The 109,547-nt window shown below is 71.8% G+C and carries 118 protein-coding genes (2 of these 118 cut by a window edge); 74 read left to right on the top strand and 44 right to left on the bottom strand.

The genetic code is table 11. The features are described from left to right. The 7 genes from J2X60_RS09215 to J2X60_RS09185 form a co-directional block, all read left to right on the top strand. Positions 1-178, top strand: partial view of a cysteine hydrolase family protein gene (locus J2X60_RS09215; RefSeq protein WP_092387987.1) — the 3' portion only. The gene continues 428 nt to the left of window position 1, outside the view; the window shows 178 of its 606 coding nt (coding positions 429-606); its start codon lies beyond the left edge, outside the window; it ends in the stop codon at positions 176-178. Beyond that, positions 171-1,568, top strand: a complete 1,398-nt coding sequence (locus tag J2X60_RS09210) for an amidohydrolase family protein (RefSeq protein ID WP_309887178.1) — start codon at positions 171-173, stop codon at positions 1,566-1,568. The genes J2X60_RS09215 and J2X60_RS09210 overlap by 8 nt, the downstream gene beginning before the upstream one ends. A 110-nt stretch (positions 1,569-1,678) precedes the next feature. Then, positions 1,679-3,259 carry an ABC transporter substrate-binding protein gene (locus J2X60_RS09205; protein ID WP_309887177.1) on the top strand — a complete coding sequence of 527 codons (1,581 nt, stop codon included), beginning with the start codon at positions 1,679-1,681 and terminating at the stop codon, positions 3,257-3,259. A gap of 68 nt (positions 3,260-3,327) precedes the next feature. Next, positions 3,328-4,389, top strand: coding sequence for an ABC transporter permease (locus J2X60_RS09200; RefSeq protein ID WP_309887176.1), 1,062 nt, complete (start codon positions 3,328-3,330; stop codon positions 4,387-4,389). Continuing rightward, positions 4,382-6,109: a dipeptide/oligopeptide/nickel ABC transporter permease/ATP-binding protein gene (locus tag J2X60_RS09195; RefSeq protein WP_309777944.1), complete on the top strand. Its 1,728-nt coding sequence runs from the start codon at positions 4,382-4,384 to the stop codon at positions 6,107-6,109. The genes J2X60_RS09200 and J2X60_RS09195 overlap by 8 nt, the downstream gene beginning before the upstream one ends. Continuing rightward, entirely contained in the window at positions 6,106-6,885 is a 780-nt protein-coding gene (locus tag J2X60_RS09190) for an ATP-binding cassette domain-containing protein (protein ID WP_309887175.1), read from the top strand. The genes J2X60_RS09195 and J2X60_RS09190 overlap by 4 nt, the downstream gene beginning before the upstream one ends. Before the next feature lie 21 nt (positions 6,886-6,906). After that, positions 6,907-8,184 (top strand): amidohydrolase family protein, encoded by a 1,278-nt coding sequence (locus J2X60_RS09185; RefSeq protein ID WP_309887174.1) that lies wholly within the window; start codon positions 6,907-6,909, stop codon positions 8,182-8,184. A 21-nt stretch (positions 8,185-8,205) separates the two neighbouring features. Here J2X60_RS09185 and J2X60_RS09180 read toward each other — a convergent pair whose 3' ends face one another. Both J2X60_RS09180 and J2X60_RS09175 read right to left on the bottom strand, forming a co-directional pair. Continuing rightward, entirely contained in the window at positions 8,206-8,910 is a 705-nt protein-coding gene (locus J2X60_RS09180; protein WP_309887173.1) for an alpha/beta hydrolase, read from the bottom strand. Further along, on the bottom strand, positions 8,907-9,557 hold the full coding sequence (locus J2X60_RS09175) for a cyclase family protein (RefSeq protein WP_092388007.1): 651 nt from the start codon (positions 9,555-9,557) through the stop codon (positions 8,907-8,909). Before J2X60_RS09175 ends, J2X60_RS09180 begins: the two co-directional genes overlap by 4 nt. 75 nt (positions 9,558-9,632) lie before the next feature. Between J2X60_RS09175 and J2X60_RS09170 the strand changes: the two genes are divergently transcribed. Continuing rightward, on the top strand, positions 9,633-10,442 hold the full coding sequence (locus J2X60_RS09170) for an N-acyl homoserine lactonase family protein (RefSeq protein ID WP_309887172.1): 810 nt from the start codon (positions 9,633-9,635) through the stop codon (positions 10,440-10,442). Between the two features lie 4 nt (positions 10,443-10,446). Here the strand turns inward: J2X60_RS09170 and J2X60_RS09165 are convergent, their stop codons facing one another. Next, positions 10,447-11,268, bottom strand: a complete 822-nt coding sequence (locus J2X60_RS09165) for an aldo/keto reductase (RefSeq protein WP_070417298.1) — start codon at positions 11,266-11,268, stop codon at positions 10,447-10,449. Between the two features lie 76 nt (positions 11,269-11,344). On the opposite strand from J2X60_RS09165, the gene J2X60_RS09160 reads away from it, so the two are divergent. Beyond that, complete coding sequence (locus J2X60_RS09160) at positions 11,345-11,611, top strand: hypothetical protein (protein WP_309887171.1); 267 nt, start codon at positions 11,345-11,347, stop codon at positions 11,609-11,611. A 40-nt stretch (positions 11,612-11,651) separates the two neighbouring features. On the opposite strand, the gene J2X60_RS09155 is transcribed toward J2X60_RS09160, so the two are convergent. Further along, a complete protein-coding gene (locus tag J2X60_RS09155) occupies positions 11,652-12,107 on the bottom strand; it encodes a MarR family winged helix-turn-helix transcriptional regulator (RefSeq protein ID WP_309777957.1) in 456 nt (151 codons plus the stop codon). A gap of 160 nt (positions 12,108-12,267) precedes the next feature. Here J2X60_RS09155 and J2X60_RS09150 point away from each other — a divergent pair, with 160 nt between their 5' ends. The 5 genes from J2X60_RS09150 (at position 12,268) to J2X60_RS09130 (ending at position 16,526) form a co-directional block, all read left to right on the top strand. Next, complete coding sequence (locus J2X60_RS09150) at positions 12,268-12,921, top strand: hypothetical protein (protein ID WP_071296464.1); 654 nt, start codon at positions 12,268-12,270, stop codon at positions 12,919-12,921. A 111-nt stretch (positions 12,922-13,032) separates the two neighbouring features. Beyond that, positions 13,033-13,914, top strand: coding sequence for a S26 family signal peptidase (locus tag J2X60_RS09145; protein WP_229085843.1), 882 nt, complete (start codon positions 13,033-13,035; stop codon positions 13,912-13,914). Beyond that, entirely contained in the window at positions 13,911-14,765 is an 855-nt protein-coding gene (locus J2X60_RS09140) for a LamG domain-containing protein (protein WP_309887170.1), read from the top strand. The genes J2X60_RS09145 and J2X60_RS09140 overlap by 4 nt, the downstream gene beginning before the upstream one ends. Positions 14,766-14,858: 93 nt before the next feature. Further along, a complete protein-coding gene (locus J2X60_RS09135) occupies positions 14,859-15,983 on the top strand; it encodes an ImmA/IrrE family metallo-endopeptidase (RefSeq protein ID WP_309887169.1) in 1,125 nt (374 codons plus the stop codon). Between the two features lie 3 nt (positions 15,984-15,986). Further along, a complete protein-coding gene (locus J2X60_RS09130; RefSeq protein WP_309887168.1) occupies positions 15,987-16,526 on the top strand; it encodes a hypothetical protein in 540 nt (179 codons plus the stop codon). Positions 16,527-16,562: 36 nt separating this feature from the next. On the opposite strand, the gene J2X60_RS09125 is transcribed toward J2X60_RS09130, so the two are convergent. Genes J2X60_RS09125 through J2X60_RS09110 form a run of 4 tightly spaced genes read right to left on the bottom strand, consistent with a single transcriptional unit; the run spans position 16,563 to position 21,341 of the window. Then, positions 16,563-17,828 carry an MFS transporter gene (locus J2X60_RS09125; RefSeq protein ID WP_309887167.1) on the bottom strand — a complete coding sequence of 422 codons (1,266 nt, stop codon included), beginning with the start codon at positions 17,826-17,828 and terminating at the stop codon, positions 16,563-16,565. Between the two features lie 51 nt (positions 17,829-17,879). Further along, a complete protein-coding gene (locus J2X60_RS09120) occupies positions 17,880-18,623 on the bottom strand; it encodes a copper homeostasis protein CutC (RefSeq protein WP_070417284.1) in 744 nt (247 codons plus the stop codon). Further along, a complete protein-coding gene (locus J2X60_RS09115; protein WP_309887166.1) occupies positions 18,620-20,164 on the bottom strand; it encodes a M81 family metallopeptidase in 1,545 nt (514 codons plus the stop codon). The genes J2X60_RS09120 and J2X60_RS09115 overlap by 4 nt, the downstream gene beginning before the upstream one ends. After that, a complete protein-coding gene (locus J2X60_RS09110) occupies positions 20,157-21,341 on the bottom strand; it encodes an ROK family protein (RefSeq protein ID WP_083295119.1) in 1,185 nt (394 codons plus the stop codon). Before J2X60_RS09110 ends, J2X60_RS09115 begins: the two co-directional genes overlap by 8 nt. Before the next feature lie 215 nt (positions 21,342-21,556). Between J2X60_RS09110 and J2X60_RS09105 the strand changes: the two genes are divergently transcribed. The 5 genes from J2X60_RS09105 (at position 21,557) to J2X60_RS09085 (ending at position 27,913) form a co-directional block, all read left to right on the top strand. After that, positions 21,557-23,353 (top strand): peptide ABC transporter substrate-binding protein, encoded by a 1,797-nt coding sequence (locus J2X60_RS09105; RefSeq protein WP_309887165.1) that lies wholly within the window; start codon positions 21,557-21,559, stop codon positions 23,351-23,353. A 90-nt stretch (positions 23,354-23,443) separates the two neighbouring features. Continuing rightward, entirely contained in the window at positions 23,444-24,403 is a 960-nt protein-coding gene (locus tag J2X60_RS09100) for an ABC transporter permease (protein WP_309887164.1), read from the top strand. After that, complete coding sequence (locus tag J2X60_RS09095) at positions 24,400-25,293, top strand: ABC transporter permease (protein ID WP_309887163.1); 894 nt, start codon at positions 24,400-24,402, stop codon at positions 25,291-25,293. The genes J2X60_RS09100 and J2X60_RS09095 overlap by 4 nt, the downstream gene beginning before the upstream one ends. Continuing rightward, complete coding sequence (locus J2X60_RS09090) at positions 25,293-26,990, top strand: ABC transporter ATP-binding protein (protein WP_309887162.1); 1,698 nt, start codon at positions 25,293-25,295, stop codon at positions 26,988-26,990. Before J2X60_RS09095 ends, J2X60_RS09090 begins: the two co-directional genes overlap by 1 nt. Next, positions 26,987-27,913 (top strand): ROK family protein, encoded by a 927-nt coding sequence (locus J2X60_RS09085; RefSeq protein ID WP_309887161.1) that lies wholly within the window; start codon positions 26,987-26,989, stop codon positions 27,911-27,913. Before J2X60_RS09090 ends, J2X60_RS09085 begins: the two co-directional genes overlap by 4 nt. Positions 27,914-28,022: 109 nt before the next feature. On the opposite strand, the gene J2X60_RS09080 is transcribed toward J2X60_RS09085, so the two are convergent. Further along, positions 28,023-28,481: a DUF4383 domain-containing protein gene (locus J2X60_RS09080; protein ID WP_309887160.1), complete on the bottom strand. Its 459-nt coding sequence runs from the start codon at positions 28,479-28,481 to the stop codon at positions 28,023-28,025. A gap of 186 nt (positions 28,482-28,667) precedes the next feature. Here J2X60_RS09080 and J2X60_RS09075 point away from each other — a divergent pair, with 186 nt between their 5' ends. Together J2X60_RS09075 and J2X60_RS09070 are read left to right on the top strand one after the other, a co-directional pair. Further along, entirely contained in the window at positions 28,668-29,555 is an 888-nt protein-coding gene (locus tag J2X60_RS09075; RefSeq protein ID WP_309887159.1) for an SDR family oxidoreductase, read from the top strand. Between the two features lie 9 nt (positions 29,556-29,564). Continuing rightward, complete coding sequence (locus J2X60_RS09070) at positions 29,565-29,864, top strand: Dabb family protein (protein WP_309887158.1); 300 nt, start codon at positions 29,565-29,567, stop codon at positions 29,862-29,864. Positions 29,865-29,891: 27 nt separating this feature from the next. Here the strand turns inward: J2X60_RS09070 and J2X60_RS09065 are convergent, their stop codons facing one another. The 3 genes from J2X60_RS09065 to J2X60_RS09055 all read right to left on the bottom strand — a co-directional run bounded on the left by J2X60_RS09065 (position 29,892) and on the right by J2X60_RS09055 (position 32,299). Next, complete coding sequence (locus J2X60_RS09065) at positions 29,892-30,524, bottom strand: Pr6Pr family membrane protein (protein WP_309887157.1); 633 nt, start codon at positions 30,522-30,524, stop codon at positions 29,892-29,894. 139 nt (positions 30,525-30,663) lie between these two features. Next, on the bottom strand, positions 30,664-31,143 hold the full coding sequence (locus J2X60_RS09060) for a DUF3800 domain-containing protein (protein ID WP_309887156.1): 480 nt from the start codon (positions 31,141-31,143) through the stop codon (positions 30,664-30,666). Positions 31,144-31,453: 310 nt separating this feature from the next. Then, a complete protein-coding gene (locus tag J2X60_RS09055) occupies positions 31,454-32,299 on the bottom strand; it encodes a helix-turn-helix transcriptional regulator (RefSeq protein WP_309887155.1) in 846 nt (281 codons plus the stop codon). Between the two features lie 101 nt (positions 32,300-32,400). Between J2X60_RS09055 and J2X60_RS09050 the strand changes: the two genes are divergently transcribed. Both J2X60_RS09050 and pcp read left to right on the top strand, forming a co-directional pair. Continuing rightward, on the top strand, positions 32,401-33,099 hold the full coding sequence (locus tag J2X60_RS09050; RefSeq protein ID WP_071303293.1) for an SDR family NAD(P)-dependent oxidoreductase: 699 nt from the start codon (positions 32,401-32,403) through the stop codon (positions 33,097-33,099). A 133-nt stretch (positions 33,100-33,232) separates the two neighbouring features. Continuing rightward, the gene (gene pcp, locus J2X60_RS09045) at positions 33,233-33,880 is read left to right on the top strand and encodes a pyroglutamyl-peptidase I (protein ID WP_309887154.1); all 648 of its coding nucleotides are present in this window, start codon (positions 33,233-33,235) and stop codon (positions 33,878-33,880) included. A 19-nt stretch (positions 33,881-33,899) separates the two neighbouring features. On the opposite strand, the gene poxB is transcribed toward pcp, so the two are convergent. Further along, complete coding sequence (gene poxB / locus J2X60_RS09040) at positions 33,900-35,624, bottom strand: ubiquinone-dependent pyruvate dehydrogenase (RefSeq protein WP_309887153.1); 1,725 nt, start codon at positions 35,622-35,624, stop codon at positions 33,900-33,902. Positions 35,625-35,734: 110 nt separating this feature from the next. Here poxB and J2X60_RS09035 point away from each other — a divergent pair, with 110 nt between their 5' ends. After that, complete coding sequence (locus J2X60_RS09035) at positions 35,735-36,460, top strand: phosphatase PAP2 family protein (protein WP_071296441.1); 726 nt, start codon at positions 35,735-35,737, stop codon at positions 36,458-36,460. On the opposite strand, the gene J2X60_RS09030 is transcribed toward J2X60_RS09035, so the two are convergent. Then, the gene (locus J2X60_RS09030) at positions 36,450-37,703 is read right to left on the bottom strand and encodes a multidrug effflux MFS transporter (RefSeq protein WP_309887152.1); all 1,254 of its coding nucleotides are present in this window, start codon (positions 37,701-37,703) and stop codon (positions 36,450-36,452) included. The two genes, J2X60_RS09035 and J2X60_RS09030, sit on opposite strands and share 11 nt — an antisense overlap. Before the next feature lie 45 nt (positions 37,704-37,748). Between J2X60_RS09030 and J2X60_RS09025 the strand changes: the two genes are divergently transcribed. After that, on the top strand, positions 37,749-38,195 hold the full coding sequence (locus J2X60_RS09025) for a MarR family winged helix-turn-helix transcriptional regulator (RefSeq protein WP_309777998.1): 447 nt from the start codon (positions 37,749-37,751) through the stop codon (positions 38,193-38,195). Positions 38,196-38,258: 63 nt separating this feature from the next. On the opposite strand, the gene soxR is transcribed toward J2X60_RS09025, so the two are convergent. Next, the gene (soxR, locus tag J2X60_RS09020; RefSeq protein WP_309778000.1) at positions 38,259-38,747 is read right to left on the bottom strand and encodes a redox-sensitive transcriptional activator SoxR; all 489 of its coding nucleotides are present in this window, start codon (positions 38,745-38,747) and stop codon (positions 38,259-38,261) included. A 124-nt stretch (positions 38,748-38,871) separates the two neighbouring features. Between soxR and J2X60_RS09015 the strand changes: the two genes are divergently transcribed. Continuing rightward, positions 38,872-39,096, top strand: a complete 225-nt coding sequence (locus tag J2X60_RS09015) for a hypothetical protein (RefSeq protein ID WP_309778001.1) — start codon at positions 38,872-38,874, stop codon at positions 39,094-39,096. Between the two features lie 27 nt (positions 39,097-39,123). On the opposite strand, the gene J2X60_RS09010 is transcribed toward J2X60_RS09015, so the two are convergent. Continuing rightward, positions 39,124-40,152, bottom strand: a complete 1,029-nt coding sequence (locus J2X60_RS09010; protein ID WP_309778003.1) for an aldo/keto reductase — start codon at positions 40,150-40,152, stop codon at positions 39,124-39,126. Between the two features lie 188 nt (positions 40,153-40,340). Here J2X60_RS09010 and J2X60_RS09005 point away from each other — a divergent pair, with 188 nt between their 5' ends. Beyond that, complete coding sequence (locus J2X60_RS09005) at positions 40,341-41,585, top strand: MFS transporter (RefSeq protein ID WP_309887151.1); 1,245 nt, start codon at positions 40,341-40,343, stop codon at positions 41,583-41,585. A 60-nt stretch (positions 41,586-41,645) separates the two neighbouring features. Here J2X60_RS09005 and mnhG read toward each other — a convergent pair whose 3' ends face one another. From mnhG to J2X60_RS08970, 7 genes are all read right to left on the bottom strand, one after another. Beyond that, positions 41,646-42,002, bottom strand: coding sequence for a monovalent cation/H(+) antiporter subunit G (gene mnhG / locus J2X60_RS09000; protein WP_070417261.1), 357 nt, complete (start codon positions 42,000-42,002; stop codon positions 41,646-41,648). Beyond that, on the bottom strand, positions 41,999-42,343 hold the full coding sequence (locus J2X60_RS08995) for a hypothetical protein (protein ID WP_070417260.1): 345 nt from the start codon (positions 42,341-42,343) through the stop codon (positions 41,999-42,001). The genes mnhG and J2X60_RS08995 overlap by 4 nt, the downstream gene beginning before the upstream one ends. Further along, positions 42,340-42,927, bottom strand: coding sequence for a Na+/H+ antiporter subunit E (locus J2X60_RS08990; RefSeq protein ID WP_309887150.1), 588 nt, complete (start codon positions 42,925-42,927; stop codon positions 42,340-42,342). Before J2X60_RS08990 ends, J2X60_RS08995 begins: the two co-directional genes overlap by 4 nt. Beyond that, positions 42,924-44,624 (bottom strand): Na+/H+ antiporter subunit D, encoded by a 1,701-nt coding sequence (locus J2X60_RS08985; protein WP_309887149.1) that lies wholly within the window; start codon positions 44,622-44,624, stop codon positions 42,924-42,926. Before J2X60_RS08985 ends, J2X60_RS08990 begins: the two co-directional genes overlap by 4 nt. Then, entirely contained in the window at positions 44,621-45,031 is a 411-nt protein-coding gene (locus J2X60_RS08980; protein WP_071303302.1) for a Na(+)/H(+) antiporter subunit C, read from the bottom strand. Before J2X60_RS08980 ends, J2X60_RS08985 begins: the two co-directional genes overlap by 4 nt. Beyond that, on the bottom strand, positions 45,028-47,916 hold the full coding sequence (locus J2X60_RS08975) for a Na+/H+ antiporter subunit A (RefSeq protein WP_071296434.1): 2,889 nt from the start codon (positions 47,914-47,916) through the stop codon (positions 45,028-45,030). Before J2X60_RS08975 ends, J2X60_RS08980 begins: the two co-directional genes overlap by 4 nt. A gap of 109 nt (positions 47,917-48,025) precedes the next feature. After that, a complete protein-coding gene (locus tag J2X60_RS08970; RefSeq protein WP_309887148.1) occupies positions 48,026-48,970 on the bottom strand; it encodes a zinc-binding alcohol dehydrogenase family protein in 945 nt (314 codons plus the stop codon). Positions 48,971-49,043: 73 nt separating this feature from the next. Between J2X60_RS08970 and J2X60_RS08965 the strand changes: the two genes are divergently transcribed. From J2X60_RS08965 to J2X60_RS08945, 5 genes are all read left to right on the top strand, one after another. Further along, positions 49,044-49,460 carry a MarR family winged helix-turn-helix transcriptional regulator gene (locus J2X60_RS08965; RefSeq protein WP_071296432.1) on the top strand — a complete coding sequence of 139 codons (417 nt, stop codon included), beginning with the start codon at positions 49,044-49,046 and terminating at the stop codon, positions 49,458-49,460. Between the two features lie 93 nt (positions 49,461-49,553). Continuing rightward, a complete protein-coding gene (locus tag J2X60_RS08960) occupies positions 49,554-50,198 on the top strand; it encodes an SIS domain-containing protein (RefSeq protein WP_309887147.1) in 645 nt (214 codons plus the stop codon). Next, positions 50,173-50,691 (top strand): HAD family hydrolase, encoded by a 519-nt coding sequence (locus J2X60_RS08955; RefSeq protein ID WP_309887146.1) that lies wholly within the window; start codon positions 50,173-50,175, stop codon positions 50,689-50,691. The genes J2X60_RS08960 and J2X60_RS08955 overlap by 26 nt, the downstream gene beginning before the upstream one ends. 24 nt (positions 50,692-50,715) lie before the next feature. Next, positions 50,716-51,756, top strand: coding sequence for a GHMP kinase (locus tag J2X60_RS08950; RefSeq protein ID WP_309887145.1), 1,041 nt, complete (start codon positions 50,716-50,718; stop codon positions 51,754-51,756). Beyond that, positions 51,756-52,439: a sugar phosphate nucleotidyltransferase gene (locus J2X60_RS08945; RefSeq protein ID WP_309887144.1), complete on the top strand. Its 684-nt coding sequence runs from the start codon at positions 51,756-51,758 to the stop codon at positions 52,437-52,439. The genes J2X60_RS08950 and J2X60_RS08945 overlap by 1 nt, the downstream gene beginning before the upstream one ends. A 28-nt stretch (positions 52,440-52,467) precedes the next feature. Here J2X60_RS08945 and J2X60_RS08940 read toward each other — a convergent pair whose 3' ends face one another. Then, positions 52,468-53,286 (bottom strand): SDR family NAD(P)-dependent oxidoreductase, encoded by an 819-nt coding sequence (locus J2X60_RS08940; RefSeq protein ID WP_309887143.1) that lies wholly within the window; start codon positions 53,284-53,286, stop codon positions 52,468-52,470. Positions 53,287-53,347: 61 nt separating this feature from the next. On the opposite strand from J2X60_RS08940, the gene J2X60_RS08935 reads away from it, so the two are divergent. The 8 genes from J2X60_RS08935 (at position 53,348) to J2X60_RS08900 (ending at position 61,144) form a co-directional block, all read left to right on the top strand. Beyond that, complete coding sequence (locus tag J2X60_RS08935; RefSeq protein WP_309887142.1) at positions 53,348-54,070, top strand: SDR family NAD(P)-dependent oxidoreductase; 723 nt, start codon at positions 53,348-53,350, stop codon at positions 54,068-54,070. Further along, complete coding sequence (locus J2X60_RS08930) at positions 54,067-54,726, top strand: FCD domain-containing protein (RefSeq protein ID WP_309887141.1); 660 nt, start codon at positions 54,067-54,069, stop codon at positions 54,724-54,726. The genes J2X60_RS08935 and J2X60_RS08930 overlap by 4 nt, the downstream gene beginning before the upstream one ends. 25 nt (positions 54,727-54,751) lie before the next feature. After that, entirely contained in the window at positions 54,752-55,630 is an 879-nt protein-coding gene (locus J2X60_RS08925) for an SMP-30/gluconolactonase/LRE family protein (RefSeq protein WP_309887140.1), read from the top strand. A gap of 71 nt (positions 55,631-55,701) precedes the next feature. Continuing rightward, positions 55,702-56,838: a glycosyltransferase gene (locus J2X60_RS08920; RefSeq protein ID WP_309887139.1), complete on the top strand. Its 1,137-nt coding sequence runs from the start codon at positions 55,702-55,704 to the stop codon at positions 56,836-56,838. Further along, entirely contained in the window at positions 56,835-57,965 is a 1,131-nt protein-coding gene (locus J2X60_RS08915; protein ID WP_309887138.1) for a glycosyltransferase, read from the top strand. The genes J2X60_RS08920 and J2X60_RS08915 overlap by 4 nt, the downstream gene beginning before the upstream one ends. Continuing rightward, a complete protein-coding gene (locus tag J2X60_RS08910) occupies positions 57,962-58,936 on the top strand; it encodes a hypothetical protein (protein WP_309887137.1) in 975 nt (324 codons plus the stop codon). The genes J2X60_RS08915 and J2X60_RS08910 overlap by 4 nt, the downstream gene beginning before the upstream one ends. A gap of 37 nt (positions 58,937-58,973) precedes the next feature. After that, the gene (gene rlmC / locus J2X60_RS08905) at positions 58,974-60,125 is read left to right on the top strand and encodes a 23S rRNA (uracil(747)-C(5))-methyltransferase RlmC (RefSeq protein WP_309887136.1); all 1,152 of its coding nucleotides are present in this window, start codon (positions 58,974-58,976) and stop codon (positions 60,123-60,125) included. Positions 60,126-60,460: 335 nt separating this feature from the next. After that, positions 60,461-61,144, top strand: a complete 684-nt coding sequence (locus tag J2X60_RS08900) for a transglycosylase family protein (RefSeq protein ID WP_309778027.1) — start codon at positions 60,461-60,463, stop codon at positions 61,142-61,144. A gap of 64 nt (positions 61,145-61,208) precedes the next feature. Here the strand turns inward: J2X60_RS08900 and J2X60_RS08895 are convergent, their stop codons facing one another. Beyond that, on the bottom strand, positions 61,209-62,411 hold the full coding sequence (locus tag J2X60_RS08895; RefSeq protein ID WP_309887135.1) for an LCP family protein: 1,203 nt from the start codon (positions 62,409-62,411) through the stop codon (positions 61,209-61,211). Between the two features lie 78 nt (positions 62,412-62,489). Continuing rightward, positions 62,490-62,897: a MarR family transcriptional regulator gene (locus J2X60_RS08890; protein ID WP_309778029.1), complete on the bottom strand. Its 408-nt coding sequence runs from the start codon at positions 62,895-62,897 to the stop codon at positions 62,490-62,492. Positions 62,898-62,973: 76 nt separating this feature from the next. Here J2X60_RS08890 and J2X60_RS08885 point away from each other — a divergent pair, with 76 nt between their 5' ends. Together J2X60_RS08885 and J2X60_RS08880 are read left to right on the top strand one after the other, a co-directional pair. Beyond that, the gene (locus J2X60_RS08885) at positions 62,974-65,100 is read left to right on the top strand and encodes an efflux RND transporter permease subunit (protein ID WP_309887134.1); all 2,127 of its coding nucleotides are present in this window, start codon (positions 62,974-62,976) and stop codon (positions 65,098-65,100) included. A 12-nt stretch (positions 65,101-65,112) separates the two neighbouring features. Beyond that, positions 65,113-65,763: a GntR family transcriptional regulator gene (locus J2X60_RS08880; protein WP_309887133.1), complete on the top strand. Its 651-nt coding sequence runs from the start codon at positions 65,113-65,115 to the stop codon at positions 65,761-65,763. Positions 65,764-65,868: 105 nt separating this feature from the next. Here the strand turns inward: J2X60_RS08880 and J2X60_RS08875 are convergent, their stop codons facing one another. Genes J2X60_RS08875 through J2X60_RS08865 form a run of 3 tightly spaced genes read right to left on the bottom strand, consistent with a single transcriptional unit; the run spans position 65,869 to position 70,421 of the window. Then, positions 65,869-66,645 (bottom strand): IclR family transcriptional regulator, encoded by a 777-nt coding sequence (locus J2X60_RS08875; RefSeq protein WP_070417242.1) that lies wholly within the window; start codon positions 66,643-66,645, stop codon positions 65,869-65,871. A gap of 26 nt (positions 66,646-66,671) precedes the next feature. Beyond that, entirely contained in the window at positions 66,672-68,078 is a 1,407-nt protein-coding gene (locus J2X60_RS08870; protein ID WP_309887132.1) for a hypothetical protein, read from the bottom strand. A 48-nt stretch (positions 68,079-68,126) separates the two neighbouring features. Next, positions 68,127-70,421 carry an FAD-dependent oxidoreductase gene (locus J2X60_RS08865; protein WP_396127784.1) on the bottom strand — a complete coding sequence of 765 codons (2,295 nt, stop codon included), beginning with the start codon at positions 70,419-70,421 and terminating at the stop codon, positions 68,127-68,129. Positions 70,422-70,481: 60 nt separating this feature from the next. On the opposite strand from J2X60_RS08865, the gene J2X60_RS08860 reads away from it, so the two are divergent. Together J2X60_RS08860 and J2X60_RS08855 are read left to right on the top strand one after the other, a co-directional pair. Continuing rightward, entirely contained in the window at positions 70,482-71,828 is a 1,347-nt protein-coding gene (locus J2X60_RS08860; protein WP_309887130.1) for an MFS transporter, read from the top strand. A gap of 138 nt (positions 71,829-71,966) precedes the next feature. Continuing rightward, on the top strand, positions 71,967-73,502 hold the full coding sequence (locus J2X60_RS08855; RefSeq protein WP_309887129.1) for an LCP family protein: 1,536 nt from the start codon (positions 71,967-71,969) through the stop codon (positions 73,500-73,502). Here J2X60_RS08855 and J2X60_RS08850 read toward each other — a convergent pair. Further along, entirely contained in the window at positions 73,495-74,136 is a 642-nt protein-coding gene (locus J2X60_RS08850) for a TetR/AcrR family transcriptional regulator (protein WP_309887128.1), read from the bottom strand. The genes J2X60_RS08855 and J2X60_RS08850 overlap by 8 nt on opposite strands. Before the next feature lie 48 nt (positions 74,137-74,184). On the opposite strand from J2X60_RS08850, the gene J2X60_RS08845 reads away from it, so the two are divergent. Further along, positions 74,185-74,745, top strand: coding sequence for a sigma-70 family RNA polymerase sigma factor (locus J2X60_RS08845; protein ID WP_309887127.1), 561 nt, complete (start codon positions 74,185-74,187; stop codon positions 74,743-74,745). A gap of 32 nt (positions 74,746-74,777) precedes the next feature. On the opposite strand, the gene J2X60_RS08840 is transcribed toward J2X60_RS08845, so the two are convergent. Further along, positions 74,778-75,992, bottom strand: a complete 1,215-nt coding sequence (locus tag J2X60_RS08840; protein ID WP_309887126.1) for an LCP family protein — start codon at positions 75,990-75,992, stop codon at positions 74,778-74,780. A gap of 305 nt (positions 75,993-76,297) precedes the next feature. Here J2X60_RS08840 and J2X60_RS08835 point away from each other — a divergent pair, with 305 nt between their 5' ends. The 3 genes from J2X60_RS08835 (at position 76,298) to J2X60_RS08825 (ending at position 78,558) form a co-directional block, all read left to right on the top strand. Further along, the gene (locus J2X60_RS08835; RefSeq protein ID WP_309887125.1) at positions 76,298-76,804 is read left to right on the top strand and encodes a peptidoglycan-binding domain-containing protein; all 507 of its coding nucleotides are present in this window, start codon (positions 76,298-76,300) and stop codon (positions 76,802-76,804) included. Continuing rightward, positions 76,744-77,250 (top strand): hypothetical protein, encoded by a 507-nt coding sequence (locus J2X60_RS08830; RefSeq protein ID WP_309887124.1) that lies wholly within the window; start codon positions 76,744-76,746, stop codon positions 77,248-77,250. Before J2X60_RS08835 ends, J2X60_RS08830 begins: the two co-directional genes overlap by 61 nt. Before the next feature lie 525 nt (positions 77,251-77,775). Continuing rightward, positions 77,776-78,558 (top strand): endonuclease/exonuclease/phosphatase family protein, encoded by a 783-nt coding sequence (locus tag J2X60_RS08825; RefSeq protein ID WP_309887123.1) that lies wholly within the window; start codon positions 77,776-77,778, stop codon positions 78,556-78,558. A 10-nt stretch (positions 78,559-78,568) separates the two neighbouring features. Here the strand turns inward: J2X60_RS08825 and J2X60_RS08820 are convergent, their stop codons facing one another. Next, the gene (locus tag J2X60_RS08820; protein ID WP_309887122.1) at positions 78,569-79,381 is read right to left on the bottom strand and encodes a hypothetical protein; all 813 of its coding nucleotides are present in this window, start codon (positions 79,379-79,381) and stop codon (positions 78,569-78,571) included. Positions 79,382-79,575: 194 nt separating this feature from the next. Here J2X60_RS08820 and J2X60_RS08815 point away from each other — a divergent pair, with 194 nt between their 5' ends. Further along, the gene (locus J2X60_RS08815; protein ID WP_309778049.1) at positions 79,576-80,487 is read left to right on the top strand and encodes an SDR family oxidoreductase; all 912 of its coding nucleotides are present in this window, start codon (positions 79,576-79,578) and stop codon (positions 80,485-80,487) included. An 81-nt stretch (positions 80,488-80,568) separates the two neighbouring features. Here J2X60_RS08815 and J2X60_RS08810 read toward each other — a convergent pair whose 3' ends face one another. After that, on the bottom strand, positions 80,569-80,892 hold the full coding sequence (locus tag J2X60_RS08810) for a hypothetical protein (protein ID WP_022907826.1): 324 nt from the start codon (positions 80,890-80,892) through the stop codon (positions 80,569-80,571). Positions 80,893-81,060: 168 nt separating this feature from the next. Here J2X60_RS08810 and J2X60_RS08805 point away from each other — a divergent pair, with 168 nt between their 5' ends. Continuing rightward, on the top strand, positions 81,061-81,735 hold the full coding sequence (locus tag J2X60_RS08805; RefSeq protein WP_309778050.1) for a TetR family transcriptional regulator C-terminal domain-containing protein: 675 nt from the start codon (positions 81,061-81,063) through the stop codon (positions 81,733-81,735). 19 nt (positions 81,736-81,754) lie between these two features. Here the strand turns inward: J2X60_RS08805 and J2X60_RS08800 are convergent, their stop codons facing one another. The 3 genes from J2X60_RS08800 to J2X60_RS08790 form a co-directional block, all read right to left on the bottom strand. Then, the gene (locus J2X60_RS08800) at positions 81,755-83,260 is read right to left on the bottom strand and encodes a threonine/serine exporter family protein (RefSeq protein ID WP_309887121.1); all 1,506 of its coding nucleotides are present in this window, start codon (positions 83,258-83,260) and stop codon (positions 81,755-81,757) included. A gap of 52 nt (positions 83,261-83,312) precedes the next feature. Next, positions 83,313-83,570 carry a hypothetical protein gene (locus J2X60_RS08795; RefSeq protein ID WP_309778052.1) on the bottom strand — a complete coding sequence of 86 codons (258 nt, stop codon included), beginning with the start codon at positions 83,568-83,570 and terminating at the stop codon, positions 83,313-83,315. A 160-nt stretch (positions 83,571-83,730) separates the two neighbouring features. After that, complete coding sequence (locus tag J2X60_RS08790; RefSeq protein ID WP_071303323.1) at positions 83,731-84,171, bottom strand: OsmC family peroxiredoxin; 441 nt, start codon at positions 84,169-84,171, stop codon at positions 83,731-83,733. A gap of 122 nt (positions 84,172-84,293) precedes the next feature. On the opposite strand from J2X60_RS08790, the gene J2X60_RS08785 reads away from it, so the two are divergent. Next, on the top strand, positions 84,294-84,890 hold the full coding sequence (locus J2X60_RS08785) for a DUF805 domain-containing protein (RefSeq protein WP_309887120.1): 597 nt from the start codon (positions 84,294-84,296) through the stop codon (positions 84,888-84,890). 41 nt (positions 84,891-84,931) lie between these two features. Then, positions 84,932-85,975 (top strand): NAD(P)-dependent alcohol dehydrogenase, encoded by a 1,044-nt coding sequence (locus J2X60_RS08780; RefSeq protein WP_309887119.1) that lies wholly within the window; start codon positions 84,932-84,934, stop codon positions 85,973-85,975. 19 nt (positions 85,976-85,994) lie between these two features. Here the strand turns inward: J2X60_RS08780 and J2X60_RS08775 are convergent, their stop codons facing one another. Beyond that, positions 85,995-87,887 carry a gamma-glutamyltransferase family protein gene (locus J2X60_RS08775; RefSeq protein WP_309887118.1) on the bottom strand — a complete coding sequence of 631 codons (1,893 nt, stop codon included), beginning with the start codon at positions 87,885-87,887 and terminating at the stop codon, positions 85,995-85,997. Positions 87,888-87,976: 89 nt separating this feature from the next. Here J2X60_RS08775 and J2X60_RS08770 point away from each other — a divergent pair, with 89 nt between their 5' ends. The 7 genes from J2X60_RS08770 to J2X60_RS08740 all read left to right on the top strand — a co-directional run bounded on the left by J2X60_RS08770 (position 87,977) and on the right by J2X60_RS08740 (position 92,348). Continuing rightward, complete coding sequence (locus J2X60_RS08770) at positions 87,977-88,366, top strand: metalloregulator ArsR/SmtB family transcription factor (RefSeq protein WP_309887117.1); 390 nt, start codon at positions 87,977-87,979, stop codon at positions 88,364-88,366. Further along, positions 88,363-88,839, top strand: a complete 477-nt coding sequence (locus J2X60_RS08765; protein ID WP_309887116.1) for an SRPBCC domain-containing protein — start codon at positions 88,363-88,365, stop codon at positions 88,837-88,839. Before J2X60_RS08770 ends, J2X60_RS08765 begins: the two co-directional genes overlap by 4 nt. Before the next feature lie 152 nt (positions 88,840-88,991). Continuing rightward, positions 88,992-90,188 carry a peptidoglycan DD-metalloendopeptidase family protein gene (locus tag J2X60_RS08760; protein ID WP_309887115.1) on the top strand — a complete coding sequence of 399 codons (1,197 nt, stop codon included), beginning with the start codon at positions 88,992-88,994 and terminating at the stop codon, positions 90,186-90,188. Positions 90,189-90,251: 63 nt separating this feature from the next. Beyond that, positions 90,252-90,461, top strand: a complete 210-nt coding sequence (locus tag J2X60_RS08755; protein WP_309778061.1) for a ribonuclease PH — start codon at positions 90,252-90,254, stop codon at positions 90,459-90,461. Continuing rightward, on the top strand, positions 90,458-90,859 hold the full coding sequence (locus J2X60_RS08750; protein ID WP_309778063.1) for a sigma factor-like helix-turn-helix DNA-binding protein: 402 nt from the start codon (positions 90,458-90,460) through the stop codon (positions 90,857-90,859). The genes J2X60_RS08755 and J2X60_RS08750 overlap by 4 nt, the downstream gene beginning before the upstream one ends. Positions 90,860-90,897: 38 nt before the next feature. Then, a complete protein-coding gene (locus J2X60_RS08745) occupies positions 90,898-91,701 on the top strand; it encodes a sulfite exporter TauE/SafE family protein (RefSeq protein WP_309887114.1) in 804 nt (267 codons plus the stop codon). Next, entirely contained in the window at positions 91,698-92,348 is a 651-nt protein-coding gene (locus J2X60_RS08740; protein ID WP_309887113.1) for a DNA alkylation repair protein, read from the top strand. Before J2X60_RS08745 ends, J2X60_RS08740 begins: the two co-directional genes overlap by 4 nt. Positions 92,349-92,407: 59 nt before the next feature. Here J2X60_RS08740 and J2X60_RS08735 read toward each other — a convergent pair whose 3' ends face one another. Further along, positions 92,408-92,776, bottom strand: a complete 369-nt coding sequence (locus tag J2X60_RS08735; RefSeq protein ID WP_070417224.1) for a nuclear transport factor 2 family protein — start codon at positions 92,774-92,776, stop codon at positions 92,408-92,410. Between the two features lie 22 nt (positions 92,777-92,798). Here J2X60_RS08735 and J2X60_RS08730 point away from each other — a divergent pair, with 22 nt between their 5' ends. After that, positions 92,799-93,695 carry an aminoglycoside phosphotransferase family protein gene (locus tag J2X60_RS08730; protein WP_309887112.1) on the top strand — a complete coding sequence of 299 codons (897 nt, stop codon included), beginning with the start codon at positions 92,799-92,801 and terminating at the stop codon, positions 93,693-93,695. Positions 93,696-93,780: 85 nt separating this feature from the next. On the opposite strand, the gene J2X60_RS08725 is transcribed toward J2X60_RS08730, so the two are convergent. Beyond that, complete coding sequence (locus J2X60_RS08725) at positions 93,781-94,365, bottom strand: TetR family transcriptional regulator C-terminal domain-containing protein (RefSeq protein ID WP_309887111.1); 585 nt, start codon at positions 94,363-94,365, stop codon at positions 93,781-93,783. Positions 94,366-94,416: 51 nt separating this feature from the next. Between J2X60_RS08725 and J2X60_RS08720 the strand changes: the two genes are divergently transcribed. After that, positions 94,417-94,917, top strand: coding sequence for a GNAT family N-acetyltransferase (locus tag J2X60_RS08720; RefSeq protein ID WP_309778072.1), 501 nt, complete (start codon positions 94,417-94,419; stop codon positions 94,915-94,917). Here J2X60_RS08720 and J2X60_RS08715 read toward each other — a convergent pair. Further along, the gene (locus J2X60_RS08715) at positions 94,901-95,227 is read right to left on the bottom strand and encodes a hypothetical protein (protein ID WP_309887110.1); all 327 of its coding nucleotides are present in this window, start codon (positions 95,225-95,227) and stop codon (positions 94,901-94,903) included. The two genes, J2X60_RS08720 and J2X60_RS08715, sit on opposite strands and share 17 nt — an antisense overlap. Before the next feature lie 54 nt (positions 95,228-95,281). Between J2X60_RS08715 and J2X60_RS08710 the strand changes: the two genes are divergently transcribed. Beyond that, the gene (locus J2X60_RS08710; protein ID WP_309887109.1) at positions 95,282-95,917 is read left to right on the top strand and encodes a TetR/AcrR family transcriptional regulator; all 636 of its coding nucleotides are present in this window, start codon (positions 95,282-95,284) and stop codon (positions 95,915-95,917) included. Here J2X60_RS08710 and J2X60_RS08705 read toward each other — a convergent pair. Next, positions 95,909-96,727 (bottom strand): polysaccharide deacetylase family protein, encoded by an 819-nt coding sequence (locus J2X60_RS08705; protein ID WP_309887108.1) that lies wholly within the window; start codon positions 96,725-96,727, stop codon positions 95,909-95,911. The genes J2X60_RS08710 and J2X60_RS08705 overlap by 9 nt on opposite strands. Positions 96,728-97,065: 338 nt before the next feature. On the opposite strand from J2X60_RS08705, the gene J2X60_RS08700 reads away from it, so the two are divergent. From J2X60_RS08700 to J2X60_RS08680, 5 genes are all read left to right on the top strand, one after another. Then, positions 97,066-98,259, top strand: coding sequence for a zinc-dependent alcohol dehydrogenase (locus J2X60_RS08700; protein ID WP_309887107.1), 1,194 nt, complete (start codon positions 97,066-97,068; stop codon positions 98,257-98,259). Next, the gene (locus J2X60_RS08695) at positions 98,259-99,296 is read left to right on the top strand and encodes an NAD-dependent epimerase/dehydratase family protein (protein WP_309887106.1); all 1,038 of its coding nucleotides are present in this window, start codon (positions 98,259-98,261) and stop codon (positions 99,294-99,296) included. The genes J2X60_RS08700 and J2X60_RS08695 overlap by 1 nt, the downstream gene beginning before the upstream one ends. A gap of 76 nt (positions 99,297-99,372) precedes the next feature. Beyond that, positions 99,373-99,678: an SHOCT domain-containing protein gene (locus J2X60_RS08690; protein WP_309887105.1), complete on the top strand. Its 306-nt coding sequence runs from the start codon at positions 99,373-99,375 to the stop codon at positions 99,676-99,678. A 9-nt stretch (positions 99,679-99,687) separates the two neighbouring features. Beyond that, positions 99,688-100,107, top strand: a complete 420-nt coding sequence (locus J2X60_RS08685; protein WP_309887104.1) for a DUF6314 family protein — start codon at positions 99,688-99,690, stop codon at positions 100,105-100,107. Between the two features lie 4 nt (positions 100,108-100,111). Beyond that, positions 100,112-100,777, top strand: a complete 666-nt coding sequence (locus J2X60_RS08680) for a pentapeptide repeat-containing protein (protein ID WP_309887103.1) — start codon at positions 100,112-100,114, stop codon at positions 100,775-100,777. On the opposite strand, the gene J2X60_RS08675 is transcribed toward J2X60_RS08680, so the two are convergent. Beyond that, positions 100,762-101,751 (bottom strand): NAD(P)/FAD-dependent oxidoreductase, encoded by a 990-nt coding sequence (locus tag J2X60_RS08675; RefSeq protein ID WP_309887102.1) that lies wholly within the window; start codon positions 101,749-101,751, stop codon positions 100,762-100,764. The genes J2X60_RS08680 and J2X60_RS08675 overlap by 16 nt on opposite strands. Positions 101,752-101,818: 67 nt before the next feature. On the opposite strand from J2X60_RS08675, the gene J2X60_RS08670 reads away from it, so the two are divergent. Then, positions 101,819-102,430, top strand: coding sequence for a helix-turn-helix transcriptional regulator (locus J2X60_RS08670; RefSeq protein WP_309778083.1), 612 nt, complete (start codon positions 101,819-101,821; stop codon positions 102,428-102,430). Here J2X60_RS08670 and J2X60_RS08665 read toward each other — a convergent pair. Further along, positions 102,427-103,101 carry a hypothetical protein gene (locus tag J2X60_RS08665; protein ID WP_309887101.1) on the bottom strand — a complete coding sequence of 225 codons (675 nt, stop codon included), beginning with the start codon at positions 103,099-103,101 and terminating at the stop codon, positions 102,427-102,429. The genes J2X60_RS08670 and J2X60_RS08665 overlap by 4 nt on opposite strands. 136 nt (positions 103,102-103,237) lie before the next feature. Here J2X60_RS08665 and J2X60_RS08660 point away from each other — a divergent pair, with 136 nt between their 5' ends. Continuing rightward, entirely contained in the window at positions 103,238-104,209 is a 972-nt protein-coding gene (locus J2X60_RS08660; protein ID WP_309887100.1) for a nucleoside hydrolase, read from the top strand. Positions 104,210-104,237: 28 nt separating this feature from the next. On the opposite strand, the gene J2X60_RS08655 is transcribed toward J2X60_RS08660, so the two are convergent. Beyond that, the gene (locus J2X60_RS08655; RefSeq protein ID WP_309887099.1) at positions 104,238-105,224 is read right to left on the bottom strand and encodes a LacI family DNA-binding transcriptional regulator; all 987 of its coding nucleotides are present in this window, start codon (positions 105,222-105,224) and stop codon (positions 104,238-104,240) included. Positions 105,225-105,320: 96 nt separating this feature from the next. Between J2X60_RS08655 and J2X60_RS08650 the strand changes: the two genes are divergently transcribed. The 5 genes in view from J2X60_RS08650 to J2X60_RS08630 are tightly spaced (at most 10 nt apart) and all read left to right on the top strand, a layout consistent with a single transcriptional unit that may run on beyond the window. After that, positions 105,321-106,586, top strand: a complete 1,266-nt coding sequence (locus tag J2X60_RS08650; RefSeq protein WP_092388203.1) for an extracellular solute-binding protein — start codon at positions 105,321-105,323, stop codon at positions 106,584-106,586. A gap of 5 nt (positions 106,587-106,591) precedes the next feature. Beyond that, on the top strand, positions 106,592-107,632 hold the full coding sequence (locus J2X60_RS08645) for a carbohydrate ABC transporter permease (protein ID WP_229086498.1): 1,041 nt from the start codon (positions 106,592-106,594) through the stop codon (positions 107,630-107,632). Next, on the top strand, positions 107,629-108,594 hold the full coding sequence (locus tag J2X60_RS08640; RefSeq protein ID WP_309887098.1) for a carbohydrate ABC transporter permease: 966 nt from the start codon (positions 107,629-107,631) through the stop codon (positions 108,592-108,594). The genes J2X60_RS08645 and J2X60_RS08640 overlap by 4 nt, the downstream gene beginning before the upstream one ends. A gap of 10 nt (positions 108,595-108,604) precedes the next feature. Continuing rightward, complete coding sequence (locus J2X60_RS08635; RefSeq protein ID WP_071296578.1) at positions 108,605-109,429, top strand: Type 1 glutamine amidotransferase-like domain-containing protein; 825 nt, start codon at positions 108,605-108,607, stop codon at positions 109,427-109,429. After that, positions 109,426-109,547, top strand: the start of a protein-coding gene (locus J2X60_RS08630; RefSeq protein ID WP_309780401.1) for an MGH1-like glycoside hydrolase domain-containing protein. 1,786 nt of this gene lie beyond the right edge of the window; the window shows 122 of its 1,908 coding nt (coding positions 1-122); its start codon is at positions 109,426-109,428; its stop codon lies off the right edge, out of view. The genes J2X60_RS08635 and J2X60_RS08630 overlap by 4 nt, the downstream gene beginning before the upstream one ends.

Below are 109,547 nucleotides of genomic sequence, written 5' to 3'. Positions count from 1 at the left end.
GGCCGACGCCCACCAGCACGACTACGCGGTGCGGGTGCTCACCGACTGCGTCGCCGGGTCGAGCGAGCGTGCGCACGACGCGGCGCTCGAGGCGATCGCGTACCTGCAACGTGACGCGCTCGTGACCGCGGACGACGTGCGGTCGTGGCTCGACGAGCGGGAGCCGGCGCGTGCCTGATCGGCACGGCACACCGTCCGGCACCGCCCGGGTCGTCGTCGGGCACATCCGGACCATGGACCCCGCCGTGCCGACGGCCGAGGCGATGCTCGTCGACGGCGAGCGGATGCGTGCGGTCGGGACCCTGGCCGAGGTGCGGGCGGCTGCCGCGGCGGCGGTCGGCGCCGTCGCGGAGGACCACGTCGAGGGCACGGTGCTGCCGGGGTTCACCGACGCGCACGCTCACGCACAACGGGCCGGTCTCAAGGCGCTGCAGCTGCTCGACGACGAGGCGGACGCCGAGGCGTTCTCGGCCGTGATGCTCGCCGACGGCGATGCGGACCCGGACGCCCCGGACTGGCTCGGTGACGCTCCACCCACGATCGAGGACCGGCTCGCCGCGATCCGTCGGGTCCAACCGCTCCTCCACGCCATGGGGTTCACCGGGGTCGTCGACCCCGCGGTCACGCTCCCCGAGCTCGCCGGGTACCGCGAGGCGCACCGTCGTGGGCTGCTCACCATGCGCGTCGTCGCGATGCCCTACCCGGAACTCGGAACGCCCGCCGTTCCCGACGTCGACGCGGCGCTCGCCGTCCTCGGCTCGATCGACGGCGTCACCGGGGACGGCGACGACCTGCTGCGGCTCGGCCCGATCAAGGTCTACTACGACGGCGAGGGCATGAAGGGTCAGGCCCTGCTCGAGCGTCCGTGGGCGGGGGGCGACCACGGCGTGCAGCGCATCTCGGCCGAGGAATTCGCTCGGCTCGCCACCTGGTGCGTCGAAGCGGGGTGGGGGCTCGGCGTCCACGCGGTCGGCAGTCGAGCGGTCGCCGAGGTCCTCGACGGCCTCGAGACGGCCGAGGGGCGCACCGGCCGACCCGTCGCACCCCTGCGGTGCCAGCTCATCCACGCCTACCTCGAACCGAGCCCGGCGAGCGCGGCACGGGCAGCTCGCCTGGGCGTAGTCGCGTCGCTGCAGCCCTCGATCGCCTGGAAGAACGCGGCCGGCCTCCGCCGACGGCTCGGTGACCGGGTGGACGAGGTGAACCCGATGCGCACGTGGCTCGACGCCGGGGCGGTCGTCGCGATGGGCTCGGACGCACCGTACTTCCCGTTCGACCCGCGCGAGGTCGTCCGGGTGGCCGCTGCCCGTCGGATGCGCGGGATCGACGAGCCCCTCGGCCCGCACCAGGCCACCTCGGTGCTCGAAGCCGTCGCGGCCTACACCCGAGGTGCGGCGCACGCCGCTTTCGCGGACGACCGGCGCGGTGTCCTGCGCGCCGGAGCCCTGGCCGACTGGGTGCTCCTCGACGTCGACCCGGGCGACTGCACCGCCGACGAGTTCGCCCGAGCACGCGTGCAACGGACGGTCGTGGGAGGGCGGACCGTCTTCAGCGCGGATCAGATGTAATCCACACGAAACATAGTTGGATGCGGATTGTCCTAGATTGGATCCAAGTTGGACCCGACCCTGGGACTGACTCCCTGGCATCACCCCGAATCCCATTGGAGGACAGCACCATGGTGAGGAAGCGCATCCTCGTCGGCGTCGCGGTGGCGACCGCCGTCGGCCTCTCCCTGAGCGCGTGCAGCACGTCCGGCTCCGCCGACGGCGGCAGCAGCGGCTCGACGACCAGCACGATCAACGCGGAGCTCTGGTACGCCCCGGCGACGTTCGACCCGGCGAAGGCCTCGGCCAGCTCGGACGTCGAGGTCGCCCGACTCGGCTTCGACACCCTGCTCCGACAGGGCGAGGGCGACGACGGCGGGTACATCGGTGGCCTCGCGACCAAGTGGGACGCCGAGTCGGCCTCGAAGTACGAGTTCACCATCCGGGACGGGGCGACGTGCTCCGACGGCACCGAGATCACACCGAGCGTCGTCGCGAAGTCCTTCGAATACCTCGTGGGCCTCGACGACTCCGGTGCGCAGACGTGGAAGAACCAGGCCTTCGGCTCCGGTGAACCGACCTTCACGCCCGACGACTCCGCCGGCACGCTCACGATCTCCCTCAGTTCGCCGTACTCGCAGTTGCTCGGCGGGCTCACCCGTCCGGGGACCGGCGTCATCTGCCCGGCCGGCATCGCCGACCCGGAGGGACTCGCCGCCGGAACCGTGAAGGGCGCGTGGTCGGGGCCGTACACCCTGACCAAGTCCTCCGCGGGCAAGAGCGTGCAGTACTCCCTCCGTTCGGACTACGACGCCTGGCCGGACTGGAAGACCGTCACCGGCAAGCCCGCCAAGACGATCAACATGACCGTGCAGGGCGACTCGAACACGAGCGCGAACCTGCTGCAGTCCGGTGGCGTCGACGTCGCGCGCTTCTACGACTCGAACGCCGAGCGCTTCACCGGCGGCGACTACTCGACCGTGAAGTTCGCCAGCTCGGCGTACAACCTCGTCTTCAACGAGGCCGAGGGCTCCGGCTCGGTGTTCGCCGGCGACCAGGCACTGCGTGCGGCGGTCGCCCAGGCGATCGACACCAAGGGCTTCAACAACGCCGGTCTCGACGGGCTCGGGGTCGCCCAGACCACCGTCAACGCCGCGAGCTACCGGTGCGCCGTCGACGGCTCCTCCATGGTGCAGTCGTACGACCCGAAGGCAGCGGCGAAGGAGCTCAAGGGCAAGACCATCCGCCTGCTCATCATGTCGAACTGGGACCCCGCGGCCGACTTCCTCGCGGAGTCGCTGCGGAACGCCGGGGCAACCGTGAAGGTCTCCGCGCCGGACCCCGCCGACTGGACGACGCAGATGCGCACGAAGCCGGACACCTGGGACGTCGCGGTCGCGGCCGAGGACGCCCAGGTCGGCCTGATCAACCTCTCCATCGCCCGGTACCTCGGCCCGACCTACCCCGAGGGCGGCACCAACGTGTCCTCGAGCGACAACCCCGAGGGCCTCAAGGCCTACGAGGCCGCGATGGCGACGACCGATGAAGACCAGCAGTGCGCGGACTTCGCCACGGCGCAGAAGTCGATCCTCGAGCGGGTCGACATGACCCCGCTCATCACCGACACGCACCGCTACGTCGCCCGCAAGGGCTTCGAGACGCACGTCTTCTCGGGCTACTGGGACCCGTCCGCCATGCGGATCGTCTCGTGACCGACTGACGCGACACCACCCAGCACCACCCCACCACCGCCCGGACCGGAGCACCTGGAGGACCCGCGATGAGCACCACCACCGTCGACCATCCCCCCGTGCCCGGTCCGGGCACCCCGGACGCGCAGGGCGCCCCCGCCGCCACGGCTCCCCGAGCCGCCGGCCTCGGGAGCGCCTGGCGCCGGTTCCTGCTCCGCCGCGCGGTCGGCCTCCTCGTCAACCTCGCGCTGCTCGTCCTCGTGACGTTCCTCATCGTGCAGCTCATCCCCGGCGACCCGGCCACGGCCATCGCCGGCCCCACGGCGTCCCTCGCGCAGGTCGAGCTCGTCCGGCACCAGCTCGGCCTCGACCAGACGCTCCCGGTCCAGCTCTGGCACTACGTCGCCGGAGTCGTGCAGGGCGACTTCGGGGACTCGTACAAGTACCGCGCACCCGCCATGGACATCGTCATGACCGCGGTGCCGTACACGCTCACCATCACGATCGTGGCCGTCCTGCTCCTGCTCGTCCTCGGGCTCGCGCTCGGGATGACCGTCGGCGTGCTGACCCGCGGCGACCGCCACCGCTGGCTCGACGTGACGTTCACCGCGGTCACCGGACTCATCTCCTCGATCCCGACCTACGTGCTCGCCACCGGGTTCGTCGTCGTCTTCGCGGTCCTGCTGCACGTGCTCCCGCCGGCGTACTCGCCGGCGTACGACTTCGGGGCCGCCGCCGTGCTGCCCATCGCCTCGCTCACCGTCGGCGGCACCTGCTCCGTCGCCCGCATCGTCCGTCGGGAGACCGCGGTCATCCTCGAACAGGACTACATGCGCACCGCGCGCGGCTGGCGGCTGCCGGCGCTGTCGATCTACGCGAAGCACATGCTGCCGAACCTGCTCACCACGGCTCTGACGCTCTCCGGCATCATCCTGACCGCCCTGCTCGGCTCCGCGCTCATCACCGAGGCGGTGTTCGCCTGGCCCGGGCTCGGCGGCGTGATCGTCCAGGCGATCGCGGTCGACAAGGACTACCCGGTGATCCGCGCCGCGGTCTTCGTGATCGGCCTGATCTCCCTCGTGATCACCCTCGTCATCGACATCATCCTGGGTCTCATCGACCCGCGCACCCTCGGAGAGAAGCGTGGCTGACACCATCACCGCAGTCCGAGCCGCCACCGTCGATCGGCCCGCGCGACCCCGTGCCTTCGCCTGGAACGCGGGCCTCGTCGTCGGACTCGCGATGTTCGCCCTGATCCTCGTCGTCGCCGTCGTCGCTCCGTTCGTGCTCGGTGCGCAGGCGACGGGGATCGGCGGCACCGCGGGACTCGGGTCGACCGCCGCGCACCCGCTCGGCACGGACACCCTCGGCCGCGACATGCTCGCCCGCACGCTCGTCGCCACCCGCGCGACCGTGCTCATGGCGCTCGCGGCCACCGCGCTGTCGGCCGTCGTCGGCATCGCGCTCGGCATCGGCGTGTGGCTCGCGCCGCGTCGGCTCCGCGAGTTCGGCCTCCGTGCCATCGAGTTCGCCGTCAGCTACCCGACGATGCTCGTCGCGATCATCGTGGCCGCGATCCTCGGGCAGGGCATGGTCCAGGTGGTGGTCGCCATCGCCGTCGCGAACATCGCCGGGTTCGCCCGACTGACCGCGAACCTCGCCGCGAAGATCTCCACCAGCGAGTACGTCACGACGGCCCGGCTGATGGGCGTCCCCGCGCACCGGGTCGCCGTCCGGCACGTGCTGCCGAACATGGCCGAACCGACGCTCATCCTCATCGCCGGCGCGTTCTCCGGTGCACTCGTCGAGATCTCCGGCCTGTCCTTCATCGGCCTCGGCGCGCAGACCCCCGCGTTCGACTGGGGCACCCTGCTCAACGACGGCCTCGACCGCATCGTGGTGAACCCCGTCGTCATCGTCGGCCCCGCGGTCGCCCTGACCTTCGCGTCGCTCGCCGCCCTGCTCGTCGGCGACGGCCTCGCCGCGGCCGCGAACCCCCGCTCGAACACGACCCGCGCCCGGACGACCCGTGCGTCAGGGGCCCCGACGCTCGCCGTCGAGGAGGACGCGGTCCTGGTCGCCGACGGCATCACCGTGCTGCACGGCGCGAGCGGACGCCCCCTCGTGGACGACGTCTCGTTCACGATCCGTCGCGGCGAGGTGCTCGGGATCGTCGGCGAGTCCGGTTCGGGCAAGTCCCTCACCGCCTCCGTCGTCGCCAAGCTCCTCGGCGAGGGGCTCGAGGCGTCCGCCCGCCGGCTCGAGCTCGGCGGGACCGACCTGCTCGGCCGCGTGCCGGACCGCGAACTCGCGGCGCGGATCGGCCTGGTCTACCAGGACCCCGGTACCGCCCTGAACCCGGCGATGGTCCTCGGCATCCAGCTCTCCGACGTGCTCCGGATGCGCCTGCGCCACAGCCGCCGCGACGCGATGCGCCTGCTCACCCAGGGGTTCCGGGCCGTCAAGCTGACCGACCCCGAAGGCCGCCTGCGGCAGTACCCGCACCAGCTGTCCGGCGGGATGAAGCAGCGCGCGATGATCGCGTCCGCGATGAGCACGAAGCCGGACCTGCTCATCGCCGACGAGCCGACCACGGCACTCGACGTGACCGTGCAGCGCGAGGTGCTCACCGTGCTGAAGCGCATGAACGAGGAGTCCGGCACCGCCGTGCTCTTCATCTCGCACGACCTCGGCGTCGTCCGCGCGCTGTGCGACCGCGTGCTCGTGATGCGGAACGGCACGATCGTCGAACGCATCGACGACGTGGCCGGCCTGTCCCCGGACACGGTCGAGCACCCCTACACGAAGCAGCTGCTCGCGGCCACGCCGGTCGTGACGGTCCCCTCGGAGCAGACGGAGGCGCACGCGTGACCGACACCGAACCGATGATCGACGTCCGCGCGCTCGACGTGGCGTTCGGTTCGACGACCGTCCTGCACGGGGTCGAACTCCGTCTCGAGCGCGGCCGCACCGTGGGCATCGTCGGCGAGTCCGGTTCCGGCAAGTCCACGCTCGCCAAGGTGCTCGTGGGCACGGTGAAGCCGGCGGCCGGGAGCGTGACGGTCGACGGCGTCGACCTCGGCTCGGCACACCGGTCCGCCCTGCACGCCGCCCGGCGCCGCATCCAGATGATCCCGCAGGACCCGTACTCGTCGCTGTCCCCGCGACGCACCGTGGCGCAGACACTCGCCGAGGCGATCGACCCGATCCGCCCGCGCGTGGCGACCCACGAGGAGCGCATCGGCGGCTGGCTCGAGCGCGTCGGCCTCTCACCGGACATGATGCACCGGTACCCGCACGAGTTCTCCGGTGGGCAGCGGCAGCGGATCGCGATCGCCCGTGGGCTCGTCATCGACCCGCACCTCGTCATCGCCGACGAGATCACCTCGGCGCTCGACGTGTCGGTGCAGGCCCAGATCCTCGAACTGCTCGCCGACATCAAGGAGTCGCTCGGCCTGACGATGGTGTTCATCTCGCACAACCTCGCCGTCGTGCAGCGCGTCAGCGACGAGGTCGTGGTCCTCTACCAGGGCGAGGTGGTCGAGTCCGGCCCCGTGGAGCAGATCTACGCCGACCCGCAGCACTGGTACACGCGCCGGCTGCTCGACGCGGACCCCGGCTCCGCCCGCTTCAGCCTGACCAGCTGACCGACACGGAAGGTCCCGTCAGTGGCGGCACGACTCCCGACGACCCCGCACGCCCCCGGCGCGCTCCGACTGGTCGGAGCGACCCTCGTCGACGGCACCGGCGCACCGCCGCGCGCCGACGCCGAGGTCGAGCTGCGCGACGGCGTCGTCACGTACGCCGGCCCACGACGTCCCCCGGCAGCCGGGATCCCCGTCGCCGACCTCACGGGCACCTGGCTGCTGCCCGGCTTCGTCGACACGCACGTGCACCTCAGCATGGTGCCGACCGCCCCGGAGGAGCAGCGGGGCCGGTTCCCCGAGGAGGACGTGCTCGAGGTCGCCGAGGTGCTCCGCTCCACGCTGGACGCGGGCGTCACCACGGCGCGTGACCTCGACGGCCTCACCCCCGGCTACCGGAACGCCGTCGCGCGCGGCACCGTGACCGGTCCGCGGCTGCACCTCGCGATCGCGATGCTCTCGCCCACCGGCGGGCACGCCGATCCCGTCCGACCGAACGGCTCGCTCCCGGCGTGGGCGGTCCGGTCGGGGATGCCCGAGCCCGGGGTGGTCGACACCGACGACGACATCGTCCGCACCGTCCGCGCGCTGCTCCGCACCGGTGCCGACGCGATCAAGGTCTCCACCTCCGGTGGGGTCGGGTCACCCACCGACGACCCCGACGACGTCGGCATCACCGAGGAGCAGGTCCGTCTGGTCGTCCGGCTCGTCCGCGAACGCGGCGGACGCCCGGTCACGGCGCACGCCCTGACCGACGCCGCGGCCCGCGCGGCCGTGCTCGGTGGGGCGTCGAGCATCGAACACGGGTACGCCCTCAGCGACGAGACCATCGCCCTCATGGTCGAGCGTGGGACGGTGCTGGTCCCCACCCTCAGCACGCTGCTCCGCGAACTCGACCCGGCCACCGCCTCCGAGGAGCGACTCCGCCACCGCGCCGCGCTCCACGAGCGCGGGCTCGACAGTGTCCGCCGCGCCCTCGCGGCCGGGGTCCCCGTCGCGCTCGGTACCGACGCCGGTGTCCACCCGCACGGCCGGAACCTCGCGGAGCTCGCACGGCTCGTGCAGGTCGGACTGTCCCCGCTCGCCGCCGTCACGGCCGGCACCCTCCAGGGCGCGCGCCTCCTCGGACTGGAGGCACGGCTCGGCTCCGTCGAGCCCGGCAAGGAGGGCGATCTGGTCGTCACGCGCGTCGACCCGCTGACCGACGTCGGTGCGCTCGCCGACGCTGCCAGCGTGCGCGCGGTCCTGCAGTCCGGACGCGTGGTGAAGGACCTCGACGGCCTGGTGACCACGGCCTCCTGAACCGCGGTGACGACCCGTGGCTCAGGAGGCCGCTGCGACCGTGGCGATCGCTCGCTCGATGACCGCGACGACCCGCTCCGGAGCCGCGTGGGCCACGGCGTGGCTGGTGTCGACCTCGTCGGCGTCGGCGCCCATGCGCGTGACGAAGTCGCGCTGGATCTCCGGCAACAGGTGCCGGTCGCTCGTCGCCACCAGGTACCAGCTCGGCCGGGTCGCCCACGCGGGCTCGCCGGTCGGCTGCTGGAACGCGGCGTCCGCGGTCACGCGGCGCTCGTACCGCGCGGCGCGCAGGACGTCGTCGGGCACGTCCCACGCGAGGGCCGCGCGCGACTCCTCGTCGTCCCGGGTGATCCACTCGCCGCCCGGGCCCCGGTGCGTGTAGCGCGACACGAGTGCGGGCTCGTACCGTTCGACGATCGCGGAGACCGACTCACCGGTGTCGGGGGCGAACGCCGCGACGTAGACGAGACCGACGACACGCTCGTGCGTGCCGGCGTTCGTGATGACCGCGCCGCCGTACGAGTGCCCGACGAGCAGCACCGGACCGTCGACAGCGTCGACCAGTGCACGCACCGACGCCTCGTCGTCCCGGAGCGACGTCATCGGGTTGTCGGCGAGCGTGTGGGCGATCCCGCGGGCGCGCAGGAGCGGTGCGACGGAGGACCACGCCGACGGCGACCCGCCGGCACCGTGGACCAGGACGACGTGCACCGCCGGGGCACTCACGAGCCGACCGCCGCGACGAGGGGGAGCAGGACGGTCGGGGCCGGTGCGGCCTCGCGTCCGGCGAACGGCACCGGCTGGCAGACCATGAGGTAGTCGCCCGGCTCGACGGCGGACAGGTCGGCGTTCTCGAGGATCACGACGCCCGCCCCGCACAGCGCGACGTGCGTCGGCCACGCCTCCGTGTGGGCCGGTGCCTCCATCGTCATGTAGTCGATGCCCGCGAACCGCACCCCGTGCTCGACGAGCCACGCGGCTCCGGTGGGTCCGAGGCCGACCCACGTCTCGGAGCGCACGTTCCGTGTCAACGCGTCGGTGGAGTTCCGTGTGCGGAAGAGCACGCGTTCGGCTCCGGTGGCTCCGGCGGCGGCCAGGTCCTCGGCCGTGATCTCCTCGGCGACGTGGCGCAGATCGAGGACGCGGACCGGCCCGACCACACTGTCCATCGCGATCTCGTCGACCGTGGTCGCCCCCGGGACGAAGTGGGACGGGGCATCGACGTGCGTGCCGGTGTGGGCGCCGATCAGCCACCGGGAGACGTCCGAGGGGTACCCGTCCGCGATCTCCTCGACCATCTCGAAGGTCGGCCGACGCCCCCAGTGCAGCATCTCGGTGTGGATCGGGATGTTGATGTCGATCGCGTCGGTCATGGGTTCCTCCCGGAACTACGGCACAATGGATTCGGTTTCTACTGAATTGTATCCAATGTGAGGCGAGGAGCAAGCATGGTCCGATCGGTCCGCGACCTGGAGCCGGACGAGATCGCGATCTCGGGGCGTCCGCGTCGGCTCGTTCCCCTCGTGCTCGGGTGGGAGCCCATCCCCGAGTCGATCTCGTTGCGCGGGGGCGACCCGGCCCGGTTCCTCCTCGAGCCGGTGACGGCCGTCGCGGTGGCGTTCGACGAGGGCTGGGTGCTCGTCGACGGCGGCTTCGACCTCGGCCGCGTCCGGGATCCCGAGCAGCGCGCCGCCCACTACGACCACGAGAGCTACACCGCCGTCGTGCCACCGGGTGACGCACTGGCCGAGGGCGTCGCCGTCGCCGGACTCGCGTGGGAGACGCTGGCGGCGTGCGTCATCTCGCACGTGCACCTCGACCACACCGGTGGTCTCCGGCTCGTCGCACCGGGGACACCCGTCGTGCTGCAGCGCCGCGAGTGGGACTGGCTGCGGAGTGGGATCGGGCGGCGGGAGACCGTCGTGGTCGACGACGTGCTCGCCGCCGACGTCGCCGTGCTGCTGGTCGACGGGGATGCCGACCTGGCCCCGGGGCTCACCGTGCTCGACACCCGCGGGCACACCCCGGGCCACCAGTCGGTCCGGATCGACCTGCCGGACCGCTCGGTGGTGCTCGCGTGCGACGCGGCCGACCTCGAGCGGAACCTGACCGAGCGGACGCCGTGCGGGTGGGTCGGTGTGGCCGGTGACGAACCCGACGCCCAGCGGTCCGTCGATCGGCTGGCCGACCTCACCGGGCTGCCCGGCGTCGAGGTCTGGCCCGGTCACGACCCGGGGTGGGGGCCCTGGGTCCGGTGATGCGTCAGGCGGTGGTGTCCTCGAGCGCGTCGAGCGTCGCGACGTCCTCGGCCGACAGCACGAAGTCGACGTCGGCGTTCGCGGCGATGCGGGACGGGGTGGTCGACTTCGGCAGCGGCAGGACGTCCTTCTCGAGCAGGTAGCGGATCGCGACCTGGGCGACGCTCTTGTCGTACTTCGCCGCGATCTCGGCGATCTGCTCGTTGTCGAGGAGTCCACCGGTGGCGAGCGGGGAGTACCCCTCGGTGAGGATGTCGTGCTCGCGGTCGAAGGCCGTCGTCTCGTCCTGCGTGTTGCCGATGAACCAGCGGATCTGGTTGGCGTGCGGGACGACGTCGGTGCGGCCGAGCAGGTCCTCGAGGTCGGCGACGGCGAAGTTCGAGACACCGATGCTCTTCGTCCGGCCGGCGTCGTAGACCTCCTCGAGGACCTTCCACACCTCGACGTTGCCGTCCCGGTGGTCCGACCCCATGTCGCTCCAAGGCCACGGCGCGTGCACGAGGTACAGGTCCACGTGTCCGAGGTCGAGGTTGCGGCTGGACTCGTCGAAGGCCTCGCGCGCGCCGGACGCGGTCTTGACCTCGGCCGGGAGCTTCGTGGTGATGAAGAGCTCGTCGCGCGGGATGCCGCTGTCACGGACCGCCTCGCCGACGCTGGCCTCGTTGCCGTACGCCAGGGCGGTGTCGATGTGGCGGTAGCCGGCGTCGAGCGCGGCCTTGGTGGCGTCGTAGGCGTCAGCGCCGGACGGGATCTGCCAGGTGCCGAACCCGATCTTCGGGATGTGCAGGCCGTTGGACATGGTGAACGTGTCGATGAGAGCGGGCATGCACCGGACAGTACGCCGCGCGGACGTCGGTCGGGTCGTCTACCATTCGAACACACGTTCGAACGAGGAGGGCGAGATGATGCTCACGCAGGAGGTCGCCACGCTGTGGTGGGACCGCGGTGTGCCGGTCCGGATGGTCTGGCGCGAACGGCGGTGGCGGGTCTCCGACACCCCGACGCGGCTGACGGCGACGGCGGAGTACCTGCCGTCGGCGGTGACGCACGCGCCGGAGCAGACGGTGGGCTGGCGGTTCCAGGTGAGTGCCGACGACGGCGACGACGTGGTGGTCGTCGACGTCGCGCCGGACGGCACGGGGTGGGTCGTGGCGCGGACCTGGCGCTGAGCGCCGCGGGCGTCCGGGCGTGCCGGGGCTCGCCGGGTGATCAGCCCAGCACGTCTCCGGCTCGCTGGTAGAGCCCGGTCGCCAGGTCCGCGAGCACGCCGAGCAGTGCTCCGCCGTGCGTCCGGTCGACCTCGGCGAGCACCTCGGCGTACCGCTGGCGGTGTTCCCGCACGACCCGCTCGCCCTCCGGCAGGAGCCGCAGGAGCGAACCGCGGCGGTCGTTCGGGTTCGGCGCGCGCTCGAGCAGGTCGGCGGCCGTCATGCGGTCGATCATGTTCGTCACGGCGCCCGAGGTCAGCCCGAGGTACCCGGCCACCTCGGTGGGGGTGGAGTAGCCGGTGTCGCTCACGAGCACCAGGGCGCGCAGGGCGTTCTCGTGCACGCCGGCCCGCGCGCTGAGCTGTCCGACGAGGCTCGCGTTCGCGCGCACGACCGCGTCGAACGCCGCGATGAGGTCGGCCGCGTCGGTCGGGTCGGTCGGCGGCGCAGGGGTCACGGGTTCCTCGCTTCGGGTCGGGTGCGGTGGCGTCCCTCGCACTGGGGTCAGTATACGAGTGGTCAATTTGATGAATGACTGACTATCTTGATGATCGAAGCAAACGAGCCCGAGCCGATTGCTCCTCCACTTCCCTGAACGCCCGACCGAAGAGGTTCCCGTGTCCGACAAGCTCCGCACCTCCGCCCTGAAGCGGATCCGATTCGCCCCCGTCGCACTCCTCGCGGGCATCTTCGCCGCCGTGCTGCTCTCCCTCTCGCTCACCGGCACCCTCTCCGGGTTCGCCGCGAGCATCACCAACAGCAGCAACACCGCAGCCAGCGGCACGCTCACGATGCAGGAGCAGAACGCCGGCGGCACCGTCACCTGCACGAGCACCGACGGCGGCTCGGTCTCGACGAACTCCGCCACGTGCTCGACGATCAACAAGTTCGGCGGCAGCACCACGATGACGCCCGGCAACACCGTCACGACCGCGATCTCGATCAAGAACACCGGCACCGCGAACGCCTCGACGTTCACGCTCACCCCGGGTGCCACGTGCACCCAGTCGGCGAACGGTTCGGTGAACGGCACCGCGACCGACCTCTGCGCGAAGATGAACCTCGTCATCTCCTCCGGCTCGACCACGGTGTTCAGCGGCACGCTCGCCAGCTTCAAGGGCGCGGCCGCCTCGGCGTTCACGATGCCCGCCGCACCGGCCGCTGGCGCCTCCGTGCCGTTCACCTTCGCCGTCACGCTCGACTCCTCGGCCGGCAACACCTACCAGGGCCTGGCCGCCTCCGTGCCGATGACCTGGACCTTCACGGCCTAGTCACCCCGACCGGCGACGCTCGACCGACCCCCCTCCGGTCGAGCGTCGCCACCCATCACCCCACCCCGTCCCACCCCCGCCCCTCCCAGCCGCACACGACCGGAGCAGCAGATGAGCCAGACCGCCGCCATCCCGCTCAGCGGCACGCTCGACCGTCCGCTCCTCGGCGGCCACACCGCCACCCGCTTCGAGACGGTCCTCGCCTGGACGGTCGCCGCGGTCGCCGCCGTCCTCCTCACCGCCGCCGTGCTGTTCCTGTCCGCCGGCGGGCGGTGGTTCGTCGTCGAGACGCCGTCGATGGGCGAGGCCGCTCCGGTCGGCACGCTCGTCCTCGACCTGCCCGTGGACGTCGCCACCCTGCGCGTCGGCGACGTCGTCTCCTTCGAGACCGCGGCGAACCCCGGCGTCGTCTACACCCACCGGATCATCGACGTCGACGCCGCCGGGCTGCACACCCGCGGTGACATCAACGGCGCGACCGACCCGTGGACGCTCACGCAGGAGAACGTCATCGGTTCCCCGGTGCTCCTCGTCCCGAACCTCGGGTGGCTGTTCCGGGCGGCGCCGCTCCTGCTCATCGGCACGCTGGTGATCTGGACGCTCACGAGCGTGTTCACCGACCGGGTCACCCGCACCTGCCTCCGCATCGCCGGCGGTGCACTCACGCTGTCGTACGCGGCCTTCATCCTGAAGCCGTTCGTCAACGTCACGACCATCACGAACTCGGCCACCCACGGAGGCGTCGAGGCCACCATCGTGTCCTCCGGCATGTTCCCGGTCCGGGTCGAGGCCCGTGGTGCCGAGAGCGTCCACCTCGTCGACGGGCAGGTCGGGCACATGGTCATCCGCGAGCTCACGAGGAACGGGCACTACCAGCTCACCTCGAACATCGACCTCGGGCCGGTCGGGTGGGGACTCCTCGTCGTCGCCTGCCTCGTCCCGCTCGTGCTCTGCCTGGCCGTCGGTCGGGTCGAGGCGGTGCGTCCCTCGTGAGACTCCGCCGCCTCCGTGACGGTCGCGTCGTCGCCCTCGTCCTGGTCCTCGCCGTCGCCGTCGTCGGCCTCGCCAACGCGTTCGCACCGACGCGGTCCGCCTTCAGCGCCGTGGTCGCGAACACCGGCAACAGCGCCGCGACCGCGCCCTACTTCACCTGCGCCGCAGCGGTCGGTGCCGACACCTCGACCGCCCTCTTCGCCTACCGTCTCGGCGAGGCCTCCGGTTCGACGACCGCCACGGACTGGTCGGGCAAGGGCCTGAACGGCACCTACCAGGGCTCGATGACGGCGACCACGCCGAGCCCGAACGCCTGCCCGCGTGACGCCGGGAGCTCGTACGCGCTGAACGGTTCGACGAGCTTCGTCTCGACGCCCCGGTCGTACGCGAACCCGACCACCTTCAGCGAGGAGGTCTGGTTCCGCACGACGGTCGCCGGCGGCATGCTCGTCGGGTTCGGTAGCAACCAGGTCGCCGCATCCGGGCAGCACGACCGCCAGGTCTACCTCAACACCACCGGGCAGCTCGTCTTCGGCACCTACAACGGGACGACCCAGGTGGTGACGTCACCGAAGGCGTACACGGACGGCGCGTGGCACCACGTCGTGGCGACGATGTCCGCGAGCACCGGGATGCGCCTCTACGCGGACGGCACCCTCGTCGCGTCGAACGCGGCCTTCACGACGCCGGAGAACTTCACCGGGTACTTCCGGGTCGGGTACGACACCGTGTCCGGGTGGCCCGGGCAGCCGTCGAACTTCGCCTTCACGGGGTCGATGCGGTACGCGGCGGTCTACGGCTCCGTCCTGTCGGCGACCCAGGTCGCGAACCACGCGGCGGCCGGTCGCTGAGACGACGACGGACGGGAGGCGCGGTGCCAGCTGGCGCCGTCCCTCCCGTCCGCAACGGTGTTGCGATAATCGCAATTCCGGTACGCTGGGGCCATGGACGAACCGGTTGAGACACGCGTGCTGGCGGTCATCGAGGAATCCGGGATGGCCCACGCACAGTTCGCAGCAGCGGTCGGGATGGACCCGACGAAGCTCTCGAAGTCCCTGGCCGGTCGTCGCCGCTTCACGTCGCTGGAACTGGCGCGGGTGGCTGACGTCGGCCGTCGAAGCGTCGATTGGCTCATCACCGGAGCCGCGCCGTTCCGCCCGGTGTTCGCGCGTCGCGTCCGCAGCGCAACGGTGGACGACGATGACGGAGCGGCGATCGTCGAACGGGTCGTGACCGCGGTCCGTGGCCTGGCGGAGCTCGATCGGCGTCTCGTCCTGCCACCGCTGCCGCAGCCTGCCGAGCACTCCAGTTGGTACACGGTCGCCGCGCCACGTCTGGCACAGCAGTACGTGCAGCAGATCGGGGTCCCGCTCGCCGGTCTCGCGACGCACGAGCTCTTCGCCGTGATCGAGCGGACGTTCGGCATCGTGATCGTGGTGGCCGATCTCCCGGACGACGTCGACGGGCTCTCGTACGAGGATGCGGACGCGAGAGTGATCGTCCTCGCCACGGCCGATCAGCCGCTGCGGCAGCGGTTCACGCTCGCCCACGAACTCGCGCACATCGCGTTCGGGGACGCCCGGCAAGGCATGCTCGAGGAGCGGATGTGGACGGACAAGTCGAAGGTCGAGTCCCGCGCGAACGCCTTCGCCGCAGCGTTCCTCGCCCCCTCGGTCGAACTCCGGGCCGCCCTGGCTGGTCGGGATCCCCGCGAGGTGTTCCCCGAACTCGTCGAGCGGTTCCAGCTGTCACCCTCATCGCTCGCATGGAGGCTCCTCAACGAGCGGCTGATCGATCAAGCAGCCTGCGACGAACTCAGGAAGATGACCGCGAAATCGGCGTACCTCGCCCTCGGCAAGCCAGCTGAGTTCGTCGACATCGCTCTCGCGGCAGGAGAACCGCGTCCCGGATGGTTGCTCGTGAACGCGTACGCGGATGCGTACCGCGACGGCGAGACCACGATCAAGCCCGTGGCGCGGCTGCTCGGGTGGGCACCGGACGAGACCGAGGAGTTCTTCGCGACCGACGGGGTGGGAGAAGACGAGGACCCCGGACCGGGCGAGCGCTGAGCCGTGCCCGTCCACTGGTTCCCCGACAACTCACTCATCTGCAACTTCGCTGCCGTCGACGAACTCGAACTCCTCCGCACGAGTCTCCACGGATCAGGTCGGATCGTCGAAGCCGTGGAGTACGAGATCGGACGCTCTGCGCAGCGCGTCCGCAATCTCGTCCGGCTCGACACCACCGCGTGGTTCGGTGAGTCGATCAGCTTCGAGGACGAACGGGACATCGCGGCCATCGAGAGCATGCGTCGGAACCGGTTCGGCGGCGACGACACGGCTCCGCTGGAACACCTCGGGGAGAGCCAGACCCTGCATCTCCTGCGGACCCGGCCCGAGTTCGCCGGCAGCGTCTGGATGAGTGAAGACGGTGGGGCACTCCGCGTCGCGAGGACGATGGGCATCGTCACGCGCGACACGAGGGACGTCCTCGAAGAACTCGTCGCGTTCGGTGAGATCAGCGCTGTCCGTGCCTTCGAGATCGCGGTCGCGATGGTTGGCGAGGATCGCCCCGTCCTGCGCATGCCCGGATCCGCTCGCGACTTCGGCTGAGTCGATCGTCGCGGCCGGTTGCTCTGGGGCATCCGCTCAGGGGCAGGCGACGGCGACGGAACCGGTCGCGGTCGTCTCCGCCGGAGCGGTGGCACCTTCCGGAGCGGGGGCCGCGGGAGCGGCGACCTGCGCCGGGGCGGCACTCGAGCGGCGCGCACCCAGCGTCACGAGCACGATGGCCCCGACGACCGCGACCCCACCGGCGAGCCAGAAGTCGACGGCCAACCCGAACGACGACACCGCGGCGCCGCCGAGCACCGACCCGGCCGCGATCGCCAGCTGGATCGTCGTCACGAACAGCGCGAGCCCGGTCTCCGACCCCGCGGGCGACGACGTGGACATCCAGGTCTGCATGCCGAGCGGCAGCGCTCCCCACACGAGGCCCCACACGACCAGCAGGACGAACACCCCGACGACCGAGTGTGCGAGCAGCGGGAGCAGGACGACCGCGCCGGCGAGGACGAACTTCGCGGAGCCGATCGTGCCGAGGACGCTCCGGCCGAGCGTGAACCCGGCGACGAAGTTCCCGACGATGCCCGCGATGCCGAAGACCAGCAGTGCGATCGTCACGGTGTCCGCGCCGACCCCGACGAGGTCCTGCAGGTACGGCGCGATGTAGGTGTAGGCGGCGAACTGCGCGGTGAAGAGGAACGCGGCACCGATCAGGCCGACCCGGGCCCTGCGCACACCGAGCAGCGACCCGAGCGTGCCGAACCGGACGCGCTGCTGGGCGGGGATCCGCGGGAGCATCGCGAGCTGCAGGCCGAGCGCGACGAGCCCGAGCACGCCGCCGATCACGAACGCCAGCCGCCACGTTGCGAGGGACGACACGAGTGCGCCGAGGGGCAGGCTGACGACGGTCGCGACCGAGACGCCGGCGGTGATGAGGGACGTGGCGCGGATCACGGACTCGGGGCGCACGAGGCGTCCAGCGATCCCGGCGCCGATCGCCCAGAAGCCGCCGATGCCGACGCCGAGGAGCATCCGGGCCACGAGCAGCACCCAGAACGAGGGCGCCACCGCTGCGAGCGCGTCCGCGACGACGAGCAGCACCGTCAGGCCGACCAGGACGACCCGGCGGTCGAGCGCGGACGTCCACACCGTGACGACCGGTGCGGCGACCGCTCCGACGAGGCCGGTCGCGACGACCATGAGCCCCGCGGTGCCGACACCGACGTCGAGGTCGGCGGCGATGGCCGGCAGCAGGCCGATCGGGAGGAACTCGGACAGGACGAGGACGAACGATCCGAGTGCGACGGATGCGACGCTGAGCCACCCACGGCGCGTTGCTGACGAGGTCATGCGGGCGTCAAGCACGCGCCCGCGCGGTCCATTCCCGCGTGACGGGTCGGGTCAGGCGTCGAGGGCCCGGCGCGCGGCGGCGACCACCTCGGCGTCGGTGACGAAGTGCGCCGAACCGTCGTCGGCGCCGCCCATCGGCACACCCGCGTGGGCGCTGTCGGCGGCGGGTCGCTTCGCCGAGAGGTGCACGGCGGCGGCCCCCGTCGCGACCAGGGCGGGGACGTCGGCCGGGGTGACACCGGCGCCCGCCATGACCTGCACGGGCCCGGCGGCGTCGACCATGCGCGTGATGGTCGCGGCACCGGCCACCGCGGTGGGAGCTGCACCCGAGGTCAGCACCCGGGTGAACCCGAGGTCGGCGAGGGTGGCCGCGGCGGCGACGGGGTCGGCCGCGTGGTCGATCGCCCGGTGCAGGGTGACCTCGGCGGTCGCGCTGACCGAGCGTGCGGCGTCGACGAAGCGCCGGAGGGCGTCCTCGTCGAGCGTGCCGTCCGGACGCAGGGCACCGACCACGACGCCCGCTGCCCCGGAGCGCAGGACCGTGCGGACCTCACGCACCATGAGCTCGACCTCGTCGGGGGTGTGCACGAAGCCGCCGGGACGACAGCGGACGAGGGCGTGCGCGGGGATGCCGGTCTCGTGGGTCGTCTCGACGAGCGCCTGGGACGGCGTGAGACCACCGAGCTCGAGCCCGACGCAGAGCTCGACACGGTCGGCGCCGCCGTCCCGTGCGACGATCGCGCCGGCGGGTGAGGTGACGGCGATCTCGAGGGCGACGGGGGCGGCGGTGGTCACGCGATGGCTCCGAGCGGTTCGTTCGACGGCGGGATGATCCGGGCGCCGAGGTCCGGCGCCGACGGGAACACTCGATCGTAGGGGAACATCGGCCGGACGATCCTGTGGTGTCCGAGCCGCTCGAGGTCCTGGTCGACCCCGCCCGGCGTCAGCGCGAGCATCCAGTCGGCAGCCATGTCGAAGAGCTCCGGCTCGAGGTACCCGATCTTCACGATCACCACGTCGGCGTCCCGCGGGGCGAGGTCGAGGTCGGTGAAGTCGTGCTCGTGGTGGTACGGCTTGCGGAGCGTCGTCAGGATCGCGAACACACTGCCGACCTGCAGCACCACCTCGGTCTCGGCGTCGCGGTCGCCGTGCTTGATCGCGTGCACGCGGCCGGTCATCGTGATCGGCCCGGCGTGGACGGCGTCGACCGACGCCCCCGCCGTCACGGTGACCGTCGCGCCGACGCCGGCCTCGACCGCCGCCGCGACGGCCTCGGGGCCGGGGACGCTCGCGTAGATCACCGTCGGGCCGTCGAGCTCCGCGAAGGCCGGGTTCGCCAGCACCTGCGTGAGCCCCCAGGTCATGTCGCCCGAGCCGCCGGCGGTCGGGTTGTCGCCGGAGTCGGACACGAAGAACGGCCTCGCGGCGCCCGGTGCGAGCGCAGCGGCGAGACACTCGTCGAACGTGCCGGTCGGTGCGACGAACACGAAGTCCTCACGCACGTCCCAGAAGGCCCGAGCGAGTCGTTCGGCACCCGCGGCGACGGCGTCGGCGTCCCAGCCCGTGACCACGGTGACCGCGCGGTCGCGGGGCTGGTCCGCCCAGGCGTAGCCGACCCAGATCGCCGCGTCGAGCACGCCCTCGGACTGCTCGACGAGCGGCACCTGCGCGTAGAGCGACGCCGCGGGCTCGAGGCGCGTCGAGGTCTGCTCGCCGGGCAGGAGCACGGGGATCGGCACCCAGGCCTTCACCGGGCGCTGCTGCCCGACCGGTCGGGTGGTCAGCACGTCGACCAGGTTCCGGACGGCGCGCTCCTTGGTCTCGAGGGCGTCCTCGTGCGGGGCCATCCGGTAGCAGGTGACGAGATCGACCTGGTGCGCGAGCTCCGCCGTGACGTTGCCGTGCAGGTCCATCGACGCCGACACGATGACGTCGAGACCGATCACCGCGCGGATGCGGCCGAGCAGGTCGGCCTCGGCGTCGTCCAGGCCCTCGACCACCATCGCGCCGTGGATGTCGTACCAGAGCCCGTCGATGTGCTCGGCCTCGACGATCGCCGCCAGCCGCGAGACGATCTCCGCCGCGAGCGACTCGTACGAGTCACGGTCCACGATCCCGCCCGGCAACGCGTGCCCGATGAGCGCCCCGCGGAAGTCGGCGTGCGCCGACAGCGGCCCGAGGAAGTCGTAGCGGGCCACGACCTCGTCCCCGCGGTCCGGGTGGAACGCCGGTGCGTGGGTGCGCGTCGGCGTGAACGTCGAGGTCTCGATGGCGAGACCGGCGATCGCGATGACCGGGCGGTGGGTGGCGGGTGCGGTGGACACGGGCTCAGACACGGACGTTCCTGTTCCTGGTGGTGGACTGGGGGATGGGCGCGGACAGTTCCTCGAGCGACGCGGCGAGACCTCGCTGCAGGGCGAACTGACCCGCCCCGACGAGCCCTGCGTCCGCGCCGAGCGAGACCGGCTCGATGACGAGGTGCTGCGTCATGAGCGGGTGGCAGCTCTCGTACAGCTGGCTCCGCACGGCGGCGATGAACGGGTCGAGGGTGGAGAGGATGCCGCCGAGGTACACGGCGTCCGGGTTGAAGAAGTTGACGTTCGCGGCGAGCACCTCGCCGAGGTACCGGCCAGCGAGCCGCACGGCCCGGGTCGCCTCGGGGTGGGCGTCCGAGGCCAAGCGGACGACGTCGGCGGTCGAGGAGACGTCGACCCCGGCGTCCGACAGGATCCGCACCAGGGCGGCTCCGGACGCGACGGTCTCGAGGCACCCGGTGTTCCCGCACGAGCACGGGGTGTCCCCGGCGGCGTCGATCCGGACATGCGTGATGTCCCCGGCCGAGCCCGTCGCCCCGCGGTACAGCCGACCGTCGATGACGATCCCGGCCCCGATCGCCGAACCGGCCTTGATCGTGATGGTCTGCCGCCGGCCCGGGTCCTGCACGGTCTGCTCGCCCGCCGCCATGCAGTTCGCGTCGTTGTCGACGACCGCCGGCAACCCGAACCGCTCGGTCAGCCACGACGCCACCGGGAACCCGTTCCATCCCGGCATCCGGCTCGGCAGGTCGACCACGCCGGCCTCGACGTCGACCGGGCCCGGGAGGCTGAGGCCGACGCCCCGCAGCCCGTCGCGACCGCGCTCGTCGGCGAGCCGCTCGAGCAGGGCGGCCAGCCGCTGGAGTCCCGCGGTCGGGCCGTCGGAGAGCGCGAACGGGACGTTCGCGACCGACTCGAGCGCGCCTCCTGGCAGGACGATGCCGATGCGCGCGTGCCCGCCGCCGACGTCCGCGGCGACCGCGTACTCGTCGACGCCGCCGATGCGGAGCACCTTGCGGGGGCGGCCGCCGGTCGAGACGTCGGTGCCCTCCTCGGCGAGGAGTCCGTGCGACAGGAGCTGCGCGACCACGTGGGACACGGTCGAGGGGGCGGCGCCGAGCAGCGCGGCGATCTCCGTCCGACTGGAGGCCTGCCCGGACGCGACGAGCTCCAGGACGCGGGCGCTGAGGTCCGGCACGACTTTCTCCAATCCGGGCGGAACACGGCGGGTGACCACCGACTGCCGCGAGCCTAACCGGCAGATCGACCGGTCCACCCTTTCGCCCGAACGGCAGAAACGAACTATTTACACGGAGATGTTTGTTTTTCCAACGGCTTTGGACATTGACTGTCCCCGTGCCGCTCGGCACGCGTGCTCCACACCCCGAACCTCCCACGCACCAGGAGACACACATGACCAAGCCCCGTCGCTGGGCGCTCCTCACCGGAGCCGCGATCGCCGTGAGCGCGTTGCTCGCCGGCTGCTCCGGGGGCGGCAACGCCTCGCCCAGCAGCAGCTCCGACACGATCGACTACGCACTGCCGGCCAACTTCACGCCGAACTGGATCCTCCCGATCGGCACCGCAGCGCACCTCAACACGAACAACGGCTCGATCGCGCAGTCGCTGTACGAGCCGCTCGTCGCCTACGACGGTTCCACCGGCAAGATCGCGTGGAACAAGGCCGGTTCGGTCGCGACGGACGCGACGTTCGCGAGCGACTCGAAGAGCGTCACGGTCACCCTCGGCGACCGGCACTGGTCCGACGGCAAGCCGATCACGAGCCGGGACGTCGAGTTCTGGTTCAACCTGATCAAGGCGAACAAGGACGAGTGGGGCTCCTACTCGAAGGGCAAGGCGCCGGACAACTGGACCTCCTTCACGGCCGACGACGACACGCACTTCACGATCACGTTCGACAAGGCGTACAACCCGGACTGGATGCTCGCCAACCAGCTGAGCCACATCATCCCGCTGCCGCAGCACGCCTGGGACAAGACGAGTGCGAGCGCGAAGGTCTCCGACGCCGACGAGACCGCGTCCGGTGCGAAGCAGGTGTGGAAGTACCTCAACACCGCCGCCGGCAAGATCTCCGACTACGCCAGCGACGACCTGTGGAAGACCATCTCCGGGCCCTACGGCGTGAAGACGTTCACCACGGCGGGCAAGGTCACCCTGACGGCGAACACGAAGTACGACGGCGGCGAGAAGCCCTCGATCACGACGGTCAACCTGCTGCCGTTCACCACGACGGACGCCGAGGTGAACGCGGTCCGCTCGGGCGAGGTCGACTACGGCTACATCAACGCCACCGACATGGACCAGAAGTCGTCCTTCACGTCGAAGGGCTACGACGTGCAGCCCTGGACCGGCTGGGCGATCACGTACATGCCGTACAACTTCAACAACCCGGACATGGGCGCCGTCTTCAAGCAGCTGTACGCCCGCCAGGCCGTGCAGATGTCGATCGACCAGACCTCGCTCTCCAAGGTCGTCTTCAACGGCACCGCCACCTCGACCTACGGACCGATCCCGCAGGCGCAGGAGTCCGACTACGTGTCGAGCACGCAGAAGGACAACCCGTACCCGTTCAGCACGAAGAAGGCCAAGGCGCTGCTCGAGTCCCACGGGTGGGCGGAGCAGGGCGGCACGATGGTCTGCACCGACCCCGGTACGTCCGACAGCCAGTGCGGCGAGGGCGTGGAGCAGGGCACGAAGTTCACCATGAACGTCCTCTCGCAGTCCGGCTCGACCGTCACCGACAACATGATGAGCGCGATCCAGTCCTCGCTCGCGAAGACCGGCATCGGCTTCACGATCAAGACCGCGCCGGTGTCGAGCGTCCTGTCGCAGACCCCGACCTGCACGAGCGACGAGGCCAGCTGCGACTGGGACCTCTCCTTCTTCGGCACCGCGGGCAGCTGGTACTTCCCGGCCTACCCGACCGGTGAGTCGCTCTTCCAGACCGGTGGTTCGGCGAACTTCGGCTCGTACTCCAACGCCGACGTGGACAAGCTCATCGACGCGACGACCACGTCGCCCGACGCCACCGCCGTGCAGGACTACAGCGCCGCGGTCGCGAAGGACCTGCCGGTGATCTGGCTGCCGAGCCCGGACTACCAGATCTCGGTCGTCAAGCAGGGGCTGACCGGGTTCGACCAGGACTCGCTCGCCAACTTCCACCCGGCCCAGTGGAAGTGGTCGAAGTAACCACCTGACACCCCCTGGAGGCGCGGCGCGGGTCCGACCCGCACCGCGCCTCCCGGGGCCCACCGCACCAATCCAGACGACGGAAGCCGCATGACCACAGCTCTCTACCTCACCAGGCGCGTCCTGCAGGCGCTCGCGGTGATCCTCATCGTCACGATCGTCGTGTTCTGCCTGCTGCACGCCCTGCCGGGCGGCCCCGCCCGCGGCGTGCTCGGCGTCTCCGCGACGCCCGCGCAGATCGCCGCGTTCAACACGGCGCAGGGGCTCGACCAGCCGCTGCCCGTGCAGTACCTCCGGTTCCTCGGCCGCCTCCTCACCGGCGACCTCGGCACGTCGTACACGCTCAACGAGCCGGTCTCGCAGCTCATCACGGAGCGGCTGCCGAAGACCCTCGTCCTCACCGGGATGTCCGCGGTGCTCGGCATCGTGCTCGCGATCCCGGTCGGCATGTGGCAGGCGGTCCGGCGCAACGGCGCGGTCGACTACGCGGCCACCGCCCTGGCCTTCGTCTTCTACTCGACGCCGGCGTTCTTCCTCGGGCTCGTCCTCATCATCGTCTTCAGCCAGCAGCTGCCCTGGCTGCCGTCCCAGGCACCGAGCGGGAACACCCTCGCCGAGGTCTTCCAGGACCCGGCCGGGCTCGTGCTCCCCGTCGTCACCGGTGCCCTCTCCATGATCGCCGTCTTCAGCCGGTACATGCGGGCCTCGACGCTCGAGAACCTGCAGGAGGACTACGTCCGCACCGCCCGCGCCGGCGGTGCCTCGACCGCGGCGATCCTGCGCCGGCACGTGTTCCGGAACTCGCTCACCCCGGTGGTGGCGATGCTCGGGTACTACCTGCCGGTGCTGTTCGGCGGGGCGCTCGTCACGGAGCAGCTGTTCAACTACCCCGGCATGGGGCTCCTCTTCTGGAACGCCGCGCAGACCTCGGACTACCCGACGCTGCTCGGGTGCGTCCTCGTCATCTCGATCGCGACCGTGGTGGGCACGCTGCTCGCCGACGTCGCGCAGTCCTTGATCGACCCCCGAGTGAAGGCAGGCCGAGCATGAGCGCCGTCCAGATCGCACCGGAAGCGCCCGGCGCGCCCGTCGTCGTCGCCGCCACCGGCTGGCGCCTCGCCGTCCGCCGCTTCCGCCACAACACCCTCGCGGTGATCGGCCTCGTCGTCATCGTCGTCATCGTGCTGTTCTGCTTCGTCGGCCCGTTCCTGTACCCGACCGACCAGACGCACACCCAGCTCTCCCAGGCGAACCTCGCCCCCGGCGCCGCGCACCTGCTCGGCACCGACGCCGTCGGGCACGACGTGCTCGGCCGACTGATGTTCGGCGGCAAGGTGTCGCTCATGGTGGGCATCGCCGCCGGCGTCCTCGCCACCGTCGTCGGCACCCTCTGGGGCTCGATCGCCGGGTACGTCGGCGGCTGGGTCGACGCGGTGATGATGCGCGTGGTCGACGCCGGCATCGCGATCCCGGCGCTCTTCATCCTGCTCGTCATCTCGGCGATCACGACGCCCGGTGTGTGGGGACTCATCGTGATCCTCGGCTTCGTGTCCTGGCTCGTGCCCTCCCGGCTCATCCGCGCCGAGACGCTGACGCTGAAGAACCGCGACTACGTGCTGACCCTCCGCGCGATCGGCGGGTCGCACGCCCGCGCCATCGGCCGCCACCTGCTGCCGAACTCGGTGTCCACGATCGTCGTCGCCGCCACGTTCCAGGTCGCCGACGCGATCCTCCTCGTCGCCTACGTCTCCTACCTCGGGCTGGGCGTGCAGGCACCCGCGACGGACTGGGGTGGCATGCTCTCGGCAGGACTCACCGCCGCCTACTCGGGGCGGTGGTGGCTCATCGTGCCACCGGGTCTCGCCGTGATCCTGGTCGTCTGCGCGTTCAACGCGGTGGGCGACGGGCTCCGGGACGCCTTCGACGTGAGGGGCCGCTGATGTCCATCCTGACCACCACCGACCTCGGGGTCTCCTTCAGCACGGAGTCCGGCACGGTCGACGCCGTCCGCGGGGTCTCCCTGCACGTCGAACCCGGTGAGACGCTCGCGCTCGTCGGGGAGTCCGGTTCCGGCAAGTCCACCGTCGCCCTCGCCGCGATGGGGCTGCTGTCCGGCAACGCCACCGCCGCCGGCAGCGCGGTCGTCGACGGCCACGAGGTCGTCGGCGCCGCCGAGCCCGCCCTGCGGTCGCTCCGCGGCAGCACCGTCTCGATGGTCTTCCAGGAGCCCGCGACCGCCCTCGACCCCCTCACCCGCGTCGGGGCGCAGATCGCCGAGGTCATCCGGAACCACGGCGACGTCTCGGCAGCGGACGCCGCGGCACGGGCCGTCGACCTGCTCGACCGCGTCGGCATCCCCTCGCCCGCGCAGCGCGCCAGGGCGTTCCCGTTCCAGCTCTCCGGCGGACAGCGGCAGCGCGTGGTCATCGCGATGGCGATCGCGAACTCGCCGAAGCTCCTCATCGCCGACGAGCCGACGACGGCCCTCGACGTCACCGTGCAGGCGGAGATCCTCGAACTGCTGCGTCGCCTGGCGGCGGACACCGGCACGGGAGTCCTGCTCGTCACCCACAACATGGGCGTCGTCGCGGACTTCGCGGACCGGGTCGCGGTCATGTTGCAGGGGTCGATCGTCGAGACGGGCTCCGTCGAGGACGTCCTGCTCCGGCCGCAGCACGAGTACACGAAGCGGTTGCTCGCGGCGGTGCCGCGGCTGGCCGTGGCCGAGACCGGCGTGGCCGTCGCGTCGGGTGCGTCCGGTGCGTCCGGCGTGGCCGTCGCGTATGGTTCGGACGGGAGGCGCGGCGCGGCCCCGGTGGTCGACCTGCGGGACGTCTCGGTGACGTTCGGGCGCGGGGCGCGCGCCGTCCACGCGCTGCAGGGCATCGACATCGCCGTGCACGCCGGCGAGACCGTCGGCCTGGTCGGGGAGTCCGGTTCCGGCAAGTCCACCGCGGCCCGGGTCGCGCTCGGCCTCGTCAAGCCGACGTCCGGCAGTGTGCACCTGTTCGGCTCCGACCTGCGGACGGCTCGTGGTCGCGACCGCCGAGCGCTCCGGTCGGGCATCGGCGTCGTGCTGCAGGACCCGGTGGCGTCGCTCGACGCCCGGATGTCGGTCGCCGAGTGCATCGCCGAACCGCTCGCCGTGCACCGCCGCGGCATGTCCTCCGCCGACCGTCGGAAGCGCATCGACGAGGTCCTCGACGCCGTCCGGCTGCCCCGGACCCTGGCGTCGCGTGCACCCCGGGAGCTCTCGGGCGGGCAGCGGCAGCGCGTGTCCCTCGCTCGGGCGCTCGTGCTCTCGCCGCGGTTGCTCGTCGCCGACGAACCGACCAGTGCGCTCGACGTCAGCGTGCAGGAGACGGTGCTCGAGGTCCTCCGCGAGCTGCAGGACGACCTCGGGTTCGCGTGCCTGTTCGTCTCGCACGACCTCGCCGTCGTGCAGCAGTTCGCCGAGCGGGTCGTCGTGATGCGCCAGGGCGTCGTCGAGGAGCAGGGCACGACGGGTGCCACCCTCATGCACCCGACCACCGACTACACCCGACGGCTGCTCGCCGCCGTGCCCGTCCCCGACCCGGTGGTGCAGCGGCAACGCCGGGTCGAGCGACTCGCCACCCTCGGGGCGGTGACCGCGTGAGCGAGGTCGTCGCCGGCGTCGACGTCGGCGGGACGAACACGAAGGTGGTCCTCGCGACCCCGGCGCTCGAGGTGATCGACCGCATCGACCTGCCGACGCCCGCTCACGCGGGTGGCGCCGCGATCGTGACGGCCGCCCTCGGTGCCGTGACGGACCTGCTCGACCGGCACCGCGCCTCCGTGACCGGTGTCGGGGTGGGCGCTGCCGGCGTCGTCGACGCGAGCACGGGGACGGTGCTCGTGACGGGCAACTCGTTCACCGGCTGGGCCGGTTACGGCGTGACGGACGCGGTCACGTCGGCCCTCGGCGTCCCCGCGACGCTCGACAACGACGTGAACGCGTTCCTCCTCGGCGAGGTCGCCGCCGGTGCCGTGGCGGGGGAGCCGGACGTGCTCGGCATGACGCTCGGGACCGGGGTCGGCGGTGCGCTCGTGCTCGGCGGCTCGCTGTTCGCCGGGCCCCGCGGCGCGGCGGGCGAGATCGGCCACGTCCCGGGCTTCGGCGACGCGGTGTGCACCTGCGGGCAGGTCGGCCACCTCGAGACGATCGCCGGGGCGCGCGGCATCGCCGACCGCTACGCCGAACGGACCGGGCGCCGGGTCACCGTCCGCGAGGTCGCCGACGCCGCACGCGCCGGGGACCCCGACGCCGCCGCGGTGTTCGAGACCGCCGGCTGGGGGCTGGCGCGTGCTGCCCTGCTGACGGCGGGGATCCTCGACGTGACGACCATCGTCATCGGCGGCGGGATCGCGCGGTCCTGGGACCTGCTCGAGCCGGCCATCAGCACCGCCATCGCCCTGGAGCCGCCGGTGAGCGGGGCGCCGATCCGGCTGGCCCTGTCGTCGCTGGGGTCCGACGCCGTGGCGCTCGGTGCCGCTGCGCAGGTGCGGGACCTGGTGCTCGGGAGCGCGACCGCGCGCTGAGGCGACCGCTTCCCGGAACGACGAGGAGCCGGCCTGGACCACCTGATCGCGTGGCCCAGACCGGCTCCGGTCGTGGGTGCTGTCGGCGGGAGGACCGCCGACGGTCGGGTCAGACCCGACGGGCGCCGACGCGGGGGAGCAGCAGGCCGAGCACGATCATCGCGACGGCGAGCACCAGGTGCAGGACGTTGTCGGCGCTGTTGAGCGGCACGAAGTTCGCCGGGTCGGCCATGCCGGCGGTGAACAGGCCGTAGACGAACAGGACCGCGTAGACGATCCCGCCGACGAGCAGGTAGAGCCGGGCGCCGCGAGCGCTGCGGGCCGCGAGGAGCCCGACGACGCCGAACAGCAGGTGGACGATGTTGTGGAGCACGGACACCTGGAACGTGCCGAGCAGGAGTGCCATCGAGCCGTGGCCGGCCACCGACATCGTGCCCATGTCCATCGTGAGTCCGGGGATGAACCCGGCGATGCCGACGATGAGGAAGACGACCCCGAAGACCAGGGCGCCCTTCTGCGTCCAGGTGGAGCCGTTGGCGGTGCGGTTCGTTGCTGCGTTGCTGGTCATGATGCGACCTCTCTCTCAACGAGGGCCGGAACGCCGGTGCGCCGGTCCGGGCGCTCATGACGCCCACAGTGCATTCGGAGCATGTGCCGGGTCGGTTTGCAGGTACTTCGCGATCCACACATCCGCGGGCTGGCCGTGCCTGGGGCCTGAGCCGTCGCGGAGGGGACGCCGGGCATCGTGGAGCGCATGAGCCAGTACGACAAGCGCGATCCGAAGACCCTCTACCCCGCCCCGCCGTACCCGGAGCAGGAGCAGTCGCTCCCGGGGGCCGCGTGGAAGATGGACCCGAAGCCCGACCACGGCGAGGAGAGCTACGTCGGGCTCGGTCGCCTGAAGGGTTTCCGGGGCATCGTCACCGGCGCCGACTCGGGCATCGGCCGCGCCGCCGCCATCGCACTCTCCCGCGAGGGCGCCAACCTCGTCCTCTCCTACCTGCCCGACGAGCAGGAGGACGCCGAACAGGTGCGCGACCTGCTCGAGGGCGAAGGGCGTCGTGCGGTGCTCTTCCCCGGCGACATCTCCGACGAGCAGTACTGCACCGACCTCGTCCAGAAGGCCGTCGACGAGTTCGGTGGCCTCGACACCCTCGTCATGGTCGCCGGGCGGATGGACAGCAACGACGACATCCTCACGCTTACCACCGAGCACTTCGACTCGACCTTCAAGACGAACATCTACTCGCTCTTCTGGCTGACCAAGGCCGCCGTGCCGCACCTCGAGCCGGGATCCACGATCGTCACCACCGGGTCGATCCAGGCGAGCACGCCGTCGCCGGACAAGATCGACTACGCGGTGTCCAAGGGCGCGATCAAGCTCTTCACCGAGGCCGTCGCGCAGCAGCTCGCACCGAAGGGCATCCGCGTGAACTCGGTCGCTCCGGGACCGGTGTGGACGCCCCTCCAGCCGGGGTCCGACGACGCCCAGACCGTGGCGCACTTCGGCGAGCAGTCGCCGTTCGGCCGCCCCGGTCAGCCCGCCGAACTCGCTGCCGCGTACGTGCACCTCGTCAGCCCCGAGTCCAGCTACCAGTCCGGGTCGACGATCACCATCGCCGGCGGCACCCCGGCCTTCTAGGAGGACACGATGAGCGGGACGACACACGTGGTCCTCGTCGCCTGGGACGGCGAGGCGGCCGACCGGTCGGTGCAGGCCGATGCCATCGTGCGCGAGCACCTGCCGCGGATCGACGGGGTCGAGTCCGTGCGGTCAGGCGAGAGCATCAGCACCGAGGGGCTCGAGGGCGGTTTCGACTGGATGCTCGTCGTCCGGTTCCGGGACCGCGCGGCGCTCGCTGGGTACCTGCCGCACGAGGAGCATCAGCCCGTCGCCGCGTACATCCAGGGCGCGAGCGAACGCGTCGTGGTCTTCGACGTCGAGGACTGACGTCGGGGTGGTCGTCGGGCGTGCCGATCAGCGCGACCCGACGACCGCCGTCCGCCGGGCCATGGCGTTGCCCGATGCGCGCACGAGCACGGCGATCACGAGGAAGCCGACGAGCAGCGCCGCGCAGTACAGCGCGACGCCGCCGTACCCGCCCACGCGGGCCGGGTTGAAGAACGGGTAGGGGTAGAACCCGACGAGCGCGCCGCGGATGAGCGTGTACGCGGTGTAGACGGCGGGCACGATCGCGGCCGCCCAGACCATGGTGAACGGCTGCCGGTGGCGCGGACGGTCCACGAACCAGTCGACCACGACGGCCGCCGGGATCACCATGTGGTGCACGACGTTCACCCACGGCAGGAGTTCGCCGAGGTCCGCACCGGCCAGCAGCGTGTTGAACACGATGCCGACGAACGCCAGGTAGACGACCGCGGCGCCGCGCGCGACCTCCCACCCGCGCGACGACGGGACACCCCGCAGGAGCCGGACGGCGCCGATCACGAACACGGTGCTGGCGTAGAGGTTGCCGAGGATCGTGAAGTAGCTGAAGACGTTCACGAGGCTGAAGTCCACCCGCACGCTCAGCACGACCTGGGTGACGACCCCGGCGACGGACGCGGCCGCGAGCGCGAGGCGGACGGCAGCCAGGACGGTCGTCTTCATGGCGCCACCCTACCGACCGCCGGCCTTCTCGCGCCGCTCCGTGTCGACGCCTATGATGGGAGGACGACGGGCCGGTTCCCGGAACGTCGCCAGCCGAAGGCCCCGCTCGCGGGGCCTTCGTTCTTGGTCGGGCCGTTCGTCACGGCACCCAGTTCTGGTCGTGTGCGATTGCGGGGGCGATCAGACGCCACTGCCGGTCGAGCGTCCTGCGGGCGGCGGGATGCGGGTTGTCGACGCGCTGCCGCCGGAAGTGCACGTACACAGCCAGATCGACTGCCTGCAGGCCTTCGCTCAGCCGCGAGGACGCGAAGTTGATCGGGGCCGAGATGTGTCTGAGCCGCGATGGGCGTTCGCCCGTCGTCCCGAACTCCTGGTACCCCGAGAACGCGCGCTGGTGGTCGGCCTGGGTCGTGATCTCGTCGGCGACGACGATCGCCTGCTCGTCGGGATCCTGGTGCGCGGCGTAGTCGTCGACCTGTTCGAGCAGGTGACCGAACACGACGGCGTGCGGCGTCCGGGGGTAGCGGAACCGTGCGTTGAGCCGTGCGACGTCGACGACCTCGGAAGACGTAACGGACCCCGCACTCCGCCGTGGCTCCGAGTACAGCGGTCGAGACACCCGCTGCCTCGCGGTGGCGGCCACGGAGCGCACGCCAGGGGCCGTTGCCACCCATGAGTTCGTGACCGTGGAACTCGATGTCGTCTGCCGTGCCGTGTTCACGAGCGGTTCGACGGCGGATCTCGGCGAACCGTTCCGCCACGACTTCCCACTGCTCGAACGTGGCGATCGCCGCGCCGATGAAGTAGTAGTCCCGATCGTACGATTCATCGACGTAGGCGATGAGCATCCGGCAAGCGTTCCACAGCCATCGACCGCACGCCGAGCCCTGTGGATACACGACGGAACGTCGGCGTCCCGGACGGGTCGGTCACCCGACGAGCGACTGCGTCCCGAGCACGACCGCCAGCGCCAGCCGCTCGGCATCGGCACTGCCCGGCTCCGCGGTGTACGCGAGCACCGTCAGGTCATCGGTCGCGATCCGCAGGGTGTCGCAGTCGAGGGCGATCCGGCCCACCGCCGGGTGCTCCACGACCTTGCGCCGGCCGGAGCTCCGTGGCGGTGCGGTGTCGCCGGTGTCCCACAGCTCGACGAACCGCTCGCTCGCTGCACGGAGGTCCCGCACGAGCTGCCGCAGCCCGCGGTCGAGCGGGTACCGGGCGACCGTGAGCCGGAGCTCGGCGACGACCGAGGCCTCGAACGCCCGCTGCTCGGCGTCCGAGTGCACCGCTCGGCTGCCCGGACCGACGAGGTGGCGCCACGCGGTGTTCCGCTCGTTCCCACGGAGCGCACCGACCGGCCCCATCAGCGCGTCGTACGGCCCGTTCGCAGTGAGGATCGTGCCGGCGGCGTCGAGCACCGCGACCGGGGTGTCCGACAGTCGGTCGAGCAGCCGCTGCACGCTCGGCGGGATCCGCGAGGGCACGACGTCGGCGCCCGGGGCGGCGTGCCCAGCGAGCCGGAACAGCAGCTCGCGCTCCGCGTCCGCGACCCGGAGCGAGCGTGCCAGCGCCTCGACCACCTGGGCGGACGGCGAGGTCGCCCGCCCCTGCTCGAGCCGGGTGAGGTAGTCGGCCGAGATCCCGGCGAGGGCGGCGAGCTCCTCGCGACGGAGGCCGGCCGCGCGCCGACGGTTCCCCGCGACGACGCCGACCGTGTCCGGCGCGACGTGGTCGCGCAGCCGACGGAGGGTACGGCCGAACTCGGTGTGTTCCACGGCTCCAGTCTGCGACCCGTCGCGCCCGCTGTCCTGGGTCCAGCAGTCCTACGACAGCGGGACGGCTCCCCGAGGGCGCTCGCCGGAGCGACGCTGGGGCCATGACAACGACATTCGTCACCGGGGCCACACGCGGCCTCGGCAAGGAGACCGCCCGCCAGCTCGCCGCCGCCGGCCACACCGTGTGGATCGGCGCCCGCGACCTCGACACCGGCCACGCGGTGGCCCACGAGATCAGCACGGGACCGAACGCGGTCCGTGCCGTGCAGCTCGACGTCACGGACGACGCCTCGGTCGCCGCGGCGTTCGCGACCATCGGCGCTGCCGGCGGGCTCGACGTGCTGGTGAACAACGCCGGCATCGGCAAGCTCGGGCTGGACGGACCGGAGGCGCTCGAGGTGTTCGACACGAACGCCGTGAGCGTCGTCCGCACGACCGAGGCCGCGCTGCCGCTGCTGCGGTCCTCGGCCGCCCCGATCGTCGTGAACATCTCGAGTGCGCTCGGTTCGTTCGCGGCCAACCACGACCCGGAGAAGCCGGCGTCGCAGTACCAGGCGATCGTCTACGGCGCGAGCAAGGCGGCGGTGTCGATGCTCACCGTGCAGTACGCCCGTGCCGTGCCGGAGGTCCACTTCGTCGCGGTCGAGCCCGGGTACACCGCGACCGAGTTCGGGGGTGTTCCGAACCCGCACGGCCGTCCGGTCGAGGTCAGTGCGGCGACGGTCGCCGCGGCGGCGGCCGCGGGCCCGGACGGTCCGACAGGTGTCTTCCTGGAGGACGGTGCGCCGCTCGGATGGTGACCATCCGACGAACGGGAGGCGGGCCCCACCCGCCGGTCCCGGCGCACCGCGCCAGCGGGGTGACGGCCGTGACGGGAGGGACGGGTCGGCTCCGCACCGCGCCTCCCGGCCCGCAGGTCCCTACGATGAGGACGTGGCTGACGCGACCGAACCGACCGTCCTGCTGACCGCCTTCGAACCGTTCGGCGGCGACGCCGTGAACCCATCGTGGGAAGCCGCGCAGCGGCTCGCGGCCACGTGGGACGGACCGGCGACGCTCGTCGTCGAGCAGCTGCCGGTGGTCTTCGCCGAGGAGCGGTCGCGGCTCGCGGCGGCGATCGCGAAGCACCGTCCCGCCGTCGTCATCGCGACCGGGCTCGCCGCCGGACGGGCCGCGGTGACACCGGAGCGCGTCGCGATCAACGTCATGGACGCCCGGATCCCGGACAACGCGGGCGCGCAACCGGTGGACGAGCCGATCGACCCGTTCGGTGCCCCGGCAGCGTTCAGCGGACTGCCGATCAAGCGGATCGTCCGGGACGTCCGGGCGGCCGGCGTCCCCGCGGCGGTGTCCAACACGGCGGGGACGTTCACCTGCAACCAGGTGTTCTACGAGCTCATGTCCTTCGCCGACCGCGAGGGCTTCCGCGCCGGCTTCGTGCACGTCCCGGCGACCCCGGACATCGCCGGGGACGGCCCCTCGCTCGACCTCGACCGGATCGTCTCCGCGCTCGACGCCGTGGTCCGCGCCTCGCTCGACCCGGCGCCGGACATCGTCGCCGAGGGCGGCGCGGAGTCCTGACCCGCGCCGCCGTCGTCGGTCAGATGAACTGGCGGAAGTTCGTCGACGCGAGGTCGAGCAGCTCGTCGCCGCGGCCGGACAGCACGGTGCGGATCGCGTAGAGCGTGAAGCCCTTCGCCTGCTCGAGGGTCACCGCCGGCGGCATCGAGAGCTCCTGACGGTCGGCCTTCACCGACACGAGCGCGGGGCCGTCGTGCGCGAGGGCGGCGGCGAGCGCGTCCTCGAGCTGGTCGGACTCGTCGACGCGGAAGCCCGCGATGCCGATCGCCTCGGCGACCTTCGCGAAGTCGGGGTTCTGCAGCTCGGTGCCGTAGGTGACGAACCCGGCCGCCTTCATCTCGAGCTCGACGAAGTTCAGGGACGAGTTGTCGAACACGACGATCTTCACGGGCAGCTTGTTCTGCACGATCGTGATGAGCTCGCCGAGCAGCATCGCGAGGCCGCCGTCGCCGGCCATGGCGATGACCTGCCGGTCGGGGAACGCCGCCTGCGCACCGATCGCCTGCGGCACCGCGTTCGCCATCGTGCCGTGCACGAACGACCCGATCAGTCGCCGGTCGCCGTTCATGGTGAGGTACCGCGACGCCCACACGACGGGGGAGCCGACGTCGGGGATGAACACGGCGTCCTGGTCGGCGAGCCGGTCGAGCGCACGCGCGACGTACTGCGGGTGCAGCGGCTTGTGCTTGCCGGCCGGCACGGCCAGGTCGTCGAGCTTCGCACGGGTCTTCCGGTAGTGCTGCAGTGCGTCCTGCAGGTGCTTCGTGGGCTTGGAGCCGTCGAGCAGCGGGATGAGGGCGAGCGCCGTGTCCTTGACGGTGCCCACCAGGCCGATGTCGACCGGGTGCCGCTTGCCGAGCTGTTCGCCGCGGATGTCGACCTGCACGTGCTTCGCCTTCGCGGGGAAGAACTGCTGGTACGGGAAATCCGTGCCGAGCATGAGGACCACGTCGGCGTCCTCCATCGCGCGGTACCCGGAGGCGAAGCCGAGGAGCCCGGTCATGCCGACGTCGTACGGGTTGTCCCACTCGATGTGCTCCTTGCCGCGCAGGGCGTGCACGATCGGGGCCTGCAGACGTTCGGCGAGGGCGATGACCTCGTCGTGGGCGCCCGCGACGCCGGCGCCGGCGAGGATGGTGACCTTGTCGGCGCCGTTGAGCAGCTGCGCGGTGCGCTCCAGCTCGGCCTGTGCGGGGATGATCCGCGGCTCGGCGCGCTCGATGGTCGTGACGCGGGGCGCGACGGCCTCGGCGAGGAGCACGTCGCCCGGGATGACGAGCACGGCGACACCGCGCTTCTCGACCGCAGCGCGCATCGCGATCTCGAGCAGGCGCGGCATCTGGGACGGGTCGGCGACGTACTCGACGTAGACCGAGCACTCGCGGAACAGCTCCTGCGGGTGGGTCTCCTGGAAGTAGCCGGAACCGATCTCCGCCGTGGGGATGTGCGCAGCGATCGCGAGGACCGGCACGCGGGAGCGGTTCGCGTCGTAGAGGCCGTTGATCAGGTGCAGGTTGCCGGGACCGCAGCTGCCCGCACACACGGCGAGGTTCCCGGTCAGCTCGGCCTCGGCGGAGGCGGCGAACGCGGCCGCCTCCTCGTGGCGGACGTGCTCCCACCGGATCGTGCCGTCCTTGCGCAGCGCGTCGGTGAAGCCGTTGAGGGAGTCCCCGGGGAGACCGTAGACCCGTTCGACGTCGTTCTGACGGAGGGTGGCGACGATGTTCTCGGCAACGGTTGTCATGCCTTCGTGTCTAGTCCTGGCGGCTGATCCCCGCCGTTCACTGAGCGACCTCTGATCGTCCGACACCGAACTCGGGGCCGCCCGGACGCCGCACCTGCGACGATGGGCGGATGTCCGACCACGATCTCCGCCCCCGCCGACGAGCGTCCGACGAGTACGGGATCCTCGACCGGAGCCGCTACCCGCTCGCGTCGGTGGCGATCGCCGTCGTCGCCGTCGTCCTCATCACGATCGTCGGGTTCACCCTCGGCACGGTCGACCTCGGGCTCTCGAAGGCGCTCAACGGGCTGCACACCGGCGCCCTCGGGGCGTTCACGACGGCGGTCTACCACGTCATCAGTCCCGCCCCGGCGATCGGGATCACGGTCGTGGTCGTCGCGGTGATCTGGTGGCGGACCCGCGACCTCCGCCCGGCGCTGGCGTTCGGGGGCACGATCGCGATCACGTGGGTGCCGTCCGCCGTCGTCAAGGAGATCGTGCACCGGGCACGTCCGGACGTCGCCGTGCTGCCGCACCCGTTCCCGGTGCAGCCGGACCCCGGCTACCCGAGCGGGCACACGGTCTACATCACCGCGTTCGTCATCGCGCTCATCTGGCTGCTCCGCGACACCCGGTGGCACCGCCTCGCGCTGGGGCTCGGGGTCGTGGCGATCGTCGTCGTGTTCTTCGCGGTGTCGATCGACGCCGTGCACTACCCGACGGACGCCGCCGCGTCGATCCTGTGGGCGCTCGCCGTCGCGCCGGGCGTGCGGGTGGTGTGGGTCGACTGGCTCATGCCGAAGATCCCGTTCCTGCGACCCCGGGGCCCTGCGGCGCAGCGCGAGGTCACGCGCTGACACCGCGCCGACCGCGCGCGGCCAGCAGCGCCACCACGGCGACCACCGCGGCCGCGAGCATCACGACCGCGAGCGGCGCCGCCGTGCCCTCGCCGCCGATGCTCACGAGCGGCGACACGAGCGCCGCGAGCCCGAACTGCAGGGCACCCAGCACCGCCGAGGCGCTCCCGGCAGCCTGCGGCACCGCCCCGAGCGCGAGTGCGGTCGCGTTGCCGAGCACGAGGCCGAGCGACCCCACGGCGGTGAACAGCGGGACGGCGAGCCAGAACACCGGTGCCGACGTGACGACGAGCAGCGCGAACGCGACGGTCGAGGCCAGCACGAGGACGATGCCGAGCGCGAGCACCCCGGTGACCGATCGGGTCGCCGTGAGCTTCGCCGAGAGGATGCTCACGCCCATCAGTGCGAGGGCGTTGCAGCCGAACGCGAGACCGTAGCCCACGGTGCCGAGCCCGAGCATGTCCTGGTACAGGAACGGCGACGCGGAGATGTACGCCATCATCACGGCGAACGCGAAGCCGAACACCGCGGTGTACCCGACGAACGTCCGGGAGCGGAGCGCCCGCAGCGGCGTGCCCGTCGCGCCGGACGCCCGTCGCTCGGCGCGCAGGGCATCGCGGCGCGACCGCAGGTGCGTCTCGCGGACCACGGCGAGCACCGCCACGAGCATGAGGACCGACAGACCGAGCACGATGGTGAGGAGCCCGCGCCAGCCGATCGGCCCGGTGAGGAGCCCACCGAGCAGGGGCGCGACCACCGGGGCGACCCCGCCGACGATCATCATGAGCGAGAACGCCCGCGCCGCCGGCTTGCCCGTCGCGAGGTCGGAGATCACCGCGCGACCGATCACCATGCCGGCCGCACCGCCGAGGCCCTGCAGCAGCCGGGCGACGACGAGCACGCCGACGTTCGGCGCGAGCACGGCCGCGGCGCTCGCGAGCACGCACAGTGCGGCACCGGCGAGGAGCGGCGGCACCCGGCCGAACCGGTCGGACAGTGGCCCGAAGACGAGCTGTCCCGCGGTCACGCCGACGAGGAACGCGGTGAGGGTGAGCTGCACGGTCGTCGCCGACGCCTGCAGTTCGGTGGTCATCTGCGGGAAGGCCGGCAGGTAGAGGTCGGTCGCGAAGGGCGCGACGGCGCTCAGCAGGCCGAGCACGAGCAGCAGGCCGGTGGTGATGCCCTGCTGTCGGGTCGTGGGTGTCGCGGCGTGCGCGCGGATGGAGCCGGTGTCCGTGGTCATGATTATGAAAGCATAACTGATGCGGGACGTCGGTAGGGTGACGGCATGGGATCCGAGCCGTCCGACGACCTCCTCGCCGAGCTCGCCGACGTCGTGCTCCGGATCTCGCGCGAGATCGACCCGCACGGTGCGAGGTCGCTCGACATCGTGCCGCTCACCGGCACCGAGGCCCTCGTGATGCGCTGGGTCGACCGGAACCCCGGGTCGACGCCGAGCGCGGTGGCCGAGGCGACGGCCCTCAAGCGCAGCAACCTCAGCGTCGCGGTCGGGTCGCTCGTGGCGAAGGGGATGGTCGAGCGCCGGCCCGACCCGGACGACGCCCGGACCGTGCAGCTGTACTCGACCGAGCTCGCCGCGGGCAGCATCGAACGGCTGCACGCGCACTGGGCCGGCATGCTCCGGCAGGCGCTCGGGGGCGACGACGAGGGTGTGGCGACGACGTTCGCGACGCTCACGCGCATCGACGGCCACCTGCGCGACGCGACGCGCTGACCGCGACGCGACCGGTCGACGGCCTGGAGGCGCGGGTCGGGCCCGCACCGTCCCTCCTGGCCGTCAGACGGTCCGGTCCGGCACCTCGTCTTCGATCGGCAGCAACCGCCGGGCTCCGTGCCCCTCGGCACCGAGCTCGTCGCCCGGGTTCATCACGAGGCAGGCGTTCAGCGACACGCAGCCGCAGCCGATGCACTGCGTCATCTCCTCCTGCAGGCGCTCCAGTTCGAGCTGCCGGGCGCGGAGTCGTGCCCGCCACCGCTCGTTCAGGCGGTTCCAGTCCCGCAGCGACGGCATGCGGTCGGACGGCAGCGTCTCGAACTGCTCCGCGACCTCGCTGAGCGGGATCCCGAGCCGCTTGGCGACCTGGATGATCGCGATGCGCCGCTCGACGTGTCGTGGGTAGAGGCGGGTGCCGCCGGCGGTGCGCTCGGGGTGGATGAGGCCCTTGCGCTCGTAGAAGTGCAGGGCCGACGCCGCGACCCCGGTCCGGGCGACGACCTCGCCGATCGTGAGGAGGTCGGTCGGGCTCGGACGCGAGATCTCCACCATGGTCGAGATCCTACGACGCGGGAGTCGTCGAGACCGCGTGACATAGCAGTTGACATGAGAACTGTTGTCCAATATGTTGTGTACCACGAGCCGCGAGGGGCGGCTCCGACCCGGAGGTCCGACCATGACCGCGATCCTGCAGCCCCGCACCGCCCGCACCACGACCGCCCGCCCGGTCGCTCCCGCACGGACCAACGGCACCGCCGACGCGACCGGCGCCACCCGCCAGCCGCTCGCCCTCGACGGCGTGCTCGGCCGGCTCGAGCGCGCCGCCGCTCGGCTCCCGCACGCACTGGCGCTGCCGGTCATGATCGCGCACGCCGCGGTCAGCACGGTCGCGTACCGCTGACCGCCTCCCGCTGACGGGGTCCTCGCGTCAGTGGGTGAGGACGCGTCCGCGGAGCCGCTCCCGGCTGAGCCCGGGCAGCTCCACCCCCGTGTCGCGTTCCAGCACGTGCGTCCCCGGCGGCACGACCTGGTCGATCGCGTCGAGCACCTCGTCGTCGAGCACCACCTCGGCCGCCTGCGCGTACGCGTCGACGTGCGAGACCGTCCGCGGACCGATCACCACGCTCGACACGTCCGGGTGGGTCAGTGCGAACCCCACCGCGAGCTCGAGCAGGGTGAGCCCGGACTCGTCCGCGAGGTGCCCCAGGCGGTCGGCGACGTCGAGCTTCCGCCGGTTCGCCGGGGCGCCGATGTCGTACGCGTGCGGCTGCTCCACCACCCGCGGCGACCGGGGCTGCACGGTGCCGTTCCGGTACGCACCCGCGAGCCAGCCACCCGCGAGGGGCGCGGCCGCGAGCACACCGAGCCCGAACCGTCGGGCGACCGGGAAGGTCGTCCGCTCCGCCGTCCGGGTGAGGATCGAGTACGGCGCGTGCGTCGCGCTGGCACTCTTCCCGCCCGACCGGAGCCACTGCGCCTCGACGAGCTCCTCGGCCGGGAAGCCCGGGATCCCGAAGGCGCGGATCTTGCCCTGCGTGACGAGGTCGGCGAGCGCGTCGAGGGTCTCGTCGAGCGAGGTCGCCGGGTCCGGGTGCGCCGGCTGGTAGAGGTCGATGACGTCGGTGCCGAGCCGTTCGAGACTCCGTTCGACCGCGCGGAACATCCACCGCCGTCCGTTGCCGTGGTGCGACGGATCTCGGTCGACCGGGTCCCCGAACCGCACCGCCAGGAACACGTCGTCGCGGCGGTCGCCGAGTGCGGCACCGAGGACGGTCTCGGCGAGGCCCGCCCCCTCCGCGTCGGACACGTCCACCGCGGTGACCCCGCGCCCGAGCGCCTCGTGGACGAGTCGGACGGCGTCGTCCACGTCCCGCTCGGCGACCGTCGACACGGCACGGCTCCCCAGGGTCAGCGCGCTGACGGGAGCCCCCGTCCGCCCCATGCGTCGCTGTTCCATGGCGGCCACGATAGGAGGACGCCCGTGGCACCGGGCCCCGGGTGACGAACCGTTACCGCTGGTACCCTGGGGCCGCTCCACCAACACGCAGTGTGTATCTACCGGCCGTCGGCACCCCGACGGACAACGGCGGCACCCGATGGGTCCGCCCCAGGAGATCCCCGGCCGGGCCGAGAAGGCACACCTCCATGCTCCACACCAGTTCCACGGCGCCCGCGCCCGCGACCACCGACGACCGCTCGCTCGTCGCCCACGCCGGACGCTGGTACTTCCCCGTCGCGTTCGTCGCCCGGCTCCCCTTCGCGATGATGGTCGTCGGCGTGCTGACGCTCGTCGTCTCCGCGCGCGAGTCCGTGGCGCTCGGCGGCGTCAACTCCGCGTCGGTCGGCATCGGCGCCGCGGTCTTCGGCCCGCTGGTCGGTGCCGCCGCGGATCGCTTCGGCCAGCGGAACGTGCTCGTCCCCGTCGGCCTGGTGAACGCCGCGCTGCTCGGGGTGTTCCCGTTCGTGGTGGACGGCACCGCGCCGGACGTCGCCGTGCTCGCGCTCGCGTTCTGCATCGGGGCCTCGGCGCCCCAGGTCGCCCCGATGTCCCGGACCCGACTCGTCGCGATCATCGGACAGCGGATGGCCCCGGCACGTCGCGGCAAGGTCCTCAGCGGCACGATGGCGTACGAGTCCGCGGCCGACGAGACCGTGTTCATCATCGGCCCGTTCCTCGTCGGGATCCTCGCGAGTGCGATCGCCCCGTGGGTCGCCGTCGCCGGTGCCTCCGCGCTGACGTTCGTCTTCGTCACGGCGTTCGCGCTGCACCCGACCGGCAAGCTCGTCGTCGGCCGGCACGAGGAGCTCGAGCAGGCCCCGGCCCGTCAGCTCCTGCGGCCCCGGCTCGTCGTGGTGGTCCTCGGGATCCTCGGCGTCGGCCTGTTCTTCGGCTCGACGCTCACCGCGCTGACCGCCTTCATGGAGACCCACGGCGAGCCCTCGCAGGCGGGGCTGCTCTACGGACTGATGGGCATCGGCTCCGCGGGGCTTGCCCTCGGCTCCGCCGCGTTCCCGCGCGGGTTCGCCCTCGGGTGGCGGTGGCTCGTGTTCGGTGTGGTGCTGCTCGGCGGTGCCGTCTGGTTCTCGCAGGCCGGTTCCGTCATCGCCGTGGGCGTCGTGCTCGCGGTGATGGGGATCGGGATCGGTCCGACCCTGGTCGCGCAGTACAGCCTCGGTTCCGACCGCTCACCCGTCGGGCGCTCGGCCACCACCATGACGATCCTCGGTTCCGCCGTGATCGTGGGGCAGTCCATCGCGTCGGCGATCACGGGCGACGTCGCCCAGCAGCACGGGGCCGACGCCGCGATGCTGCTGCCGGCCGCGTCCGCGGCGGTCGTCGTGCTCGCCGCGGCGGCGAACCTCGTGCTGTCGCGTCGCGCACACGCGTGACCGCCTGACGGCCTGGAGGGACGGTGCGGGCCCGCACCGCGCCTCCAGTCCGTCACCTGGTCACGACTCCGTGTCGTCGACCAGCAGGTCCTCGTGGCGGTAGTCGTCCGCCCGCAGCCCCGCGCGGGCGATCATGTGCGTCGACACCGGCACGAGGAACAGCTGGAACACCATGATCGGCAGGACGACCCACAGCGCCGTCCACGTCCACACGGCGACGACGATCGCGGCGAGGGCGAACGCCAGCCCGAGCACCTGCGGCTTCGCCATCGCGTGCAGCCGGACGAGCGGGTCGGGGAACCGGACGATCCCGACGCCGGCGCCGAGCGACAGCACCGCCCCGACGAGCAGCAGCCCGACGGCGATCCACGCGCGGACCCCGGCGCCGTCGATGAACCCCTGGATGATGTCGATCACTGGGGACGCTCCTGGTCGTCGGCGTGCTCGGGCGTGGTCACGGTCAGCCCCTCGTCGGACGGATCGGAGGACGGGGTGACCGCACGGGCGACGGCGATCGTGGCGAAGACGCTCGTCGCGGCGATCACCACGAGGACGGGCACGGCGGTCAGGTCACGCCGGATCACCATCGCGGCACCGATCACCACGAGCGCGGTCGTCAGCACCATGTCCGAGCCGATCATCCGGTCGAGGATGGTCGGGCCCCGCACGATGCGGAGGACGGCGAGCACGAGGGTGGCCCCGAGCAGCGCGAGCACCAGGGCGATCGCGATCCCCATGACGACGACTGCGGCGCTCATCGCGTGACCTCCGGCAGGGGTTCGGACAGTTCGGAGAGGTCCTGCTTCGACCCGAGCGCCCGGATGACGAGCGTCTCGATGCCGAGGGCCTCGCGGCGGGCCGCTTCGACCTGCTCGACCCGCTCGGTGTCGAGGACGTGCAGGAGCAGCCGGCGGCGTCGCAGGTCGACGTCGGCGACGTAGGACCCCGGCACGAGGGAGATCGCGAGCGTCGCCAGGGTGAACGTCATCTCGGAGGTGGTGTGGAGCTGGACGAGCGTGATCGAACTCCGCCGGACCCCGCGGGGGCGGAGCGCGACCCAGGCGACCCGGAACGAGGCGAGCACGACCAGTCCCGACCACACCACCAGGAACCACGCGGCGTGCGGGATCGAGAACCGGGCGGACAGCGGCACCGGCGGCAGCGGCAGCAACTGCGTCACGAGCAGCGCGACGACGATCCCGCACAGCAGGGTCAGCGGCGTCCACGAACCCCAGAGCAGCGCCCAGAGCACGGTCAGCCCGGCGACGAGCGGGACGTCGTAGCGCCACGCGACGGCGATGCGCCGCGCGTTCGTGATCCGCCGGGTGCTGTCCGCGGTCATCGCGTCCCCCCGAGCACGGCCTGCACGTAGCGGTCCGGGGACTCGAGCGACTCCGCCGCGCGGGTCGCGTAGCCGTACAGCGGGCCGGCCACGACGGTCAGGGCGACCGACCCGAGGACGGCGACGGTCGTCACGCCGACCAGCATGCGCGGCAGCTTCACGCGCGTGGGGGCCTCACCGACACCGTCCTGCGTGGCCGTCGGTGCGGTCTCCGGACTGGAGGCGCGACTCGCGTGCGGTGCGTCGGTGACCGTCACCGAGCCTCCTGGGTGGAACGCCTTGCCCGTGTCCTCGGACACGGTCAGCGGCGCCGGTTCCGGCGACCGCAGGTGGGCGTGCGGCTCTGCGGTGCTCGCGTGCGGGGCAGCTGCCTCGGCCGCGGGCTTCGGACGCCAGAACGCGGCGTCCCAGACGCGCATGAGCGCGTACAGGGTCAGGAGGCTCGTCACGACACCGGCGGCGACCGTCGCGTAGGCGAGGGGCGAGCCGTCGATCGCCGCGGCACGGAAGAGGCCGAGCTTGCCGATGAAGCCGGAGAACGGCGGGATGCCACCGAGGTTGAACGCCGGCACGAGGTAGAGCGCGGCGAGCAGCGGGGCGGCCTTGAGCAGCCCGCCGAGCGATCGGGTCGAGGTCGTCCCGCCGACGCGTTCCATCAGCCCGGAGACCAGGAAGAGCGTCGTCTGCACGACGATGTGGTGGACCGTGTAGAACACCGCGGCGGCCGTCCCGGCGACCGAACCGAGGCCGACGCCCATCACCATGAACCCGATGTGGCTGATGAGCGTGAAGGACAGCAGTCGTTTCACGTCGGTCTGCGACACCGCACCGAGCACACCCACCACCATCGTCAGGATCGCCACGACGAGGAGCACGGTGTTGAGCTGCGGCCTCGGGAAGATGATCGTCTCGAGCCGGATGATCGCGTAGATGCCGACCTTCGTCAGCAGGCCCGCGAACACCGCCGTCACCGGAGCCGGCGCGGTCGGGTAGGAGTCCGGCAGCCAGAACGCCAGCGGGAAGACGGCGGCCTTGATGCCGAACCCGATGAGCAGCATCGTGTGGAGGAGCAGCTGCACGTGCTCGGGCAGGGCGGCCATCCGCTCGCTGATCTGGGCGATGTTGACCGTGCCGGTGGCGCCGTACACGAGGCCGATCGCCGCGAGGAAGATCGCCGACGCGATGAGGCTCGTGACGATGTACGTGGTGCCAGCCCGCACGCGCTGTTCGCTCCCACCGAGGGTGATGAGCACGTAGCTCGCCACCAGCAGCATCTCGAACGCGACGTACAGGTTGAAGAGGTCCCCGGCGATGAAGGAGTCGAGCACACCGGCGGCGAGCACGAGGTACGTCGGGTAGAAGATCGTGACCGGCGCCTCGCCGTCGTCGGCCGCGAGCCCCTGACCGATCGAGAAGAGCAGGACGACGAGGAGCACGCTCGCGCTCACGGTGAGGAGCAGCGCGCTCAGCCGGTCGACCACGAGCGAGATGCCGTACGGCGCGTCCCACCCGCCGACCTGCACCACGATCGTGCCGTGCTGGTCGACGAGCACCATGAGGGTCGCGGCGACGGCCAGGGCGACGACGAGCACCACGACGGTGATCGCGCGCTGCAGCTTCTGGTGGTTGAGGAGTCCGAGCGCGACCGCGGCGCCGAGCAGCGGGACGAGGACGAGGAGCGGGACGAGCCAGGTCATCGGGTCGCCTCCTGTTCTGCGTCGGTGGTGGTCTCGGGGTCTTCGTCCGCGGGTTCGTCGCGTTCCCGACCGATCGCGACGTCGGCCTCGTCGACCTCGACCTCGTCGGCGCGGGAGAGCTTCCACGAGCGGTGGATGAGGGCCAACAGGAACGCGCTCACGGCGAAGGTGATGACGATCGCGGTCAGGGCGAACGCCTGGGGGAGCGGGTCCGTGATGCCTTCGGAGGTCTTGCCGATCGGCGGGTTGCCGGCAGCACCGGACATCACGAGGAGCAGCAGGTTGAGGGCGTTCCCGAGCAGGAGGAAGCCGAGCAGCATCCGGGTCAGCGAGCGTTCGAGGAGCAGGTAGACCCCGCAGGAGAACAGCACCGCCATCGCGATGACGAGCACGAGGGTGACGGTCACGTGGCGCTCCCTTCCGGGGTGGGGGCTTCGGTCATGTCCTGCACGGGCGTCGAGGCGTCCTCGAGCCGCTGCCGGTCGACCTCGGCGCCGAGGCTGCGGAGGACGTCGAGCACGAGGCCGACGACCACGAGGTACACGCCGATGTCGAAGAACGTGGCGGTGACGAACTCGACGTGGCCGAGCACCGGGACGGTGGCCTCGAAGAACTCGGAGTACAGGGCTTCCCTGCCGAAGAACATCGGCACGAGGGCGGTGATCGCGGCCGTGGCGACGCCGAGCCCGAGCAGGCGACCGGCCCGGACCGGGGCCGCGGCGCCGAGCTCGGCCGGGCCACCCGCGAGGTATCGGGCCGCCAGGGCGATGCCCGCGACGAGACCACCGGCGAACCCGCCGCCCGCCGCGTTGTGCCCGGCGAAGAGCAGGTAGACCGACAGGACGATCAGGCCGTGGAACAGCAGGCGGACGACGACGTCGAGCAGCGCCGAGCGGCCGGTCGGGATCGCGGCGCTCGTCGGCAGCCAGGCGCGGGGCTCGCCGTCCGTGCGCTCGTCGCGGTCGGCGGTCAGCCGGGCCGGCAGGTCGCGGAGGCGGGGGAGCGTGTCCTCGCGGGAGTTCACGAAGATCAGGCTCGCGACGCCCGTCGCGGCGGCGACCACGACGGTCAGCTCGCCGAGGGTGTCCCAGCCTCGGAGGTCGACGAGGGCCACGTTCACGACGTTCAGGCCGTGCCCGAACGAGCTCGTCAACGCCGGCAGGTCCGGCCAGAGCGGCTCGGCCGTCCGTGCCGATGCGGCGACGACGACCACGATCGCGAGGGTCAGCCCGGCGAGGCCCGCGAAGAGCGCCCGCACGACCCGGAAGCGTGATGGGTTCGCGGTGGCGATCCGCGGGGGGAGCCGGCGCAGCACGAGCACGAACGCGATGAGTGTCACCGTCTCGACCACGAGCTGGGTCAGGGCGAGGTCGACCGCCCCGTGCAGCACGAACAGGACGGACATGCCGTACCCGGTCACACCGACCAGCACCGCTGCGGCGAACCGGGTCTTGGCGGTGAGGACGGCGATCGCGGCGATCGACATGACGAGGACGACGGGGATCTGTCCCCACGAGTCGGCGAACCGGACGTGGAACGCCCACGGTCCGCCGATGACCAGGTTGACGAGCGCCCCGGCGACGAACACCGACAGGATGACGGTCAGGTAGTAGGGGAGCGAACCGCGCTGGACCCCGGCGGTGAGGCCCGTGGCCACCCGGTCGAGCCCGCGCATGAGGTGGCGGTAGATGCTCGACGCGCTGGGGGAACCCGCGAGGCGGTGCTGGAGCGCCTCGACCGGGCGGCGGAGGGCGAACAGCGCGAGACCGCCGACGAGCGTCACCGCGGAGAGGCCGAGCGCCGGCTCGAGACCGTGCCAGAGCGCGAGGTGCGGGACCTCGCCGGGGAGGGCGGCGGCGTGCGCGGCGGGCTCGATGCCGTGCGCCACGAGGGGCGTCGCGAGGCCGAGCGCGAGACCCGTGAGCGCGAGGACCGACGGGACGACGCCGAGGCCGTGCAGGCCGTGCGGTTCGGTGTCGGGTACGCCGGGCTTCCGGGCGAAGGCGCCCCACAGGAACCGCAGCGAGTAGGCCACGGTGAGCACCGAGCCGATCGTCACGCCGACGAGCGCGAACCACGCCCACCCGGCGTCCGGGCCGTGCAGCGAGTCGATGAAGCCGGTGAGCACGGCCTCCTTCGCGACGAAGCCGATCGTCGGCGGGATGCCCGCCATCGACAGCAGTGCGAGGACGGCCACGACGGTGAGCCAGGGCATCCGGCGTCCGAGGCCGCTCAGGCGCGCGAGGTCGCGGGTGCCCGTGACGTGGTCGATCGCCCCGACGACGAGGAACAGGGTCGACTTGAACGCCGCGTGGGCCACCAGCAGCGCCACCCCGCCGAGGGCGACCTCGGGCGCACCCCACCCGGCCGCGAGCACGAGGAACCCGAGCTGGGCGACCGTGCCGTAGGCGAGCAGGAGCTTGATGTCGGTCTGCCGGAGCGCACGGTACCCACCGATGAGCATGCCGAGCACCCCGAGCACGGTGATGGTCTCGCGCCACCCGCCGAGGAGCGCGAACGCGGGCGCGAGCCGGGCGACGAGGTAGATGCCGGCCTTGACCATCGCCGCGGCGTGCAGGTACGCGCTGACCGGGGTCGGGGCGGCCATCGCGGCGGGGAGCCAGAAGTGGAACGGCACGATGGCGGACTTCGTCAGCGCGCCGAGCAGGACGAGCACGACGGACACCGAGACGATCGTCCCCGACGGCGGGTCCTGGACGATCCCGGAGAGCGACGTCGTCCCGGCGGTCACCGACAGCACCACGAGACCGGCGAGCATCGCCAGACCACCGGCGGTGGTGACCACGAGCGCCTGCATCGCCGCCGCGCGACTGGCACGCTTCACCGAGTCGTGGCCGATCAGCAGGTAGGAGAAGACCGTCGTCGCTTCCCAGAGGACGAACAGCACGATGACGTCGTCGGCGACCACGAGCCCGTACATCGACCCGGCGAAGGCGGTGAGGACCCCGGCGAACCGACCGAGTCCGGGTTCGTCCGGCCCGAAGTACGTGGCGCAGTACACGAGCACGAGGGCACCGACCACGCTCACCACGAGGGCGAGGACCCACGAGAGGGCGTCCATCCGCAGGGCGATCGCGAGGTCGAGCTGCGGCACCCACTGGAACCGCTCCGTGACCGCGCCGTGCAACGCCGGACCGGTCTGCGCGACGGTCAGGACCGCGGCTGCTGCCGGTGCGAGGGCCGCCACGTAGAACACGCGGCGGCCGAGGACGGGGGTCAGGGCGGGGACGATCAGGGCGACGATCGCGAACGCGACGAGGACGATGACCATCGGGCACCTCCTCGGGGTCGGGCTGCAGTCCGGCTCACTGGGCCCTCACAGCCTACGGAGAAGGGGATGTGGAGTTCCTGAGTGGGCGGACAGGGAGGCCGATCGAGGATCAGGCTTCCAGCACCACTCTGCCCGTTGACCCACCGACCTGTCCGGCCCAGGCCGCCTCGACCTCCGCCATGCGCACCGCCGTCGCGTCCACCCGGATCGTGCCGTCGGCGATCGCCGCCACGATCCCCGGGAGCTCCGCGACGAACGCCGCCCGACCGACGGAACCCTGGCCGCTCCCGACGATGGTCAGGCCGGACGCACGGAGCGCTGCGGAGGGGATCCGCGCCTCCTGGCCCGCCGTCGAGCCGATCGCCACCCAGTCGAGCCGGCGTCCGCGCTCCTGCCGGGCCGTGACGAGTGCGCGCATGACGTCCGCGGCGGGCTGGCCCCACACGTAGTCGATCACGACGTCGACGTCCGCGGCTGCCGCACCGACCGCGTCGACGTCGTCGAGCGGGACCACGACGTCCGCGCCGAGTGCCGGCAGCGCTCCGAGTCGTGTCGCGTCCCGTCCGCTCGCGACGACGTGCTCGGCGCCGAGGTGCTTCGCGACCTGCACCGCCGCGGAACCGGAGGCGCCCGTCGCGCCGAGTACGAGGACACGGCTGCCGGGCGCGAAGTCGATGCGGCGTCGGAGCGCGACCCACGAGGACATCACGGGGTTCGCGCCGGCGGCGACGGCGACCGGGTCGGCACCCTCGGGCAGGACGACGCTCGCCCGCGGGTCCACGGCGACCCGTTCGGCCATCGTGCCGCGGGTGTCGCTCGCGACGGCGAAGTAGCGGAGCGTCCCGTCGGGGAACCGCCCGACCGCGTCGACGCCCGGGACGAGGGGGAGCGCCCCCTCGCTGGTGTAGTGCGACCCGTCGGCCTGGGACCGCACCCGTGGGTGCAGTCCGGCGGCGACGACGTCGACGACGACCTCGTCGGCGGTGGGGACGGGGTCGGTGAACTCCTGCCAGACCGGGGACTGGCCGAACTCGGTGACGACGGCTGCGTGCATGACTGCCTCCTGAAAGGTTCGTGTTACGAACAAAGTAGTTCGTAACACGAAGTGAGTCAAGTAGGCTGACGGCATGCAGGAGATGACGGAGGACGAGCGGCTCGTCGACGCCCTCGGCGAGAGTGCGTTCCGGACGATGGGTGCCCTGACCGGCATCGCGGCGGACGCCGGGCTGTCGCTGACGCAGCTGCGGGTGCTCGCGATCCTGCGTGACCGGCGGATGCGGATCGGCGACCTGGCGCAGTACCTCGGCCTCGAGAAGTCGACGATGACCGGGCTGGTGGCGCGCGCGTCGGCCAAGGGGCTGCTCGGGCGGGTGCCGAACGCCGAGGATGCCCGGGCGGTGGACGTCGTCATCACCGATGCCGGGCTCGACGTCGCCCGATCGCTCGAGGCGGCGATCCGGGAGTCGCTGCTGCCCCTGACCACCCGGTTGTCCGTGGGGGAGCGGGGGGAGCTGCGGGTGTTGCTGGAGCGGATGCTGCGCTGACCTGATCACGTATCAAAAATATTTGCATATGAAATGTTGCATTGCTACCCTGGAACTCGTGCCCGACCGGGTCCGAGAACGAGAGGTGAGTCGATGCGCACCATGGAACGGATCTTCCGCGACACGATCGCGGTCAAGGAGCGGGTCCTCGACGACCACGCGCTCCTCGCCGCCGCCGACGACGTCGCCGCGGCGATGGTCGCGACCTACCGCAACGGCGGTCGCGTGTACTTCTGCGGCAACGGTGGCAGCGCCGCCGACGCGCAGCACTTCGCGGCCGAACTGAGCGGTCACTTCATCTTCGACCGACCGCCCCTCGCGGCCGAGGCACTGCACGGCAACGCCTCGCACATGACTGCGGTCGCGAACGACTACGACTACGAGAGCGTCTTCGCCCGGGCGCTGACCGGCTCCGCCCGTCGGGGCGACCTGCTGGTGGCCATCAGCACCTCGGGTGACTCCGCGAGCATCGTCCGCGCAGCCGAGGCCGCGCGGGTCCACGGGGTCTCGGTCGTCGCCATGACCGGTGCCGGTGGCGGCGCACTCGCATCCCTGGCCGACATCGCGCTCCGCGTCCCGTCGAACGAGACCGGCCGGATCCAGGAGTCGCACATCGTCTTCGTCCACGCGATCTCGGAGCGCGTCGAGCACGTGCTCTTCGCCGAGGAGTACAAGCTCCCCGCCGAGCGCTCCTGTGCCTTCGAGTCCGCCGATGTGGCCGCTCTTCCTCGACCGTGACGGCGTGGTCAACCGGCGGATCGTCGGTGACTACGTCCGGAGCGTCGAGGAGTTCGAGTTCCTCCCGGGGGCGCTCGACGCGCTCGTGTCCCTCGCGTCCTGGGCGCCTCGGATCGTCATCGTGACGAACCAACAGGGCGTCGGGCGCGGGATCATGTCGGCCCGTGCCGTCGACGAGGTGCACGCCGAGATGACCGCTCGGGTCGCCGCCGCCGGTGGACGCATCGACGACGTCCTCGTCTGCCCGCACCTCGCCGGTACCTGCCGGTGCCGCAAGCCGCTCCCCGGGATGCCGCTCGGCTGGCTCGCCGACCACCCCGAGGTGGATCCCAGCCGCTCGGTCATGGTCGGGGACTCCGATTCCGACATCGCGATGGGACGAGCCCTCGCCTGCCACACCGGTGGGTGCCGGACCGTCCGCATCGGGGACGAGGACCCCGCCGCAGCCCAGTCCTTCCCCTCCCTCGCCGCGTTCGCCGCGTCGATCGCCTGACACCCGCCCGAACGGAGATCAGCCATGCACACCATCCGCAGTCGCGCACCCCTCCGCCTCGGCCTCGGGGGTGGCGGGACCGATGTCTCGCCCTACTCCGAGCAGTTCGGCGGCCGCGTCCTCAGCGTCACCATCGACCGCTACGCCTACGCGACGGTCTCCGTGGCACCGTCCGGCGTCGAGTTCCACTCGCCGGATCGACGGTGCACCGGCCGTGCCGCGCACGCGGACCTCGACGCGCTGCTCCCCGACTTCGCCCTCCACGTCGCGGTGTACCGACGCATGATCCGTGACCACAACGGCGGTCGCGACGTCGCGCTCCGGCTTGCCACCGAGGTCGATGCACCTCCGGGGTCCGGGCTCGGTTCTTCCTCGGCGCTCGTCGTCGCGATGGTGCAGGCGATGGCGGAGTTCCTCGGCGCGAGCCTCGGGCAGTACGAGCTCGCCCGCACCGCGTGGGAGATCGAGCGCGTCGACCTCGGGCTCGCCGGCGGTTGGCAGGACCAGTACAGCGCGGTGTTCGGCGGCTTCAACTACATGGAGTCGGACCGCGAGCGCGTGGTGGTGAACCCCCTCCGCATCCGGCGCGAGGTGCAGGCGGAGCTCGAGGCATCCCTGCTGCTCTACTTCGGCGGTGTGTCGCGTGACTCGGCCGTGGTCATCGAGCAGCAGCAGCGCAACGTCGTCGCGGGTCGCGAGGACGCCCTGGCCGCGACGCACGCCGTCCGGGCCGAGGCCGAGCGGATGAAGAACGCCCTCCTGGTCGGCGACGTGCCGGACTTCGCGATCGGCCTGCACGAGGGATGGTCGGCGAAGAAGCGCACCGCGTCGAGCATCAGCAACGCAGCGATCGAGCGCGCGCACGAGGTCGCGGGCCGACACGGGATGATCGCCGGCAAGGTCTCCGGCGCCGGTGGCGGGGGCTTCATGATGCTCGTCGTCGACCCGGAGCGGCGGCTCGAGGTGACGCGGGCGCTCGAGTCCGAGTGCGGCGGGATCGTCACCGGCGCGCACGTGACGCACCACGGCGTCGAGTCGTGGTCGGTCGCGAAGGCGGTGCGGTGATGCAGGTCGTCGTCCTCGCCGGTGGGCTCGGCACCCGACTCCGCGGTGCGGTCCCGGACGGAACGCCCAAGCCGATGGCCCCCGTCGCCGGTCGGCCGTTCCTCGAGTGGCTGCTCGAGGACTGCGCGCGAGCGGGGGCGACCGAGTTCGTCCTGCTCGTCGGGCACCACGCGGCCGTCATCCGTGACCACTTCGGCTCCGCGTTCGCCGGCGTCCCCGTCCGGTACTCGACGGAGACCAGCCCGCGCGGGACCGGCGGAGCGGTCCGGGACGCCCTCCCCCTGCTCCGCGATCGCTTCGTCGTGATGAACGGCGACACGTACGGCGCCGCCGAACTCCCGACGCTCCTCGCCGCGCTCGACGGCGCCGACTTCGCGATGACCCTCGCCACCGTCCCCGACGTCGGACGGTTCGGTGGGGTCGACACGGACGGGGCGCGCGTCGTGGCGCTCCGCGAGAAGGGATCGACGGGGCGGGGGCGGATCAACGCGGGTGTCTACGGCATGCGCAAGCGGTTCGTCGAGACGTTCCCGACCGACCCGTTCGTCTCGTTCGAGCGCGACGTGATGGAGGTCAGGATCCCGGAACTCCGGCCGCCCTTCGTCGTCGGGGGTGCGACCTTCTTCGACATCGGGGTCCCGGACGACCTGCGCGCGGCCGACACCTGGTTCCGCGAGCGCTGACGGACGAACGGGCCGTGGGACAGTGCCCTCAGCGCCCGTGCGCCCGCGCCGGGATCTGGGTGGCCAACTTGCCGCCGGACACGTCCAGCAGCGTCCCCGTGACGTACCCAGCGGCGTCGCTCGCCACGAACACGAGCAGGTCGGCCACGTCGTCGGCCGTCTCCCACCGACGGAGCGACAGGGTGTCGAGCAGGCGGTCCTGGGCCTCGGCGGGCATCGTCGCGAAGCCGTTCATCGCCGTCGGCACCATCCCCGGGGCGTACGCGTTCACGGTGATGTCCCACGGGCCGAGCTCCGACGCGAGCACCCGGGTGAACGCCACGACGGCCGACTTCGACGCCGCGTAGGCAGCGCTCCCGACACTCGGCACGATCGCGGCGAACGACGCCGCGTTGATGATCCGTCCGCGCCCGGCGGCCTGCATCACGGGTGCCACGGCCTGGCTCATCAGGAAGGTCCCGCCGAGGTTCACGTCCATGCATCGGCGCCAGTCGTCCCACTGCAGGTCGGCGACGACTCCCTCGACGTTGATGCCGGCGTTGTTCACGAGCACGTCGATCGTGCCGTGCCGGGCGACGACCTCGTCCACGGCGGCGCGGACGGACTCGGGGTCGGCGACGTTGCAGCGCACACGGTCGACCGGCAGCGCGGCGCCGGCGGCGGCCTCGTCCCCGGCGGCGGCCCTGTCCCCGGCGGCGGGCGCGTCCGCGGCAGCGGGTCCGTCGAACGCCAGGTCGAGCGCGACGACCCGGCACCCCTCCGCGTGGAACCGTGCGGCGATCGTGGCGCCGATGCCGCGCGCGGCTCCGGTCACGACGACCACGCGGTCGGTCAGGTCGAGGTGCATCGTCGCTCCCGTCGTCAGTGCGGCCGTGGTCCGGTCGCAGCAATAGGCATACTATTCCCCCATGAACGACGCACGCGTGCTCTGGATCACCGGCGGCGGCAGCGGCATGGGAGCGGCGAGCGCTCGTGCGGCCGCCCGCGACGGCTGGACGGTGGTGCTCAGCGGACGCCGGGCGGACCGGCTCGCCGCGGTCGCGACCGCGATCCGCGACGACGGCGGGACGGCGGACGTGCTGCCCCTCGACGCGAACGACCCGGAGGCCGTCGCCGCGGCCCGCGACACCCTGCTCGCGCAGTACGGGCGGCTCGACGGACTCGTCCTCGCCGCCGGGCTCAACAGGCCGGCGCGTCGGTGGGACGACCAGTCGCTGCCGGACTTCCGCGCCATCGTCGACACCAACCTCACCGCCGTCGTCACGGTCGTCGACGCGGCGCTGCCCGCGCTGCGCGAGTCCGGCGGGATCGTCGTGGTCGTGTCCTCGTACGCGGGCTGGTCGTTCCAACCCGCGGCCGGGGTCGCCTACTCGGCGTCGAAGACCGCGCTCGGCTCCGTCGTCCGGACGCTCAACCAGCAGGAGGCAGGGCACGGCGTCCGAGCGACCCACCTGTGCCCCGGCGACGTCGCCACCGACTTCCTCGACCAGCGCCCCTCGGTGCCGGACGCGGCCGCACGCGCGGTCATGCTCCAGCCGGAGGACATCGCCCGCTCGGTCTCGTTCGTGCTCGAGGCCCCGTCGCACATGCGCGTCGACGAGCTCGTGGTCAGCCCGGTCGCACAGCGGTGATCTTCGACCGGGTGCTCGACGGGCTCGGCGCCGCGATCGTCGACGGATCGCTGCCGACGGCGCACCGCGACAGCATCGACGGGTTCGTCACCCGCACGGGCTCGAGCCGCAGCATCGTCCGCGAGGCCGTCCGCGTCCTCGTCGGCCTCGGCCTCCTCAGCGCCGGTCGTCGCGTCGGGCTCCGGGTCCTGCCCGCGTCGGAGTGGGACGTCCTCGACCCGCGCGTCATCGGCTGGCGGCTCGCCGGTCCGGAGCGTGGGGGCGTCCTCGGGGAGTTGCGCGCGCTGCGCCGCGCGGTCGAGCCGGTGGCCGCCGCGGCAGCCGCCGGGCGCGCGTCCGACGCGTCGCACCGTGCCGACCTGGAGGCGCTGCTCGCCGCCGCCGACCGTCTCGCCGCCGCCACGGGTCCGGACGACGCGGCCACGTTCCTCCAGGCAGACCGCGAGGTCCACCGACTGGTGCTGGAGCTGTCCGGGAACGTGATGTACGCGCGGCTGCACCGCGTGGTCGCGCGCGCACTCGACGACCGGGCCGGGATCCGCCCGGGGCTCCACGACGTCGGACTGCACGTCCGACTCGCCCGCGCCGTGGCCGACGGAGACGCGGACGGAGCCGCCGGGGCGATGACCGAGATCATCGACCGCACGGGCGAATAGGGTCGAGGTGTTCGAAGGAGAGCACATGTCGTTCACCGATCTCGTCCCCGACCCCGGCGCCGTCGAGCGCATCGCGACGGGCAGCACCTGGGCCGAGGGGCCGTGTTGGATCCCCGCGAGCCGGACCCTGCGGTGGTCGGACATCCCGGGCGACCGCATCCTGCAGTGGCACGCCGACTCCGGCGAGACGTCGGTGTACGCCGCGGGGGTCGAGTTCACGAACGGCCGCACCCTCGACCGTGACGGCAGCGTCGTGCAGTGCTCGCACGGGAACCGACGGGTCGAGCGCGACCGGGACGGGGTCGTCACGCCGATCGTCGACGCGTGGGGCGGCGGCCGCTTGAACTCCCCGAACGACGTCGTCGTCGCGCGGGACGGCAGCGTGTGGTTCACCGACCCGGCGTACGGCATCACCCAGCCGCGCGAGGGGCACCCGGGCGAGCGGGAGTACGGCGACCACTGGGTGTTCCGCTGCGGCCCGGACGGTGCGGACCTGCGGCCGGTCGCCACCGACCTCGACCAGCCGAACGGGTTGGCGTTCGACCCGACCGAGCAGGTGCTCTACGTCGCGAGCTCGTCCGGCGACGACCCGGTCATCCGGGCGTACGACCGGCGGGGCGACCGGGGTGACCTGCTCAAGAACGGGCGGGTGTTCGCGCGGTTGGAGCCCGGCGAGGGCGCCCCGGACGGCATCCGCGTCGACGTGCACGGCAACGTGTGGTCCTCGTCGCACCGGGGCGTGGTCGTGTTCGACCCGGACGGCACCCGGCTCGGCGAGATCGCGGTCCCCGAGGTCACCGCGAACCTGTGCTTCGGCGGCGACGACGGCACGACGCTGTTCCTCGCCGCGACGACGTCGATCTACCGGATCGCGACCACGACCCGGGACGCCGCCGCCCAGTAACCCGCTCTTCCGTCACCTGGAACTGCAATGTAGAATATCATTGCAGTTATCGGGTGAACGAGGGAGCGGGTATGTCCAAGCGTGTGGCGATCATCGGGACGCGCGGGTACCCGTCCTACTACGGCGGATTCGAGACGGCCGTGCGGCACATCGCACCGCACCTGGCCGACGCCGGCTGGGACGTCACGGTCTACGGCCGTCCCGGACAGGAACGCGTGGACGATCCGTCGCTCGACCACCGGGTGACCCGGCGCACGACCCGTGGCCTCGAGTCGCGGTCGCTCTCGACCCTCACGTACGGCCTGACCGCCGTCCTCGACACGATCCGACGACGGCCGGACGTCGCGCTCGTGATGAACTGCGCGAACGGGTACTGGCTCCCGCTCCTTCGGCTCGCCGGCATCCCCACCGTGGTCAACGTCGACGGGATCGAGTGGGAGCGCGCAAAGTGGGGGCGGCTCGCCAAGGCGGTGTTCAAGACCGGTGCCCGGGCCACCGCACGGTTCGCCGACCGGCTCGTCTTCGACGCCGACGCCATCGGGGACTACTGGTGCCACGAGTTCGGCCGCTCCGGCGTGATGATCCCCTACGGCGGCACGGAGTCCGACGTCCTGCCGCTGCACCCCGACGACGCGCACCTCGCCGGGCGACCGTTCGCCCTCGTGGTGGCGCGGTTCGTGCCCGAGAACACGGTGGCCGAGTTCCTCGTCGCCGCGGAGCGCATCGCCGAGCGCCACCCGGTCGTCATCGTCGGGTCGACGGGCTACGGCGGGGAGCTCGACACGGCCGCGCAGGACCTCGCCGACCGGAACTCGGGTGTGACCTGGCTCGGCCACGTGTCCGACGACGACCGGCTCTTCGCGCTGTGGCAGCACGCCGGTGCGTACTTCCACGGGCACAGCGTCGGCGGGACGAACCCGGCCCTCGTGCAAGCGATGCACTGCGGGGCGCCCACCGTGGCCCGCGACACCGTCTACAACCGCGAGGTCCTCGCCGGCACCGGCGTCCGGTTCGTCCAGCCCGACTCCGGCGCGATCGCCGATGCCGTCCTCGACTTGCTCGCCGACCCCGTCGAGCAGGAGCTGCTCCGGGGCGGCGTGCGTGACCGGGCCCGCTCGGCGTACACGTGGTCGGGGGTCTGCGGCGCGTACGAGCACGCCCTCGCCGAGCAGGCCGGCGTCGCGACCCGCCAGGCGGTGGCGGCGTGAGCGCATCGGTGGGGAGCATGCGGATCGTCCCCGAATTGCGGGCCGCCCACATCGAGCGCCACCTGCGCGGCACACCCGCAGAGCTCCTCTACCTCGACGTGAACTACGACCTCGCCGGGACGGACCTCGCTCCCGGCATCCAGCGCGTGACCATGACGGGAGCGCTCCGCCGGTTCCTGACCACCACGGCCACCACGCTCGAGGTCCCGGAACCGCTGTGGATGCGGTTCTGGCCGAAGCACGTGCTGCTCGCGGCCGGGTTCCGCGCTGCGGGGGTGCTCCGGCGTCGTCGGCACCGGGTGGTCACGTACGCGATGGAGAACAACGACCTCGCGACCCTCGTGGGCGGGCGTCGCCGGGTGCCGGGCGTCGTCGTCCGGCTCGTGGGTCTGCTCGTCGGCGCCGTTGCGCGACTGACCATCGACCGCATCGCGTTCGCGAGCGACGATGCACGTGCCACCTACGCGTCCCTCCCGTTCACCGCGGCGATCGAACAGTCGTCGACACTCGAACTGCCCCGCCCCGACGATGCCCCGGTCGATCCGACCCCGCTGACATGCGTGTTCGTCGGGGCGATGGAGCAGCGCAAGGGCGTGCAGGAGCTGATGGATGCCTGGCCCGCCGTCGAACGCACCGTTCCCGGCGCGACGATCGTGCTGATCGGGCCAGGGCCACTCGAGCCACTGGCAGCCGAGTGGGCCGCCTCGTCCCCGTCGACGCGGCGAGTGACGGGACGACTCCCGCACGCCGCCGCTGCCGCCGTGGTCCGCTCGTCTGCGGTCCTCGTCGCTCCCTCGGTCGCCGACGGACGCTGGCGGGAGCAGATCGGTCTGCCGATCAAGGAAGCCCTCGCCGCTGGCCTGACGATCGTGACCACCGACCAGACCGGGCTCGCCGGCTGGCTGCGCGACCACGGTCACGGCGTCGTCCCGCCGACGACCCCGGCGTTCACCCGGCGACTCGCGCGAGCGATCACGAGCGCCCTGCGGGCCCCGCTGGACCGAGAGCAGGTGCGAGCTGCGCTGCCCGAGCGGGACGGCCGACTCGCTGCCGACGCCTGGTTGCACGGTCAGCAGGCACGACTCGTCGCCGACGTGCCGACCCGTCCGATCGGAGTCGTCGCATGAGTGCACGCGACGTCATCGTGGTGAACACCCTCGGCGGTGCGCTGCACCACTACGCCCACGGACTGGCTGCGACACTCCGCGCCTCCGGAGCACGGGTGTCGGTCACCGACGTGCACGAGCCGAGCGTCGCAGGAGGCTCGGGTATCGACTGGGTACGGCGGTACCTCCTCGCATTGTGGGCCGCTCGCCGGGATGGCCGTCGTGGTGGGGCCCGGGTCATCGTGACGTGGCCGGTCCTCGGCCACCTGGATCGCGTGATCATGCGCGTCGTCCTCGGCCGACGGGCCGAGGCGGCCCTCGTCGTGCACGATCCCCACCCGCTGGTGCGAGCCCGCGGGTACGGCGTCGTCGCGCGTCGGATCGGTTCGCTCGCGCGTGGTGTCCGCCTGATCGTGCACAGCAGGACCGCCGCGACCGCCCTGCGAGACGACTGTCCGGGCACCGAGCCCGAGCTGCTGCCGCACCCTGTCGCCCCGCGCCCGGTCCCCGTCACGGTGTCCACCCCTGGCGACCGTCCGGTGGTCCGGGTCCTCGGGCAGTTCAAGCCCGACCGCGACCTTGCGTTGCTCGCCGGGATCGGTCAGGAGATCGGACACTCGCACCGCCTCGAGATCGTCGGGCGACGGTGGCCCGAGGTCGACGGGTGGTCCGTGACGGACGCCTTCGTCGACGAGGACCGGCTCGACGAGCTCCTGGCCACCGCGGACGCCGTCGTCGTGCCCTACAAGCGGTTCTTCCAGTCCGGCATCGCGATCCGCTCGCTCGAGGTCGGGACGCCCGCGGTCGGTCCCGCTGGTTCGAGCATCGCCGACCTCTACCCGGACGACCGCTACCTCGGCGACGGTTCGGTGTCGTCCTGGTGCGACGCGATCTCGTCGGCCTCCGCCGCGGAGCGCGACGAGACGCGTGCCGTGGCGTCGCGAGCCGACCGCGTCTGCCGTGCGGCCTGGGCGGAGTGGCTGATGCGCTGACCGCGACCGGCGGCCGCTGCCGTATCCTGACTCGGCCATGCAGTGCGACTACTTCGACCGCGGGGTGTGCCGCTCGTGCACGCTCATGGGGCAGCCGTACGCCGAGCAGGTCCTCGACAAGGAACTCCGCACGCGCGAACTCCTGCACGACGCGGTCGAGGCCGCCGGGGGCCCGGGCTCGGTCGAGTGGCTGCCTGCGATCACCAGCCCCGAGTCCGCGTACCGCAACAAGGCGAAGATGGTGGTCGGCGGGACCGTCCAGCACCCGACGGTCGGCATCCTCGACCACCGGCAGCGCGGGGTGGACCTCCGGCACTGCGGCATCTGCACGCCCGGGATCCAGCACGCGCTCCCGATCCTCGCCGGGTTCATCGCGGACGCCGGACTCATCCCCTACGACGTCGCCACCCGCCGGGGCGAGCTGAAGTTCGTGCTCGTGACGGAGTCGCCGGACGGGGAGCTCATGGTGCGGTTCGTCCTGCGCTCCGAGGGACAGCTGGCGCGGCTCCGGCAGCACCTCGACGCGCTCCACCGGGTGCTGCCGAACGCCGTCGTCGTCACCGTGAACCTGCTCCCGGAGCACAAGGCCGTCACCGAGGGGGAGCGGGAGATCGTGCTCACCGAGCGGGAGACGCTCTCGATGCGACTCGGTGACGTCACGATGCACCTCCGCCCGCAGAGCTTCTTCCAGACGAACACGCACGTGGCCACCGAGTTGTACGAGCAGGCCTCGGCGTGGATCGACGAGGTGGCGCCGGCGTCGATGTGGGACCTCTACTGCGGCGTCGGCGGCTTCGCCCTGCACGCCGCCCGCCCCGGTCGCGCGGTGACGGGCATCGAGACCAGCCGCGAGGCCGTCCGGTCGGCGGGGCAGTCGGCGCGCGAGGCCGGCCTCGAGGGCGTCCGCTTCGCCGCGGACGACGCGACCGAGCACGCACTCCGTGCCCGACCCGACACGGTCCCCGAGCTCGTCGTGGTCAACCCGCCGCGGCGCGGGATCGGCGAGACGCTGTCGACCTGGCTCGAGGAGTCGGACGTCCGGCACGTCGTCTACTCGAGCTGCAACCCGGTGACCCTGGCGAAGGACCTCGCGCGGATGCCGTCGCTCCGCCTGCGGCGCGCGCGGGTGCTCGACATGTTCCCGCAGACGGGCCACCTGGAAGCGGTGACGCTGCTGTCCCGAGGGTGACCGACCGGCGGACGGGAGGCGCGGGTCGGCGCCGCCACGTGCCTCCTGGCCGTCATTGCCAGGGAATTGCCAAGGTGACGTACCCGGGTCCGCCGCGATGACCATGCCCATGGGGATCCACGCGTACAGGTTCCGTCCTGGGAGGCATAGCACCAACGGGTAGAACCGTTTGTCTCGGTTTGATAACGGTGAAGAGTTTCCTATGGTGGCCGACCGAGGCGCCACCGGCACGAGACCACTGCCCCCGGCGGCGCACCCCACGACACGACCGCGATCGGTCGGGACGGGCAGTGGCGATCGGCTCTCGATCCGTGGTCCCGGTGGAGCAATCAACCATGAAGAAGCTTTCTCGTACCCGCACCATCGTCGGTGGCCTCGCCTTCGCAGGCATCGCCGCGACGGGTGTCGGCCTCGCGGCGGCGCCCGCGAACGCAGCATCCGGCTCGACCTGGGACGCCCTCGCGCAGTGCGAGTCCGGCGGCAACTGGGCGATCAACACCGGCAACGGCTACTACGGCGGCCTCCAGTTCAACCTCGGCACCTGGCAGGCGAACGGCGGCACGGGCAACCCGGCCTCCGCGAGCCGTGCGACCCAGATCGCCGTCGCCGAGCGCGTCCTCGCCTCGCAGGGCTGGGGCGCATGGCCGGCCTGCTCCGCCCAGCTCGGGCTGAGCGGCACGACCGGCGCCGCCCCGCAGGCCGCCGCTCCGGCTCCCGCCGCCCCGACCCAGCAGGCCGCCCCGCAGCAGCAGGCGCCGGTGCAGCAGGCCGCCCCGCAGCAGGCCGCGCCGTCGACCCCGGCCCCCGCGACCGAGGCGGCCCCGGCTGCCCCGAGCAAGCCCGCGGCCGTCAAGACGAGCGGCAAGACCTACACGGTCGTGTCGGGCGAGACCCTCGACAGCATCGCGACGAAGCTGCACATCAACGGCGGCTGGAACAAGCTCTGGGCCGCGAACACGTCGACCATCGACGACGCGAACCTGATCTACGCCGGCCAGGAGCTCCAGCTCCCCGCCTGATCGTTCCTCCGATCGACAGGACGCCCGGTGACCGCGTGGTCACCGGGCGTCCTGCTGTGTCCGGCTACTGCGGGTTGTCGGCCAGCCACCCGGCGACGTCGTTCGACCGGAGCGCCTGGGACAGCGACTGCACGGCGATGGTGTTCACCGCGACGTAGGACTGTCCGTCCGCCGAGGTCCCGCCGCCCGCGGTCGGCATGGTGAACGTCCGCAGGTCCGACGGCCGGACGTCGCGCAGGGACCAGCCGAGGTCGACCATCGTGCGGACGGTCAGACCGGCGTCCACCGAGAGGTACTCGCTCGTCGCCCGGACGAAGTCCTGCACGCGCCCGGGGTTCGTGAGGGTGTCGCGCGAGAGGAGTCCGTCGACGATCCCGCGCATGAACGCCTGCTGGTTCCGGACGCGGGTGTGGTCGGCGTCGGCGAAGGCGTACCGCTCGCGGACGAACGCCAGGGCCGCGTCGCCGTCGAGGTGGTTCGCGCCGGCGGTGAACTCGTACCCGCGGGCCGAGAACGCCGTCCGTGACTGCACCGTCACCCCGCCGAGCGCGTCGGTCATGCCCGAGAAGCCGGCGAAGTCGATCTCGGCGACGTGGTCGATGCGCACGTCGAGCAGGCGTTCGACCGTCTGCACCGTCAGCGGGACCCCGCCCCAGGAGTACGCCGCGTTGATCTTCGCGGTGCCGTGGCAGGGGACCTCGACCCACGAGTCGCGCATGATCGACATGAGGTACACGGCCCGCTTGTCGGCCGGGACGTGGGCGAGCATCAGGGTGTCCGACCGACCACCGGCAGCGCGGTCGCCGTCGGGGTCGGCGCCCTGGCGGGAGTCCGATCCGATGAGCAGGATGTTCTGCGCGCCCGCGGCCGGAGCGGGGCGCGCGCCGGTCGGGAACGGGTCGGCGAGGACGTCGGCGTCGTAGCTGCGGACGAGGCCGGCGATGAAGAGGCCGGCGACGACGGCGAGCACCGTGGCGACGGCGACGAGCGAGCCGGCGGTGCCGAGGACGGCGACGAGGAACGGGCGCTTCCGGCGACGTCGGCGCCGCTTCCGGCCGTTGCTGCCCCGGCTCCCGCTCCGGCTCGAGCCGCTGCTGTGGGGCCTGCGGGCGCTCGATCCGCTCCGGGGTGCCCGCGGTGCGGGGGCGTCGGTGCCGGCGTCGGCGGCAGCGATCGATGCTGCCTGCGCTGCCGCCTCGGCCAGTTCGGCCGCATCGGCTGCTTCGGCTCGTTCGGCGGCCTGACGGGCTGCTCGGCGCTCGGACATCGGGTCTCCTGCGGGTCGGGTCGGTCGTGCTACCGACTCCGCGAGTCTACCGTATGTGGTATATCAACCGCTAGGTCATCAGTGGGGACGGTGCTTCTCGAGCAACACCGTGAGCGCCCCGCGCAGAGCCGGGTCGTCTGGCAGGAGGTCACGCTCGATGTGCCGGGCGGTCTCCCACGCCTCGCGCCCGTGCTCCGTCACCGTGACGATCCGACGTCGACGGTCGTCCGGGTGCGGCGAGCGTTCGACGAGCCCGTCGCGCTCCATCCGCTCGAGCGTGCGGGACATCGTCTGCGGTTGCACGCGTGCCGTCCGTGCCAGGGTGTCCGCGCCGGTCGGGCCGGTCCGCACGAGGATGTCGATCGCGATGAGCGCCGCGTGCGGGAGGCCGATCGCACGCAGACGCTCGTCCCAGTCCCGTTCGATCGCCCGGGCAGCGGCGGAGAGGAGGCGCCCCAGCGGCCATGCGTCGGGGGTGTCGTCCATGACCCGAGTCTACGGATCCCGTTCCTTCGACCTCTCTAGTAATCAGCATGCTGACGATTGGAGTACGCTCACCGACGTGTCCCGCTTCCTCCGCATCGTCCTCCCCGCGCTCGTCATCGTGGTCTGGCTCGCGATCGCCTCCGTCGGCGGTCCCTTCTTCGGCAAGATCTCCGAGGTGTCCACGAACGACCAGACGTCGTTCCTGCCGGCATCGGCGGACGCCACCAAGGTGCAGGAACGCGCGTCCGAGTTCCGGCAGGCGTCGGGCGCCCCGGCGATCATCGTGCTCGAGCGCGACGGCGGCCTGACGGCTGCGGACCAGCGCGCCGCGACCACCCTGGCCCAGCGGCTCGGGGACCGCGACGACGTGCAGGGCGTCAGCCCGGTGATCCCGAGCGAGGACGGCGACGCGGTCGAGATCGTCGCCACGCTGACCCAGAGCGCGGACACCGGTGACGCCGTCGAGGCCGTCCGCGCCGACGTCGAGGACGCGCTGCCGTCGGGGGTGCAGGGCTACGTCACGGGTCCGGCGGGCTTCACCGCCGACCTCACCGAGGCCTTCGCGGGCATCGACGGGCTACTGCTCGGTGTGGCGCTCGCCGCGGTCTTCGTGATCCTCATCATCGTCTACCGCTCGCCGCTCCTGCCGATCCTCGTGCTCGGTACGGCGACGTTCGCCCTGTGCGCGTCGATCCTCGTCGTGTGGTGGCTTGCCAAGGCCGACATCGTGACCGTGAACGGCCAAGTGCAGGGGATCCTGTCGATCCTCGTCATCGGCGCCGCGACCGACTACGCGCTCCTCTACACCGCACGCTTCCGCGAGGCACTGCGCGACCACCGCACCGGGTGGGACGCGACGAAGGCCGCCCTGCGGGGAAGCCTCGAGCCGATCCTCGCCTCGGGCGGGACCGTGATCGTCGGCGTGCTCTGCCTGCTGCTCTCCGACCTCAACTCGAACAAGGCACTCGGTCCCGTCGCTGCCATCGGCATCGCGTTCAGCCTCCTCGCCGCGCTCACCCTGCTGCCCGCGCTCCTGCTGGCGTTCCGGCGCGCGGCGTTCTGGCCGCTCCGCCCGAAGTACGGCAGCGCGCACCCCGTCCTCACCGGGCCCGACGCCCGCGGGCTCTGGGCACGGGTGGGCCGGCTCGTGGCGCGCCGCTCCCGGGTCGTCTGGATCGTGTGCACCGTCGGGCTCCTCGCGATGGGCACCGGCCTCGTCGGACTCAAGGCGGACGGGGTCCCGCAGAGCGACCTGGTCATCGGGAGCTCGCAGGCGCGCGACGGTCAGGACGTGCTCGCCGACCACTTCCCGGGCGGGTCCGGCAGCCCGGCACAGGTCATCGGCGCCGCGTCGAGGACCGACGAACTCGCCGCTGCGATCACGGGCGTGGACGGTGTGGACAGCGTCGTGGCGGCCGCGAAGGACGCGCCGTCCGGCACCGTCCCCGTGACGACGAGCGGCAACCCGGGTAGCACCGCCGGTGCGACCCCGACCGTCTCCCGCGGCGACGTCCTCCTCGAGGCCACCCTGTCCGACCCGGCCGACTCCGACGCCGCCGAGCAGACCGTGCGTGCCCTCCGCACGGCGGTCGAGCGGGTGGACCCCGGCGCGATCGTCGGTGGCGCGACCGCGACCGCCGTCGACACGAACGACACCGGCATCCGGGACCGCACGCTGATCATCCCCGTGGTGCTCGCGGTCATCCTGCTCATCCTGATGCTGCTGCTCCGGAGCATCGTGGCGCCGCTCGTGCTCATCGGCAGCGTCATCGTGTCCTTCGCCGCGGCGCTCGGCGTCGGGGCTCTCGTGTTCGACCGCGTGTTCCACTTCCCCGGGGCGGACCCGAGCGTCCCGCTGTACTCGTTCGTGTTCCTCGTGGCGCTCGGCGTGGACTACAACATCTTCCTCATGACCCGGGTGCGCGAGGAGGCCCTGCAGCACGGTCCGCACGAGGGCGTCCTGCGCGGGCTCGGGGTCACGGGCGGCGTGATCACCTCGGCCGGGGTCGTCCTCGCGGCGACGTTCGCGGCGCTCGGCGTGATCCCGATCCTGTTCCTCGTGCAGATCGCGTTCGTGGTCGCCTTCGGTGTGCTGCTCGACACGATCGTCGTCCGGTCGCTGCTCGTCCCCGCGCTGGCGTACGACCTCGGGCGCCGGGCCTGGTGGCCGTCGCGCCTGTCGCGTCCGGCCCATCACATGTGACACGCTGGGCGCATGCCAGTTCCTTCGACGCAGCCCGCCGCCGAGCGGAAGCTCCTCCGTGACACCGTGCAGGACAAGATCCGGGCCGCGATCATGAACGGCACCCTCGAGCCGGGCGAACGGCTCAACGACGACGACCTCATCGCCTGGCTCGGTGTCTCCCGCACCCCCATCCGTGAAGCCCTCGCCGAGCTCGCCCGAGCCGGACTCATCGAGATGGCGCCGAACCGGTACACCCGCGTCGCCGCCCCGACGAAGGACGAGCTCCTCGACGCCTACCGCACGCTCGGCGTGATCTACGGCGGTGTCGCCCGCCTCGCGACGCCGCGCTTCACGGACGCGCAGCGCAAGAAGGTCGTGAAGACCCTCGACGACGTCACGGCGCAGGTCGAGGCCCGGCACCAGGGTGAGGTCGCCCAGCACGGCGCGGACATCTACGCGATGTGGGCGGACCACTGCGGCAACCCGTCGCTCGAGCAGCTCTGCAAGGCGACGACGGACGGGCTCGCGTTCAAGCTGCGGGTGCCGGAGCTCGCCGAGCTGATCCCCGCCGACGTCGTGCTGCCCGAGCTCGAGAAGCTCAAGGCCGCCGTCGTCGCGAAGGACCCGATCGCCGCCGAGCTCGCCATGGAGGCGATCCACCTGCTGCCGTCGCGCGACTGACGCGACGAGCGCGACCGGCGCGACGAGCGCGACCGGCGCGACCACCTGACGGCCAGGAGGGACGGTGCGGGCCCGCACCGTCCCTCCTGGCCGTCAGTCAGTGCGTCAGTGCGCGACCGCGCTGATCATGCCGAGGCCGACGCTGATGCGGTCGGCCACCTCGATGAGGTCCTCGGCGAGCGACGCGGTGTCGCGGTCCCGCAGCTGCGTCACCCGCCCGGAGATCGACAGCGCCGCGACGATGCGCCCCGACGCGTTCCGGATCGGTGCCGCGATGCAGAACCGGCCGAGCGCGACCTCTTGGTTCTCGACGCACCAGCCGCGCTTCGCCGAGGCCTCGAGGTCCGCCGTCAGCGCGTCGTGCGACGTGATCGTGTGGTCCGTGTAGCGCGCGAGGTCCGCGCCGAGCAGCGCCTCCCGCTCGGCCTGAGACAGGTCGAGCATGAGCGCCTTGCCGAGCGCCGAGGCGTGCAGCGGCTGCCGCATGCCGATCATGGTGTGCGACTTCGGGGCGAGTGAGCCCTCGAAGTGGCAGAGGTAGATGCAGGCCGCGTCGTCCTGCACCCCGACGTTCGCGGTGAGGCCGATGCGGTGCGCGAGCTCCTGCGCGGCGGCCCGGCTCTCGCGGTGGACGGGGTTGTGGTTGAGCCCCTGGCTGGCGAGCTCGAGGACGGCCCGCCCGACGGAGTACCCCTGCGACTCGGGGTCGCGTCGCACGTACTCGAGCGACTCGAGCGTGGCGAGGAGCCGCCCGGTCGTCGACGTGCCGAGGCCGATCGCCCGTGCGATGTCGGAGGCGCGCATCGCCCCGTCGGCGGCACCGAGCGCGCCGAGGACCGCCGCGGCGCGCTCGATGCTCTGGTTCGGAGGGGTGGTGGCCATCCGCCCATTCTGTCCCGTGGAGTCGATCAGGACACCGTGACACCGCTGACGAACTGGTTCGTCCGCACCTGTGCCGTGGTGAGGGGTGCGCCGCCGAGCACGACGTCCTCGAGGGCGACGTCCGACACCCCGTGCGTCGCGTCCCACCCGGACAGCGTCACCAAGTCGGCCGTGACGTCGGTGAAGTCGCGGATCGTGATGCCCGTGATCCTGCCCCGCTCGTCGCGGTACCCGGTGTCGTTCGAGTACTGGCCCTTGAGCACCTGCAGCACGATGGCCTGCCCGCCGACCGGCTGCGACTCCACGTGGAAGCCGTCCACGGTGACGTCGGAGACCGTCGCCCAGTCCTGGACGTCGAACTTCAGGGCGACCTCCTTCGCGCGGAGCACGTACGACTGCGTGATGGAGACGTCGGTGAAGACCTCGGTCTCCATGGACGAGCCGAACCGGACGGGGTTGCCGCCGGTGACGTTCCAGAACGTGGTGTCGGTCGCGTGCAGCCCACGGGTCTCCGGCTCGCCGTTCGTGGCCGCGTCGAGGGCGTGCCAGCCGAACCCGTCGTCACCGCTCATCACGAAGTTGTGCTCGACGGTCATGTCCTGCACGCCGTCGGTGTCGATGCCGTCGTTGTTGATGAGCGTGCCCATCAGGTTCAGCAAGGACACGTGGATGCCCGAGGAGCGGATGTACAGCGTCTGCCACCACTGGGCGTTGCGGACGCCGATGCCGGACACCGTGACGTCCGAGCTGTCGTGGAAGCGGATCGCCATCGTCTTGTCGGTCCGCGACGTGTCCGAGCCTGCGTCGAGGATCCCGCGCCCGAGCACGTGCACGCCGGTGACGCCGTCGCCGTCGATGCGACCGTGCACGAGGGCACCCGGCGCGAGGTAGACCGTCTGGCCCGACACCGGACGGATCACGCCGGCGTCGTGCTCGCCGGGCCCGAAGTACAGCACGTCGGGGTCCGACGCGGACGGCACCGTGGTCTCCGACGGCGTGACGAAGAGGAACAGTGCGCGGACGCCGGGAGTCTCGATGACGAGCGGGTGCGCGTCGCGGATCGTGAAGGTCACGGTGTCGCCGGCCCGGGTCGTGGCGATCCCGAGCGTCCGGGGCGTGACGACCGGGGTGGCCGACGCGGCGAGGCCGGGCATCGTGACGCTGATCGTCGCGGTACCCGTCCCCTTCGCGAACATCGCGACGTCGTGCGAGGTGCCGCTCACGGACTCGGCCTTGACCGGCACGGCGGTCCCGTTGACCGACACCGTGTGCGCGGAGGCGGTGGGCGACGTCGGGTTCCCCGGGTTCGCCTGGATGCTCGCGGTGCCGGCGGCGACCGCGGTGCCGGACGCGACGGCCGGCGGCCCGACGACCCCGACGGTGGTGAGCGACAGTGCGACGGCCGTCGCGATGGTCAGTGCGCGCAGGCGCATGGCGATCTCCCTTGATCGTGGTGGTGGTGCTGCGGGTGGTGCGGTGGGTCAGTAGACCTTCACGGCGCTCGCCGACGCGAACGGTGAACCGTTCGTGGCGGTCACGACGACGCGGAGCGAGGCGGTCCGCGTCGGCGCGACGTCGTGCACGCGGTGCCGGTGCCGGTTGTCGGTGACGGTCGCGAGTCCCTGCCACGATCCGTCGACGCACGCCTCGATCCGGTAGTCGCGGGCCAGGGTCGGGACCGCGTCCCACGGCGTGCGGTGGTGGTGCAGGTTGATGAGGTCGGCGTCGACGTCGTCGTTCCAGACGATGCGGACCTCGCGGACGTCGACGGGCTCCGCCCAGTCGAGGGTGAGGGTCGCCGCGCCGTCGTCCGGGTCCGACGACCACAGGTGCGGTCCGCCGAAGGGGCGCTGGTAGCCGTCGGTGACCCGGGAGGCGCGCCACGCGTCCGACGCGTCGGCTGCGGTGAACGCGAAGGAGCGTCCGCGCAGGGCCCGCGCCTCCCAGTCGGTGACCGGCTGGTCGGCCTCCTCGGGGATGTGGTCGTCGAACTGCTCGTCGTCGGCCGTGCGGGCGCGGAGCGCGAGGACGCCGTACGGGTGCCCGTCGGTGAGGACCAGGCGCACGCCGGAGGTCCGGCGGACCACGACCACGGCGTTGCACGGCTCGTCCGGCCGGAACCCGAGGTCGACGACCGCCTCGCCCGCCCCGGCGGGGACGCTCGCGGTGTGCGTCGACACGTGCGCGATCGGGGCGTAGTTCTGCGGCCGGCCCGTGGTCCAGAGCTCGATCGTGACGTCGGTGTCGTGGTCGGCGACGGTCCGGAACGCGACGGAACCGAGCACGGGGTCGACCGGCACGACCAGCGCCGCGTCGCGGTCGAGCGCGAAGGTGTCCGCGGTCGCCCACGGGGTGGTGTCGAGCCGGACGAGTTCGCTGCTCGCGCTGATCCGGGCGCGCTGGGCGAGGTCCGCCCCGTCGTGGGCCCGGACGCCGATGAGCGGCGCGTCCTCGCGGAGGAGCGTCTGCTGCAGCATCGCGACGTGGTCGGTGCCCAGCTCGCGCGGCGTGAAGCCGTGGCGGGCGGCGAGGTGCGCGGCGGTCCCGGCGGCCTGGCCCTGGGTGGCGCAGGTGGCCATCACGCGGGTCGACCCGAACGCGACGTGCGACGCGGAGATGTTCCGGCCGGCGAAGAGCAGGTTGGCGACGTCCGCCGAGTAGAGGGAGCGGAACGGGATGTCGTACGTGCCGTCGGTGTACCGCTGCTGTGCCCCGGCCGTCTCGGCGTAGACGCCCTCGACCGGGTGCAGGTCGATCGACCACCCGCCGAACGCGACCGTGTCCGGGAAGGTCCGCTGCGAGAGGAGGTCCTGCTGGGTGAGGGTGTGGTCGCCCACGAACCGTCGGTACTCCCGCTTGCCCGGGATCGCGCCGACCCAGTCGAGGGTGAGCGAGTCGGCGTCGAACGCGCCGGAGTTCTTGATGTGGTCCCAGATGCCGTAGACGACGCCCCACAGCTCGTCGCGGATCCGTTCGTTCTCGGTGACGGTGTCGAGCTCGCCGCCCCACTCGATCCACCAGTAGTTGCAGCCGTTGTCCCCGGTCTTGATCGCCCGGTTCGCCAGGATCGGCGTCGTGCTGAGGTCCTTCGCGATCGACGGCGGCACGAACTTCTCCGGGCGGCCGGTGTCGTGCGTGGAGAAGAAGATCGAGCTGCCGAGCAGTTCGTCGTCCGGCTGTTCGGGCGCCCACTCCTCGCCGTGTTCGTCGCGGCCCTCGCGCCCGATCCGGTACGACGCCCCGGCCAGGGCGCCGACGAGCCCGTCTCCCGTGCAGTCGAGGAACACCGGGGCGGTGAACGTCGTCTCGACCTCGGAGCCCATCGTCCAGCCGGTGACGGACGCGATGCGCGGTGCGCCGGCCTCGTCGTCCACCGTCGTCACGGTCCGCACGTCGGTGTTGAGGTGCAGGTGGACGTTCGGCTCGGCGCGCACGAGGTCGAGCACGACCTGGTCCCAGTAGATCGCGTTGCCCTGCGGGTTCCGGTACTGGTTCTCGAGGAACAGCTCGCCCATGATCCCGGTCTCGCGGGCGAACCGCTGCGTGCCGTGGGCGGTGGCACCGACGACCCACACGCGGATCTCGCTCGAGGAGTTCCCGCCGAGGACCGGGCGGTTGGTGACGAGAGCGACGCTGGAGCCGAGGCGGGCGGCGGCGACGGCGGCGCTCACACCGGCGAGGCCACCTCCGACGACCACGACGTCGTGGTGCTGTTCACGGGACTGCATGGCGGCTACGGTATCACTTGCTGGCGAGACTTTCCCACTGTGTGGCAAAGTCTGCCCGGCGAGTGCTATCGTCAACCAACTCTCGACAACGAAGTGTGAGGTCTCCCCATGAGCGACGGAACCCAGACGCGCACCAGCGCCGACGCCGCCAACGCCCCCGTCCCGGACCTGTTCGGCGACGACGCCCGCCGCCGGAGCATGCGGAAGGTGATCGTGGCGGCCGGCGTCGGCCACTTCGTGGAGTGGTTCGACTTCGGCCTCTACGGCACCCTGGCGACGGTCATCTCGCTGTACTTCTTCAAGCAGGGGGACCCGCAGGTCGCGCTGCTCTCGGCCTTCGCCGTGTTCGGTGCCGGGTTCGTGATGCGTCCGCTCGGTGGACTCTTCTGGGGCTCGCTCGGCGACCGGGTGGGCCGGAAGACGACCCTCGCGACGGTCATCCTCATCACGAGCGGCGCGACCGCGGTGATGGGCATCCTGCCGACGTACCAGAGCGTCGGGCTGCTGGCGCCGATCCTCCTCGTCGTGGTGCGGCTCGTGCAGGGCTTCGCCGCCGGTGGTGAGGGAGCGGGGGCGACCACGCTCCTCGCCGAGTCCGCGCCTTCGAACCGACGCGGCTTCGTCACGAGCTTCATCGACGTCTTCGGCTTCGCGGCGTTCATCGTGGGTGGCGGCCTGGTCTTCCTGTTCACCGCGATCGCGGGCGACGGCGCCCTCGAGTCGTGGGGCTGGCGCGTGCTGTTCCTCATCGCGCTGCCGCTCGGGCTCGTCGGGCTCTACCTCCGCTCGAAGCTCGAGGACACCCCGGAGTTCCGCGCGCTCAAGGCCAAGGGCGACCTCGCGAAGAACCCGCTCCGGCGATCGCTCCGCACCGGGTGGAAGGCCCTGCTCTTCTGCGTCGGGTTCGTCGTCCTCAAGGCCGTCGGGCACTGGATCCTGCAGACGTTCATGCCGTCGTACCTGCAGGCCGACCTCGGCTACTCGCCGCTCGTGTCGTACGGCGTGGTCGTCATCGGGTTCATCGTGATCGCCGGACTCGTGCCGTTCTTCGGCCTGCTCTCGGACAAGATCGGCCGGAAGCCCGTGATGCTCGCCGGCTGCGGCGGCTTCCTCGTGCTCACCTACCCGACGCTCATGCTCATGAACGCCGGCAACTTCTGGGCCGCCGCCGGCGCGATGGTGCTCCTCGGGCTGTTCATGGCGGCCTTCGACGGTGCCGTGAGCGCTGCGATGGCCGAGCTCTTCCCGACCGCGATCCGCTACGGGTCGATGGGCATCGCGTACAACATCAGCGTCGCGCTCTTCGGCGGGATCACGCCGTACTTCGCCACCTGGCTGATCACGGCGACGGGCAACACGTTCGCGCCGGCGTTCTACGTGATGGCGGCCGCGGCGATCACCGGGATCACGGTGCTGCGGGCGCGGGAGACCAACAAGGGCAAGCTCGCGTCCTGAGACGCGACCGAACACGGACGGGAGGCGCGGTGCCGGCTGGCACCGCGCCTCCCGTCCGCCGGTCGGTCACGGCGGGATCGCGGCGACCTGCCAGGACGGTTTGATGTTGTCGGCGCACACGCCCGTTATGGTTTCCGGGTGACGAACGAGCCCGAGCAGACGACCGGTCGTGGCCGCCGCGGCTTCACGCCACCGCGGCACGGCCGCCAGAAGCGACGTGGCGGGGTGGTCCTCCCCGCCGTCGCGGGCGTGCTCACCATGGCCCTCCTGCTCGGCGGCGGCTACGCCGCGTACGCCTACGGAACGCTGTCGAACGGCATCACGAAGATCGATGCGATCTCGGGAAAGGCTGCGACGAAGGACGACGTCGACGGCCAGGCGCAGAACATCCTGCTGGTCGGTGACGACCACCGCCCGGACAACGCGACGCCGGAGCAACTCGCAGAGCTGGGCACCGAATCGGACGGTGGCTCGAAGAACACCGACACGATGATCGTCCTGCACATCAACGAGGACGGATCGCAGGCGACGATGATCTCGTTCCCGCGTGACTCGTACGTCGACATCCCGGGTGTCGGCAAGGGCAAGCTCAACAGTGCGTTCTACTTCGGCTCGCTGAACGGCGGCGGGGACACCGGCGGCGCGAAGCTGCTCATCAAGACGATCCAGAACCTCAGCGGCCTGACGATCGACCACTACGTGCGCGTCTCGCTGCTCGGCTTCTACCAGATCGTCAAGGAACTCGGGCCGGTCGAGGTCTGCCTCAACAACGCCGTCGACGACCACTGGTCGAACCTCAAGCTCCCTGCCGGTACCTCCGAACTCACACCGAGCCAGGCGCTGTCCTTCGTCCGACAGCGGCACGGGCTGCCCAACGGGGACCTCGACCGCAACGTCCGGCAGCAGTACTTCCTCTCGCAGGAGGCCCGCAAGGTGCTCTCGGCGGGGACGCTGCTCAACCCGATCAAGATGGGCAACATCCTCAAGGCGGTCGGCGGCTCGATCCAGACCGACACCGACCTGGTCAACCTGGCGACCCAGATGCGGAACCTGCGACCAGGCAACATCCAGTCCGCCACCATCCCGACGCTCGGCACTCCGACGATCACGGTGAACGGAGCGCCGCTCTCGATCGTGCAGGTCGACGAGGTGGGGCTGCCCGCGTTCGTGCAGGGCCTCGTCGGTGAGCCCGCGGAGTACAGCAAGGCCGGGCGTGCCCAGCCGGCGAGCACCTCGGTCACCGTGCTGAACGGCAGCGGCGTGACCGGTGCGGCGGGCGCCGCCGGGACCGTCCTCACCGCGCGCGGCTTCCAGGTCGGTGCGCCCGGGTCCTCCGACCTGACGAAGACGACCCAGGTGCAGTACCCGGCCGGCATGGAGAAGCAGGCGAAGGCGGTCGCGGCCGTCGTGCCCGGTGCCGTCGCGGTGCGGACGAACGCCGTCACGGGCGTGACGCTGGTGCTCGGGTCGGACGGCAAGACGGTGACCCCGGTCGCCGCTGCCGGTGGGACCGCCTCGAGCCCCGCTGCCGGCTCCGGTTCGTCCGATGCCGGTTCGACCAGCTCGGGCGCTGCGGCGTCGAAGCCCGCAGCCTCGAAGCCCGCCGCGCCCGAGCCGAAGCCGTCGTCGACCGACGTGAAGAGCTACGGCAAGGCCGGCGTCTGCATCAACTGACGCCGGAGCCGGTCGCGTGCCGGCGGATGCTCGTGATCGCGGTGTCGAGCCCGATCGCGAGGGGGCGGACGTCCCGCTGGACCTGCGCCAGGAGCAGCCCGCCCTGCAGCGCCACCATCACGGTCGTCGCCAGCGCGGCGGGGTCGGCGTCCGGGCCGAGCAGCCCGCGTTCGCGCATCGTGCGGATGCCGTCGTGGAACCCCTGCTCCCAGCGGGCGAAGCCGGCGGCGACGAGGTCGCGGGTGTCGGCGTCGCGCTCGGCGACCTCGGTCCCGAGGGACCCGAGCGGACAGCCGCCCACGCAGCCGCCGGCCTCGGCGTCGGCGACCGTCCTGTCCCGCCACCGCTGCCAGGCGTCCCACGTGGTGAGGTCGCCGTAGTCCGGCCCCTGGTGTGCGATGATCGCGTCGGTCTGCTGCCGGACGACGTCGCGCACGAGCTCCTGCTTGTCGGCGAAGTAGTGGTACATCTGCGACCGTCCGACCGTGGCGGCGGCGCCGATGTCGTCGAGCGTCGTCCCCGAGATGCCGCGCGTGAGCATCAGGTCGGCGGCCGTGACCACGATCCGGTTCCGGGTCGCCAGTCCCTTCGCGGTCGTGCGTCGGGAAGTCCGTGAGGCGTGGTCGGAGCGCATGGCAAGAGTGTACTTGCAAGTACATTTTCGGTATGTGACATTCTTCTGGTGGACGACGGACTCCTCGCGAAGCGCGACGAAGAACGCGCACTGTTGCTCGCCGTGGCTGCCGGTGACCGGCATGCCTTCACCCGACTGCACGATCGGTTCCGACCGCTCGTCGAGCGGTACGTCCGGCACCAGCTCGTCGATGCGTGGCAGGCGGAAGAGGTCGTGCAGGACGTCTTCCTCGAGATCTGGCAGATCGCTGACCGGTTCGACCCGGCCCACTCGGCCATCGCGTGGATCCGCACGATCGCGCAGCGCCGGGCGATCGACCGGGTCCGGAAGAGCCGGGCGGACCGCGACCGCGACCTGCGGATCGGCACCAGGGACGCCGACCTCGTGGACCACTCGAGCGTGGAGCGGGCAGAGAGCGTCCTCGACCGAGCCGAGCTCCGCCGCGCCGTCGCCGCGCTCCCCGGGCGCCAGCGCGACGCCGTCGTCCTCCGGCACCTGGTGGGTATGACCGGGCCCGAGGTCGCCGCGCGGCTCGGGGTCCCGGTCGGCACCGCCAAGACCCGGGCGCGCGACGGGGTCATCGCACTGCGGCGGGTCATGGTGCCCTGAGCGCGCCCGTCGGCCGCGAGGGGGACGCGTGCTTAGTTCGTTCCCTTCGAGCAGGTCTGCTGCGCGGCGTTCTGCCCCGTGATCGACGACGGGAGAGCAGTCGGAGCGTTGACGCCGCGCGAACTCGACGTTGCCGAAGACCCGCCCGACGGATGACTGTTGCCGGTAGAAGAATTCGACGCCGAAGAATCGCTCCGTGGGGCTCGTGGCGTCGCCGTTGAGTCCACAGCGCCGCGGCCGATGGCACCATCGGCGATTTGCGTGCGTTCATCGTTCTGGAGCGCCACGTTGAGACTGTGGGCGGCGTCCTGACTAACGACAAGACGGTTGGCGTTGTCCGGGTCTGCGATCGTCGGGTACTGCACGAGCAACATGTTCGACGTGTTCGTGCTGCGCACGGCCGCCGCAAGTGACACCAGTGTCCCCGTGCTGTTCAAGCCCTCGGAGAGCGTCATGTTGGAAGTCGCGGCCTTGGCGAACTTGTACAACGTGATCGGGTTGTCGAGAGCTCCCTCACCGGTCAGCTGACGGAGCATCGCCGACAGGAACACCTGCTGGTTGCTGATGCGTGCGACGTCGCTCCCGTCATCAACGCCGTGCCGGGTCCGGAGGAACGCGAGGGCCTCGTCTCCCTTGAGTGGAACCTTCCCGGCGGGCAGATTCAAGAACGTTCCGTCGTGTATGGGTTTGGCGAGACAGACCGTGACCCCGCCCAGGGCATTGCTCATCGCGATCACACCATCGAACGTGATCAATCCGGCATAGGGAATCGACAGGCCCGTGAGGTTCTCGACCGTCTTCGCGACGCACGCAACGCCGCCCTTCGGACCCCCCTCGCCGAGAGCAGTATTGAACATCGCCTTGCTTTGCGGGTAGCTGGACTCTCCGGTGTCCGGATCGGTGCAGGACGGTATCGGGACCATCGTGTCTCGAGGGAACGAGACGACCGTGACTTGAGAGTGGTCCTCGCTGATGTGCACCAGCATGGTGACGTCGTTACGTGCGCCCTCGGCATCCTCCCGCTCGGCGGTCTGCCCTACACGTGTATCCGAACCGATCAGCAGGATGTTTGCCCCGCCCTTGATGGCGTTGATGTCCTGAGTTCTCGCCTTTCCCTCGTCAGACGGGCTGAGCTTGATCGTTTTGATGTCATCCCTGACGTCGTTCGCGGCGATCGCGGCGATGCTGCCAGCACTGACGAGTGCAACGACCGCAGCTGTTCCGATGAACCCGAACAGCGTTGACAATGGCCGACTCCGCTTCAGTCGCCCATGCCGCACGATCCCGGGCTCCTGCGTTTGCGAGCGCGCTCGTCGTTCAGTCGGTGCCACGGCCTCTCCCCCTCGAAGTCACCACGACCGTAGCGTACGAGGTTTCGCGGATCGGCAAACCGGTGGGTGCTCGGGATCTCCCGTCGGCCCTTCGTACCGGGTTCAAACCATATGTGTCCATCAGATAACGAATGCGTCTCAGGTGTAGCGGACAGAGCGGTCTACCCGATAGCTCTTAGACAGCTCATGGGGGGTCCATGGGCAGTGTTAAAGGAGCACACATGCGTAAGGCAAGCATCTGGGGAGCAGCAGCCGCTCTCGTCATGATCGGGGCTTCGGCCCTCGTCGGTGGCACGGCAGCGAACGCAGCGACGGCTACTCCGCAGACCAAGGGGGAAAGCTACGTGTTCAGTGCTCAGGCGCAGGCTGCGCTGACGCACTGCAATGACTACTACAACGCCGTCACGAAGGGCAGCGTTAGCGGGTACGCGCAGATCCCGGCGTACGAGACGAGCTCGACGCTCACCTACGACTGCATCCTCGAAACCGGCAACAAGAACACCGGCGTCTCGAAGCTGCAGACCAATCTCAACGCCTGTTACGGCAAGGGTCTCGCGGTCGACGGCGTCTTCGGCAGCGGGACGTACAACGCGCTTCTGCAGGTCCAGCGCTCGGTCGGCGCTACCGTCGACGGTGTCTACGGGCCGAACACCCGCAACAAGATGAAGTGGACGTCGAACGGCAAGGCTTCGGGCTGCAAGACCATCAGCTCCTACCAGGGCTTCTGATGGGGCGCAGCACGCAGCTCGTTGGCCTTGCGGCCGTGCTGCTGACCGCCTGTGTCACGTTCATCGCCGCACCTGCTTCCGCTGACGAGATGACGACGAGTTCGGCTTCCACGTCAGCCGTGGCTGCGACGCCGAGTTTCGAGATCTTCTACGGTCCAGGATGCAGTTCCGCGTCGCGTGTCTACACGGGGACCAACCGTGGCGAGGCGTGGGTCAACGACACCTTCAACCGCACGACGCACGGGACCGCCGGCTCCGGACAGAAGATCCGGAACAATGCGGCGTCGATCATCACCCACAACGTGCAGTCCGTGAACATCCGAGGCAATGACGGGGTGTACATCGCTTTCTCTACCCAAGGGAAGTGCGTATCGCTTGACTCCCCGTTCGGTAACCGCCGGAACAACAACACCGGATGGCAGACCGTGCCACTCGGCGGCTTCTGAGTTCCGAATAGTATTCAGGCAAGCGACGTGGCGCAGTCTCTCGGACTGCGCCACTTCGCTGTCTTCTACGCCGCACGCCAGCGGTCGGACTCGCGATCTCGGGAAGACTTTGCGTCCCTGTTCCCGGTCGCCCAGGCGCGACGTGGGAAGTCAGAGCAGCAGGCTTGCTCTGACGTTCCATCTGGCGCAGGACTCTCGGCGACTGGTTGTTCGGGAACAGCGGCGTGGTGACGGCTGGCGGGGCAGCCTCTCGCAGATTGCCACTGATGCCCAGCGTCGGAGCGCCTCGAGTCCGGAGAAGCCCGGTAATTCTCGGCTGCGCGGGTCGGGCGCCTTCGCAGTCCCTTCGGAGCCTCCGGGCGAACAACGTGGGCGTCGCACCTACTACGTCGTCCGCGGCTAGGCCCGAGGTCGCCGCGCGGCTCGGGGTCCCGGTCGGCACCGCCAAGACCCGGGCGCGCGACGGGGTCATGGCACTGCGGCGGGTCATGGTGCCCTGAGTGTGCCCGTCGGTAGGTTCGACGGGTGAGCAACGCAGCGCGTCCGATCACCCTGATGACCTACAACGTCAAGAACCCGGATCCGGCCCACGACTGGCCCGCCCGGTTGCCGGTCCTGCTCGACGTGGTCCGGCGGCACGACCCCGACCTCGTGTGCGTCCAGGAGGCCTTCGCGCACCAGTTGGACGACCTTCGTGCCGGTCTGCCCGACCACGGCGACGTCGGCCAGGGTCGCGAGGGCGGCACCGCCGGTGAGCACGCGGCCGTCTTCTTCCGTCGCAGCCGACTCCGGCCGATCGACGAGGGCGCCTTCTGGCTCTCGGACACCCCGGACGAGCCCGTGTCGAACACCTGGGGGAGCCTGTTCCCCCGAGTGGCGAACCACGCCCGGTTCCTCGACGCCGAGGGCGAGGCGTTCACGCTCCTGACGACGCACCTCGACCACGAGGTCGGACCGCACGGGGACGACGTCCGGGCGCGGAGCGCGGCGCTCATCGTCGAACGCCTCAGCACGGCGGACGGCCCGGTCATCGTGGCGGGGGACTGCAACGAGCCGGCCGGAGCGGGGCCTGCGTCGCGGGTGCTCGTCGAGGCCGGGTTCGAGGACGCCTGGCTGGTCGGTGGCGACCCGGCGGACCGGACGGCCACCTTCAACGACTGGGAGCCGCCGGTCGACTCCGGGGAGCGCATCGACTGGGTGTTCACCCGGGGGATCGCCGGCGTCGACCGCGTCGTCATCGACCACGACGGCCCGGAGACGTGGTTCGCGAGCGACCACTTCCCGGTGGTGGCGACGCTGCGGGTCTGACCGGGGTCGGTCAGCAGGTGCGCTTGGCGTGCACCGGCATCGGCGAACCGAGCACCGTGACCGTGGTGTCGTCGGTCAGGGCGGAGACGCCGTTCGTCCCGAGGTCGGCGGCAGTGGACTCCGTGTCCGTGTCGGACGGCGTGCTCGTGTCCGTCTCGGTGCCCGTGCCGCGGCTGTCGGGCGGGCTCGAGGCGTCGTGCTGCGGGGCCCATCCGGGCTCGAGCAGGAGCTGGAACGCGCGGGCGTCCGCGGAGCCGAACGACATCCGGTCGGACTTCGGGGCGTCCTGGATCGCCGTGCGGATGTCGTCGCCCACCTGGACACCGTCGGGTCCGGTCAGTTCGACGTCACCGCCGAAGCGGGACCGCACCGTCTCGCGCAGGACGCGGATCTCCACCGCGTTGCCGGCAGCGGCCGGGGACGTCAGGGCAGCCACGCGGACCGCCCCGCCCCACGTGTAGGTCGTGCCGGCGGGGAAGCACGCGCCGCCGTCACCCTCGGCCGTCTGCGTGCGCGACGCGGTGCCGAGCAGACGGTTCAGCAGGCTGACCGTCGTGCGGGAGTCGCGCATCGACGCCTCGGTCACGGTCTTGTCGCCGCGCCGGAACACGAGCGATTCGGCGTCGAGCTCGATCGAGTCGACCCGCTTGAGCTTCGCGTTCGTGACCCGGACGGACTCGTGGTGCACCGGGTCCGGTCCGAGCTCGGCTGCGCTCGCCGGGGTCGCTGCGACCCCGGTCCCGACCGTGCCGTCGACGGCGACCGTGCCGGCCGAGAAGGCGAGCACGGCGGCGCTCAACGCCAGCACGGTCCGGAAGGTCACCACTCGACGGTACGACGCCCGACCCGTCTGGACGACGGGTGTTACCGAATCGGAGCCTGGTCGTCACCGGACCGTGACTTTCGTCGGTGACACGTCACGAGCGCTCGACGGCCCCCGCCGACGGGCGCCTGTCGGCGGAACGGGGGACAGCCTCCTGGACGGCGCGGGGGTGCCGCGTGCGTACCGTCGAATGCATGACGGACCAGCAGATCGACCAGTACAGCATGCAGGACCCGACGAAGATGTACGCCGACAAGAAGCCCGACGAGCAGTACCTCGAGGGCGCCGGCACCGACGCCGAGATGGCGGAGAACGTCCCGGCCGACCACGGTGAGGACACCTACCGCGGGTCCGGGCGGCTCACCGGCCGCAAGGCGCTCATCACCGGCGGCGACTCCGGGATCGGCGCGGCAGTCGCGATCGCCTACGCCCGTGAGGGTGCCGACGTCGCGATCTCCTACCTCCCCGAAGAGCAGGAGGACGCCGACCGCATCGTCGCGCTCATCGAGGCCGCCGGTCGCAAGGCCGTCGCACTGCCCGGCGACATCACCTCGCTCGCAGTGTGCGAGCAGATCGTCGCCGACACCGTCGCACAGCTCGGCGGCATCGACATCCTGGTGAACAACGCGGGCAAGCAGCAGAACGTCGACGACATCACGAAGATCTCCGACGACGAGTTCGACGAGACCTTCAAGACCAACGCCTACGCGACCTTCCGGATCACGAAGGCGGCCGTGCCCCACCTGCAGCCGGGCTCGACCATCATCAACACGACGTCGATCCAGGCGTACGCGCCGTCACCGCACCTGGTGCACTACGCGGCCACGAAGGCGACGGTCAACAACCTCGCGAAGGGCCTCGCCGCGCAGCTCGCCCCGAAGGGCATCCGCGTGAACGCCGTCGCACCGGGGCCGATCTGGACCCCGCTCCAGCCCGCCGGTGGTCAGCCGCCGGAGGCCCTGCCGTCCGCCGGTGAGCAGACCTACCTCGGCCGCTGGGGGCAGCCCGCCGAGCTCGCGCCCGCGTACGTCTTCCTGGCGAGCGGCGAGTCGTCGTACGTCGTGGGTGAGACGCTCCACGTCGACGGGGGCATGCCGACGCCGTAGTCGCGACCCGGCGACGGACGGGAGGGACGGTGCCAGCTGGCACCGTCCCTCCCGTCCTTCCGTCAGTCCGTCAGTCGGTCGTCAACAGGGCGCGGTGCAGGTGCGCGCCAGGCGCTCGAGCAGTTCGCGGGCGGACAGCGCCGCGGCCAGCTCGACCTCGACCGGGTTGATGCCGACGGCCCGTTCGAACGCGCGGCGCCGGGCCTGGTCGGCGATCGGGACCTCGGGGCGCTGCGGGAGCGCGGCGATCGCCCGGGCTGCGGCGTCGAACGCGCCGGTCGGCCGCCCGAGTTGCTCCCACATGGTCCGGACGTCGTGGGCGACCTGATCCGGGTCGCCGCCGAACTCGAAGCCGGCCGAGGCCATGGTCGCCAGTCCCTGCGCGGTGGGGTCGTTCGGGGTCATGACGGCATCGTCACACGGATGACCGCGAACGCGCTGCGAACCGCGTCGCTTGTCCCCCGACATGCCGACACCCGGACCGGGGATTCTGGTGTCCCCCGATCTCCGTTTGGATGGACCTGCCCCCAGGGGCGACACGGACAGGACGTCCGGGGACCGACGGAGGGCACGATGCTCGAACACACCAGCGCGGACACGCAGGCGGCAGCCGCCGCGGCCGCGACCCTGCACCTGCGGATCACGATCGTGGGTGCGACCGTCGACCTGCTGCGGGACGTGCCCTTCCACGAGGCCGACGCGGGACTCGTCGCCCAGCGACTGGGGATCACCGTCGAGGAGCTCCGGCAGCACTTCCCCTCGTGGGACGGACTCGTGCTCGCCGCCGTCGACCGGTGGAACGGCGGCCGCATGGACGAGGTCGCGCGCGAGGTCGGGGACGGCTCGACCGTCCAGCTCCTGCGCGGGATCGTCGCGTCGAACGCCGAGGACCCGGCGCTCATGCGGCTCCTCGTCGCGCTGCTCTCGGTCGCGGGCAACCCGGCGCACCCCATGGCGACGTACCTCCGGTCGCGCTACCAGCTCTTCTACGCGCAGATCAAGCGTGGCCTCGAGCACGACATCGCGGTCGGTCGGGCACCGCACACGATGGACCCGCGCCGAGGGGCCGAGCAGCTCATCGCGCTGTACGAGGGACTCCAGTTGCAGGCGTTGCTGCGGTCGGACCTCGACCTCGTGCCGGCGTTCGACCGGGCCGTAGCGCGGCTCGAGCGGGGCTGGATGGAGCGGTACGAGCCGCAGGCGGCCCGGCGGCTCTCGACGTGGAGCGACGGCGGCTGGGAGCTCTGACGCCGCGCGGCGGCGCCCGTCAGCGCGTGCGCGGCCCCCGCGGCACCGAGCCGTTGCCGGGGTCGTAGCCCGAGTCGCGGATGACCTTGATCGCCGTCGTGTCGTTGTGCACCGAGTGCACGACCACCCGCCGGGACCGCCGGAGCGCCCGCCGCGCCCCCGGCGTCGCCACGAGGCCGCCGAGGACCAGCCCCGCCCCGATCGCCAGCGCGACCGAGACCGCCGCGACGAAGTCCAGCGCGGCACTCGACGACCCGGACATGAAGTTGAGCAGCGCGTTCGACACCGCGACACCGGGCAGCAGGGCGCCGCAGAACGCCGGCACGGAGATCGCCGCCACCGCCGTCCGCATCCGCGCGGCCGCGATCGTCGCGAGGACGCCCAGCAGCACGGCGGCGAGGAACGTCGCACCGAGCAACGGGATGCCGAGCTCCCGGAGGCCCCGCAGCGCGGCACCGGCGGCGACCGAGAAGACCACCGCGACCGGGATCACCCGCGCGCTGGCCTGCTGCACGAAGCAGTTCGCCGCGGCCGACACCACGGTGAGCAGCAGTGACGCCCACAGCGGCAGCGTCTGCGTGACGATGCCGGACGGGTCGACCTCGATCCGGAGCCACCTCGTCACGGCGATGCCCGCGGGCACCCCCACCACGATCGCGGCGATGACGAGTCCGATGTAGAACGCCCGGGCCACCGCCATCGCACGGAACCCCGAGATCGCGTCCTGCGCCCAGGTGACGAGCGACGGGTGGGGGAGCAGGAGGACCACGAGCGCGGCCACCATCGTCGCCGCCTGCCCCGGGTGCAGCACACCCGCCCAGATCGCGAGGGTGCCGATCGCCGACGCCACCGCACCCTGCGCGCCGGACACGAAGAACTGGGGGAAGCCCCGACCGGTCAGCCACCGGCCCGAGACGATGATCCCGAGCATGAGCACGAAGGCGCCGAGTCCGGCACGCCAGCCGCCGCCGGCCTGCATCGCGATCGAGATGCCGAGGATCGACAGCCCCACGTCGGCCGTCCACCGCGGCCAGCGCGGCGGGAGCCGGAGCACCGCGACCAGGGCGCTCACGGCGGAGGTCATGTCCCGCTCGTCGTGCACGAGGTCGTCGACGATCTGGTTCGCCCGCGCGAGGCGGTCGAGGTCGGATCCGTCCGACTGCACCGTGCGGACCTTCACGAGCGGCGGGTGGTCGGCCGGTGCGTACTGGATCGTCACCGAGCTGCCGGAGAAGTCGAGGTCGAGCGGCGCCAGGTTCCACTTCGTCGACACCGCGACGACGGCCGTCTCGACGCTGCGGGTGTCCGCACCGGACGCGAGCATCACCTCGGCGAGGTCGAGGCAGAAGTCCACGATCTGCACCGGCGAGTACTGCTCGAGCGGTCGGGTGTCGGGGACGACCTCTTCGTAGATGGTGCCGCGGAGGCGTGCCCGGGCGTCGCGGATGTCGTGCTGCGCGAGGCTCCGGACGCGTGGCCGTGGTGGACGCCCGGGTCTGGCTCCGGGGAGGGACTGCTCGGCCATCACGCCATCGTGCCAGGCGCGCTCCGCCGAGTCCGGACGCGCGCTGAACGCCTCAGCGCGGGCGACGGACGCTCAGGCGGCCGGCGGCGAACGCGGAGACCACGGCGCCCACGACGACGAGCAGCTGCCCGACGACCCCCTGCCACGAGCTGGTCCCCGCGACGAAGGCGTAGTCCGACAGCGGGGCGTACGCGAACCACCCGAACGCGGCCGGCGGCGCGGAGGCCGCGACCACGAGTCCCGCGACCACGGCGACGAGCCCCGCCCAGAACGCGATGCCGGTCGGGGTGGCGAAGAGACGTCGGATCACGTCGGCCAGCGTACGTGGTGACCGACGGACGGGAGGCGCGGTGCCAGCCGGCACTCCTCCCTCGCAGGCTCGGTCGGCGCGCCCCGCGCAACGCTTCGCGTTGCCGCTGAGCGGGGCGCGCTCCCGTCCGTCACTGGGTGACGGCTCCTGCGTTGCTCGCCTACTGCTCGAACGTCGCGTGCAGCGTGATGTCGACGCCGGTGAGTGCCTTGCTGACGGGGCAGGTGGCCTTGGCGTCCTCGGCGGCCTTGAGGAAGGCCGCCTCGTCGATGCCGGAGACCTCGCCGTTCACGGTGAGGACGATGCCGGTGAGCTTGAACCCGCCCGCGCTGTCCGGGCCGAGCGAGACGTCGGCCTTGACGTCGAGGGCCTCGACCGTGCCGCCGGCCTCACCGAGGACGGCGGAGAACTGCATGGCGTAGCACGCGGAGTGCGCGGCGGCGATGAGCTCCTCGGGGCTGGTGGTGCCGTCGGCGTCCTCGGCGGCGCGCTTCGGGAACGAGACGTCGTACGTGCCGACCTTCGAACTGGAGAGCTCGACCTGGCCGGTGCCGTCCTCAAGGCCGCCGTTCCAAGCAGTGCGTGCGGTGCGCGTGGGCATGGCCGCTCCTTTCGTGTGGGGGATCGGTCCCGATCGGGACCGCCGACGCCGAGTCAATCAGAGAACGACCGTTCTCGCATCGGCTCTCGGGGAAGACGCAGGTCTGCCCTACGATCGGGCGCATGGGGGACAGTGTGACCGCGAGCTTCCGTGACCGCGTGCTCGAGCAGGGGCCGGTCGACGTGACGAACCCCGTCGTGGCGTGGGTGCGGTTCTGGACGCAGGGCTGGCGGTTCCACGGGCGGGCGAGTCGGACGGAGTTCTGGTGGGTCGTCGCCCTCGAACTGGCGCTGACCGCGGTCGCCCTGTGGATCGTCGGCGTGCACGGCACTGGTGGACGGTGGGAGCTGTACGCCGACCCGTTCGGAGCCGTCGCGTCGCCGCGCGTTTCCTTCGTCCTCGTCGACCAGGGGCACGGCGGCTGGTTCGGCTGGGGCACGGGCGCCCGGTCCGTCCGGCCGGACGCATGGGACCTGGCGCTGCTCGTCCCGGTGATCGTCACCCTCGTGCCGCGCTGGTCGCTGCTCGTCCGGCGCCTGCACGACCGTGACCACACCGGCGCGTGGATCCTGCTCCTGGTCCTCACGGGGCCGATCGGGTGGCTCGTGGTGACGGGCATGGTGGTCAGTCGATCGCGTCCGGGCGGGGCCCGCTTCGACCGCGGGCTCTTCTCCGGTCGTGCGGCGGTCCGGCCGGATGCACAACACGTGTCGCCCTGAACGACGGGTGTAATCTGGAGGGCGTTCAAAGGAGACCCACCATGCGCGCCGTCGTGTTCGAACAGTTCCAGACGTTCCCGTCCCTCACGGACGTCCCGAAGCCCACCCCGGGTCCGGGGGAGGTGCTCCTCAAGGTCGCCGGTGCCGGTGCGTGCCACTCGGACGTCGCCGTCTACCGCGAGTTCCAGGCGGGGCAGCCGGGCGCGCAACAGCCCCCGTTCGTCCTCGGGCACGAGAACTCCGGCTGGGTCGAGGAACTCGGCGACGGCGTCTCCGGCTTCACGGTGGGCGACGCCTACCTCGTCTACGGCCCGGTCGGCTGCGGGCACTGCTCGTACTGCTCGAAGGGGCAGGACACCTACTGCGAGAACGCCGCCACGAACCCGTACATGGGAATCGGCCTCGGGCGCGACGGCGGCATGGCGGAGTACGTCACCGTGCCGGCGCGCAACCTCGTGCCGCTCGGCGACGCCGACCCGGTCGCCGCCGCACCGCTCAGCGACGCGGCCCTCACGCCGTACCACGCGATCAAGAACTCCCTGCCGAACCTGGCGGGCGGCGGCAAGTACGCCCTCGTCGTCGGACTCGGCGGCCTCGGGCAGATCGCCGTGCAGATCCTCACGGCGCTCACCGGTGCGACCGTCATCGCGACGGACATGAAGCAGGACGCCATGGACCGCGCCGCTGCTCGCGGGGCGATCACCGTGCCGGGCGGCCCGGACCAGGCCGCTGCGATCCGCGAGATCACCGGCGGCCGCGGGGTGGACGCCGCGTTCGACTTCGTCGGGGCGACGCCGACGATCACGGTCGCCCAGGCGTCGATGGCCGTCGGCGGCCGGTTCACCGTCATCGGGATCGCCGGTGGCACCACCGAGTGGAACTTCTTCCGGACGCCGTACGAGTCGACCATCACGAACACGTACTGGGGCACCATCGAGGATCTGCACGAGGTCGTCGCGATGTACCGTGCGGGGCAGATCGTCCCCGACGTCGAGCGCTACGCCCTGTCCGACGCGCTCGAGGCGTACCGGAAGCTCGAGGCCGGCGAGCTCTCGGGCCGCGCGGTGGTCGTCCCGACGCTCTGACCCATTCGCCTCGGGGCGGTCAGCGTCCGGCGGCGTAGCCCTGCGCGCCCCGCGAGTTCGCCGCGGCGCCGAGCACACCGGTCGCGGGGTCCCGCGTCACGCAGGACAGTCGACCGAGCGCCCAGTCGCCCGCCCGGGTGACGATGTGCCCGCGCGCCTCGAGGCCGGCGATCACGTCATCTCCGAGGCGGTCCTCGACCACGAGTCCCGCCGGCTCCCACGTGCGCGGCCAGAAGGACCCCGGGAACGACGTCGTGTGCAGCGCGGGGGCGTCGATCGCCTGCTGCGGGGAGTACCCGCCGACGATCCACCGCAGCAGGAACAGCAGCTGCCACTGGTCCTGCTGGTCGCCGCCGGGTGAGCCGAGCGCGGCGACCGGTTCGCCGTCGCGGAGCACCAGCGTCGGGGTGAGTGTGGTGCGCGGGCGCTCACCGGGGCGCAGCGTCGACGCCGTGCCCGGTTCGAGCCAGGTCATCTGCAGCCGGGTGCCGAGGCAGAAGCCGAGCTCGGGGATCGTCGGGGACGACTGCAGCCAGCCACCGGACGGGGTCGCGCTGACGATGTTGCCCCAGCGGTCGACGACGTCGATGTGGCAGGTGTCGCCGCGAGTTTCGCCGTCCGGGGCGACGAACGGCTCACCGCGGTCCTCGACGGGAGCGGCGGGAGCAGTAGGCACGGCGGGTGCGGCAGCCGCGGCCGGGGTCCGGTCCCGAGCGACCTGCACGGTCGGTTCGCCGAGCCCCGCCGCGGCACCGGTCGCGTACGACGTCCGGACCGGCGGCATGGCGTGCACGACCCCGTCGACCGTCCCCGGACGCAGTTCGGCTGACGCACGCTCGCCGATCAGTGCCCGGCGCTCGTCGGTGTACGCGTCCGAGAGCAGCACGTCGAGGGGGACGTCACCGTCGCCGTAGAACGCCTCCCGGTCGGCCAGCGCGAGCTTCAGGGCCTCGGCGATCGTGTGCGCGCCGAGCTCGGTCGACGGGTCGAGCCGGGCGTCGTCGAGCGGTTCGAGCAGCCGGAGGGTCTGCAGGAGCGCCGGGCCCTGACCCCACGGGCCGGTCTTCGCGATCGTGCAGCCGCGGAACTCCGCCGTCGTCGCGGGTTCGTAGGACGCCCGGAACGCGGCGAGGTCCGACGCCCGGATCACCCCGGCGTGGTCGGTCCCGGACGCGTGCCGGTGCGGTTCGCGCACGAACCGGTCGATCGCCTCGGCGACGAAGCCCTCGGCCCACTCGCCGCGGGCGGCGTCGATGCGGGCGGTCCGGGTGTCGGCGCCGGCACCGGCGGCGACGAGCCGCTCGAACACCGAGGCGAGCGCCTCGTTGCGCACCAGTTCCCCGGGGACGGGCACCGCGCCTCCTGGCATCCACTGCGCTGCGGAGGTGGGCCAGTGCTGCCGGAACAGGTCCTGCACGGCGGTGATCGTCCGGACCACCGCGGGTGTGACGGGGTGGCCGTCGCGTGCGTAGCCGACCGCCGGTGCGAGCACGTCCGCGAGCTCCCACGTGCCGTGGTCGCGGAGCAGCAGGAGCCAGGCGTCGACGGCGCCGGGGACCGTGGCGGCGAGGGCACCGGAACCGGGGACGAGGTCGAGGCCCTCGGCGCGGTAGTGCTCCGGCGTCGCGCCGGCCGGGGCTGGACCCTGCCCGACGAGCACCGTCGGCGTGCGATTCGTGGCGGTGGCGAACACCGCGGTGAGGTCGCCTCCGGGGCCGTTCAGGTGCGGTTCGACGACCTGCAGGACGAACGCCCCCGCGACCGCTGCGTCGAAGGCGTTCCCGCCGCGCTCGAGGACGGACTGTGCCGTGGCGGTCGCGATCCAGTGCGTGGCCGCCGCCGTGCCGAACGTGCCGCGGATGTCCGGGCGGGTGGGGTGTGCGGTGGGCGGCGTGAACGCGGGGTTCGGCATGCGTCCATCTTCCCCTTGCGCCGAGGTCGGCGTGCGTCCATACTGAACCCAACGGTTAATTAACCGCAGGGTTCACCGAGGAGGCGACGATGGAGACCGACCGCACCGACGCCGTCCTGTCGGCGCTCGCCGACCCCATCCGCCGCCGCATCGTCGAACGCCTCGGCAGGGGCGAAGCCACCGTCACCGACCTCTCGGCACCGTTCGACGTCAGCGCGCCGGCGATCTCCCGGCACCTCGGCATCCTCGAACGCGCCGGCCTCATCACCCGCGAACGGCACGGCACCTGGCGCACGTGCCGCCTCCGGCAGGAGGCCGTCGACGAGCTCGGCACCTGGGTGGGCCGGTTGCGGCCCGACTGGGATCGCCGGTTCGACAGCCTGGAGGCGCTGCTCGCCTCCCAGCGACCGCCCACCCCGGTGGGCGGCGCGTCCACCGCACGCACCGTTCCGCCCGTCGACCACCAGGAGCAGTCATGACCGAACAGTTCACCGCCCACGCCACGCACCGGTTCGCGTACCCCGTCGCGGACGTCTACCGCGCCTTCGTCGACCCCAGCCTGCTCGCGCTGTGGTTCGGGCCGCTCGGCTTCCACGTCCCGGCAGCCACCGTCGAGGTCGACGCCCGGGCCGGCGGGGCGTGGAACCTGACGATGGTGAGCAACGACGACCCCGAGTGGACGTCGCCGGTGACCTCGGTGCTCGAGCAGATCGAGGAGAACCGCATCATCGTCGGCACCTCGACCGCCCAGGGGATCCCCGGGATCGAGGACGGGACGCCGCTGTCCCTCACGCTCGAGTTCGCCGAGGACGGCGACGGCACGATCGTCACCCTCACCCAGGGCCCCTTCCCCGAGGTCATGCGCGACATGAACATCGCCGGTTGGACGCAGTCGTTCCACAAGCTCGAGGCGCTCCTGGGGTCGCCGAAGGAGTTCCTCCAGGCCCCGTGACGACCGCCGTTGCCCCCGGAACTGGGGTTGTCCGGTCCGGGCAACGGGGTTGTGGACTCGTCACGAAAAGGTGACCATCGTTCGGCGGCGTGTCGAGAGCACGTCGCCGAACGGCCGCGCAGGGGCTCGGCCGGTTCCAGATCAGGGGTTCCATGACCAGCACACCGTCCTCCGTCGCGCACGCACGCCGACTCCCTCGACTCGCCGCCGCGGTCGTGGCCATCGCCGTCGTCGCCGGCGGTGTCGTCGGGATCGCCGAACCGGCGTCCGCCGCCGTCGTCCACAAGGGCTCCGTCCCGGCCGGCACGACGCTCCAGCCCGGGGACTCGGTGACCTCGCCGAACGGGCAGTTCCGGCTGATCCTGCAGGGCGACGGCAACCTCGTCGAGTACGGCGTCGGGAACCAGGTGCTCTGGGCCTCGAACACCTCGAACCAGCCCGGCGCGATCGTGACGATCGGCCGCAACCGGGCCGTCGACCTGCTGCGGGGTGGCAAGCGGATCGTCCGCTGGGCCTCGGCCGGCACCGCGCAGTCCACGTCGTTCGCCGTCCGCGCCGACGGCACGATGGGGCTCTACTCCGGCAAGACCGCGATCGTGAACTGGACGAGCCAGCAGGGCACCGTCCCCGCCGGCAACTCGATCTACTCCGGCACCGTGCTCAGCTCCGACACCAGCGGTGCCCGTCGCCTCACCATGCAGGCCGACGGCAACCTCGTGCAGACGGTGAACCGCAAGGTCGTCTGGCAGTCCGGCACCGCCGGCCACAAGGGCGCGTGGGCCGAGCTCCGCAAGGACGGCAACTTTGCCGTCGTCGGACGCGACGCCGCCCAGAAGAAGGTCACGCTCTGGAACTCGCGGACCGGCACGGCCGGCGCCGGCACGCTCATGGTGCAGGTGGACGGCAACGTCGTGCTCTACGGCGGCAAAGACACCCGCGTCTGGTCGACGAAGCCCGTCACCGGCTTGATGTGGCCGGTCGCGAGCACGAAGATCTCCGGGCGCTACGGCGACGACCGCGGGGCCGGACACGTCCCGCGCTACCACCAGGGCGCTGACGCCCCGGTCGCGGTGGGCACGCCCGTGTACGCCTCCGGGACCGGCACCGTGACGAGCACCGTCGCGAACAACGCCTCGTACGGCAACTACATCGTCGTGACCTACGGCAACGTCACCGTGCTCACGGCGCACCTCAGCAAGATCGAGGTCAAGCAGGGGCAGATCGTGTCCGTGCGGAGCGAGATCGGGCGGTCCGGGAACACCGGGCAGTCGACGGGGCCGCACGTGCACGTGGAGACGCGGCGGGCGGGGTCGCTCTTCGATCCGTTGACGCTGCTGCACTTCCGCTGACGCCGGCCGCTCGTGTCGTCTAACGCGCTTGACGTGATGCGTCAAGGGCGTTAGACATACGCTGTGAAGCGTCAGGCGGTCCTCAAACGAATCAAGATCGCCGCGCGCAGAGCAGGCCTGGATCATCGCGAGATCGAGCTGACCAACCACACGGGTGTGATCGTCGGGAGTACTCGGAGCACGATCGGGCGGCACACCGAGATCGCAGACGGCACTGCGCGAGCGTTCTTCAAGCAGTTCGAGCAGGAGCGCGGAAAGGGGTGGTGGCGATGACCTACACGTCACACGCGCACCGAGACGGCGGTTGGTGGGTCGTGCAGAACGACCAGCACCCGGGTGCCATCTCGCAGGTCAAGCGACTCGACCTCGCCGCCGCAGCGCAGCGCGAGGCGATCGCCTTCGTGGCGGACGTCGACCAGGCGGACGTCGTGGTCGTCATCCGCGCTGAGCTCGAGCCGGCTCTCGCCCGATCCCTCGAAGAAGCGACCGCGCTCCGGGCAGAGGCCGAAGCCAAGGAAGCGCGTGCGCTCTCCCTCCGCCGGGCGATCGCCGTGGCGTTGCAGGGTGACGGCATGACGTTGCGCGACATCGCAGTCGTGCTCGGCGTCTCGTACCAGCGCGTGCACCAGCTGGTGCACGAGGACGACTCTGCGGTGGCGGTCGCCTCCTGACGGCCGAGCCGTTCCTCCAGCGCCGTAGGGTTGTCGGGATGGAGAAGCGCGGCGGCCGGGTGCTCGTGTTGGTGGCGATCGGGGTGGTCGCGGGGGTGCTCTCCGGCCTGTTCGGCGTCGGCGGCGGGGTCATCGTCGTGCCGGCGCTGATGGCGTTCCTCCACCTCGACCAACGTCGGGCCTCGGCGACGTCCCTCGTGGCGATCGCTCCCGCGGCCGTCGTCGGTGCGATCACCTACGCCGTGCAGGGCGAGGTGCACTGGCTCGCGGCCCTGACCCTGGCGATCGGCAGCGTCGTCGGGGCCCCGATCGGCGCGCGGCTCCTCCGTGCGCTCCCGCTGCGGGTCCTGCCATGGATCTTCGTCGGGTTCATCGCGGTCGTGCTCGTCTCGCTGTTCACGACGGTGCCGACGCGTGGGGGCGACGTGCACTTCGGAGTCGTCGAGGCGATCGTGCTCCTGCTGCTCGGGCTGCTCTCGGGCGTGCTGTCGGGGCTCGTCGGGGTCGGCGGCGGGGTCGTCATCGTGCCGGGGCTCGAGGTCGTCCTCGGCGCGGGCGACCTGCTGGCGAAGGGCACCTCGCTGCTCACGATGGTGCCGACGTCGGTCTCCGGCACGGTGGCGAACCTCCGCCGCCGTGCGGTGGAGCTGCGCGTCGGCCTCACGATCGGCATCACGGCCGCGATCTGCTCTCCAGGAGGCGCGTGGATCGCCCGCCTCGTCGATCCGCAGGTGGGCACCTGGCTCTTCGCCGCGTTCCTCGTGGTGATCGCGGTGATCGTCCTGCGCCGTGGGCGCCGGGCCGTGCCGCGGAACGAGGCGACGGACGGGGAGGTCGCGTGACGCGCCTCCAGGCCGGTGGTGGACGGAACCCGGCGGATGCGGAGGCCGTGCTCGCGGCGTTCGCACGGACGACCGGTGACGTGCCGGCGGCGCGACGCGTCGCGCGGCAGTTCGCCGACCTCGACGAGGGCGAGCGGTCCGCGCTGCTCTGGAGCGAGGACGCGGGGTCACGGCTCGTCGCGGTCCTCCTGATGGTGCAGGCGATGCGGGAGCACCCGGACCCGGAGCTGACCGACGAGTACCTGTCGGCGGCGAAGGCGGAGCGCTTCGACGACACCGTGCTGGTCGACCTCGGGGCGGAGGAGCTCGTGGGCGCCCCGCTCGTCGGCGGCTCGACCGGACCGCTGTTCGCGCTCGTGAAGTCCGACGTGGCGATGGTCCGGCGGATCGCTCTGGTCGCGACCCTGGCGTTCGTGAAGCAGGGCGACGCCGAGGTGCCGCTCGCCATCGCGGGGCGACTCGTGCGGGAGCGGAGCGACACCGTGCAGTCGGCACTCGGGTGGGTGCTGCGCGAGACCGGCAAGCGGGCGTCGGAGGACGCGCTCGTGGTGTTCCTCGAGCGGCAGGGGCGGTTCCTGGGCCCGGCGGCACGGGCGACGGCGACCGAGCACCTGCCGGCGGCTGAACGCGACCGGTTGCGCGGCTGAGGCGACCGGCTGCGCGGCTAGCGCGGCCGTCGGCCCTCAGTCGGACGCGGCGCGTGTCCTCAGTCGGACTCGGTGGGCTCCGCGAAGAACGTCGTGAGCGACACGACGACACCGTCGCGGACCTCGACGACGTCGATCCCGCGCACGGCGGGCGCCCCGACCGGGCCGAAGCCCCACGCGAGTGCGCCGTGCGTCTCCGAGACGTAGCGACGCCCCTCCTCGACGAACTGGAAGGCGCCGGGCACGGTCTCGAGGAGCTCGGCGGCCTTCTGCTCGAGGGCGTCCCAGCCGACGGCGGTGCCCTCCGGGTCGGTGAAGGTCACGTCGGGGGAGTACGTCCGCTCGATCGCGGCACGGCGGGAGGCGGCGTCGCGGTTCCCGAAGACGTCGTGGAGGTTCGCGGTCAGCAGCTCGGACACGGTGGCCATGCCCGGAGCCTAGCCTGGGGGCATGCACACCGAGGTGCCCCGACCCCGCATCGATGCCGCACTCGTGGAACGGCTCGTGGCCGCGCAGTTCCCGCAGTGGTCCGGGCTGCCCGTGCGCGAGGTCGATCCGCAGGGTTGGGACAACCGCACCTACCGGCTCGGCAGCGAGCTCGCGGTCCGGCTGCCGAGCGCCGCCGGGTACGTAGCGGCGGTCGAGAAGGAGCAGCGGGTGCTGCCCTACCTCGCGTCGCGGCTCGACGTCCCGGTGCCGGAACCCGTCGGACTGGGCGTCCCCGCCGACGTGTACCCGTTCCCGTGGTCGGTCCGGCGCTGGATCGACGGCACGGTCGCGCTCCGGGCGACGGACCTCGACCGAAGGGTCTTCGCCGCCGACGTCGGCGCGGTGCTCCGGCAGCTCCGGGCCGTGCCGGCCGGGGACGGGCCGGTCGCCGGAGCGCACTCGTTCCACCGGGGAGCGCACCCCTCGCACTACGCGGACGAGGTGGTGGCGGCGCTCGACACGCTCGGGGACGCCGTCGACCGCGGAGCCTGCGAAGCGGTCTGGGACGCTGCGACGGCCTCGGTCTGGCACGGGCCCGCCGTGTGGTTCCACGGTGACGTCGCCCCGGGCAACCTGCTCGTCGGCGCGGACGGTCGGCTCTCCGCGGTGATCGACTTCGGCACGTGCGGCGTCGGCGACCCGGCGTGCGACCTCGTCCTCGCGTGGACGTTCCTCGACGGCGATGCCCGCCGGGAGTTCCGTGACGCGGTGGGTCTCGACGGCGACACGTGGGCGCGTGCTCGGGGCTGGGCGCTCTGGAAGGCGCTCATCATGCTCGCGGGGAGTTCCGGGCCGGGGGACCGGAGTGAGCACGAGGCGGTGCTGCGGGCGGTCCTCGACGATCCGGTCGCGGTCTGAGCTGCGCGTCACGCAGCCGGACCGACCCGCGCAGCCCGGCCCACCCGAGCAGCCGGACCTCCCGGCGGGGTCGGGGCCGGCGGGACTAGGGCGTCAACACCGCGTCCAGCACGAGGTCGAGCGCCGCGAGCTGTCGCTCGGGCGTCCACCGCTCCGGGTCGCCCGCGGCCAACGCGGTGATCCCCTCGACGGTCGCGGCCAGGGCAGCCGCGCGGTCGTCACACACCGCACCCGTGAGGCCGGTCGCGAGCGCGAGCAGTCGAGCGAGTCGCTCGGCGAAGGAGCGGCTGTTCGTCACGTGCCGATCACGCAGCACCGGGTCACCGAGCGCGGCGGCGAGGAACGCGACCCACGCCCGTGCCTCGGCGAGGCGTCCGGCATCGACCGCGAGTGCGCCGCCGGCCACGGCCCGCACTGCCGACGCCGCATCCGGGGCGTCCGCCTCGAGCGCGTCGGCACGGACCCTCGTGCGGTCGTGCAGGACGTCCCGGGCGTGCAGGAGGAGGGCGCGCTTGTCGGGGAACGTGTGGAGGACGAGCCCCGTCGTGCACCCGGCGCGTTCGGCGACCGCACGGAGCGTCAGGCCCGTCGGACCGAGGTCGGCGAGGGTGGTGAAGACGGCCTCGGACAGCCGGGTCCGCTGGGCGGCGTCGTCTCGGGTCCGGGGCACACGGGAAGCGTAACAGGTGTTACCGTAACGATCGTTACCGAAAGGATCGCCATGCGCTGGACCATCACGACCGTCCCGTTCGACCACCCGGATGCCGACCGGCTCCGACGAGCGCAGCGGCAGGAGCTCGACGCGCGGTACGGAACAAGCGACCACGAGCCCGGCGTCCCGCCGACCGCGGCCGACGTTCCGGTGTTCGTCCTGGCGCGTGACGAGCGAGGCTCCGCGATCGCCTGCGGCGGACTCCGGCCGCTCCCGGACCACGTCCTCGGTGCCGGGGTCGTGGAGGTCAAGCGGATGTACACGGCGCCGTCCGCTCGGGGGACCGGTGTGGCGACGGCGGTGCTCCGGCGGCTCGAGCGGGAAGCAGTGCGGGCGGGCGCAGGCTCGGTGGTCCTCGAGACCGGCACGGCGCAGCCCGACGCGATCCGGTTCTACGAGCGCGAGGGGTACACGGCGATCCCGCTCTTCGGCGCCTACGCCGGATCGACGAACTCGGTGTGCTTCGGTCGGCGACTCGACGCGGTCCCCGAGGTCAGCGCCGTGGACTGATGGGCGTCTCGGCCAGGACGACGTCCGGGTCCATCGGGATGCCTCCGAGGATCCGGGGTGCGCCCTCGTGCCAGGCGACCTCCACGCCGGCGGCCCGGAGTCCGGCGACGCTCAGGTCGATCCGGAGCAGTGGGATGGACAGGTCGGCGTAGCGCTCGGTCACGATCGCACCGACCTCCGCAGGGGTGGTCACACGGACGTGGTCGCCGGGTTCGAGTGGCACGTTCCGAGTCGCGACCTCGTACACGCCGAACCCGCGGCTCATCTCCCAGTCGTCGGCGATCGCCACGTGGCAGATCACGTCGTCCATTGCGCATCCTCTCCTAATGAAACGCCAACGTATCATTACCGGTACACTCGGACCATGGGCAAGCGAGGGCGACCGACCGCGGACGAGCGTGCTGCACGCGACGAACGGGTGATCGACGTCGCGACCGACCTCTTCCTGGCGCACGGCTTCGCGGACGTCTCGCTCGACCGCGTCGCCGCGGCGGCCGAGGTCACGAAGCGGACGATCTACACGGCCTTCGGCGACAAGGCGGCCCTGCTCCGGGCGGTCGTCCAGCGGCACCACGGGTACCGCGACGACGCGCACCCCGACCTCGAATCGACCGCGACCGCCGTGGTCGAGGCGTTGCTCTCGGACCGTGCGGTCGCGCTGCACCGGCTGGTCATCGCCACGGCCGTCAGCTCGCCCGAACTCGCACGGGGCTTCCACGAGGCAGGCCCGCTCACGGCGCAGGCCGCGCTCGTCCGCGCCGGTGCGGACCCGGGCGAGGCGGAATCGCTCTTCACGCTGCTCCTCGGGGAGCGACACCGTCGGCGACTGCTGGGGCTCGAACCCGCGCCGACCGCTGCCGAGGCCCGCACCGCCGCCCGTCGCGCGCTGGCACGCACCGGAGCAGGACCCGGGATCACGGCCACCCGGCACGACCCCGCCAACCCCGCCGATCCCGGCGCCCCCGATCCCGGTCCCGCGCGGGGTCCGAGGTCAGCGTGAGAACACGTCGTCCAACGTGTACGTCCCCAGCCGACGCTGCCGGACGAGCGCGCCCAGCCGGGGGAGCGCGTCGATCGTCCCCGGGAAGTTCGCGTGCCCGATCACGATCCGGCCCGGCGTGAACCACTGGTCCGCGAACCCGACGATCTGCCCGGCACCGATGTCTCCGGAGTCCGCGAGCGTGCCGTACCAGAGCAACGGCGTGGTGTAGCCGACCCGAGCGGCCACCGCGTCGACCCGGGCGTCGTGGTACCCGAACGGCGGCCGGAAGTACGGGCGCGCGTCGACGCCGAACGTGCGCTCGATGAACTCGTGGTTGCGCGTGAGTTCGTCCTCGATGGCCTGCTCGCCGAGCTTCGTCAGCGCCGGGTGGTCCCAGGTGTGGTTGCCGATCTGCACCTGCCCCGACTCGACGAGGGGCCGGAGCGCGTCGGCGTGCTCCGTCCAGGAGGGCCGCGCCCCGTTCACGAAGAACGTCAACCGGGTGCCGGTCGCGGCGGCGAAGCGGGCGTAGGCACCGACGACGTCGGAGGACGCTCCGTCGTCGACGGTCCACGCGATCCCGGGCGTCCCCGCCGGCAGTCCGGTCACGGTGCCTGCCGGGAGCGTCGTCCTCGAGATCGTCGGCTGCACCCACGTCGGTGTCGGCGTCGGAGTGGGCGTCGGCGTCGGGGAACGCGTCGGGGTCGGTGGGTGCGTCGCGACGGCCTCCCGTCGTGGTCCGGTCGGCGAGCAGGCGGAGAGCGCCCCGGCGGCGAGCAGGGCGCCCGCTCCGGCGAGCAGGAAGCGGCGGGTGGTGCGGTGGTCCATCGGCACCAGCTTCGGTCGACCGGCCGGTCGGGCGCATCGGCTGGCGGGACGATCCGGTTGGCCGGTCGGCCACCTGGCGCGAGCACGGGACTGCGCACGGCGACGACGAGTGCGCACGGTGGACGGCGCGCAGACGTCGTTCCGATGCGCACCTCCGGCAGGCGGCTGACGCGGGACCCGGGGTCGCCGCGGGCGGGCCAGGAGGCGCGGCTCGCGTCCGCCACGGAACGCGCTGACCGGACGGGGCTGGGAACGCACCACGGGGTGGGCGGGTACCGACGTGGGGAGACGAGCCGCGCCTCCTGGCCGGCCCGAAGCGACCACGAGAGGAACGCGACGTGCGCGCACTGACCTGGCAGGGCACCGAGAAGGTGTCCGTCGAGACCGTCCCCGACCCGACCATCCAGGAGCCGACCGACGCGATCGTACGGATCACCTCCACGGCGATCTGCGGCTCCGACCTGCACCTCTACCGGGTGCTCGGCCCCTACATCGACAAGGGCGACGTCCTCGGCCACGAGCCGATGGGCGTCGTCGAGGAGGTCGGCTCCGCCGTCTCGAACCTCAAGGTGGGCGACCGGGTCGTCATCCCGTTCAACATCTCCTGCGGCCACTGCTGGATGTGCCAGCACGGCCTGCAGTCGCAGTGCGAGACCACCCAGGTGACCGAGTACGGCACCGGTGCTGCGCTGTTCGGCTACACGAAGATGTACGGCCAGGTCCCCGGCGGACAGGCCGAGTACCTCCGCGTGCCGCACGCCGACTACGGGCCCATCGTCATCCCGGACGACGGCACGCCCGACGACCGCTGGCTGTTCCTCAGCGACATCCTGCCGACCGCCTGGCAGGCCGTGCAGTACGCCGACGTGCCCGAGGGTGGGACGCTCGCGGTGCTCGGCCTCGGTCCGGTCGGACAGTTCGCCGCCCGCATCGGCGCGCACCTCGGCTACCGGGTGCTCGCCGTCGACCCCGAGCAGGTCCGCCGCGACCTGGGGGCGAAGCACGGTGCCGAGGTGTTCGACCTGACGAAGGACGTCGTGCCGCAGCTCATCGACCTGACCGACGGTCGCGGTCCCGACGGTGTCGTCGACGCGGTCGGCATGGAGGCGCACGGCAACCCGGTCGCCGGGTTCGCGCAGCGCGCCGCCGGACTCCTGCCCGACGCGATCGCGCAGAAGGCCATCGAGGTCGCCGGTGTCGACCGGCTCGCCGCCGTGCACGCGGCGATCGACCTGGTCCGCCGCGGCGGCACGGTCTCGCTGAGCGGTGTCTACGGCGGTCGAGCGGACCCGATGCCGATGTTCACGCTGTTCGACAAGCAGATCACCGTCCGCGAGGGACAGTGCAACGTGAAGCGCTGGATCGACGACATCATGCCGCTCGTGCAGGACCCGTCAGACCCGCTCGGCACGCTCGACCTGACGACCCACCGGGTCTCGCTCGAGGACGCCCCGCACATGTACGAGGTGTTCCAGAAGAAGGAGGACGGCTGCGTGAAGGTCGTGCTCGACCCCGCACTGGCCGCCGCCTGATGCGGATCGTCGTCGTCGGCGCGACCGGCAACCTGGGGACCGCCGTGCTGCGGCGGCTGGCAGCGGTCCGTGCCGAGGGCGCCTCCGTCGAGGTCGTCGGGGTCGCCCGGCGGCTGCCGGACCTCCGTGCCGAGCCGTACGGGACGGCCGTCTGGCACGCCGTCGACATCGGCGCCCCGGACGCGGTCGATCAGTTGGCCGCCGTGTTCCGGAGTGCCGACGCGGTGATCCACCTCGGCTGGGCCCTGCAACCGACGCACGACATCCCGGCGCAGTACCGGACGAACGTGACCGGGACCGCCAACGTCCTCGAGGCCGTGGCGCGCGTCGGCGTCCCCCAGGTCGTCGTCGCGTCGTCCGTTGGTGCGTACCGCGGGGTCGACGTGGACGGCAAGCGGACGCCCGTCGACGAGGAGTTCCCCGTCACCGGCATCCCGACCGCCACGTACTCGATCCACAAGGCCGAGAACGAGGCGGCGATGGACGCCTTCGCCGCTCGCCACCCGGACGTCGTCGTGACCCGGCTCCGCCCCGGCCTGGTCTTCCAGCGCAGCGCCGCCGCCGAGCTCCGCGGACTGTTCCTCGGACGACTCGTGCCGATGTCGATCGTCCGGTGGATCCGCTGGGCGGTCCTGCCGTTGCCGCTGCCGTTCGTGTTCCAGGCCGTGCACGCCGACGACGTCGCCGATGCCTTCTGGCGCGCGATCGACCGACGTGCCGGCGGGGCGTTCAACATCGCTGCCACACCCGTGCTCAACCCGCCGAGGATGGCGCGGGCGTTCGGGATGCTCGGGGCGGTCCGGGCGCCGATGTGGCTGATCCGCGGGCTCGTCACGCTCACGTGGCGGTTGCGGTTGCAGCCGACGGACGCCGGGTGGGTGGACATCGCGGCCCAGGTGCCGATCATGCGGACCGACCGGGCGCGGTCGGTGCTCGGATGGGAGGCGCGGCACACTTCCGAGGAGGCCTTGCGCGAGCTCGTGGCCGGGTTCGCGGACGGGGCGCGGGTGCCGGGGTCGGCGCCGTTGAGCGGGTGAGGGTGGCCCCTTCGCGGGGCAGCGTGCGGTGGCCCGCGCGGGCTACGATCGCACCACCAGTCCACGAGGGGGCCCGATGATGTTCGCGATGCTGTCCAGCCCGATGGCCTCCGTCGAGTTCGAGGGGCCGGACGTCTCGCAGTTCGCCGCCGAGACCCACAACCCGCTCGTCCCGCCCGTCTACGACCTCGTGTGGAGCGTCGTGACGGTGCTCGTCGTGGTGGCGGTCGTGGTCACGGTCGTGCTCCTCGTCCGACGTGCTCGACGTGCGCCGGGACCCCCGCTCGAGCAGCGGCTCGCCGAGCTCGACGACCTGCTCGCCCGCGGCGTCATCTCCGACGAGGAGCACCGCACCGCCCGCACCGAGGCTCTCCGCGGCTAGCCTGGGCGGGTGCTGCAGCCCATTGACCTGCTCGGGGAGTGGACCCTGCGCCGCACGGTCCACGACCGGCGTGCCGGGGTCGCCGGCCTCGTGACCGGGACGACCACGCTGACGCGTGCGGCCCCGGACGAGGTCCGTTGGGACGAGACCGGCACGATGGCCTTCGACGGGCGGACCGTCCCCGTGGCACGGACGCTCCGGGTGCGCCGGGGCCCGGACGACCGCTGGACCGTGCACTTCGCCGACGGCCGGGTGTTCCACGACTGGGTCTGGGGATCGGCGGTGTCGCACGCGTGCGCGCCCGACGACTACTCCGGGGTGCTCGCCGGGGACGCCGAACGGTGGACGGTCCGGTGGGAGGCGCACGGCCCCGCGAAGGACTACGTCCTCGACAGCACGCTGCGACGTCGGTCCCACGCGGCAGACTGAGCGCATGCCCCGCAGCTCCGGTACCGACGCCCCGCGCATCACCCTGACCGAACCGACGGACCTCGACGACTGGACGCCCGGTCCTGGCGACGTCCTCACGGGCGACCGGATCGAGGGGAAGCGCATCGACGTGTTCGACCTCGCGGGGGAGCGGCTGCCGGACCTCGAGATCGAGGAGTCGGTGATCGGCACCCTCCGGGTCGACGGCGCCGACCTCCGGGGACTGCGCGTGCGTGACTCGGTCGTCGAGACGCTCGACGCGCCGGTGCTCCGGGCGTCGAGCAGCTCCTGGCGCGAGGTCCGGATCGCCGGCGGTCGCATCGGTTCCGCCGAGCTGTACGACGCGGGGTTGAACGGCGTCGAGTTCGTCGGGATGAAGCTCGGGTTCGTGAACCTCCGCGGCTCGACGCTCACCGACGTGGTGTTCCGCGACTGCGTCGTCGACGAGCTGGACATCGCCGACGCCCGACTGCTGCGGGTGTCGTTCGAGGGGACGAGGATCCGCGCGGCCGAGGGCTCGAACACCCGGATCGAGCACGTCGACCTCCGGGGCGCCGACCTCGACCGGGTGGAGCGGCTCGAGGGGTTCCGCGGCGCGACGATCGCCGCCGACCAGCTGTACACGCTCGCGCCGCTCCTCGCTGCCCAGGCGGGCTACCGCGTCGACTGACCCGCCGGCGCGGACGCGGTCGCCAGCGCGCGCGCCAGGTCAGCCTGCACGAGGTCGCCGTGCACCGCCGCGCCCGCCTGCGTCCCGGCCGCCGCCGACGCGATGACGGTCGCCATCGGCGCCGCCACGTTCCCGGCCGCGTACACGCCCCGCACGCTCGTCTGTCCGGCGGCGTCCACCGTCAGGGCACTCGCGTACCGGTGGTCTCCCATGAACTGATCGGTGGCCTCGAGCCCGAGTCCCTCGAGGAACCCGATGCGCGCCTCCGCCGTGCTCGCCGCGGCCAGGGCGTCGAGCGCCACGAACTCGCCGGACACCAGCGAGACGCCGATGAGCCGATCACCGTCGGACACCACGTCGCGCACCGGTCCCGTCACGACCCGGACACCGCGGGCGGCAAATCCGGTCAGGGTGGTGTCGTCGACGAGCGCCGGGTCCGTGACGAAGGCCGTCACGTCCTCGCTCAGCGCGCGGAACATGAGCACCTGGTGCGCCCCGATCGGCGACGTCACGAGCACGCCGATTCGCTGGTCGCGGATCTCCCACCCGTGGCAGAACGGGCAGTGCACGACACCGCGCCCCCACTGCTCGGCGAGGCCCGAGACCGCCGGCAGGACGTCCACGGCGCCGGAGGCGACGACCAGCCTGCGTGTCGCGACGACTGCGCCCGACTCCAGCGTGACCGAGAAGCCGACCGGGTCGACACCGTCACCGTCCGTGGCGGACGCGGCCACGATCCTCCCGGTCGTCACCTCGACGCCGTAGGCGGCCACCTCGTCGCGGCCGACAGAGCCGAGCTCCGCTGGCGAGGCGCCCTCGCGCCCCAGGTAGTTGTGGACCCCCTCGGCGCGGGCGTTCCGCGGCTCGCCGGAGTCGACGACGAGCACGGACCGTCGCGAACGGCCGAGGACGAGTGCTGCTGACAGGCCGGCGGCTGCTCCGCCGACCACGATGACGTCGTAGTGATCACGCATGCCTGCATCCTGCGGATCCGTGCGCGCAAACGGCAAACATCCTTGCCGGTCTGGCAACATGGTCGGCATGGCGACGGATCGGGAGGAACGGATCACCCCGCGCACGACGGCTGAGGTCGTCGACGGGGTCGGCCCACGACTGCGCGCGCTGCGGACGCGCCGTGCCGTCACGCTCGCGGCGCTCGCCGCCGAGACCGGGATCTCGGTGTCGACGCTGTCGCGGCTCGAGTCGGGCCAGCGGAAGCCCACGCTCGAGCTCCTGCTGCCGCTCGCGCGGGCGTACCAGGTGCCCCTCGACGACCTGGTCGGGGCGCCGAGGACCGGGGATCCGCGGGTGCACCTCGCGCCGGAGCGGCACGGCGGCCGGGTGGTGGTGCCGCTCACCCGACGGACCGGCGGCGTGCGCTCCTTCAAGCAGCTGATCCCGCCGGAGCCCGCGAACACCGATCGGTCCCTGCGGACGCACGAGGGCTACGAGTGGCTCTACGTGCTGTCCGGACGGCTCCGGCTGCTCCTCGGCGACCGTGACTTCGACCTCGGGCCGGGCGAGGTCGTCGAGTTCGACACGCACACGCCGCACTGGGTCGGGAACACCACGGACGAGGTGACCGAGGTGCTGTGCCTGTACGGGCCGCAGGGCGAGCGGGCGCACATCCGATCGCGGCCTGCCGACCGCTAGAAGACGTGTGCGATCACGTCGTCGAGGAGACCCGACGTCGGCGTGTTCGACTGCTGGACGTGGATGCCGACGTCGCCGCGCGTGTAGTACGTGTCGCCGTCGGTGACCGGGTACTGGCTGTTCTGCGTGATCTTCTGGCAGCGGTACCCGTAGCCGTCGAGGGAGCAGTCGTACCCGGACAGTGCCGACTTCAGGTGCGGGTACGCCTTGGTCGAGTCGACGGTCGCGACCCGGATCGACAGGAACGAGATGTCCGCCCGCGGGTCCTTCCAGACGCAGTAGAGCTGCTTGCCGTCCGGCTGGAGCACCGGGGTGAGGTCGTCCTTCGGCACCACCACCGGGTTCCCGACGACGTTCGGGTCGTTCAGCGGGGACCCCGCGAACGAGGAGTCCCACTTGCCCGCCGTGATGAGCGCCGTGCACGAGTCCGGGATCCGGCCGGCGTCGTCGTCGACCCCGGGCACCGGGGTGATCGTCGAGGTCGGACGCGGGGTCGAGCCCGGCGTGGTCGGGGAGGCGCTCGGAGTGGACGTCGTACTCGAAGCCCCCGGCGACGTCGTCCCGGTCGGGGCGGAACCGGTGCCGGTCGTGCCCTGGGCGCACCCGGTGAGCGCCAGCCCGGTGAGCGCGATCGCGATGGCCGTGGTCCCCGTGGTCCTGTTCCGTCGCATGTGATCCCCCTGGTGCAGCCGTCTCGGGCCGGTCAGCGGCCCACTGCCGACGGTAGTCGTGCAGGTCTCCGGTCGATCCCGATCGTCATCGGATCGTGTCCTCGGCGGTTCCGGGCGGCGATGGGAGGATGACCGGGTGACCACGCCCACCGTCCCGCTCTTCCTCGACTGCGACACCGGCGTCGACGACGCCCTCGCCCTCACCTACTTGCTCGACGTCCCGCACGTCGACCTCGTCGGCATCGGTACGGTCTCCGGCAACACCGACGCGGCGACGGCGGCCGTCAACACGGCGGCGCTGCTGGCCCTGTGCGGCCGGACCGTGCCCGTCGCGGTCGGCGCGCACGACCCGATCGGCGGCTCGTACGGCGGCGGCGCACCGCACGTGCACGGGGCGAACGGCATCGGCGGGGTCGACCTCCCGCCGGGTGTCGCGGCCGCGGAGGACCCCGCCGCCGAGCTCCTCGTCCGGCTGGCCCGTGATCACGCAGCCGGTGACCGGAAGCTCGACGTCCTGGCCATCGGCCCGCTGACGAACCTCGCCGTCGCGCTCGAGGCCGAGCCGCGTCTGCCGGAGCTCGTCGGCACGGTGACGATCATGGGCGGTGCCGTGTGGGACGCGGGCAACGTGTCGCCCACCGCCGAGGCGAACGTCCACAACGACGCCGAGGCCGCCAGGCGGGTCCTCCGCGCGGGATTCGACCTCGTGCTCGTGCCGCTCGACGTCACCCGGCAGCACCGTTTCGACGACGCCGATGCCGACCGGTTCACGGCGGCCGGCGATCCGCTCCGGCTCGCGCTCGGCACGATGCTGCGCAGCTACGTCGACTTCTACGAGTCGGTCGACCACGTCCGTCGCGCACCGCTCCACGACCCGCTGGCGGCGGCCATCGCGGCGGGCGAGGTCGAGCCCACCGTCCGGACCACGCCGCTCGACGTGGTGGTCGGTGGGGCTGAGCACGGTCAGACGGTCCCCGCCGCGGACGGGCCGGCGGTCCGTGTCGTGGTGTCGGCCGACGACCGTGCGGCGGACGTCATCCGCGAGCGCATCCTCCACGTCGGCACGGTGTCGAACGGGTCGGTCGGGCGCGACGGCGTCGGTCGGTAGCGCAGCGGCAGGGCGTGGTCGCGCGGTCTCAGCTCCGCCAGACCACCCGCGGAGCCAGCAGGCGGTGTCCGGTCGACGCGGGCAGGACGGTCCGACCGGTGCCCATGAGCAGCTCGATCGCGGCCGCGGCGACCTCGACCAGGGGCTGCTCCACGCTGGAGATGCCCACCGCCTCGGCCACCGGGGTGTCGTCGTAGCCCACCACCGGCACCGCCGCCCCGAGCGCGAACCGGGCTCCGAGGGCGAGGGTGTCCGACGCACAGACGAGCGCGTCGAACCCGGCGCCGTCCTCGACCGCCGCCGCGACCGTGCCCGTGGCCGCGGTGACGTCGTCCTCGCACGTGAGCCCGGGGTCGTCGGGCAGCCCGGCCGCGCGCATCGCGTCCCGCCAGCCCCGTCGGCGCTCGTCACCCTGTCCGGACGGGCTCGGCCAGCCCAGGAACCCGATCCGGCGGTGTCCCTGCGCCACCAGGTGCTCGGTCGCGACGTGCACGCCCGCGTACCCGTCGACGTCGACCCAGGGGTGCGGCGCGGCGTCCATGTCCGGCAGACCCCACGGCCGGCCGAAGGTCACGAAGGGGATGTCCCGGGCGCCGAGCCACGCCGCGCGGGGATCGCCGTGGAACGTCGAGGTGAGGACGAACCCGTCGACGTCCGAGCCCTCGACGAGGCGTTCGATGTGTGCGAGTTCGTCGTCGACGTCGGTGGCGGTGAAGAGCAGGATGCGCATCCCGCGCAGGTCGGCACACTCGACGAGCGCGTGCAGGAAGCGGTCGAGCACGGCGCCGGAGATGCCGTGCACCGGTTCAAGCCGGACGCCGAGCGTGGAGCTCTGGCGGGTGCGGAGCCGACGGGCGGATGCGTGCGGCCGGTACCCGAGGTCGTCGATGGCGGCCCGGACCCTGGTGAGCGTCGCGGGGCGGACGACCTCGGGCCGGTTCAACGCGTTCGACACCGTCTGCCGTGAGACGCCCGCGGCGAGGGCGACGTCGGCGACGGTGGCGGGATGCGACATGGGGTTCACCGTAGCGCCTCGCAGGTGTATGGTCGACTCGTTTGATCGATCAAATTTGAACGATCGAAGTATTGCACTCGACGAGGAGTCCCCCTGATGCAACGACGCACAGCACGCATGCTGACCGCGGGAGCGATGGCGCTCACCGCAGCTCTGACCCTCTCCGCCTGTGGCTCCGGCTTCTCGAGCTCGGGCGGCAACGGTTCCGGCGGTGGCGCCGCGAAGCTCACCTCGAGCGACGACCCCCTCACCGTCCTCATCGGCTCGTCGGGCGACGCCGAGACCGCCGCCGTGAAGAGCGCCGCCGCCGCGTGGTCGAAGTCCTCGGGCACCGGCGCGACGGTGCAGCCGGCGAACAACCTCGACCAGCAGCTCGCCCAGGGCTTCGCGGCCGGCAAGCCCGCCGACGTGTTCTACGTCAGCACGTCGTCCCTCGCCGGGTACGCCGCGAACGGCTCGCTGTTGGCCTACGGCGACCAGCTCGAGGACACGAGCGACTTCTACCCGACGCTCACGAAGTCGTTCACCGTGGACGACCAGCTCTACTGCGCGCCGAAGGACTTCTCCACCCTCGCGCTGTTCATCAACACGAAGGACTGGAAGGCAGCCGGGCTGACCGACAGCGACGTCCCGACCACCTGGGACCAGTTGCGGACGGTCTCCGAGAAGCTCACCCGCGACGGACGGGTCGGACTCACGACCAGCCCGCAGATCGAGCGTCTCGGGGCGTTCATGACCCAAGCCGGCGGTGCCCTGACGAACAGCGCCCAGACGAAGGCGACCGTCGACTCGGCCGCGAACGTCGAGGCCCTCGACTACGTGAAGGGCCTGCTCGACGACGGCTCGATGAAGTTCTCGAGCGACCTCGGCGAGAGCTGGGGAGGTGACGCGTTCGGCAAGGACAAGGCCGCGATGACCATCGAGGGCAACTGGCTCACCGGGGCGATGTCGTCGAGCTACCCGAGCGTTGACTACAAGGTCGTCGCCCTGCCGAAGGGCCCGAAGGGTGCCGGCACGCTGCAGTTCACGAACTGCTGGGGCATCGCGAAGGACTCCCCGAACCAGAAGGCAGCGCTGTCCTTCGTCGAGAAGATGACGAGCACCGACCAGCAGCTCGCGTTCGCGAAGGCGTTCGGTGTGATGCCCTCGGTCGAGTCGGCCGCCGGCACCTGGAAGCAGGAGTACCCGCAGTACGCCGCGTTCCTCGACCAGGCGGACGCCGCCCAGGGCCTGCCGAACGCGTCCGGGACCGCCGACGTGATCGCCGACTTCGACTCGAAGCTCGGCAGCCTCAGGACGACCGACACCAAGACCCTGCTCGAGGGCGTCCAGAAGAACATGGCCGCCGCGCTGAAGGGCTGACGGACGTGTCCCGGAAGAACCGTGCCGAAGCCGTCTCGGGCTGGCTGTTCACCGCGCCGACGATCATCGTCCTCGGCCTGTTCCTCGCCGTGCCGGTGGTCATGGCGGCCTGGGTCAGCGTGTCCGACTGGCGGGGTGTCGGCAGCCCGTTCTCGTCCGACGTCTCCTTCGTCGGCGGGCAGAACTACGCCAAGATCCTCGGTGGCGGGGGCCTCGACGAGCAGAACTTCGGCACCGCGCTGCGGAACAACCTCTGGTACGTCGTGTTCGTCGTCCCGCTGCAGACCGCCGTGGCGCTCGGGCTCGCCCTGCTCGTCAGCGGTCGGGCACTGCGCGGGCGCGGGTTCTTCCGGACCGCGTTCTACTTCCCCTCGGTGACGAGCTCGGTCGCCATCACCGTCCTCTGGCTGTTCCTGTTCTCGTCGACGGGAGCCGTCAACAAGATCATCAGCTGGGCGGGGATCAACGGACCGAACTGGTTCAACGAGCCCACCGGCCTGTTCCACCTCGGCGCAGGCACACCACCGGCCTTCCTCGCCGACCACACGATGCTCGGCATCTCGTGGTGGGAGTGGCTCGCGGGTCCGTCGGTCGCGATGACCGCGTTCATCCTGCTCGCGGTGTTCACGACGAGCGGCACCTTCATGCTGCTGTTCATCGCGGCGCTGCAGAACCTCTCGCCGGAGGTCGACGAGGCGGCGATGATCGACGGCGCCGGGTCCTGGACGCGGTTCTGGCGGGTCACCCTGCCGCAGCTGCGCCCGACGCTCTTCACGGTGCTGACGCTCGGGCTGATCGGGACGTGGCAGGTCTTCGACCAGATCTACACGGGCACGAAGGGCGCCCCGGCGAACACGACGCTCACGCCGGCGTTCCTGTCGTACACGTCCGCGTTCCAGAGCCAGCAGTGGGGCGTCGGCGCAGCCATCGCCTTCATCCTGTTCGGCATCATCGTCGTCTTCACGCTGCTGCAGCGGTGGGCGCTGCGCGACCGCCCGGTGTCCCGCCGCCGGATGCGGTGGATCGAGAAGGGGAGCACGCGATGACCAGCGCACCCACCCCGGCGACCGCAGGCGGCGGGACCGAGCCGACCCGCGCCTCCAGGGCGGCACTGCCAGGAGGCGCGGTGCCGGACCTCGGCGCCACCACCGTCACGCAGGCACCCGGCCCGGGCCTGCGGCCACGTCGGCTCACGCCGCGGAGCGTGGTGCTGCTGGTGTTCGGCGTCCTGATCGCCGTCGTCTACCTGCTGCCGTTCTACGTCGCGATCGTGAACGCGTTCAAGACCGACCAGGACGCCTCCCTGCACCCGCTGGCGCTCCCCGTCACCTGGACCGGCGCGGCGTTCCAGACCCTCTTCGAGAACTCCGACTTCGGGATCTGGGCGATGAACTCGATCATCGTCGCGGTCTTCGTCACGCTCGGCCGGATCTTCTTCGACTCCCTCGCCGGGTACGCGTTGGCGCGACTGCGGTTCCCGGGGCGCGAGACCGTCTTCGCCCTGCTCATCGCCGTCATGGCGGTGCCGGGCGTGGTCCTGCTCATCCCGAAGTTCCTCGTGATCAACCAGCTCGGCATGTACGACTCGTACTCGGGCATGATCGTGCCGTTGCTCGTGGACGCCGCCGGGGTGTTCATCATGAAGAACTTCTTCGAATCGATTCCGGTGAGCGTCGAGGAGCAGGCGAAGATCGACGGTGCCGGCACGTTCCGGACCTTCTGGTCGGTCGTGCTCCCGATGGCGCGTCCGGCCGTCGTGACGATCACCATCCTGTCGTTCCAGGGATCGTGGAACGAGCTCGCGCACTTCATCGTGTCGACCTCGTCGCCCGACCTCACCACGCTCACGAAGGGCGTCGCATCACTGGCGTCGGGCGCGCTGAGCGCCGGGAACCAGTTCCCGGTCAAGCTCGCGGCGGCCTTCGTCATGACCATCCCCGTGGCGGTCGCGTTCTTCGTGTTCCAGAAGCGCATCATGAACGGCAGCGACGGGGCGGTCAAGGAATGAGCACCCCGACGTGACCGCCACCGAACCCACGATCCTGGCCACCTGCGGCGGTCTGGTCGGCGGCGAGTGGGACGACTCGGCGTACGGTCCGCTCCTGTTCGAGGCCGTCCGGCTCGCCCGCGTCCCCGCCGGTCGGCCGCCACGCGTGTTGCACGTGAACACCGCCGGCGGCGACCAGCGGACCGTCGAGGGGGCAGAGCTCGCCGCGGCCCGTACGGCCGGTGTCGAGGCGTCGCACCTGCGGTTCTTCCCGAGACGGAACGTGCCGTCCCTGCGCGACGCCGTCCTCGGTGCGGACGTCGTCTGGGTCTCGGGCGGCTCCGTGGTCAACCTCCTCGCCGTGTGGCGTGCCCACGGTCTCGACGAGGTCCTGCGTGAGGCCTGGGGAGCCGGCGTGGTGCTCGCCGGTGGATCGGCCGGCGCGCTCTGCTGGCACACCGGCGGCGTCACGCAGAGCCACGGCCCCCAGCCGTCGGTCCTCGCCGACGGACTCGGCTTCGTGTCCGGCTCGCTCGGCGTCCACACCGACTCGGACCCGGACCGGTCGCCGGTCTTCCGCGCGGCCGTCGCGGCGGGGGACCTCCCGGCGGGCATCGAGCTCGACGAGGGCGTCGGCGTCGTCCACCGTGGGCGCTCGGCCACGTTCGTCGAAGCCGTCACCGACCACGACGGAGGCGGCGCGGTGCGCATCGCCCGTGCCCCCGGCGACCCGACCGGCATCCGTGCCGAGCCCCTGCCCGTGCGTCGTCTGCCGGACGCACCCCGATCCGTACCGAGCTGGACACCCAGCGCCTGGACCCCGTCCCCCGAACCCGTCGACGAGGAAGCCCCATGACCTCCACCACCACGAACACCACCACCGCCGCTGCCACGACCGCCACGCTGCAGCCCCTGCTCCACGACGAGGTCGCCGTCATCGCGGCACCGACGCAGGCATGGTCCGGTCGGGACGG

Source organism: Curtobacterium sp. 320 (genome assembly GCF_031455235.1).
Taxonomy (GTDB): Bacteria; Actinomycetota; Actinomycetes; order Actinomycetales; family Microbacteriaceae; genus Curtobacterium.
This window is presented reverse-complemented; position numbering and strand designations above follow the sequence as displayed.

Excerpts from the sequence above, each read along its gene's own strand:
- J2X60_RS09205 (WP_309887177.1), top strand. The coding sequence starts at position 1,679 with ATGGTGAGGAAGCGCATCCTCGTCGGCGTCGCGGTGGCGACCGCCGTC.
- J2X60_RS09200 (WP_309887176.1), top strand. The coding sequence starts at position 3,328 with ATGAGCACCACCACCGTCGACCATCCCCCCGTGCCCGGTCCGGGCACC.
- J2X60_RS09175 (WP_092388007.1), bottom strand. The coding sequence starts at position 9,557 with ATGACCGACGCGATCGACATCAACATCCCGATCCACACCGAGATGCTG.
- J2X60_RS09170 (WP_309887172.1), top strand. The coding sequence starts at position 9,633 with ATGGTCCGATCGGTCCGCGACCTGGAGCCGGACGAGATCGCGATCTCG.
- J2X60_RS09165 (WP_070417298.1), bottom strand. The coding sequence starts at position 11,268 with ATGCCCGCTCTCATCGACACGTTCACCATGTCCAACGGCCTGCACATC.
- J2X60_RS09160 (WP_309887171.1), top strand. The coding sequence starts at position 11,345 with ATGATGCTCACGCAGGAGGTCGCCACGCTGTGGTGGGACCGCGGTGTG.
- J2X60_RS09145 (WP_229085843.1), top strand. The coding sequence starts at position 13,033 with ATGAGCCAGACCGCCGCCATCCCGCTCAGCGGCACGCTCGACCGTCCG.
- J2X60_RS09135 (WP_309887169.1), top strand. The coding sequence starts at position 14,859 with ATGGACGAACCGGTTGAGACACGCGTGCTGGCGGTCATCGAGGAATCC.
- J2X60_RS09125 (WP_309887167.1), bottom strand. The coding sequence starts at position 17,828 with ATGACCTCGTCAGCAACGCGCCGTGGGTGGCTCAGCGTCGCATCCGTC.
- J2X60_RS09105 (WP_309887165.1), top strand. The coding sequence starts at position 21,557 with ATGACCAAGCCCCGTCGCTGGGCGCTCCTCACCGGAGCCGCGATCGCC.
- J2X60_RS09100 (WP_309887164.1), top strand. The coding sequence starts at position 23,444 with ATGACCACAGCTCTCTACCTCACCAGGCGCGTCCTGCAGGCGCTCGCG.
- J2X60_RS09095 (WP_309887163.1), top strand. The coding sequence starts at position 24,400 with ATGAGCGCCGTCCAGATCGCACCGGAAGCGCCCGGCGCGCCCGTCGTC.
- J2X60_RS09090 (WP_309887162.1), top strand. The coding sequence starts at position 25,293 with ATGTCCATCCTGACCACCACCGACCTCGGGGTCTCCTTCAGCACGGAG.
- J2X60_RS09080 (WP_309887160.1), bottom strand. The coding sequence starts at position 28,481 with ATGACCAGCAACGCAGCAACGAACCGCACCGCCAACGGCTCCACCTGG.
- J2X60_RS09075 (WP_309887159.1), top strand. The coding sequence starts at position 28,668 with ATGAGCCAGTACGACAAGCGCGATCCGAAGACCCTCTACCCCGCCCCG.
- J2X60_RS09070 (WP_309887158.1), top strand. The coding sequence starts at position 29,565 with ATGAGCGGGACGACACACGTGGTCCTCGTCGCCTGGGACGGCGAGGCG.
- J2X60_RS09065 (WP_309887157.1), bottom strand. The coding sequence starts at position 30,524 with ATGAAGACGACCGTCCTGGCTGCCGTCCGCCTCGCGCTCGCGGCCGCG.
- J2X60_RS09050 (WP_071303293.1), top strand. The coding sequence starts at position 32,401 with ATGACAACGACATTCGTCACCGGGGCCACACGCGGCCTCGGCAAGGAG.
- poxB (WP_309887153.1), bottom strand. The coding sequence starts at position 35,624 with ATGACAACCGTTGCCGAGAACATCGTCGCCACCCTCCGTCAGAACGAC.
- J2X60_RS09035 (WP_071296441.1), top strand. The coding sequence starts at position 35,735 with ATGTCCGACCACGATCTCCGCCCCCGCCGACGAGCGTCCGACGAGTAC.
- J2X60_RS09030 (WP_309887152.1), bottom strand. The coding sequence starts at position 37,703 with ATGACCACGGACACCGGCTCCATCCGCGCGCACGCCGCGACACCCACG.
- J2X60_RS09025 (WP_309777998.1), top strand. The coding sequence starts at position 37,749 with ATGGGATCCGAGCCGTCCGACGACCTCCTCGCCGAGCTCGCCGACGTC.
- soxR (WP_309778000.1), bottom strand. The coding sequence starts at position 38,747 with ATGGTGGAGATCTCGCGTCCGAGCCCGACCGACCTCCTCACGATCGGC.
- J2X60_RS09015 (WP_309778001.1), top strand. The coding sequence starts at position 38,872 with ATGACCGCGATCCTGCAGCCCCGCACCGCCCGCACCACGACCGCCCGC.
- J2X60_RS09010 (WP_309778003.1), bottom strand. The coding sequence starts at position 40,152 with ATGGAACAGCGACGCATGGGGCGGACGGGGGCTCCCGTCAGCGCGCTG.
- J2X60_RS09005 (WP_309887151.1), top strand. The coding sequence starts at position 40,341 with ATGCTCCACACCAGTTCCACGGCGCCCGCGCCCGCGACCACCGACGAC.
- J2X60_RS08995 (WP_070417260.1), bottom strand. The coding sequence starts at position 42,343 with ATGAGCGCCGCAGTCGTCGTCATGGGGATCGCGATCGCCCTGGTGCTC.
- J2X60_RS08990 (WP_309887150.1), bottom strand. The coding sequence starts at position 42,927 with ATGACCGCGGACAGCACCCGGCGGATCACGAACGCGCGGCGCATCGCC.
- J2X60_RS08985 (WP_309887149.1), bottom strand. The coding sequence starts at position 44,624 with ATGACCTGGCTCGTCCCGCTCCTCGTCCTCGTCCCGCTGCTCGGCGCC.
- J2X60_RS08975 (WP_071296434.1), bottom strand. The coding sequence starts at position 47,916 with ATGGTCATCGTCCTCGTCGCGTTCGCGATCGTCGCCCTGATCGTCCCC.
- J2X60_RS08970 (WP_309887148.1), bottom strand. The coding sequence starts at position 48,970 with ATGCACGCAGCCGTCGTCACCGAGTTCGGCCAGTCCCCGGTCTGGCAG.
- J2X60_RS08965 (WP_071296432.1), top strand. The coding sequence starts at position 49,044 with ATGCAGGAGATGACGGAGGACGAGCGGCTCGTCGACGCCCTCGGCGAG.
- J2X60_RS08960 (WP_309887147.1), top strand. The coding sequence starts at position 49,554 with ATGCGCACCATGGAACGGATCTTCCGCGACACGATCGCGGTCAAGGAG.
- J2X60_RS08955 (WP_309887146.1), top strand. The coding sequence starts at position 50,173 with ATGTGGCCGCTCTTCCTCGACCGTGACGGCGTGGTCAACCGGCGGATC.
- J2X60_RS08950 (WP_309887145.1), top strand. The coding sequence starts at position 50,716 with ATGCACACCATCCGCAGTCGCGCACCCCTCCGCCTCGGCCTCGGGGGT.
- J2X60_RS08945 (WP_309887144.1), top strand. The coding sequence starts at position 51,756 with ATGCAGGTCGTCGTCCTCGCCGGTGGGCTCGGCACCCGACTCCGCGGT.
- J2X60_RS08940 (WP_309887143.1), bottom strand. The coding sequence starts at position 53,286 with ATGCACCTCGACCTGACCGACCGCGTGGTCGTCGTGACCGGAGCCGCG.
- J2X60_RS08935 (WP_309887142.1), top strand. The coding sequence starts at position 53,348 with ATGAACGACGCACGCGTGCTCTGGATCACCGGCGGCGGCAGCGGCATG.
- J2X60_RS08925 (WP_309887140.1), top strand. The coding sequence starts at position 54,752 with ATGTCGTTCACCGATCTCGTCCCCGACCCCGGCGCCGTCGAGCGCATC.
- J2X60_RS08920 (WP_309887139.1), top strand. The coding sequence starts at position 55,702 with ATGTCCAAGCGTGTGGCGATCATCGGGACGCGCGGGTACCCGTCCTAC.
- J2X60_RS08910 (WP_309887137.1), top strand. The coding sequence starts at position 57,962 with ATGAGTGCACGCGACGTCATCGTGGTGAACACCCTCGGCGGTGCGCTG.
- rlmC (WP_309887136.1), top strand. The coding sequence starts at position 58,974 with ATGCAGTGCGACTACTTCGACCGCGGGGTGTGCCGCTCGTGCACGCTC.
- J2X60_RS08900 (WP_309778027.1), top strand. The coding sequence starts at position 60,461 with ATGAAGAAGCTTTCTCGTACCCGCACCATCGTCGGTGGCCTCGCCTTC.
- J2X60_RS08895 (WP_309887135.1), bottom strand. The coding sequence starts at position 62,411 with ATGTCCGAGCGCCGAGCAGCCCGTCAGGCCGCCGAACGAGCCGAAGCA.
- J2X60_RS08890 (WP_309778029.1), bottom strand. The coding sequence starts at position 62,897 with ATGGACGACACCCCCGACGCATGGCCGCTGGGGCGCCTCCTCTCCGCC.
- J2X60_RS08880 (WP_309887133.1), top strand. The coding sequence starts at position 65,113 with ATGCCAGTTCCTTCGACGCAGCCCGCCGCCGAGCGGAAGCTCCTCCGT.
- J2X60_RS08875 (WP_070417242.1), bottom strand. The coding sequence starts at position 66,645 with ATGGCCACCACCCCTCCGAACCAGAGCATCGAGCGCGCCGCGGCGGTC.
- J2X60_RS08870 (WP_309887132.1), bottom strand. The coding sequence starts at position 68,078 with ATGCGCCTGCGCGCACTGACCATCGCGACGGCCGTCGCACTGTCGCTC.
- J2X60_RS08860 (WP_309887130.1), top strand. The coding sequence starts at position 70,482 with ATGAGCGACGGAACCCAGACGCGCACCAGCGCCGACGCCGCCAACGCC.
- J2X60_RS08850 (WP_309887128.1), bottom strand. The coding sequence starts at position 74,136 with ATGCGCTCCGACCACGCCTCACGGACTTCCCGACGCACGACCGCGAAG.
- J2X60_RS08835 (WP_309887125.1), top strand. The coding sequence starts at position 76,298 with ATGCGTAAGGCAAGCATCTGGGGAGCAGCAGCCGCTCTCGTCATGATC.
- J2X60_RS08815 (WP_309778049.1), top strand. The coding sequence starts at position 79,576 with ATGACGGACCAGCAGATCGACCAGTACAGCATGCAGGACCCGACGAAG.
- J2X60_RS08810 (WP_022907826.1), bottom strand. The coding sequence starts at position 80,892 with ATGACCCCGAACGACCCCACCGCGCAGGGACTGGCGACCATGGCCTCG.
- J2X60_RS08805 (WP_309778050.1), top strand. The coding sequence starts at position 81,061 with ATGCTCGAACACACCAGCGCGGACACGCAGGCGGCAGCCGCCGCGGCC.
- J2X60_RS08800 (WP_309887121.1), bottom strand. The coding sequence starts at position 83,260 with ATGGCCGAGCAGTCCCTCCCCGGAGCCAGACCCGGGCGTCCACCACGG.
- J2X60_RS08790 (WP_071303323.1), bottom strand. The coding sequence starts at position 84,171 with ATGCCCACGCGCACCGCACGCACTGCTTGGAACGGCGGCCTTGAGGAC.
- J2X60_RS08785 (WP_309887120.1), top strand. The coding sequence starts at position 84,294 with ATGGGGGACAGTGTGACCGCGAGCTTCCGTGACCGCGTGCTCGAGCAG.
- J2X60_RS08780 (WP_309887119.1), top strand. The coding sequence starts at position 84,932 with ATGCGCGCCGTCGTGTTCGAACAGTTCCAGACGTTCCCGTCCCTCACG.
- J2X60_RS08775 (WP_309887118.1), bottom strand. The coding sequence starts at position 87,887 with ATGCCGAACCCCGCGTTCACGCCGCCCACCGCACACCCCACCCGCCCG.
- J2X60_RS08770 (WP_309887117.1), top strand. The coding sequence starts at position 87,977 with ATGGAGACCGACCGCACCGACGCCGTCCTGTCGGCGCTCGCCGACCCC.
- J2X60_RS08765 (WP_309887116.1), top strand. The coding sequence starts at position 88,363 with ATGACCGAACAGTTCACCGCCCACGCCACGCACCGGTTCGCGTACCCC.
- J2X60_RS08760 (WP_309887115.1), top strand. The coding sequence starts at position 88,992 with ATGACCAGCACACCGTCCTCCGTCGCGCACGCACGCCGACTCCCTCGA.
- J2X60_RS08750 (WP_309778063.1), top strand. The coding sequence starts at position 90,458 with ATGACCTACACGTCACACGCGCACCGAGACGGCGGTTGGTGGGTCGTG.
- J2X60_RS08745 (WP_309887114.1), top strand. The coding sequence starts at position 90,898 with ATGGAGAAGCGCGGCGGCCGGGTGCTCGTGTTGGTGGCGATCGGGGTG.
- J2X60_RS08735 (WP_070417224.1), bottom strand. The coding sequence starts at position 92,776 with ATGGCCACCGTGTCCGAGCTGCTGACCGCGAACCTCCACGACGTCTTC.
- J2X60_RS08730 (WP_309887112.1), top strand. The coding sequence starts at position 92,799 with ATGCACACCGAGGTGCCCCGACCCCGCATCGATGCCGCACTCGTGGAA.
- J2X60_RS08720 (WP_309778072.1), top strand. The coding sequence starts at position 94,417 with ATGCGCTGGACCATCACGACCGTCCCGTTCGACCACCCGGATGCCGAC.
- J2X60_RS08715 (WP_309887110.1), bottom strand. The coding sequence starts at position 95,227 with ATGGACGACGTGATCTGCCACGTGGCGATCGCCGACGACTGGGAGATG.
- J2X60_RS08710 (WP_309887109.1), top strand. The coding sequence starts at position 95,282 with ATGGGCAAGCGAGGGCGACCGACCGCGGACGAGCGTGCTGCACGCGAC.
- J2X60_RS08705 (WP_309887108.1), bottom strand. The coding sequence starts at position 96,727 with ATGGACCACCGCACCACCCGCCGCTTCCTGCTCGCCGGAGCGGGCGCC.
- J2X60_RS08695 (WP_309887106.1), top strand. The coding sequence starts at position 98,259 with ATGCGGATCGTCGTCGTCGGCGCGACCGGCAACCTGGGGACCGCCGTG.
- J2X60_RS08690 (WP_309887105.1), top strand. The coding sequence starts at position 99,373 with ATGATGTTCGCGATGCTGTCCAGCCCGATGGCCTCCGTCGAGTTCGAG.
- J2X60_RS08680 (WP_309887103.1), top strand. The coding sequence starts at position 100,112 with ATGCCCCGCAGCTCCGGTACCGACGCCCCGCGCATCACCCTGACCGAA.
- J2X60_RS08675 (WP_309887102.1), bottom strand. The coding sequence starts at position 101,751 with ATGCGTGATCACTACGACGTCATCGTGGTCGGCGGAGCAGCCGCCGGC.
- J2X60_RS08670 (WP_309778083.1), top strand. The coding sequence starts at position 101,819 with ATGGCGACGGATCGGGAGGAACGGATCACCCCGCGCACGACGGCTGAG.
- J2X60_RS08665 (WP_309887101.1), bottom strand. The coding sequence starts at position 103,101 with ATGCGACGGAACAGGACCACGGGGACCACGGCCATCGCGATCGCGCTC.
- J2X60_RS08655 (WP_309887099.1), bottom strand. The coding sequence starts at position 105,224 with ATGTCGCATCCCGCCACCGTCGCCGACGTCGCCCTCGCCGCGGGCGTC.
- J2X60_RS08650 (WP_092388203.1), top strand. The coding sequence starts at position 105,321 with ATGCAACGACGCACAGCACGCATGCTGACCGCGGGAGCGATGGCGCTC.
- J2X60_RS08640 (WP_309887098.1), top strand. The coding sequence starts at position 107,629 with ATGACCAGCGCACCCACCCCGGCGACCGCAGGCGGCGGGACCGAGCCG.